The following is a 103156-nucleotide window of genomic DNA, read 5'->3' as shown; positions in this document are numbered from 1 at the left end:
GCGGATCGCCATCAGACCGGGCATCTCGTGCTCGGCCAGCGTGATCTCCTTACGGCCGAACGCCGCAAGCGAGAGGTCGGCGACCTTGAAGTCCTTGCCGTTGATGAGAGTCATGAGTGAGCTGCTCCTCGTGGATGGGTCGAGGGTGGACATGGCTGACCTGCGGCATCGGGCACACGGTGCACCGACGCGCGCAGCGCAGTCCGTCGGAGGCCCTCTCTCCCTCGGACAGTCCGTGCGTGGACCGCCCGACCGCCATCAGCAGCGACGTCTGGCTCGTCCCCAAGCTACACCGATTGGCCCAGCAAGCCCCAGCCCGCCTCCGCGGACATGATGTTCGGCGGATAGGCCGTCAGAGGCGGACGATATGGGACCTTTGCACTTTTGATCCTGCGCTTATGTGTTGCAGGATGCCTTGAGATCGGGAACATGTGCGCGATCTTGTGTGGCAAAGGCGTTAGGAGATCCACGTGACCAGTCCGGCCGAACCCCCCATAGGCGGGGACACCAGCGGGCAGCGGAGGCTGAAGCTGCTCGCCGTGACCGCCTGTCCGACCGGTATCGCCCACACGTACATGGCGGCCGAGAAGCTTTCGCAGGCGGCGGAGAGCCTCGGCATCGACATGAAGGTGGAGACACAGGGTTCCATCGGGGCCGAGAACGTCCTCTCTGACAACGATGTCAGAGACGCCGACGGCATCATCATCGCAGCCGACAAGGACGTGGACCGCAGCCGGTTCGCCGGTAAGCGCGTGCTGTCCGTCGGGGTGTCCGAGGGCATCAGCCACCCCGAGCAGCTGATCGAGCGGGTGCGGAGCGCTCCCGTGCACGGTGAGGGCGGTGCCGACGGCGCCGCGCGGGGCCCCGCAGGGGGCGCCGGGGGCGGTCGGGAGCGGAGCGTCGCGTACAAGGCGCTGATGAACGGCGTCTCGTACATGATTCCGTTCGTCGTGGTCGGCGGTCTGCTGATCGCGATCTCGCTGGCGCTGGGCGGCGATGCGACGTCCAAGGGCTATGTGATTCCGGAAGGCACCTTCTGGGCGCACGTGAACGCCATCGGGGTCATCGGCTTCACGCTGATGGTGCCGATCCTGTCGGGGTACATCGCGTACGCGATCGGGGACCGGCCCGCGCTGGTGCCGGGCATGATCGGCGGGTGGATCGCCAATACCGGGGAGCTGTACGACTCCAAGGCGGGCGCGGGCTTCATCGGGGCCATCGTCACCGGGTTCCTGGCCGGCTATCTGGTGCAGTGGATCAAGATGGTCAAGGTCCCGAAGTTCGTGCAGCCGATCATGCCGATCATCGTGATCCCGATCGTCGCGACCACCGCTCTCGGGCTGTTCTTCATCTACGTCATCGGCAAGCCGATCTCCTGGGTGTTCGAGCATCTGACGAGCTGGCTCAGCGGGATGACGGGCACCAGCGCGATCCTGCTCGGGGCGATCCTCGGCCTCATGATCGCGTTCGACATGGGTGGCCCCGTCAACAAGACCGCGTTCCTCTTCGGTACGGGGCTCATCGCGACCGGCAACCAGACCGTGATGGGCATGTGCGCCGCGGCCATCCCCGTGATGCCGCTCGGTCAGGGCCTCGCCACGCTGCTCCGCCGCAAGCTGTATTCGGAGCAGGAGCGCGAGACCGGGATGGCGTCGCTCTTCATGGGCTTCTTCGGGATTTCCGAGGGCGCGATTCCGTTCGCCGCCGCGCGGCCCGCGCAGGTCATTCCCGCCAACATGCTGGGCGGCGCCGTCGCCGGTGCCATCGCCGGCATGGCGAGCGTGAAGGACGCGGTGCCGCACGGCGGGCCGATCGTGGCGATCCTTGGCGCGGTGGGCGGCGTACCCATGTTCTTCGTGGCCATCGCCGTCGGTGCGGTCGTCACGGCGCTCACGACCGTGACGCTGGTCGACCTCAGTGAGCGCAAGCGGCGCGGGGCTCCCCCGGTCGACGCGCCGGGTGTGCCCGAGGCGGCGCTCGCCGAGCCCGACGAAAAGGACGACGAAGAGGAGAAGGACGAGGTCCTCTCCGGATATCTCAACCGACAGACCGTGAAGGTCCGGCTCAACGCGGGCGACAAGGAGGCCGCCATCCGCGAGATGGCCGCGCTGCTCGCCACCACCGGCAAGGTCAACGACGTGGAGGAGCTGGTGCGGACCGCGCTGCGGCGTGAGGCGCAGGGCACCACCGGGCTCGGCGAGGAGATCGCCATCCCGCATGCCAAGACCGATGCCGTGGACGCCCCGGTTGTCGGGTTCGCGCGGTCGCCGGAAGGCATCGAGTGGGGCTCGCTCGACGGTACGAAGGCCAAGCTGATCTTCATGATCTCCGTGCCGGAGGCGGCCGCCGGGGACGAGCACCTGCGGATTCTCGCCCTGTTGTCGCGGAAGCTGATGGACACGGGCTTCCGGGAGCGGCTGGAGGCCGCGCCCGACGACGCGGCGGTCCTCGACGTGCTGCGCGAGGTCCGGTAGCGGCCGGGGTGCGTCCGGATACGGGGATGGGGCCCCGCACCACACCGGTGCGGGGCCCCATCGCGTACGGACGAGGAGGCTCAGTGGCCGCCGGGCGCCTTCGCCGGGTTCTGGCCGGCGGCGGCCGCCGACTCGTTGTAGATGTCCGGCTCCAGGTAGATCACTCGGGCGATCGGGACCGCGGCGCGGATGCGCTCCTCCGCGGCGTTGATCGCGGTGGCGACCTCGGCGGCCGTGTTGTCGTGCTGGACGGCGACCTTGGCGGCGACGAGGAGCTCCTCGGGGCCGAGGTGGAGCGTGCGCATGTGGATGACCTTGGTGACCGTGTCGCCGTCGACCAGGGCCTTCTCGATCTTGCCGACCTCTTCGAGGCCCGCGGCCTCACCGAGCAGCAGGGACTTGGTCTCCGCCGCGAGGATGATCGCGATCGCGATGAGGAGGACGCCGATGCAGAGCGTGCCGATGCCGTCCCAGACGCCGTCGCCGGTGGCCAGCGCGAGGCCGACGCCGCCGAGGGCGAGGATCAGGCCGACGAGGGCGCCGAGGTCCTCCAGGAGGACGACGGGCAGCTCCGGCGCCTTGGCGCGGCGGACGAACTGCGTCCAGGTGAGCTTGCCGCGCGTCGCGTTGGACTCCTTGATGGCGGTCCGGAAGGAGAAGCTCTCCGCGATGATCGCGAACACCAGGACCCCGACGGGCCAGTACCAGTGCTCGATCTCGTGCGGGCTCTTGATCTTCTCGTAGCCCTCGTAGATCGCGAACATGCCGCCGACCGAGAAGAGGACGATGGAGACGAGGAAGGCGTAGATGTAGCGCTCGCGGCCGTAGCCGAACGGGTGCTGCGGGGTCGCCTCGCGCTGCGCCTTCTTGCCGCCGACGAGCAGCAGTCCCTGGTTGCCGGAGTCGGCGAGGGAGTGGACGCTCTCGGCGAGCATCGAGGACGAGCCACTGAAGATGAACGCGACGAACTTCGCCACCGCGATCGCGAGGTTCGCGGCCAGTGCCGCGACAATCGCCTTTGTTCCGCCTGACGCGCTCATGAGTGCGGGGTTCCCCTTCGCCTTCGTACGTATCGACCACGCTGTCGGCGGTGCTTTGCCCGCCCTTTGCGGTGGGTCATTGTTGCAGCACGGGAGGGCCTTGGTGCGTCAGGCCACCACGGTGGCTCGGAAAACCGTGCCGGGGCCGGACACTTCGGCCTTTTCACCCGCGGGGACGAATGCGGACTGGCCGGGCGTCAGGGACAGTTCGCCGGCGCGGACCGAGCCCGCCGTGCAGAGCAGGATCTGCGGGGTGGGGGCGGTGAGGTCGTGCGGGGCGGCGCCCTCGGGCAGGACGAGGCGGGAGAGGCGGAACTCGTCGATCGGGGTTTCGTAGACCTCTTCGCCGGTCTCGGAGGCCTCGGGGCGCAGGACGCCTGGGTCGGTGGCGTCGAAGCGGACGACGCGCAGCAGTTCGGGTACGTCGACGTGCTTGGGGGTCAGGCCGCAGCGCAGGACGTTGTCGCTGTTGGCCATGATCTCCACGCCGAGGCCGTTGAGATAGGCGTGTGGAATGCCGGCGCCGAGGAACAGGGCCTCTCCGGGCTGCAGTTGGACGTGGTTGAGGAGCATGGCGGCGATGACGCCGGGGTCGCCGGGGTAGTGGTGGGCGATGCCCGCGTAGGGCGCGTAGATCCCGCCGAGGCGCCGGGCGGCGGCCGTGACCTCGGTGACCGTCTCGGCCATCTCCTCGGGGTCGGCGGTCAGCACGGCCGTCAGGACCTCGCGCAGGGCGGCCTCTTCGGGCTGGGCGCGCAGCAGGTCGACGTACGGCTTGAGGCTGTCGACCTCCAGGGCTTCCAGGAGGGCCGCGGTCTCGGCGGGGGCGCGGAAGCCGCACAGGCCGTCGAAGGGCGTGAGGGCGCAGATCAGTTCGGGCTTGTGGTTGGCGTCCTTGTAGTTGCGGTGCGGGGCGTCGACCGGGACGCCGCGGCGCTCCTCGTCGGCGTAACCCTCCTTCGCCTGCGCGAGGTCGGGGTGGACCTGGAGGGAGAGCGGGGCACCCGCGGCGAGGATCTTGAGGAGGAAGGGCAGGCGCGGGCCGAACTTGGCGGCGGCCGCCTTGCCGAGCTCGCGCTCCGGGGCCGCGTCGATGACCTCGTTCAGTGCGCCGCGCTCAGTGCGCGAGGGCGCGCCCGGGTGGGCGCCCATCCACATCTCGGCCTGCGGTTCGCCGCTCGGCTCGGCGCCGGTGAGCTCCGCGATGGCGGTGGTGGAACCCCAGGCGTAGGGGCGGATGGTGTTGGTGAGGCGGTCCACGGAGGGGCTCTCCCTTACTGGGTACTACTGCACTGGGTACTGCTGCGTGTGCGCGTGCCGGGCCTTCGAGGTGACCGGTGCAGTGGTCATGATCCGGCCCCCGAGGCGAGCGCCAGGTAAACGGCGGCGAAATCCGTGACGGCGATCAGCTCGGCGAGCGCTTCCAGTTCGTCGCCGTCCTCCGGTTCGAGTTCGCTGAGCGCGATGTCGTGGCCGTGTGCCAGTTCGCGGGCGGCGGGGGCCGCGGTGAGGCCTCCGGCGTCCACTGGACGGTCGCGGAGCAGCACCACGCGCGCGCGGAGGGCGGCCGGGTCGTCGACGCGGTCGCGGAAGAAGTCGTCGGTGTCGTCGCCGCCGGTGGGGCTGCCGGCGAGGACGGCGCCGTGCGCGGGCAGCGCCTCGGGCAGTTCGGCGGCGAGCGCGGCGTGCCCGGCCTGCTCGGCGAGGGTGGCGGCGAAGCGGCGTCCCGCGGCTCCCGCGGACTGGCCCTCGGTCCAGATCAGCGGGAGGGAGTCGGCCAGCTCGGCGGCGAGCGTCTTGGCGGGGTTGCTGTACGTGGAGACGGCGGGGCCGCAGCGCTCGGCGACGCGGTCGAGGCGGTCGGCGACCTTCTGCAGGGTGTCGGCGGGGGCGGCGACCAGTCCGGTGCGGTCGAGGAGCACGAGGAGCGGGACGAGGAGGGCCCACAGGGTGCAGGGGGCGCCGGGCGCGGCCTCGTCCTCGACGCGGCGTGCCTCGTACGAGGCGGAGCCGCGGGTAGCGTCGTCGTGCGGGCCTTCGTACGCCCCGTAGGGGGAGGTCGCCATGGGGACGGTGAGGCCGTGGCTGCCCTCCACGCTCTCGGCGAGCGGGGTGCGCGCGGGGGCGACGGCGACGACCGTGCAGCCGCGGCGGTACGCCTGGTCGGCGAGGAGGGAGAGGCCGGGTTCGGTGCCGTCGGGGGTGGCGATGAGGAGCAGGTCCACCGGGCCGACCCAGCCGGGCAGGGTCCAGCGCAGGGCGCCCGCGGCGGGGGCGACACCGCTCGGGGCGAGGCGGATGACGGGGCAGCCGGTGCCGATGAGGCCGTCGAGAATGTCGGCGACGCAGGCGGCGGCGGTGCCGGGCCCCGCGATGAGGACGGCGCGGGGACGGCCGTCGGGCTTGAGCTCCGTCAGACCCGCCTCCGTGGCGTGCCGGGCCGCGGTGCGGACGCGGGCGCCCGCTTCCGCGGCGCCGCGCAGCAGTCCTCGGCGGTCGGCGCGGGCGAGCGCCTCTGGGTCGTCGAGCAGCGACTCGTCGAGCATGGGGTGAGGTCTCCGATCGCCGTGCGCGGCTTCCTGCAGGGTGGCCCGGGGGTGCCGGGCGGGTGCCGCTATGCGGGGCGGCGTGCCTCGTCGACCAGGAGTACGGGGATGCCGTCGCGGAGCGGGTAGGCGAGGCCGCATTCCTTGGCGTCCGCCGTGCAGATCAGCTCGGTGTCCGTCTCCTTGAGGGGGGCGTGACAGGCCGGGCAGGCGAGGATCTCCAGGAGGCCGGCTTCGAGCGGCATGGGGTGGGTCCCTTCGAGCGGATGCGGTGGGGTGCGCCGCGGTGGCGCACGGGATGCGGCCTGGTCAGCCTACCTCCGTGCGGGACGGTGCGTGGGGGTGCGGGAAGGTCGCGGCCGGGCTGCCGCGACCTTCCCGCGGCGGCCGGTTGTCCGCGGGTGCGGAGGTCAGCCGCGGATGATGGCGAGGGCCTCGTCGCGCGCCTTGGCCATGGTCGTCTCGTCGCGTGCCTCGACGTTCAACCGCAGGAGGGGTTCCGTGTTCGACGCGCGTACGTTGAACCACCAGTCGGCGGCGGTGACGGTGAGGCCGTCCAGCTCGTCGAGGGTGATGCCGTCCTTGCCTTCGTACGCCGTCTTGATCGCGGCGAGGCGGGCGGTCTGGTCGTCGACCGTGGAGTTGATCTCTCCGGAGCCCGCGTACCGGTCGTACTGGGCGACGAGGGCGGAGAGCGGGCCGTCCTGGCCGCCGAGGGCCGCGAGGACGTGGAGGGCGGCGAGCATGCCCGTGTCCGCGTTCCAGAAGTCCTTGAAGTAGTAGTGCGCGGAGTGCTCGCCGCCGAAGATCGCGCCGGTCCGCGCCATCTCGGCCTTGATGAAGGAGTGGCCCACGCGTGTGCGCACGGGCGTGCCGCCGTTCTCCTTCACGACCTCCGGGACCGACCAGGAGGTGATGAGGTTGTGGATGACGGTGCCCTTGCCGCCGTGCTTGGCCAGCTCGCGGGAGGCGACCAGGGCGGTGATGGCCGACGGGGAGACCGGGGCGCCGTTCTCGTCGACGACGAAGCAGCGGTCGGCGTCGCCGTCGAAGGCGATGCCGAGGTCGGCTCCCTCTTCGCGCACCCGCTTCTGCAGGTCCACGATGTTGGCCGGGTCCAGGGGGTTGGCCTCGTGGTTGGGGAAGGTGCCGTCGAGCTCGAAGTACATCGGCACCAGCTCCAGGGGCAGGCCCTCGAAGACGGTGGGGACCGTGTGCCCGCCCATGCCGTTGCCCGCGTCGACGACGACCTTGAGGGGGCGGATGGCGGTGAGGTCGACGAGGCCGCGGAGGTGGGCGGCGTAGTCGGTGAGGGTGTCGCGCTCGGTGAGGGTGCCGGGGGTCGCGGCGCTCTCAGGGGCGCCGGACTCGCTCCAGCGCTCCACGAGGGCGCGGATGTCGGCGAGGCCGGTGTCCTGGCCGACGGGGGCGGCGCCGGCGCGGCACATCTTGATGCCGTTGTACTGGGCGGGGTTGTGCGACGCGGTGAACATCGCGCCCGGCAGGTCGAGGGCGCCCGACGCGTAGTACAGCTGGTCCGTCGAGCACAGGCCGATCTGTGTCACGTCCACGCCGAGGGCGGCGGCGCCCCGCGCGAAGGCGCGCGAGAGGCCGGGCGACGAGGGGCGCATGTCGTGTCCGACCACGATCGCGTCCGCCTCCGTGACCTTGGCGAAAGCCGCCCCGAACAGCTCGGCGAGCGACTCGTCCCACTGGTCCGGGACCACCCCGCGGACGTCGTACGCCTTCACGATCTGGGACAGATCAGCAGTCACGGCCAACCCTCTCTGCAGGTTCTGCGAGTTCAGCGAGGACGGAGAGCCCTCCGCGCACCACAAAACTACCCGCTGGGACCGACAGCAGGCCGGGCCTCGGCCACAGCCGCACCGCGGTGGCGTCCGAGCGGGCTCACGGCAGCATCCAGCCGAGTACCGCGGTGCTCTGTCCGACGACGATCAGGCACATGACGAGGAGCAGGCCGAGGCTCCAGGGCAGCACCTTGCGCAGCAGGTCGCCCTCCTTGCCCGCGAGTCCGACGGCGGCGCACGCGATCGTCAGGTTCTGCGGGGAGATCATCTTGCCGAGGACGCCTCCGGAGCTGTTGGCGGCCGCGAGGAGTTCCGGCGACAGGCCCGACTGCTGGGCGGCCGTCACCTGGAGGGCGCCGAAGAGGGCGTTGGCCGAGGTGTCGGAGCCGGTCACCGCGACGCCGAACCAGCCGAGCACCGGTGACAGGAAGGCGAGTCCCGCGCCGGCGGCGGCTACGTAGTGCCCGATCGTGGCGGCCTGGCCGGAGAGGTTCATGACGTAGGCGAGCGCGAGGACGGCGGTCACGGTGAGGATCGCGAAGCGCAGTTCGTGGACGGTGGCGGCCCATTCGCGCACCGCCACGCGCGCGTGCACCCCGATGACCGCCGCGGTGCCCACGCCGGCGAGCAGCACGAGCGTGCCGCCGGTCGCCACGAGCGGCAGCGAGAAGACGTTGCCGCCGACCGGGTCTCCGGAGGGGTCGCCGACGTTCAGGAAGGGCCAGTCGAAGGTGCGGGTCGCCTTCGCGAGGAGGTCCTTGACGGCCGGGATCTGGGCGACGGAGAAGATGGCGACGATGAGGGCGTACGGGGCGTAGGCGCGCAGCACTTCGGGGCGCGGGTCGTCGTGGTCGAGGTCTTCGCTGCGCGCGCCGGTGAGGACCGCGGCGCGGACGGGTTCGGGGGCGGGCCTGCGCGCGTGCGGGACGGCCATGAGCGCGCCCGCGCCCGCCAGTGCCGCTCCGATGTCGGCGAGTTGCGCGGAGACGTAGTTGGACGCGGCGAACTGCGCGACGGCGAAGGCGAGTCCGCAGGCGAGGGCGGGCACCCAGGTCTCGCGCAGCCCGCGGCGCCCGTCCACGAGCGCCACGAGGAGCAGCGGCACGACGAGGGCGAGCAGGGGTGTCTGGCGGCCGACGACCGTGGCGACGGTGTCCAGCGGCAGGCCCGTCACCTGGGCCAGTGTCAGGACGGGGGTGCCCATGGCGCCGAAGGCGACGGGTGCGGTGTTGGCGACGAGGGCGACGACCGCGGCGCGCACCGGGTCGAAGCCGAGGGCGACGAGCATGACCGCGCTGATCGCGACCGGCGCCCCGAAGCCGGCTAGTGCCTCCAGGAGCGCCCCGAAGCAGAAGGCGACGACGAGGGCCTGGATGCGGGGGTCGTCGGAGAGCCTGCCGAAGGAGCGGCGCAGGATGTCGAAGTGCCGGGTGCGGACCGTCATGCGGTACACCCACAGGGCGTTGACGACGATCCACAGGATGGGGAAGAGCCCGAAGAGTGCCCCTTGCGCGGCGCTGGAGGCGGTCTGGCCGAGCGGCATGCCGTACGCGAGCCAGGCGACCAGGACGGCGACGGCGAGGCCGATGAGCCCTGCCCGGTGCGCTTTCATGCGGACGGCGCCGAGGAGGACGAGGACGGTCAGGAGGGGCAGGGTCGCGACGAGTGCGGACAGGCCGAGCGAGTCGGCGACGGGCTCCAGTTGCTGCACGAACACAGGACGCCTCCCGGCTGTGGGGTGGCGAAATCGTCAGGGCCTGGGTGAACGTGCGTCAACGTGCCGGACGGCGAAGATCCGGTGAAGGGGGCTTCCGGGGCGACGGGCGTGCCGACGGGCTGTGGCGGGCCGTGAACTCGCGCGGTAGGCGGTTCAGGAGTCCGGTGAGCGCAGCACCCTGAGGTGGCCGCGGCGTGCGACCTCCATGGGGTCCCGGCGGGCGCCGCCGCCGGCCTCGGCCGCGCGCTCCTGCGGGCGGGCCGCCTCGCGCACGGCGTTGGCGAGGGCTTCGAGGTCGTCGCCGGAGGGGCGGGCCGGACCCGAGGCGTCGGCGAGCCGGACGACGTCCCAGCCGCGGGGTGCGGTGAGGCGCTCGGAGTGCTCGGCGCACAGGTCGTAGCAGTGGGGTTCGGCGTAGGTGGCGAGGGGGCCGAGGACCGCGGTCGAGTCGGCGTAGACGTACGTCAGCGTCGCGACGGCGGAACGGCCGCAAGCGGTGCGCGAACAGCGACGTACAGGGCTCACGATGTTGGACGGTACCGCACTCTTGAGCGGGCCGCGACGACTCTCCATGAGGTCACTCCACCGTGTCGTGTCCGGGGCGATGCGTCGGCGCCCCGGACGCGCACGTCGTTGACCTGCGTGGACGCCAGTGGCCACAGGGGCGCGTGGTGCTGGATCCGGTCATCACATGGCGCGGATCACGTCATTTGGCGCGAGTTCGACGGTCCAGGAGAGATACGGAATTGAGTCCAACCGTGCCCGGAACGGTCAGGAAGCGACATGTCGTGCCCCACATGGAACATGTCGTGCCCCCCATGGAAAGGGCGATCTCGGGGACTACTCTTCGTCAGTGATGGACGACCCCGTAGAGCCCCGCTCCGCAGACCCGAGGCCGCGCCGCCGCGACCGCCACGGCCGAGGCATGCGCGGCCCCGTGGCGCCGCCTCAGGTGCCGCTGTCCGCCAGCCGCGGCGAGGCCTTCACCGATCTCGTGCAGGACTCCGTGGAGCGTCTTGAGCGGCGCTGGCCGCAGCTCACGGAGATCGAGTTCATGGTGCTTGAGGTGCCGCCCCTGGGCCGGGCGGGCGTCGAGTGGCAGGACGAGGTGGTTCCCTTGGGCGGCACGATCACGGCGTCCGAGGGGCGGCCCGCCCGCGTCGTCATCTACCGCCGTCCCGTGGAGATCCGCACCAAGGGACGCGACGAACGCGCGCACCTCGTGCACGAGGTGGTCGTCGAGCAGGTCGCGGAGCTGCTCGGCATGTCCCCGGAGTCGGTGGACCCGCGCTACGGGGACGAGGACTGACCCCTCACTTCTGAAGCACCGCCAGGTCCCGCTCTGCCCTCGGCACCGCCACCGTCCCCCGGTCGTCCGGCAGCGTCTGGACGGTGAACATGGGGAGGCCGCCCTCCGGCTGTGACAGCGTCCGCGCCGCGTGGACCGGGCCGCCGGACACCGGCTCCACCGTGAGCGCGTAGGCACCCTTGAGCCCGTCGGGCCTCGGCGGGTCCGCGATCTCCAGGGTCGTGCCGCCCTTGACCGTGTACGTCTTCGTCACCGGGGAGCCGCCCTCGGTGCCTGCCGACGCCGTGACCTTCACCTTCGCCGACTTCTCCGGCGCGACCAGCGAGAGCGTGGCGTCCTTGGCGCCGTTGCCTGCGACCGTCGCGCGCGTGCCCACCTCGCCCGTCGCAGGGATGAACGCCGTCTCCTGCTTGCTGCCCTTGCCGCGGGTCACCCGCAGCGCCGCCACCACGGGGACCGGTGTGTCGGTCGGCGACAGGAGCAGCGAGCCGGCCTCGCCCTTGGTGACGTCGCCGAGGTCGACGGCGGCCGTCATGCCGGACTTGACGTGCAGGTTCTCGTTCCCGGCCGGGGTGAGTGTGCCGTTCGGGGAGGCCAGCTGGACCTTCAGGTCCGCGTCCCGCGCGCCGGGTGCGTAGGCGACCAGGCGCACCGAGGTGGCGTCCTTCGGGATGCCCGGCAGGACGAGGCTGTCCGCCGGGTCGGTGGACGCGGCCAGCCAGTCGCCGCCCAGCTTCTCGTCGGAGGACTGCACGGCGGCCGCGACCCGGCCGCTGCGCGCGATCACGTGCATGGTGAGGTTCGGATACGCCTTGTCGGCGAGCGTGGAGAGCAGCACCGGGACGCTGGAGTGCGGCTGGACCTGGATCGAGTCGCCGACCGCGGACGTGACCTCGCCGTCCGGGCCGAACAGCTCGACGTCGATGACGGCGGCGGAGTCGTCCGGGTTCGTCAGGTGGATGTAGTCGCTGCGGTCCTTGGCGGTGCTCGCGCCGGGGAACCAGAAGTCGGTGTCGGGCGCGGTGCAGTGGGTGCCGTGCATGCCGCGGCCGCTGCCCGCCGCGTACGTCGTGGTCTGCTGCACGGTCCAGCCGGGGGCGAGCCCGCCGTCGGCCGTGCCGATGAGGGCGGGCGCCTCGGCGCCCGACGCCTCGCCCGCGACCGGCTCGCCCGGCGTCTTCTGGGTGAGGAAGGGCTTGGCCTTCTTGTCGTTCTCCTTGGCCGCGTCGGTCAACGCCTTGCTCACGGGCAGCAGTTCCGCCTTGCCCGTGGCCGCGGCGCCGCTCGCCTTCGGTGTGAAGGCGGTGTACGAGGTCTCGGCGAGGTCGGAGGAGCTGGGCACCGGGCAGAGCAGGCTGGTGCGCTCGACGGGGAGCCGTGCGGCGGCCTTCGCCCCGGCGTCGTCCGTGCCGTCCGTCCCGCCGAACGCGGCGAACCCGGTGACGGCACCCAGGGCGACGACCACGGCGATGAGGGACTGGGTGGTGCGGTTCACTGCTGGCTCCCGTCGGGGCGCTCACTGTCGGTGCCGTGGCCGTGGCCGTGGGGCGGGCGCGGGGGCGGCGGCGGCATGGGGGGCTGCTGCTGGTCGTACGAGGCGTCGTGCGGCGTGCCGTACGAGGTGTCGTACGACTGTCCGTACTGCTGGTCGCCTCCATAGACACCGCCGGAGACACCGCCCGCGCCTCCGTAGGACGCGTACGGGTCGTACTGGCCGCCCTGATAGGCGTCCGCCTGGTACGCCGGCTGCTCGTACGGCGCGCCGGCCGGGTACTGCCCGCCCGGGTACTGCTCGCCCTGGTACTGCCCGCTGCCGTACTCCTCGTAGGGCTGCGACTGCTGGTGCGGGACCGCGGCGTAGGCCTCCTCCGAAGGAGGAGGCGGTACGTCCTGGCCGGCCTCTTGTGCGGCCTGTTCGCTCTGGGCCCGCAGCCTGCGCGCCCTGCGGCCCTCGCCCTCGACGGCCTGGGCCGGGACGACGGGCTCCTCGGGGAGGTCGTCGTCGACGTCGCGGCGGCGGCCGGGCAGGGCGAGCACCACGAGGACGACGGCGAGCGCGCCCTGCGCCCACCGCCAGGCCGTGTGGCTCAGCGGGGCGTCGAAGGTGACGTCCAGGTGGCCGCCCGCGGTGGGCAGTTCGAAGCCCTGGGCCCAGCCGTCGACGGTGGTGCGGGGCAGCGGGTGGCCGTCGAGGGTCGCCGTCCAGCCCGGGTCGGCGGAGTCGGCGAGGCGCAGGACGCGGCCCGCGTCCCCGGACTCGATCTTCGTGTGGAGCTCGACGGGTCCTGCCGCGACGGGCTCGGGGTCGCCGGTCTTGTGGATGACGGCGGCGCGTGCCACCTGCCGGTCCACGCGCCACAGGGCGCTGCCGTCCTCCTGGCTGAGCCGGGTCAGGCCAGGGGTGGCGTCCAGGGTGCGGCTCATCTGGCGGGGCGCTCCGTCGCGTACGAGGACGTACCGGACGGCGAAGCCGCCGAGCTGGTCGGCCTGGTCGGCGCCGGAGCCCGCGATCAGCCGGGCGACGATCTTGTCGAGCCGCTCGTCGTCGGGGGCCGCCGCGGCGAGTTCCGCGTCGCCGAGCCGGGCGCCCGATCCCCGTACGAGCGTGTAGGAGACATGGGCGGCGGAGTCGCTGCCGAGGACGAGGGTGCGGGCCTGGTCCTCGGTGCCGCTCTCCTCCGCGACGAACGCGGGCACCTGCACCGGATCGCGCCGCTCCAGCGGGCCGTCGGCGCCGCCGATCATCCATCCCGCGGCGACGAGCAGCGGCCCGGCGGCCGCGGCGAACGCGATGAGCGCGGCGACCGGCTGGCGCCAGCCGAAGCTCTGTTCGGCGACACGCGCGCGTGCCCCGTCGGCGCCGAGCGCGGCGGCGGCCAGGAGCGCGATGCCGTAGCCGAGGGTGGCCGGTCCTGCCCACGCCGAGCCGTTCGACAGGACGGCGAAGACCAGGGAGACCAGGGCGACGGCCCAGGCGGTGCGGACCGCGAGCTGCCGCTCGCCGCGCAGCAGGGCGCCGAGCGCGGCGAGGACGATGCCGATGAGCAGCAGGCCGTGCACGGTGCCGGGGCCGCCGGGGCTGGCGCCGAGCAGGTCGAGGGCGGTGGCGGAGCCGGTGCCGAACTCCAGGCCCGCTTCCTGGAAGAAGCCGAAGGGCAGCAGCGAGAGGGACCAGGGCGCGAGGACGAGCAGCGGGGTGCCGAGTGCGGCGAGGAAGCGCGGTCCGTACGCCGCGATGTCGCCGCGGCGCACCGCGAGCAGGGCGAGGCCGAGCACCAGGGCGATCGGCCAGACGATCGGCGTGAAGGCCGTGGCGAGGGTCAGGAGCAGGGTGTACGCCCAGGTGGCGCGCCAGGTGCCGCGGGCGCCCCGCGGGTTGGCGAGGCCGCTCGCCGCGATGCCCGCGCGCGCGATGAGCGGCAGCAGGACGGCGAGGACGGCGGTGCCCACGCGGCCGCCTGCGAGGGCGCCGGTGGTGGCGGGCAGGAAGGCGTACGCGATCGACGCCCACGCGCGGAGCAGCCGCGAGGTGACGAGCGGGCGCGAGGCGAAGTACGCGGCGAAGCCGGCCAGGGGGACGGAGCCGACGAGCAGCACGGTGACCGCGAGCCCGGTGGAGCCGAAGAAGAGGGTGGACAGGCTCGCGACGAGCGCCACATAGGGCGGGGCGCCCTGGGTGCCGCCGGTGCCGACAGGGTGCCAGGCGTCCGTGTAACGCGCCCACAGGTCCGAGGAGTCGGAGGGTGCGGGCAGCAGCGCGCCGCCCGCGAGCGCACCGGTGCCGAGCAGGGCGCGGCAGGCGATGAGCGACGCGAAGAGGAGTACTACGAAGAGGATCGGTCCCGGTTTGCGGGCGATGCGCTTGAGGCGGGCGAACTGCTCGACCTCCAGGAAGTCGGCGTCGTCGCCGCCGGGTCCGGACTCGACGGCTCCGTGCCGTCCGGCGCCGGCCGGGGCGTCGGCTTCGGTGCGGCCGACGAGACTGCCCGCGGCCTGTTCGAAGGTGGCCCGCACGGTGGCGCCCGGCGGTGGGAAGAGGGGCCGCATCTCGCCGGCGTCGGGCAGCGGCTTGCCGCGCTGCTTGCGGGCGCCGAGGATCCGGCCGGGCCGCAGCAGCGTGGCGAGGAGGCCCGCGACCTCGTCGATGGCCTGTCCCGGGGCCTTGCCGACGAGGTACGCGAAGGTGCGCACGAGCGTGCCGACGACGATGCGGAAGAGCACCCAGGGCAGCACGGCCGAGCGGGCGTTGACGAGCAGGGTGTAGGTGGCGCCGGCCTTGTCCACGCGGTGCGGCGAGGTCGCCGTGCGGCCGACGCAGTCGACGGTGCGGCGCTCGCGGGAGGAGGCCTCGGCGTGCCGGACGACGGCGTCGGGGGCGACGAGGACGCGGTGGCCCGCGGCGTGCGCGCGCCAGCACAGGTCGACGTCGTCGCGCATGAGGGGCAGCCGGCGGTCGAAGCCGCCGAGCTGTTCGTAGACGTCGCGGCGGATCAGCATGCCCGCGGTGGACACGGAGAGGACGGGCCGCACGTGGTCGTGCTGGCCCTGGTCCTGCTCGCGCCGGTCGAGGCCGGTCCAGCGGCGGCCGCTGTTGGCGATGGAGACGCCGACTTCGAGGAGCTGCCTGCGGTCGTACCAGCCGCGGAGCTTGGGGCCGACGACGGCGACGTCCTTGCCGAGCTCTCTTTCGTTCTCCACGACGCGGAGCAGTTCGGCGAGGGCGTCGGGCTCGGGCGCGCAGTCGTCGTGCAGCAGCCAGAGCCACTGCACGGGCTCGCCGTGCGGCAGGTCGGGCAGGTCGTACGCGTCGTCGCGCCAGCTCCGGCTCACCGGGTCCCAGCCGCTGGGGCGCTTCAGATAGGGCAGCTCTTCGGGGGTGAGGACCGCGGCGGTGCGGACGGCCTCGTCGACGGCGGTGCCGAAGCCGGAGCGGCGGGCGAGGTGCAGCACGCGGTCGGCGCCGAGGGCCTCGGTGACCAGTTGGGCGGAGTCGTCCGCGCTGCCGGTGTCGGCGGCGACGGCGCTCTGCACGGGCCGCTCCTGGCCGAGCAGCCCCGCCAGGGCGTCGGGCAGCCAGCGGGCGCCGTCGTGGGAGACGAGGACGGCGGTCACGACATGCCGCGGGAACTCGGGCGGGCGGGTCGGGTCGAACCCGGTGGCAGCGTCGTGGGCTGCCGAATGGCTGTGCACGGACATCGAGGTACGGGCCCCGGTTCGCTGGACTGCGGTGGACGCCCGCGCCCCGCTGGGGCGCCGGGTCGTCTCGGACGGGGCCCCACACTAACGGCTGGCACCGGAACGGCCCGCCGCCTGTGGATAACCCACGGGTGACGGGCCGTTCGTCGCGCTTTGTTCGAGGGAGATGTGTGGCGAATCGGTCGTCGGCACGCGGGGTGAGCGTGGCGCTCAGACCGCGGCCTTCTTCAGTCTGCGGCGTTCTCGCTCGGACAAGCCGCCCCAGATGCCGAAACGTTCGTCGTTCGCAAGTGCGTACTCAAGGCATTCCGAGCGGACTTCACAGGCGAGGCAGACCTTCTTGGCCTCGCGCGTGGAGCCGCCCTTCTCGGGGAAGAAGGACTCGGGGTCGGTCTGGGCGCACAGTGCGCGCTCCTGCCAGCCGAGTTCTTCGTCCGCGTCCTCGACCAGCAGTTCCTGAACCAGCTCGGTCATGTGCGCCCCTCGTCTGTCTGTGCGTCCCCGTGGTGCGGCCGTCACCGGTTTCGGATGAACGACACGAGTGAAATTACAAGTGCGCCGATCCGGGCCAGTCAAGCCGAGATCTGCTATTGGGCCCCTTATTCACTCTGCGGAACCAAGGGTATGCGGAAAGTGTTCAAATCGGCATAAACCATGACACCCTCGATGACCCGTCCGGCGCCCCGCCAACGAGTTCCCCCGAAACGCGATCTCAGTCAGGTCTCGCTCGGGTCACATCAGGGAGGACGTCGATGTTTGAGTGCCGGTTGCTGCGCCATGTGTCCGGAGGGTCGGCTGCACAAACCTTTCGCCTGACAGAACAACCGGATGAGGTGAAACATAGCCCACATACTGGACATCGAGTTGACAGCTATAGGTGTGAGCCGCTCTTCTGGTGGGCATGCTCGCGAACCTGGCTCTTTCGATGACCCGCACCTGCGGTTCCATCGGTGCTGCCCACGCGCGCTGTCGCTGTTCCTGCTCCAGCTGTTGAGCCCATCCAGCTGTTGAGCCGCACGTCTCTTTGCCTGCCGCACCTCGTTTGCATGCCGTGCCTCGCTCGTACGCAGAGGCGCACCCTCCTTCGCGACACCCCAGCACTCTTACGTTGAGGAACCACCGCACCATGAACAGCGACAGCGACCTCCAGATCGCCGGCGACATCCTCGAAGTCCCGCACCTCCTGCAGCCCGCCCGCGAGCACCCCGCCACCGTGGCCGAGTTCGTCGGCCTCGCCCGCACCATCGCCGCCGACCGCTCCCAGTGGGCCCACCTCGTCCAGTACGACGCCACCAGCCGCTGGTACCACCGCCTGCGCACCGGGCCCGGCTACGAGGTGTGGCTGCTCTCCTGGGTGCCCGGACAGGGCAGCGGCCTGCACGACCACGGGCGTTCCTCCGGTGTGCTCACCCTCCTTGAGGGTGAGCTGACCGAGCGCACGGAGCGGGGCACCAGGGCGCTCGGCGCTGGCGCCCAGCGCGTCTTCGCCCCGGGGTACGTCCACGAGGTCGTCAACGACTCCCTGGAACCGGCCGTCAGCCTGCACATCTACTACCCCGGCCTCACCGAGATGCCGATGCACGCCGCCCGGTGCGCCGCCTCCGTCGCCCCGGACGCCGCGGAGGATGTCGTAACCGCCTGACGCGGTGTCGTACCCGCCTGACATGCTGGGGGCCATGCGCATTGTGGTTCTGGCCGGCGGCATCGGCGGCGCCCGATTCCTCCGCGGGCTCAAGAAGGCCGCGCCCGACGCGGACATCACGGTCATCGGCAACACCGGTGACGACATTCACCTGTTCGGACTGAAGGTCTGCCCCGACCTCGACACCGTGATGTACACCCTCGGCGGCGGCATCAACGAAGAACAGGGCTGGGGGCGTACGGACGAGACGTTCAAGGTCAAGGAAGAACTCGCGGCGTACGGGGTCGGACCCGAGTGGTTCGGCCTCGGCGACCGGGACTTCGCCACACACATCGTGCGGACGCAGATGCTCGGCGCCGGATATCCGCTCAGCGCCGTCACCGAGGCGCTGTGCGAGCGGTGGCAGCCCGGAGTGCGGCTCATCCCCATGTCCGACGACCGCATCGAGACGCACGTCGCCGTCACGATCGACGGCGAGCAGAAGGCCGTGCACTTCCAGGAGTACTGGGTCCGGCTGCGCGCCTCCGTGGACGCGCACGCCGTGGTGCCCGTCGGCGCCGAGCAGGCCAAGCCCGCGCCCGGCGTCCTGGCGGCCATCGCCGAGGCCGACGTCGTGCTCTTCCCGCCGTCCAACCCCGTCGTGAGCGTCGGGACCATCCTCGCCGTGCCGGGCATCCGCGAGGCCATCGCCGACGCGGGCGTGCCGGTCGTCGGCCTCTCCCCCATCGTCGGCGACTCCCCCGTGCGGGGCATGGCCGACAAGGTGCTCGCCGCCGTCGGCGTGGAGACCAGCGCCGCCGCCGTCGCCGAGCACTACGGCAGCGGACTGCTCGACGGCTGGCTCGTCGACACCGTCGACGCGGGAGCGGTGGACCGGGTGGAGAGCGCCGGCATCCGGTGCCGCGCCGTTCCGCTGATGATGAGCGACATCGACGCCGCCGCGCAGATGGCCCGCGAGGCCCTCGCCCTGGCTTCGGAGGTACGCGCGTGACGGCACCGTCCTACCGGGTGTGGGCCGTCCCCGGACTGCCCGAGGTGCGCGAGGGCGACGACCTCGCCAAGCTCATCGCGGCCGCCGAGCCGACGCTCGCCGACGGGGACGTCGTCCTGGTCACCTCCAAGATCGTCAGCAAGGCGGAGGGGCGGATCGTCGAGGCGGCCGACCGTGAGGCGGCCATCGACGAGGAGACCGTGCGGGTCGTGGCGCGGCGCGGGCCCCTGCGCATCGTCGAGAACCGGCAGGGGCTCGTGATGGCCGCAGCCGGTGTCGACGCGTCCAACACCCCGGCCGGGACCGTGCTGCTGCTGCCGACCGACCCCGACGCCTCGGCCCGTGCCGTACGGGAAGGGCTGCGGGGCGCGCTGGGAGTGGACGTCGGCGTCATCGTCACCGACACCTTCGGGCGGCCCTGGCGGGCCGGGCTCACCGACGTCGCCATCGGGGCCGCCGGAGTGCGGGTCCTCGACGACCTGCGGGGCGGTGAGGACGCGTACGGCAATCCGCTGAGCGCGACCGTCGTCGCCACGGCGGACGAGCTCGCCGCGGCGGGAGACCTCGTCAAGGGCAAGGCGGCCGGGCTGCCCGTCGCCGTGGTGCGGGGGCTGCCGCATGTGGTGGGCGGCGGTGTGGAGCCCTCCGCGGAGGGCTCCGTGGACGAAGGGGCCCGGGCCTTGGTGCGGGCCGCGCGGGACGACATGTTCCGGCTCGGGACGTCCGAGGCGGTGCGGGAAGCGGTGACGCAGCGGCGGACCGTGCGGGAGTTCACGGACGACGAGGTCGACCCCGGTGCCGTGCGGCGGGCCGTCGCCGCGGCGGTCACCGCGCCGGCGCCGCACCACACGACGCCCTGGCGGTTCGTCCTCCTGGAGTCCGCCGCGTCGCGGATCGAGCTGCTCGACGCGATGCGGGACGCGTGGATCGCGGATCTGCGGCGGGACGGCAAGTCGGAGGAGTCCATCGCGAAGCGGGTGCGGCGCGGGGACGTCCTGCGCCGGGCGCCCTATCTGGTGGTGCCCTGCCTGGTGATGGACGGCTCCCATACGTACGGGGACGCGCGGCGGGATGCCGCCGAGCGCGAGATGTTCGTGGTCGCGGCGGGGGCCGGAGTGCAGAACTTCCTGGTCGCACTGGCCGGGGAGCGGCTGGGGTCGGCGTGGGTTTCGTCGACCATGTTCTGCCGGGACGTCGTGCGGGAGGTGCTTGGGCTGCCGGGGTCTTGGGACCCGATGGGGGCGGTTGCTGTGGGGCATCCTGTGGGGGCGCCGGGGGCGCGGGGGGAGCGGGTCGTGGAGGACTTTGTTGTTGTTCGGTAGGGGACGTGCGGGGGTGGGGGCGGGTGTTTTGCGCAGTTCCCCGCGCCCCTGAGGGTGGGTCCTCCCGGGGCGCTTTCGGGTGCGGGTCGTGGGTTTTTTTGCGCAGTTCCCCGCGCCCCTGAAGGTGGCCCCCCCGGAGCGTTGTCGGGTGCCGGTCGTCGGGTTTTTTGCGCAGTTCCCCGCGCCCCTGAAGGCAGTTTCTCGTGCCTCTGAGGGGGCGCTAAGGGGTGGTTACCAGGCTGCGATGTTTGTTTTGCGCATGCGGGGGGCCCTGCGGGGTGGGGTGTGGCCGGTGAGGTAGATGAGGCGGGTGGCTCGGTGGCGTTGGCCCTCGTAAGGGGTGAGGAGCGCGAGCATCTCGGGGTCGGTGGCGTCGCGGTTGTCGGCCAGGGCGTAGCCGACGATGCCCGGGAGGTGGACGTCGCCGACCGTGACCGCGTCGGGGGCGCCGTTGCTGCGCTGGACGGTTTCCGCCGAGGTCCAGGGGCCGATGCCCGGGATCAGTTCCAGGCGGGCCTGGGCCTGTGGCGGGTCCATGGCTGACGCCTCTTCCAGGCGGGCCGCGCAGGACACCGCACGCAGGATCGTGGAGGCCCGCTTGTTGTCCACGCCCGCCTTGTGCCACTCCCAGGAGGGGATCAGGGCCCAGGTGCGCGGCTCCGGCATCACGTGCATGCGGGCCTGCGCGGGGGTGGGGCCGGGCGCGGGCTCGCCGTACTTGCGGACCAGGAGGCGCCAGGCGCGGTAGGCCTCGTCCGTCGTGATCTTCTGTTCCAGGATCGACGGGATCAGGGATTCCATGACCAGTCCCGTACGGGTCAGCCGCAGGCCGGGCCGCCGGTGGACCGCCGCGGCGATCAGGCGGTGGCGCGGGACGAACGCGCCGGGGTCGTCCGACGCGCCCAGCATCGCGGGCAGCCGGTCGAGGAGCCAGGTCGCGCCCGGCCCCCAGGCCTCCGCCTCCACGGAGCCGGAGCGCAGGGCGACCCTGAGGGTGCCGGCGCCCTGCGGCGTGCGGCTGGCGCGCCAGACCGAGCCGTCGGGGGTCGTACGGAAGGTGGGGTCCGCCGGGCCGCGGCGCAGCGGGCCGAGGGTGAGGCCCAGGTCCAGGGGGTACGGCGGCCGCCAGGTGCGGGTGTGCGAGGGCACCGCAGGGCTCGGGACACCGCCGGGTGTCGGCGTTTCGCCGCCGCGCACGGTGGTGCGGGTGGGGCGCGGGGCGAAACGGGACGACATCTGTATGAGGGTAGGGGACGGCGGGCCGGATTCGGCCCGGTAGCGCTCTACTGGTCCGAGGAGAAGCGGACCGCGCCCGCCGGGAGCGTGGCCCCGCACCAGACGCGGACGCCTTCGCGCAGTTCGTTGTCGGCGCCGACGGTCGCTCCGTCGCCGATCACCGTTCCCGAGAGCACCGAGCGGGCGCCGATCCGCGCGCCCGCGCCGATCAGGGAGTCCGTGACGACCGCGCCGGGTTCGACGACCGCGCCGGCGAGGATCGTGCTGCCGGAGATCCGGGCGCCCTCGCCGACGCTCGCGTTCTCGCCGACCACTGTGCCGCCGGTGAGCTTCGCGTCGGGGGCGACGGTGGCGGTGGGCAGGACCAGGCGGTCGCCGCAGCGGCCGGGGACCGCCGGGGAGGGGGCGCGGCCGAGGACCAGGTCGGCCGAGCCGCGTACGAACGCCTGGGGTGTGCCGAGGTCCAGCCAGTACGTCGAGTCGACCATGCCCTGGAGGTGGGCGCCGGAGGCGAGGAGGCCGGGGAAGGTCTCACGTTCGACGGAGACGGGGCGCCCGGCGGGGATCGTGTCGATGACCGAGCGGCGGAACACGTACGCGCCCGCGTTGATCTGGTCGGTGACGATCTCCTCGGGGGTCTGCGGCTTCTCCAGGAAGGCGGTGACCCTGCCCGACGGGTCGGTCGGGACCAGGCCGTAGGCGCGCGGGTCGTCGACCTTCGTGAGGTGCAGGGAGACGTCGGCGCCGGACTCCTCGTGGGTGGCGACGAGGGCGCGGATGTCGAGGCCGGTGAGGATGTCGCCGTTGAAGATGAGGACCGGTTCTTCGGGGTCCGAGTGCAGGCGTGAGGCGACGTTGCGGATGGCGCCGCCGGTGCCGAGGGGTTCGGTCTCCGTGACGTACTCGATGTGGAGGCCGAGCGCCGAGCCGTCCCCGAAGTACGGCTCGAAGACCTCGGCGAGGTAGGAGGTGGCGAGGACGATGTGGTCCACGCCCGCCGCGCGGGCCCGCGCCAGCTGGTGGGTGAGGAACGGGACGCCTGCTGCCGGGACCATCGGCTTGGGGGTGTGCACCGTGAGGGGCCGCAGCCGGGTTCCCTTGCCGCCGACCAGGAGGATCGCTTCTGTCACCTGTCGTCTCTGCTTCCTGCTGGGGCCGGCCGAACTTGGGTTTCGGCCGGCCAGTGTATGCAGACGGATGTGCAGATCGTGCAGTTCGTGCAGTTCGCGGGGTGCGTCGGAGCTCAGCGGCCCTGGAGCCGGGCCGAGGTGGAGCGGGCCGTGCCGAGCTTCTGGTACAGGCGTCTACCGGGGCACTCGGTGCGGAACCCGTCCCGATGTCCGGAGATCACCCGGAGCCGGACTTTCCTGCCTTTCTTGTGCAGATTGCCCCCACCCGACTTCAGGTATGTGGTGCCGCGCGGATTGCCGCCGTACAGGCCGAGCTTCCACGCGGTCAGCCGGGCGATGGCTTTCACGGCCGCCTTCGGCGGGTTGACGGTGCTGTACGAGCCGATGACGGCGATGCCCGTGCTGTTGCTGTTGAATCCGAGAGTGTGGGCCCCGAGGACCGGCTTGGCCACACCTCCGGCACGTCCTTCGTAGATGTTTCCGCACTTGTCGACCGCGAAGTTGTAGCCGAGGTCACGCCAGCCGCCGCTCTTGACGTGGTAGCGGTAGATGGAGCGCAGCACGGAGCCGGCCTGGGAGCAGCGGTAGTGGTTGCCGGACGCGCTGTGGTGCACGAAGGCGACCTTCACGGTCTTCGTGTACGCGAAGTTCTTCTCGCGGAGTTTCTCGTTGGCGCCCCAGCCCTTGCGCGTGATGATGCGCGGGCGCGGGCCGACGTACGGGCGCGCCTTGCCGACGGCCTCGGGGCCGCCGCGGGCGGCGATCAGGTCGTCCTCCGTCTGCCGCTTCGTCAGTTCGGGGATGGCCGCGGCGTCGAGGGGTGCGAGGTCGGCGTTCACGGCGGAGGCCGCGGCGCTCTCGGCGGACACGACGCTGGTCCGCGGCGCGTCGAGGACCTGGGTGGCGCCCTGGGGCGGGGGCTCGTCGCCGGGGTCGACGAGTTCCAGGCGCAGCCCTTCGGGGAGCAGGCCGGTCGGGGAGGGTGCGGTGGCGGTGTCCGCATGGGGCAGTGCGGTGCCGGTGCCGGTATCCGGGAGGGCGGTGTCGGTATCGGGGCGTGCGGTGTCGGTATCGGGGCGTGCTGGGTCGGTATCGGGGCGTGCTGGGTCGGTGCGGTTCGTGGGAGCGGGCCGTTCCGCTCGTACGCGGATCTCGACGCCGTCCGAGGCGCCGACCCACAGGGGTGCGGTCGAGCCGCGGACCGCGCCGGAGCCGCGTTCGGGGGTGCCGGGGTCGGCGGCGTGTTCGTGGTTGTGTGTCTCGACGCTCTGCCAGCCGGACCAGGTGGTGGTGCCGACCGCGCGGGTACGGACCTGGACGGTGCCGTGCAGGTCCACGTCAGGGTCGTTCCAGACGACGCCCACCAGGGAGAAGGGGCGGACGTCGCGCCGGGCCAGGCCCTGCTCCTGGGCCCCGGTCGGGCCGAGGGAACGGTCGGAGCCGAGCGGGGCGAGGGGGAGGGACTGGGTGGTGCCGGGGATCGCCTCCGCGGCGGGACCGGCCGGCCCGGCGGCCGACGGTACGCCGGAGGTCGCGGCTCTGGCGCCGGACGCCGGCAGGGTGAGGGGCAGGGCAAGGGCGGCCGCGCACGTGACGCCGATCGAGGAAGCTAGAAGTCCACGCATACAGCTGATCGTTGACATAACGGCACATATCTGTCCATTGGGAAACTGACGGGCCGTCGGCCCGGAGCGGGTGATCCGGCGGTCCCGCTCCCCCGCCACGCCGGGGGGCGCGCGGGCGCCCGCGTACGCTTGCGCCCGTGAACGCCAACGACCGCACCCCTGCCGACCTGCTGCGATCCGCGCTCGCCTCGGACCCGGGCCGCCCCCTAGTCACCTTCTACGACGACGCCACCGGTGAACGCGTGGAATTGTCCGTGGCCACCTTCGCCAATTGGGTGGCCAAGACCGCCAATCTGCTCCAGGGCGATCTCGCCGCCGAGCCCGGCGACCGGGCCGTCCTGCTGCTGCCCGCGCACTGGCAGACGGCCGTGTGGCTGCTCGCCTGTTCGTCGGTGGGCGTGGTCGCGGACGTGGGCGGCGACCCGGCGTCGGCCGACCTCGTCGTCAGCGGACCCGACTCGCTCGACGCCGCGCGCGCCTGCTCCGGGGAGCGGGTGGCGCTCGCGCTGCGGCCGCTCGGCGGGCGCTTTCCGCAGCCACCGGATGGCTTCGCCGATTACGCGGTCGAGGTGCCGGGGCAGGGGGACCGGTTCGCGCCGTACGCGCCGGTGGATCCGGACGAGGTCGCGCTCGCCGTCGGCGGGACGGAGCTGACGGGGGCGGAGGTCGTGGCGCGGGCCCGCGTGGACGCGGAGGGGTTCGGGCTGGGGCCCGGGGAGCGGATTCTTTCCGGGTTGCCGTACGACTCGTGGGAGGGGCTGAGTGCGGGGTTGTACGGGGCGTTGGCGGTGGGGGGGTCTGTGGTGTTGTGCCGGCGTCTGGACGTTTCTGAGGAGGGGTTGCGGAAGCGGGTGGCGGATGAGCGGGTGACGGTCACCGTGCGGTGACTGGCCGGGGGCCTTGGGCGGTTCTTTTCGGGTGCGGGTGCGCTGTGGCTGGTCGCGCAGTTCCCCGCGCCCCTGAAATGCCCCCCGGCTCGTCGCACGCCGCAGGCCGGTTCGCCTGCCGGTCGTGCCCACGCGGCGCCGCCCCGCGCCCCCGGGACCGGCCCCCCGGCTCGCCAGCTGCCGCAGGGCCCTCTTTTCGGGTGCGGGTTCGTTGTGGCTGGTCGCGCAGTTCCCCGCGCCCCTGAAATGCCCCCCGGCTCGTCGCACGCTGCGGGCCGGTTCGCCTGCCGGTCGTGCCTACGCGGCGCCGCCCCGCGCCCCGGGACCGGCCCCTCCGCTCGCCAGCTGCCGTAGGGACCTCTTTTCCGGTGCGGGTGCGTCGTGGCTGGTCGCGCAGTTCCCCGCGCCCCTGAACTACCCCCCCCCGGCGCAGCCGTACGCGGCACAGGCCCGCCCCCCTGAGCTCCCCCCACCCCACCCCTCCCGTCCCCCATTCAGCGCACGCCTGGTGCGGGTCCGGAGGCCGGTCGGGGGTTGGGGGGTCATGGTCGTAGTGCGGGCCATGCATCTACGCAGTCATGAGGGGTGGACGTTCACGTGACCGAGAGCGGTGGGACGCCGGCTGGAGGGGGCGGGGAGGCGGGGGCGTCGGAGGGCACGTACGGGCCGGGGGTGGGGGCCAGTCCCAGTGGGGTGGGGGTCGTCCGGCGCCGGCACCGGTGGCTGCGTTGGACCGCGCTCGGCGTGGCGGTCCTGGTGCTCGGTGCGGGCGGCGTGGGCTGGGTGGCGTACGAGAAGCTCAACGGCAACATCACCAAGGACACGGACGCGGCCGCCGAGCTGGCGCGCTTCGAGAAGGAGCGTCCGACCGCGCTGGTGCGGGGCGCCCAGAACATCCTGCTCCTCGGCTCCGACACCCGGGCGGGGCCGGTCAACAGCAAGTACGGCAGGGACCCCGGCACCCAGCGCTCGGACACCACGATCCTGCTGCACCTGGCCGCCGACCGGCGGAGCGCGACCGCCGTGTCGATCCCGCGCGATCTGATGGTGGAGATCCCTGGTTGTCGCGGCGCGGACGGCTCCCGGTCGCAGCCCCGGTTCGCCCAGTTCAACTTGGCGTTCGCCGTCGGCGGGACGGCCTGCGCCATCCGTACCGTCGAGAAGCTCACCACGATCCGCGTCGACCACCACATGGTCGTCGACTTCGCCGGGTTCAAGGACATGGTGGACGCGGTCGACGGTGTACAGGTCTGCCTCAGAGCGCCTATCGACGACAGCGACGCGCACGTGAAGCTCGCGCCGGGGCTGCGGACGCTCGACGGCGAACAGGCGCTGGGTTACGTACGCGCCCGAAAGAGCCTCGGCAATGGCAGCGACACCGAGCGGATGGACCGCCAGCAGGAGTTCCTCGCCGCGCTCGTCAACAAGGTGCAGAGCAATGACGTCCTGCTGAATCCGACGAAGCTCTATCCGGTTCTCGACGCGGCGACTTCTTCGCTGACGACCGACCCCGCACTCGCGAGTCTGCGGGGTTTGTACGAACTGGTGCGCGGGATGCGCAATATCCCCACAGAACGGGTGCAGTTCCTCACCGTCCCCCGGCAGTCGTACGCCTACGACGCCAACCGCGACGAACTCGTCGAGCCCGCCGCCGAACAGCTCTTCACGCGGCTGCGCAACGACACCCCGGTCGAGGTCGCCCCGCACCGGCCCGCCGATCCCGGCACGGGCGAAAGGCCGGAGCAGCAGGAGCAGCGGGAGCCGCAGGAAGGGCAGGCACAAGAGGATTCCTCCGGAGAAGAGGCTTACGAGGAGGAGTACGGGGAGGAGTACGGGGGCTCCGGTGAGGACTGGAGCGATCAGAAGCCGGACGACCCGTCGCATACGCCGTCCCCCGCGCCGACATTCCGGGGCAACACGGCCGCGCGCTCCACCTGTGAGTAAAACGATCCCCAAGGGAAGGCCGCGCGCCACAAAGAAATAGGGCGGATTGCCCAGTTGTAGGGGAGTGGAATTTGTCACCGGCGTCGCTCGGCGCTGAACTGGGCGGATAGTGTGAGCGATCCGGTGCGCCGGGCCTCTCGGCCACGCACCGCTGGAACGACTGACCGAGCGCCTTCTTGAGGGGGGAAAGGCGCCGCGTGGCCCCGACGGAGGACGCAGAAAACCGTGGACGCGCAAGGCCGTGGGCGGGCAGAGAACATCGACCCCGCAGACCAGTGGGTGCTCAACCCGGACACCGGCGATTACGAACTGCGACTGAGCCCTTCCGCAGGGCAGTCGGCGGTCCCGAAACCCCGTGCTTCGTCAACCCGCCAGGGCGGCCGCGGCCGCTCGGCGCCGGGGCGTGAGCGCCCCCGTCAGGGAGAGCGCGACGAGCGCCGGGAAGTGCCGGGGCAGCGCAGACGGCGCGTCAAGGAGCCGGAGCCGGGGGGCGGTGGCCGGCGCAAGCAGAATCCGCGCAAGTCCAAGGGCAGGAACCAGTCCAAGGGCAAGAAGGTGCTGGTCTGGACGGGCGGCACGCTGGCCTTCCTGCTCGTCGCGGGCTGCACCGGCGGCTACCTCTACTACCAGCACCTGAACGACAACATCACGTCGATAGACGATGACGGCGCGGGCACCGGCGGCTTCAGCAAGGACCGGCCCATCAACGTCCTGGTGATGGGCACCGACAAGCGCAGCGGCAGCGGCAACAAGGGGTACGGCGACGAGGGCAGTGCCGGGCACGCCGACACGACGATCCTGCTGCACGTCTCCAAGGACCGGACGAACGCGACCGCCTTGAGCATCCCGCGCGACATGCTCGTCGACATCCCGGACTGCCCGACGAAGCAGGAAGACGGCAGCGAGAAGGTCATCCCGGGCAGCCAGAACGCCCGCTTCAACGAGAGCCTCGGCCAGAACGACCGCACGCCCAGCTGCACCATGCGCACGGTCACCAAGATCACCGGGATCAAGGTGGACCACTTCATGGTGGCCGACTTCAACGCGGTGAAGACCCTCTCCAGCGCCGTCGGCGGCGTGGAGGTCTGTCTCGCCAAGGACATCGACGACCCCAAGTCGCACCTGAAGCTGCCCAAGGGCAAGCACACGATCGAGGGCGAGGAAGCGCTCGCGTACGTCCGCACGCGCCACTCCGTGGGCAACGGCGGCGACTTGAGCCGGATCGAGCTGCAGCAGCAGTTCCTCAGCTCGCTGATGCGCAAGCTCAAGTCGAGCGACACCCTCTCCAACCCGAAGAAGATGTTCAGCCTCGCGGAGGCGGGCACCGAGGCCCTCACCGTCGACTCCAAGATCGCCGACATCATGAAGCTCAAGAACCTCGGCATGGAGCTCGGCAAGCTCGACATGAAGAACCTGAGCTTCACCACCGTGCCGGTCATCGACACCCCCGGCGAGAAGGTCCACGCCACGGTCGTGCCCGCCCCGGGCAAGGCCGAGCAGCTCTTCGCGATGATGCGCGCCGACGAGTCGCTGACCGCGGTGAAGAAGAAGCAGAAGAAGGAGAAGGCCGCGGTGGCCGCCCGCCTCAAGGGCCCCAAGGCCGACGCCGCCGACGTGCGGGTCGACATCTACAACGGCAGCGGCAAGACGGGCGCCGCTCAGACAACTCTCACGTGGCTGCAGAACACTGAGGGCGTGCTCAAGTCCAGCCAACTGGGGAACGCGCCTTCGGTCATCAAGAAGACGACGCTCGAATACGCGCCGGACCAGGCCGACCAGGCCCGCCGGCTCGCCGACATCATGGGTCTGTCGGGCGGCGCCCTGAAGCCGGGCAAGAGCGTGAAGAACGCGCAGGGTCTCCCGACCATGAAGCTGACACTCGGTGGCGACTTCAAGGGCGCGGGGGTGCCCATTGACGTACCGACGAAGGCGCCGAAGGACCTGAAGAAGGTCGAAGCGGACAAGACTGTGTGTGCCGAGTGACCTGAAGCTGTCGTTCTGCGTCTAACAATGCGCCAAGGCGCCATGGAGCGACCGCAGTTCAGGAACGGGGCGGGGAGGGGCTGGGGATGAGGCAGAACAGCGTGCGTAAGGAGGGGGCGCGACGGCGTGCCCCGCACGCGAGTGATCGCGGCCGGAGCGGCGGTGCGCGCGACGGCGCGGCGCGCTCCGGGAGGACTCCGGAGAACGGCGGCGAGCCGCCGGAGGGCAACGGCAGGCACCGGCGCGGCGCGAGCGGCGGCGAGCGTCCGCCGCGCCGCAAGCGCGGCGTCCTGCGCTGGTCGGCGACGGTCCTTTCCGTACTGATACTCGGCACGGCCGGCGCCGGATTCCTCTACTACCAGTACCTCAACGGCAACATAGAGACGGACGACCTGAACCTCGGCGAGCACCGGGCCCCCGAGCCCACGCCCAACGCCGCCGGTCAGACGCCGCTGAACATCCTGCTCATCGGGTCGGACGCGCGGGACTCCAAGGCGAACCAGAAGCTCGGCGGCGCCAAGGACACCTTCGGCTCGCCGCCGCTCGCGGACGTGCAGATGCTGCTGCACCTCTCGGCCGACCGCAGCAACATGTCCGTGGTCAGCATGCCGCGCGACACCCTGCTCCAGATCCCCAAGTGCACGGACCCCGACGACGGCAAGGTCTATCCGGAGACCGGGCCGCGGTACATGACGAACGAGTCCCTGGGCCGCGGCGGCCCCGGCTGCACGGTCGCCACCTGGGAGAAGCTCACCAACATCCACATCAACCACTTCATGATGGTCGACTTCTCGGGTGTGGTCTCCATGGCGGACGCCATCGGAGGCGTGCCGGTCTGCGTGGACAAGAACATCCACTCGCGCACCAGCGGCGGCAAGGGCTCGGGCCTGAAGCTGAAGAAGGGCACCACGGAGATCAAGGGCGAGCAGGCCCTGCAGTGGCTGCGCACCCGCTACGGCTTCGAGGGCGGCACCGACATCAGCCGGGCCAAGGCCCAGCACATGTACATGAACGCGCTGGTCCGCAAGCTCCGTGAGAACACCGGTCTGACCAGCCCGAACAAGCTCCGCAGGCTCGCCGACAAGGCGACGAGGGCACTCAAGGTCGACGACGGCCTGGGCGACATCAAGGAGCTGTACGACCTCGGCAACGAGCTCAAGAAGGTCTCGCCGAGCCGTACGACGATGACCACCATGCCGTTCGAGTACGTCGGCGCGCGCGTCATCCCCAAGCCCGGCGACGCCGAGCAGCTGTTCCGCCTCGTACGCGACGACATCCCGCTGGACGGCAAGGGCACGAAGAAGCCGGCCAAGGAGAAGGCGTCGGACGACCCGGCGGCCGCGGACGACAAGATCGCGGTGCAGGTCCAGAACGGCACCCGCAGCGACGTGGAGCCGCCGGTCAGCGGCCGGGCGAGCACGGTGGCGCAGCTCCTCGTCGGCAAGGGCTTCGCGAAGGCGACACCGGACTCCGCGACGGCGCTCGCCGAGGAGAAGACGGTCGTCCGCTACCCCAGCAAGGAGCTGGAGGGCGATGCCCAGCGGGTCGCCAAGTCGCTCGGGCTGCCGCTGAGCGCGGCGAAGAAGTCGACGGACGTCTCCGGGGTGACGCTGGTCGTCGGCGCCGACTGGCGCGAGGGCGACGCCCCGCCCAAGGCGAAGAAGAAGGACGACACGACGCCGGACTCGGCGGACGCCCTCAGCGGGTCCGACAAGAAGGCGTGCATGAAGGTGGACCCGGCCTTCACCTGGTAGCCCCTGGACGGACAGACGTGGGGGCCCCGGCGCACTGCCGGGGCCCCCACGCGGTGTCTCAGGCCTCCTGGGCCGCCTGGGTTCCTCCGAGTACGGCGGGGCGGCGTGAGGCGATGACCTTCTTGGCGAGTGAGCGCGGGCTGGTGAGGAAGCCCCAGCCCCACGACATGTGCATGGTCGCGAGCGCCACCGGGATCCGCAGGCGCGCCTTCAGCGGCAGGCCCTTGCCTGCGGGGACGGAGCCGGCGACTATCGCCGCGAGGTAGCCGCCGGGGACGACGAAGCCCCACGGGGTGAGGGCCGCGCCCACGACGACGCCCGCGGCGATCGCGCAGACCGCGGTCGGCGGCGCGAGGTAGCGGAGGTTGATGGAGCCCTCGTGGTAGCGGGCGACGACGTGGCGCCAGCGGCCGTAGTCCTTGTACTGCTTGGCGAGGGCCTTGACGCTCGGGCGTGGGCGGTACGAGACCTTCAGCTCGGGCGAGAACCAGATCAGGCCGCCGGCCTCGCGGATGCGGAAGTTCAGCTCCCAGTCCTGGGCGCGGATGAACTCCTCGTTGTACCCGCCCTGCTGCTCCAGGGCCTCGCGCCGGAAGACGCCCAGATAGACGGTCTCGGCCTGCTGGGCCTCGCCGCCGGTGTGGAAGGCGGCGTTGCCCACGCCGATCTTCGAGGTCATGGCGGCGGCGACCGCGTGCTCCCAGTCGTTCTGGCCCTCGGCGTGCATGATGCCGCCGACGTTCATCGCGCCGGTCTCCGCCAGGAGGCGGACGGCCGTCGTGATGTAGCCCGGGGAGAGCGCGGCGTGGCCGTCGACGCGTACCACGATCGGGTGGCGTGAGGCCTTGATCGCGGCGTTGAGCGCCGCGGGCGTGCGCCCCGTCGGGTTGGGGACCGTGTGCACCCGGGGATCCTCCGCGACGAGCTCCGCGGCGATCTCGTCCGTGCGGTCGGTGGAGGGGCCGAGCGCGACGACGACCTCCATCTCGCCCGCGTACTCCTGCTGCAGGATCGCGTGCACGGCCTCGCGCAGGTGCCTCTCCTCGTTGAGGACCGGCATGATCACGGATACGGCTGGAGGCTGCGCCTCGGACTTCGCGTTCATCACGCGTCACGTTACCGCGAATGGGGGACACGGGTGCGCGCCGTCCGGGTCGCTACCCCGGGCCGCATTTCGTATGGGCTTACGTTTCTCGGGTCACCGGCTCGTCCACGCCCGCGCCACGGCCCGTCACGCGGAGGTGCTCCCCAACGTGCCCACACCGCCCCGCTCCCCCACGCCACGACCGCGCCGCCCCGGCCCACCGGACAGAAGGCCCGTCCGGAAGCGCGCGGGGCGGGGGAAGCGGCCGCGCTGGGTGATGCGGGCGGTGACCGGTCTTTCGGTGGCGGTGCTCGTCGCGGCCGGTATCGGGCACTCCGTGGTCACCAGCCTCGACACGGGCATCAGGCGGGTGGACGCCTTCCGGGACATGAAGAACAGGCCCGCGCAGGGCAACGGCATGAACGTCCTGCTCGTCGGCACCGACGGCCGCGACAAGATCACGCCCGAGGAGAAGGCGAAGTACCGCCTCGGCGGCGCCCCCTGCCACTGCACGGACACGATCATGATCGTGCACATCTCGGAGGACCGGAACCGCGCCAGCGTCGTGAGCCTGCCCCGGGACAGCTACGCCGACCTGCCCGCGCACACCGACCTGACCACCCGCAAGAACCACCGCGCGCACCCCAACAAGCTCAACGCGGCCTACGCGGAGGGCGGCCCGAACCTCACGGTGCGCACCGTCGAGCACATGACGAAGGTCAAGATCGACCACTATCTGGAGGTCGACTTCCTCAGCTTCATGAAGACCGTGGACGTGCTCGGCGGCGTGGAGATCTGCACGGCGCGGCCGCTGAAGGACTCGCACACCGGGCTCAGCCTGGGCGAGGGCACCCACCTCATGAACGGTGGCGAGGCGCTCCAGTACGTCCGTTCCCGGTACGTCGACGGGGCGTCCGACCTGGGCCGCATGCAGCGCCAGCAGCGTTTCCTCGCGGCGCTGATCGCAAAGGCGACGAGCGGCGGGGTGCTGCTGAACCCGGTCAAGTTCCGCGACGTGACGCGGACGCTGCTCGGCTCGGTGCGGGCGGACGGCGGCTTCGGCACGGACGAGATGCTGGAGCTCGGGCGGGCGATGCGGGGCTTCTCGCCATCGTCGTCGGAGTTCACGACCGTGCCGCTGAGCCCCACGGGACAGGTCGTGCCGGGCATCGGCTCGACCCTGAAGTGGCACCCGGAGAAGTCCGCGAGGCTGTTCCAGGCGCTGCGCGAGGACCGGCCGCTCGCGCCCCACCGTGTCCGGGCCAAGGGCACGCTGGTCGATGTCGCACCGCAGCAGATCCGGGTCCAGGTGGACAACGGCACCGGGGCGCCGGGGCTCGGGCAGCAGGTCGACGCGGGGCTGCGGGCGACCGGCTTCCGGACCACGGGGGTGCCGGGGAACGTGCCGGGCGCCCCTGCGAGGCCCGTCGAGCGGACCGTCGTCGCGTTCGACCCGCGGTGGGACCGGTCGGCGAAGACACTGGCCACGGCGCTGCCGGGGTGCGAGATGCGGCAGGTGCCCGGGCAGGGCGCCACGCTGAAGGTGATCGCGGGCAAGGACTTCAGGGCGGTACGGCCGGTGCGGGCCGAGGACGTCCACGAGGGCGAGTTCGGGGTGGTCACCGGGGATCAGGTGGTCTGCCCCTGACATCCCTGACCGGCACACCCCTAAGTGGCGCCGATCGCTTCTGTCGCCTCAGTCGTCGAAGCCCTCGGCGGCCCGTGCCTCCCGCAGCTCCTTGATCGCCCGGCGGCGGGCCAGGCGGTGGGTGCGGCGGATCTGGGCCTCCTGGTAGCGGCGGCGGTCGCGGTCCGTCTCGGGGACGACCGGCGGGACCGTGCGGGGCTTGCCGTCCGCGTCGACCGCCGCGAAGACGAGGTAGGCCGAGCCGACCTGCTGGGCGGGCGTCGACTCGTTCCACCGCTCGGCGAGGACCCGGACACCGACCTCCATGGAGCTGCGTCCGGTCCAGTTGACCTGGGCTTTCACATGAACGAGGTCGCCCACGCGGACCGGCTCAAGAAAGACCATCTCGTCCATCGACGCGGTGACAGCGGGCCCGCCCGAGTGGCGTCCGGCGACGGCTCCCGCCGCGTCGTCCACCAGTTTCATGATCACGCCACCGTGCACCGTGCCGAGGAGGTTGGTGTCGTTGTGGGTCATGATGTGGCTGAGCGTGGTGCGGGAGGCCGAGGTCGGCTTGCCCGGAATCGCCCCGGGGGTCCGGTCGTTTTCCCCCGGAATGGACGCTGCCCAACGGGGAGCCTGGTCTGTCATGCCCTCCACCCTATGTCGGACGTATGTCCGACTCCTCGTCGGCCGCTTTGCATCAGCTCTGCAACAGCCCTGAACCGAATTCCCGACCGCCCTGTAAGGCGCGGCCCCCGAAGCGGCACACTGGGCCACATGAGCGATTGGCCTGACGATCAGGGTGGCGGCCGGGGATACGGCCGCGGCAGCGGGAACTCCCAGCCCGAGGGGGCCCGCGCGATGCGGCACGTCCAGCGCGGCCGGCCCTCACGTCCGGCCGGTCCGCCGCCCGGCGGGGTCCCGCAGCAGCCCGCGTACGACGACGGGTACGACGACCGGCAGTACGGCGACGGACAGCCGTACGGCGACGCCCGCGACGAGGTCTTCGAGCCGCGCACCCCGCGCCAGGACCCGTACGGCCAGGGTCCGGCCAACGCGTACGACAGCGGCTACAACACCGGCCAGGTCTACGGCCAGCCCGCCGGCGGCCAGGGCGGCACCGGACAGCCGCCGCGCGCCGCGCGCCCCGCGCCGAACTGGCGCAAGCGCGTCAAGTGGGGCTCGATCACGCTCGTGAGCGTGCTGGTCGTGACCTCCGTCGCCACGTACTTCTGGGCCGACTCCAAGCTCAAGCGCGAGGTCGACCTCTCCAAGGTCATCGAGCGGCCCGAGGGCGGCGCGGGCACGAACTACCTGATCGTGGGCTCCGACAGCCGCGAGGGCATGTCCGACGAGGAGAAGAAGGAGCTCCACACGGGCTCCGCCGAGGGCAAGCGCACCGACTCGATGATGATCCTGCACGTCGCGGACGACGGCGGGAACACCATGATCTCGCTGCCCCGCGACTCGAACGTCACGATCCCCTCCTTCAAGGGCGCCGAGTCCGGCAAGCTCTACCCGAACCAGGGCCGCCAGACGAAGCTCAACGCCGCGTACGCGGAGGACGGCCCCGAGCTCCTCGTACGGACCGTGGAGTACAACACCGGCCTGCGGATCGACCACTACGCCGAGATCGGCTTCGGCGGCTTCGCCAAGATCGTGGACGCGGTCGGCGGCGTCGAGATGGACATCCCCAAGGCATTCAAGGACAAGTACTCGGGCGCCGACTTCGAGGCCGGCAAGCAGACGCTCAACGGGCAGGAGGCCCTGGCCTTCGTCCGCACCCGGCACGCGTTCAGCAGCGACCTGGACCGCACGAAGAACCAGCAGAAGTTCCTCGCGTCCCTCGCCAACCAGGCCGCGACCCCCGGCACGGTCATGAACCCGTTCAAGCTCTACCCGACGATGGGCGCGGGCCTGGACACCCTGGTCGTCGACAAGGACATGGGCCTGTTCGACGTGGCTTCCATGTTCTGGGCGATGAAGGGCGTCACCGGCGGCGAAGGCAAGTCGATGAACATCCCGGTCGCCGGCATGGCGGGCGGCAACGTCCTCTGGGACAAGGCCAAGGTCAAGCAGCTCGTCGAGCAGCTGAACAACGACGAGAAGGTCACGGTCTCCGGGTAGCCGGGACCGGCGGGTACTCCGAACGCTCCGTCCGCCGCGAAGCCGTGGCCGCTCCGTGCCACGGTTTATTCGAACTGCCACCCGCCGACGTCCGGAGCACCCGCCATGGCAGACCTGCAGGAGGAACTGAACACCACCGCCGAGGCGGGGGCGCTCGACCCGCCCCTCGCCCCGCCCGACCCCGAGCCCGGCCCCGAACCGCAGCCGGACCCCGAGCCGATCCGGTGCGCCGACCCCGCCGAGCGGGCCCGCGCCCTGCTCGCCGCCCATCCGGTCGCCGACGGATACAGCGGCCTGCCCTGGGCGCTGCGCCAACTCGCCTGGCACGACTTCGACACGGGCGACAGCGTCCTGGAGAGCGACGTCCCGCGGCTGCGCGGGGGCCGGGTCGGCGCGCAGTTCTGGTCCGTGCACGTGCCCGAGGGGCACGCCGCCGACGGCGCGGACCGCACCATCGGCGCCACACTCGACCAGATCGACCTCGTGAAGCAGGTCGTCGCCGCCCACCCCGAGGCCCTGCGGATGGCCCACAACGCCTCGGAGGCCGCCGACGCGCGCAACTGCGGCCGCATCGCCACCCTCATCGGCCCGGCCCGCGGCACCGCGCTCGGCGACTCCCTGGGCACCCTGCGCATGCTGCACAGCCTCGGCCTGAGCGTGGTGACCCTCTCCGGCACGTCATGGGCGGGCACGGCCGGGCTCACCCCGTTCGGCGAGGAGGTCGTCCGGGAGATGAACCGGCTCGGGGTCCTCGCCGACCTGTCCGGCGCGGCCGAGGTGACGGCGCGGCGGGTGCTCGCCGTCTCCAAGGCCCCGGTGGTCTTCATGCGCTCGGGGGCCCGCGCCCTGAACGGCCATCCGGCGAACCTCACGGACGAGATGCTGGCCGCGGTGGGCGACGCCAAGGGCCTGTGCCTCGTGCCGCTGACCGCCGAGCGCACCGGCCCCTCGGTGCGGGACGTGGCGGACCACCTCGATCATGTACGCCGGGTCGCGGGGCCGGAGTGCGTCGGCATCTCCGGTACGTACGACACCTACGAGGCGCACCCGCACGGTCTCCCCGACCCGTCGAGCTATCCGCGGCTGATCGCCGAGCTCATCGAACGCGACTGGCCCGAGGCCGAGTTGGCGCTGCTCACCTGGGGCAACGTGCAACGCGCGCTGCGCGGCGCGGACTTCACGGCGCGGGCCGCCAGGCAGCGGCGGCCCGCGTCGACGGCGACGAGGGACCGTCTGGACGGCTGAGAGCCCGTCCCGCTCGCCGGGAGCGGGTCAGGGGATCTTGCAGAGGCAGAACGGGTGGCCGACCGGGTCGGCGTAGACGCGGAAGTCGCGCTTGCCGCCGTCGTCGTCCAGGTCGAGGGGGCGCGCGCCGAGCGCGAGCACCTTCTCCTCGGCGGCGTCGATCTCCTCGACGGTGCGGCCCGCGTCCAGGTCCAGGTGGACCTGCTGCGCGTTCACGTCGGCGCGCGGCCACTCCGGCGGGTGCAGGTCAGGCACCCTCTGGAACGACACCTTGACGCGGCCGGGCGTCACGAGGTCGACCCAGTCGCCGTCGTCCTCGATGGTGCCGCCGATGATCGCGGCGTAGAACTCGGCGAGGGCTCGTGGGTCGGGGCAGTCGAAGACGACGTTGCGCAGTTCGGCGATGGGTCGCGTGGTGTCCATCTCGTCTCCTCGCGTCTCGGGGCTCGTGTCTCTCGCGTCCCCGGCGCCACGGCGGGCGCCGGGACGGACGAGTTCCCACTCACCCCATATTCACCCCTATGCGGCCGGACGTCCCATCGCGCGGTACGTCCAGCCGGCGGCCCGCCACGCCACGGGGTCCAGCGCGTTCCGGCCGTCGAGGACGATGGGGGCCGCCGCCACCGAGGCGAGCTCCGCCGGGTCCAGCTCGCGGAACTCGCGCCACTCCGTGAGGTGCAGGACGACGTCGGCGCCCCGGACGGCGTCCAGCGCCGTGTCCGCGTAGCCGAGGGTGGGGAAGAGCCTGCGGGCGTTCACCATGCCCTTGGGGTCGTACACGGTGACCTGGCCGCCCTGGAGGTGGATCTGTCCTGCCACGTTCAGGGCCGGGGAGTCCCGCACGTCGTCCGAGTCCGGCTTGAAGGTGGCGCCGAGGACCGCGACCCGCTTGCCGAGGAAGGAGCCGCCGCCCAGCGCCTCGCGCGCCATCTCGACCATCTGGCCGCGCCGCCGCATGTTGATGGAGTCGATCTCGCGCAGGAAGGTCAGGGCCTGGTCGGCGCCGAGCTCGCCCGCGCGCGCCATGAAGGCCCGGATGTCCTTCGGCAGGCAGCCGCCGCCGAAGCCGATCCCGGCCCGCAGGAACTTCTTGCCGATCCGGTCGTCGTGGCCGAGGGCCTCCGCCAGCTTCACGACGTCGCCGCCCGCCGCCTCGCACACCTCGGCCATGGCGTTGATGAAGGAGATCTTCGTGGCGAGGAAGGAGTTGGCGGAGGTCTTCACGAGTTCGGCGGTCGGGAAGTCCGTGACGACGAAGGGCGAGCCCTCCGCGATCGGTGTCGCGTACACCTCGCGAAGGAGCTTCTCCGCGCGCTCGCTGCGCACGCCGACCACGATCCGGTCGGGGTGCAGCGTGTCCTGCACGGCGAAGCCCTCCCGCAGGAACTCCGGGTTCCAGGCCAGCTCGACCTCGTCGCCCGCCGGGGCGAGCTCGGCGAGGCGCGCCGCGAGCCGGTCCGCGCTGCCGACCGGGACGGTGGACTTGCCGACGACGAGCGCAGCCCTGGTGAGGTGCTTGGCGAGCGACTCGAAGGCGGTGTCGACGTACGACATGTCGCAGGCGTACTCACCGTGCTTCTGCGGGGTGTTCACGCAGATGAAGTGGACGTCGCCGAAGTCGGCGGCCTCCGCCGGGTCCATCGTGAAGCGCAGCCGGCCGCTGGACCCCTCGATGCCCGCGACGTGCTTGCGGAGGAGCTCTTCGAGGCCGGGCTCGTACATGGGGACCTCGCCCCGCTGGAGCAGCTCGACCTTCTCGGGCACGACGTCGAGACCCAGCACCTCGTAGCCCAGTTCGGCCATGGCCGCGGCGTGCGTGGCGCCGAGATAGCCGGTGCCGATCACGGTGATCTTGAGGGCCATGCGGTGCTCCAGGGGTCTGAGGCTTCAGTGCGCTGACCGAGCATAGTTCGCGCGTGTCCAAGCCTCTCACCGGGCACGATTCCCGCTGTGTCCCCGTTGTCGCCAAGCTCACGTATCCCTCGCACCGGAGGCGCCACTAAAATTTGGGTTACTTAACGGTAATTAGCATCCTTGGAGCGTGAGAGACCTTGGCCGGATCGGCTGATTTCGACCTGTACCGCCCGTCCGAGGAGCACGGCATGCTCCGGGACGCGATCCGCTCGCTGGCCGAGGCGAAGATCGCCCCGTTCGCCGCCGCGGTGGACGAGGAGGCCCGCTTCCCGCAGGAGGCCCACGACGCGCTCGTCGCCAACGACCTGCACGCCGTGCACGTCCCGGAGAGCTACGGCGGCGCGGGCGCCGACGCGCTTGCGACCGTCATCGTGATCGAGGAAGTGGCGCGCGTCTGCGCCAGCTCGTCGCTGATCCCCGCGGTCAACAAGCTCGGCTCGCTGCCCGTCATCCTCTCCGGCTCCGAGGAGCTGAAGAAGAAGTACATGTCGCCGCTGGCGAACGGCGAGGGCATGTTCTCGTACTGCCTCTCCGAGCCGGACGCCGGTTCGGACGCGGCGGGTATGAAGACCAAGGCCGTGCGCGACGGCGACTACTGGGTGCTCAACGGCGTCAAGCGCTGGATCACCAACGCGGGCGTTTCCGAGTACTACACGGTGATGGCCGTGACCGACCCGGAGAAGCGCTCCAAGGGCATCAGCGCCTTCGTGGTCGAGAAGAGCGACGAGGGCGTCTCCTTCGGCGCGCCGGAGAAGAAGCTCGGCATCAAGGGCTCCCCCACCCGCGAGGTCTACCTCGACAACGTCCGCATCCCCGCCGACCGCATGATCGGCGAGGAGGGCACGGGCTTCGCGACCGCCATGAAGACCCTGGACCACACCCGCATCACCATCGCGGCACAGGCCCTCGGCATCGCGCAGGGCGCCCTCGACTACGCCAAGGGTTACGTCAAGGAGCGCAAGCAGTTCGGCAAGCCGATCGGCGACTTCCAGGGCGTCCAGTTCATGCTCGCCGACATGGCGATGAAGGTGGAGGCCGCGCGCCAGCTGACGTACGCCGCCGCCGCCAAGTCGGAGCGCGGCGACAGCGACCTCACGTTCCAGGGCGCGGCCGCGAAGTGCTTCGCGTCGGACGTGGCGATGGAGGTCACGACGGACGCGGTGCAGCTTCTCGGCGGGTACGGGTACACGCGGGACTACCCGGTCGAGCGCATGATGCGTGATGCGAAGATCACGCAGATCTACGAGGGCACGAATCAGGTGCAGCGCATTGTGATGGCGCGGAACCTGCCGTAACCGCGGACGAGTTGATACGTCGATGGGGTGCCGCCCGGCCGGGTGGCACCCCATCGGCGTACAGCAGTACTCAGCCGTCCAACTGCTCAAGTGTGGCGATGGACGGGCCCCCGCGGGACTGCAGATCCCGCGCCACGTCCTCCGCCGCGCCCAGCACTCGTACCGTGTTCCGCCACGTGAGCTTCGCCAGGTCGGGCTTCGACCAGCCGCGGGTCAGGAGTTCCGCGAGCAGGTTCGGGTAGCCCGCGACGTCGTCCAGGCCGGACGGGGTGAACGCCGTGCCGTCGTAGTCGCCGCCGATGCCGATGTGGTCGATGCCCGCCACCTCGCGCATGTGGTCGAGGTGGTCGGCGACCGTCGCGGCGGTGGCGACGGGGCGGGGGTTGCGCTCCTCGAAGGCCGCGTGGACCTTCATGGCCTCCGGTGTCGTGTCCAGGTGGTGGAAGCCGTGGGCCCGCATGTTCTCGTCGGCCGCCGTCGTCCAGTCGACCGCCGCCTGGAGGACGAACTTCGGGACGAAGGTCGCCATCGCCACGCCGCCGTTGCCGGGCAGCCGCTCCAGGACGTCGTCCGGGATGTTGCGCGGGTGGTCGCACACCGCCCGCGCGGACGAGTGGGAGAAGATCACCGGCGCCACGGAGGTGTCCAGGGCCGCCCGCATCGTCGTCGCCGCCACGTGGGAGAGGTCCACGAGCATGCCCATGCGGTTCATCTCGCGCACGACCTCGTGGCCGAAGGGCGAGAGGCCGCCGACGCCAGGATCGTCCGTCGCCGAGTCCGCCCACGCGATGTTGTCGTTGTGCGTGAGCGTCATGTAGCGGACACCGAGGGTGTGCAACGCCCGCAGTGTGGCCAGGGAGTTGTTGATGGAGTGGCCGCCCTCGGCGCCCATCAGGGAGGCGATGCGGCCCTCGCCGCGGGCCCGCTCCATGTCCGCGGCCGTCAGGGCACGGGCCAGGTCCGCGGGGTAGCGCGTCAGCAACTGGTCGACGCAGTCGACCTGTTCGAACGTGGCGCTGACCGCGGCGTCGCCGGCCAGGTCCGTACGGACGTAGACCGACCAGAACTGCGCGCCGACGCCGCCCGCGCGCAGCCGGGCGATGTCCGTGTGGAGCCTGCCCGTCTGGTCGGCGGCGATGTCGAGCCGGCCCATGTCGTAACCGGCCTTCTCGCGCAGCGCCCACGGCAGGTCGTTGTGGCCGTCGGCGACGGGGAACTCGGCGAGCAGGGCCCGTGCTTCTTCCAGCTTCTCCGGATGCGTCATACCCGTCACTGTGCCGGTCACTTCCCCGAGCCGAAGCCGAATCCGGAACCCGCTCCCTCGACCTTGGCGCGCAGCCGCTTGCCCTTCTCCGTGGCCTGGTCGTTCAGCTCCTGCTGGAACTCCCGCATGCGGGCGAGGAGTTCGGGGTCGTGCGCGGCGAGGATGCGGGCCGCGAGCAGCCCTGCGTTGCGCGCGCCGCCGACGGAGACCGTCGCCACCGGGACGCCCGCGGGCATCTGCACGATGGACAGGAGGCTGTCCATGCCGTCCAGGTACTTCAGGGGGACGGGGACGCCGATGACCGGCAGCGGCGTCACCGAGGCGAGCATGCCGGGCAGGTGGGCGGCGCCGCCCGCGCCCGCGATGATCGCCTTGAGGCCGCGGTCCGCGGCCTGCTCGCCGTACGCGATCATCTCGTGCGGCATGCGGTGCGCGGAGACGACGTCGACCTCGAAGGGGATCTCGAACTCGTCGAGGGCCTTGGCGGCGGCCTCCATCACCGGCCAGTCGGAGTCCGAGCCCATGACGATGCCAACAACGGGGGAGGTCATTCGGTGATCGTTCCTCTGAGGTAGCCGGCTGCGTGGCGGGCGCGGTCGAGGACCTCGTCCAGATCGTCGCCGTAGGTGTTCACGTGGCCGACCTTGCGGCCGGGCTTCACGTCCTTGCCGTACATGTGGATCTTGAGCTGCGGGTCGCGGGCCATGCAGTGCAGGTACGCGGCATACATGTCGGGGTAGTCCCCGCCGAGGACGTTGGCCATCACGGTCCACTTGGCGCGCGGGCGCGGGTCGCCGAGCGGCAGGTCGAGGACGGCGCGGACGTGGTTGGCGAACTGCGAGGTGATCGCGCCGTCCTGCGTCCAGTGGCCGGAGTTGTGCGGGCGCATCGCCAGTTCGTTGACGAGGATGCGGCCGTCGGGCGTCTCGAAGAGCTCGACCGCGAGGTGGCCGACCACGCCGAGCTCCTGGGCGATGCGCAGCGCCAGCTCCTGGGCCTCGCCGGCCAGCGCCTCGCTCAGGCCGGGGGCCGGGGCGATGACCGTGTCGCAGACGCCGTCGACCTGCTGGGACTCGACGACGGGGTAGGCGACGGCCTGGCCGTGCGGCGAGCGGACGACGTTCGCCGCCAGTTCGCGCACGAAGTCGACCTTCTCCTCGGCGAGCACCGGGACACCGGCCCGGAAGGGGTCTTCGGCGTCCTCGACGGAACGTACGAACCACACCCCCTTTCCGTCATAGCCACCACGCACCGTCTTCAGGATGACCGGGAACCCGTCACCGCCGTCACCCGCCCCCTCGGCCGCGAAGGCGGCCACGTCGGCCGGGTCCCTCACGATCCGGTGGCGCGGGCACGGCACGCCGATCTCCGTGAGCTTCTCGCGCATCACGCCCTTGTCCTGGGCGTGCACCAGCGCGTCGGGCCCCGGGCGCACGGGGATGCCGTCCGCCTCCAGGGCCCGTAGATGCTCGGTGGGTACGTGTTCGTGATCGAAGGTGATCACGTCGCAGCCCCGCGCGAAGTCACGCAGCGTGTCGAGGTCGCGATAGTCGCCGATGACGACTTCGCCGACGACCTGCGCCGCGGAATCCTGCGGGGTGTCACTGAGGAGCTTGAATTTCAGGCCGAGGGGGATGCCCGCCTCGTGGGTCATGCGGGCGAGCTGACCGCCGCCGACCATGCCGACTACCGGGAACGTCACGCCCCCAGGGTATCGGCCGGTATCGGCCACCCGGCAACGGCCGGATCCAGCACCTCCTGGCGCCTGTCGTCACAGCGCGGGCACAGTGTCCGGGCGCCCGCGCGCGCCGGGGAGGCCCGCTGGTTAGCATGGCTGGGTCGACACGACCGAATCACCAATCCGTCGGCACGTACACGACCGGTACGAACGACCGGTACGGAATCGACGGGGGCTGGGGCGACACCATGACGGAACGGGGCGCACTGCGCGTGCGGCTGGACCAGGTCTGGCGTGAGGTCGCCAAATTCGGGGCCGTGGGGGCGGTCGGGACGCTGGTGAACTTCGGTGTCTTCAACCTCGTGCGGCACGTCACCGACCTCCATGTGGTGCGCGCGAGCGTCGTCGCCACGGTGGTCGCCATCGCCTTCAACTACGTGGGGTTCCGCTACTTCACGTACAGGGACCGTGACAAGACCGGGCGCACCAAGGAACTCACGCTCTTCCTGCTGTTCAGCGCGGTCGGCCTGGTGATCGAGAACGGTGTGCTCTACGCCGCGACGTACTGGTTCGGCTGGGACGGCCGGCTCCAGGCCAACTTCTTCAAGTTCCTGGGCATGGGCATCGCGACGCTCTTCCGCTTCTGGTCGTACCGCACCTGGGTGTTCAAGGCGCTGCCCGTGAGCGAGACCGTCACCGCCCATGCCGAATCGTTCCTGGAGACGGCGGACGGCGAGAAGACGGACGAGAAGCCCGTGGTCCGCTAGCGAACCGTCTCCGTCCGCTAGCGAACCGTCTCCATCCGCTAGCGGACCGGCTTGTCCTTGTCCTCCGCTTCGCCGTCCGTGCCCTTCGACGGCGGCGTACGCGACAGGAAGAGCCCGAAGACCGGCGGCTGCGTCTGCAGCATTTCGAGGCGGCCACCGTCCGCCTCGGCCAGATCCCGCGCCACCGCGAGGCCGATTCCCGTCGAGTTCCGGCCGCTGATGGTCCGCTCGAAGATGCGGGCGCCGAGGTCGGCGGGGACGCCGGGACCCTCGTCCGTGACCTCGATGACCGCCTGGTTGCCGGTGACGCGGGTCCGCAGTGCGACCGTGCCGCCGCCGTGCATCAGCGAGTTCTCGATCAGCGCGGCGAGCACCTGGGCGACCGCGCCCGGCGTGCCCACCGCCTCCAGGTGCCGCTTGCCGGAGCTGACGATGGCGCGGCCCGCGCTGCGGTAGGCGGGGCGCCACTCCTCCAACTGCTGCTTGACGACCTCGTCCAGGTCGAAGGCGACGGCCGAACCGGTGCGCGGGTCACGGGAGTTGGTGAGCAGCCGCTCCACGACGTCGGTCAGCCGCTCGACCTGGGCCAGCGCGATCGTCGCCTCCTCCTTCACCGTGTCCAGCTCGTCGGTGACGGTGATCTCCTCCAGGCGCATGGAGAGCGCGGTCAGCGGGGTGCGCAGCTGGTGCGAGGCGTCGGCGGCGAGGCGCCGTTCGGCGGTCAGCATGCGGCCGATGCGCTCGGCCGAGGAGTCCAGGACGTCGGCGACGCGGTCCAGCTCCGGTACGCCGTACCGCTTGTGGCGGGGACGGGGGTCGCCCGAGCCGAGGCGCTCCGCGGTCTCGGCGAGGTCGGTGAGCGGGGAGGCGAGGCGGTTGGCCTGGCGTACGGCGAGCAGTACCGCCGCGACGATGGCGAGCAGCGCCACGGCGGCGATGATCAGCAGGGTGCGGCCGACCTCGCGGGTGACCGCCGCCCGCGGCTCTTGGACGGTGACCTTCTCGCGCTGCTCGCCGGGGCGGGTGGCGCTGATGACGTCGCCGGTGGGGCGGGTGCCGATCTCGATGGGCTTGCGGCCCGGGATCTCGATGCGCGCGTACCGGTCGGTGGCGACCTGGTCCCGGAGGATGGCGCCGGTGATCTTCTCCTCGCTGATCAGCCGGCTGTCGACGATGCTGGCGAGGCGCAGCGCCTCGGAGTCGACGCGTTCCTGGGCGCTGCTGCTGATGGTCCTCGTCTCTACGATGACGAGGCTCACCCCGAAGACCGCGATCACTACGAGGACGACGGCGAGGGTGCTGTTGATCAGGCGACGGCGCATCTGCACAGTCTCTCGGATCCGGGCCCCGTCAGGGGCGCGGGCAACCTGCGCGCACCGCCCCCGCAGGGGTGAGGTCAGCTCTTCTCGAAGCGGAAACCTACGCCTCGTACCGTCGCGATGTAGCGAGGATTCGCCGCGTCGTCGCCCAGCTTCTTGCGGAGCCAGGAGATGTGCATGTCGAGGGTCTTCGTGGAGGACCACCACGTCGTGTCCCAGACCTCGCGCATCAGCTGGTCGCGGGTGACGACGCGGCCCGCGTCGCGCACCAGGACCCGGAGGAGATCGAACTCCTTGGCGGTGAGCTGGAGCTCCTCCTCGCCCATCCACGCGCGGTGCGACTCCACGTCGATGCGCACGCCGTGCGTGGCGGGCGCCTCCTTGTGCTCCGTGGCGCCGCGCCGCAGCAGGGCCCGGACCCGGGCGAGCAGCTCGGCGAGGCGGAAGGGCTTGGTCACGTAGTCGTCGGCGCCGGCGTCGAGCCCGACGACGGTGTCCACCTCGTCGGCGCGCGCGGTCAGGATGAGGATCGGCACCGTGAGCCCGTCGGCCCGCAGCCGGCGGGCGACCTCAAGGCCGTCCATCCCGGGCAGCCCCAGATCTAGTACGACAAGATCCACACCGCCCTGCAGGCCTGCGTCGAGAGCGGTCGGGCCGTCCTCGCGGACTTCGACCTCGTAACCCTCCCTGCGCAGGGCACGGGCCAGCGGCTCCGAGATGGACGCGTCGTCCTCGGCGAGCAGTACACGGGTCATGGGGTGATGGTAGTCCGCTGTGGACAACGCCCGGGAGGTGATCGCACAGTGGAGGGCCGAGCCTGCGGCTCTGGGAAGTGATCTTAGGAAACACCTTTGATTGTGCGCTGTTGGTTGCAGCGAAACCTGTGATCCATCTCTCAAGTCCTTCCATATGCATCCCTGACGTGTCGTATGGTGACCCAACGCCTCATGCACTACTCAAGGACCTTTGGCCCACTGTGCGGCCTTAGGTCTCTTTTATGTGCGGGCCGGTTCTGCTGGCCTTGAAAGGAATGACCTGTGGTCGGGCCCTGCGCGCGAGGATGCGCCCAGGGTGTGGATCCCGGAGTCACCGCTCCTCACCTCCTCACGCGGAGGCGAGAACCTCCCCCGGGCGTGGGGTCGGGCGGTACGACGACGGTGCCGACCGCCCCCCACCGGGCGCGCTCACGCTCCTGCCGCGCGCGTCCCGAACCCACGAGGATCGACCCATGGCGTCCAGCCTGACGAAGGACTCCGCCAGCACCCCTGGCACCGAGAAGACCTTCTTCGGCCACCCCCGCGGCCTGGCCACTCTGTTCATGACCGAAATGTGGGAGCGGTTCTCCTACTACGGCATGCGCGCCCTGCTCGTGCTCTACCTGGTTTCCGGCGGCGCCGACGCGGCGACCGGCAGCCAGGGCGGCGGCCTTGCGTACACCGCGGCGGCCGCCACGGCCATCTACTCCGTCTACGTGGCCATGGTCTATCTCATGGCCATGCCCGGCGGCTGGATCGGAGACCGCGTCTGGGGCGCCCGGAAGACCGTCGCCATCGCGAGCTGCGTGATCGTCGCCGGTCACGTGTGCCTCGCGCTGCCGAGCTCGGCGATGTTCTTCGTCGGCCTGGCCCTGGTCGCGGTCGGCTCGGGTCTGCTGAAGGCCAACATCTCGACGATGGTCGGCCAGCTCTACAGCGACCCGAAGGACCTCCGCCGCGACGGTGGCTTCACCATCTTCTACATGGGCATCAACCTCGGTGCCTTCGCCGCGCCCTTCGCCATCGGCATTCTCGGCGAGAAGGTCAACTGGCACCTGGGCTTCGGCCTGGCCGCGATCGGCATGGCGCTCGGCGCGATCCAGTTCATGGTCGGTTCCCGCCACCTGTCCGCGGAGAGCAGCAAGGTCCCGAACCCGCTGTCCGCCGAGGAAAAGCGCGGCGTCATCGTCAAGACGCTGGGTGCCGTCGCCGTCATCGCGGCGTTCTACCTCGTCGTGGCCTTCACCGACGTCTACCGCCTGACCCTGAACTGGGCGCTGCTCCCGATCACCGTCGCCGGTCTGCTGATCCCCGTCGCGGTCCTCGTCAAGATCAAGCGGGACAAGGAGCTCAACACCGAAGAGCAGACCAAGATGACGGCGTTCATCTGGTTCTTCGTGGCCGCCGCGATCTTCTGGATGATCTTCGACCAGGGCGCGTCGACGCTGTCTCTCTTCGGTGACTCCCACACCTCCCGGGACATCTTCGGCTGGGAGATGCCGAACACGCTGTTCCAGTCGCTGAACCCGGGCTTCATCATGCTGCTCGCCCCGGTCTTCGCGGCCCTGTGGATCAAGATGGCCCGCAGCGACCGCGAGCCCAGCACGATCGTGAAGTTCTCCTTCGCCCTGGCGATGGCCGGCGCCTCGTTCTTCGTGTTCCTCGTCCCGATGGGCATGGCCACCGGCGACACGAAGGTCACCATGTGGTGGCTGGTGCTGATCTTCCTGATGCACACGGTCGCCGAGCTGTGCCTCTCCCCCGTGGGCCTCTCCCTGACCACGAAGATGGCGCCCGCGAAGTACGCCTCCCAGATGATGGGTGTCTTCTTCCTCGCCGTCACCGCGGGTGACAGCGTGACCGGCATGCTCGCCATCGCCGGCGTCGACCTCAACGGCCGGGGCATGGTCGCCCTGGAGGCCACGGCCGCGGTGCTCGCGGGCATCTCGGTCTACATGGCGCGCAAGAAGGTCAGCGGGCTCATGGGCGACGTGCGCTGACCCGCACACCGTCACGCTCGATTCGGTCGGCTTGATCGACTCGCTCGCTTCGCTCGAACTGAGGGCCGCCGCACCACCCGGTGCGGCGGCCCTTGGCGTTTCTCCGGATGCTGGGGCGCGGGGCGGTGCAGCATCTGGGGCATGGCCATGCGTCGTACGTTGCTGACCCTCGCCGTGTGCGGGGCGTTGCTCTCCTCCAGTGCCGCCGCTCAGGCTGCCCCCGAGCCACCGCCGGGGCGGCTCTTCCACTACGGCAGCCATGCCCGCCAGAACGTCACCGTGTACGGCGATGAGGGCCCCGCCCTGATGATCGTGCACGGCGGCTACTGGGCGAAGGACACCGACTGGAGCGGCCGGGCGCGGTGGTTCGCGGCGCGCGGGTTCACCGTGTACGACACGGACTACCGCCTCACGTCCGATGCCGTCTGGCCCGCGCAGCGCGACGACGTGCACGCGGCGCTGCGCTGGGTGCAGGGCTTCCACGGCGGCGCCCTGCCTCTCGTCCTCGGCTCGTCCGCGGGCGGGCACCTGGCCCTTCAGGCCGGGGCGTACGGGGCGGGGCGTGCGCGGGTGCGGGGTGTCGTCGCGCTGTCCCCCGTGGCGTCGCCGTACCGCGCGTGGCTCGACGGCGCGAAGCGGGGGGCGTCCGCTGAGCGGCGGGCGCTGCGGCGGGCCGCGGAGCGGCTTGCGGGGTGCGTGCCGACGTGGGCGGCGGGGCGGGGCTGTTCGGCGCGGTGGGCCGACCTGACCGTCGCCTCCCACGCCTCCGGCGCGGATGACGCTCCGCTGCTGCTCGTCCACTCGGCGGGGGATTTTGTGCCGTCGGTGCACTCCGCGGAGCTTGCGAGGGCGCAGCGGGGGGCGGGGCTTTCGGATGTGACGGTCCGTACGGTGGATGGCCCCGCGCACGGGGGCCCGCTCCTCCGGGACCCGGCCACGTCCCGCTCGGTCCTCCGCTGGCTCCGCTCCCACGCGTGACCCTGGCGGCCGGGTCGCCCCCGCGTCCGCCCACGACGGCCCGCAGCCACCTGCGAACCATCTGCACCCACTCGCGCAGTTCCCCGCGCCCCTGAAAACCCGCCCTCGCATCTGCCAACGCCGGCTCACGGGCGCCTGCGGCCCGCCGTGGGCCGCTCGCGCAGTTCCCCGCGCCCCTAAAAGCCCGCCTCCGCATCTGCCCGCGACGGTTTTCAGGCGCCTGCGGACCACCCCGAGTTGCTCGCGCAGTTCCCCGCGCCCCTAAAAGCTCGCCCCCGCACCTGCCAACGCCAGCTCACGGGCGCCTGCGGACCGCCGTGGGCCGGTCGCGCAGTTCCCCGCGCCCCTAAAGACCCGCCCGCGCGGCGGAGCCTCAGATGTCAGAGCCCCGCGCCCCTTGCGGGGCGCTGCCGCAGGGTCCCCAGGGGCGCGGGGAACTGCGCGACCAGCCGGCCACGGGCCCGCGGCCGGATCACGGGCCCAAGCCACGCAGACGCGTCTGCCTGCGCCGGTTCGCGTGCGGCTGCGGGGGCGCTGCCGCAGGGTCCCCAGGGGCGCGGGGAACTGCGCGACCAGCCAGCCACGGCCCGCAGCAGCTCACCGGCCCAAGCCCCCCCGCCCGGAGGGCTAGCGCAGGCCGCCCCGGCGCCTGGGGAGGAAGGTGAAGACTGCTCCGCCAAGGAGGATCACCGTGCCGGCCACCAAGCCGAGCGCCCGCAACGCTCCGTTGTCGCCCGCACCCGTCTCCGCGAGGCCGCCGCCCGAGGACGAGGCGCCCCCGGTGGCCGGGGAGCCGCCCGCCGAGCCGCCGCCGGAACCGGACGCTCCGCCCGGCTGGGCCGACGTGTCCAGTTCCAAGGAGACCTCGCTCTTGACCGGCGTGCAGGTCGTCGTCGTGCCGAGGGCCTTGACCGTCAGGACGCCCGGCGACAACGTCGACTTGCCGTCCGCGCCCGGCTTGTACGTGCCGGTGAGGTCGGAGATGGTCATCGGGTCGCCGGACTTGATGGGCTCCTTGTTCGTGGGGCCCTCCACATGCACCGTGCCCTTGTCCGCGCCGCCCAGCTCGACCTCCATCGACGGCTTCACGGAGTTCGCGGGGATGTCGGCCGGGCTGTCCATCACGGCCTTCTTGAACTGCACGGTCAAGCCGTAACTGCCGCCGTCCTTCTTGGCGTTGATCTGGACCGGCGAGGTCGCTTCCTTGTCGCCGATCGGCGTCTTGCACTTGTAGGGCGTCTGGACCTCCTTGCCGGGGAAGTCGGTCTGGCCGTCACCGCCACCGGAGGTGCTCCCGCCGGCGGTACTCCCGCCAGAGGAGGTGCTCCCCCCAGAGGAGGTGCTTCCGCCAGAGGAAGTGCTTCCGCCGGACGCGCCGCTCGACGTACCGCCCGGACTGCCCCCCGCCCCCGTCACCTTGATCGTCGCGCCCGCCTTCACCTGCTCCTTCGGCGTGCACTTCGTGTCGGTCGAGATCGGCTTGCTGACGTTGATGTTGTACGCGTCCGGGGTGAGCGTCACCTCCCCCGCCGCGGTCAGCTTCAGTCTGCCCTTCATGTCGGACAGGATCATGGGGCTGTTCTTCTTGATGGGCGGGTTCTTGCGCTCACCCGTCATCTTCAGGTCCCCGGTCTGGCCGCCGGAGAGTTTGACCGTGCCGGTGGGCTGCACCGTGTTCTCGGCCAGGTCGAGGACGTCCGGGTTCTTCGACGCGGCCTGCGTCGTCTTCCACACCACCTCGACCTCGTCACCGACCTTCGCCGTGGCCGGTGCGGTGATCTCCACCTGGGTCGTGCCCTGCACGGGCGGCAGGTTGGAGATCGGCGGCGGGACGCACTCCGTCCGGTAGGCGACTTCGGCGGCCTGCGCCGGGCCCGCGGTGAGCAGGATGCCCGCTCCGCCCAGCAGGAGCGCGACCGAGGCCGCGCCCGCTCTCCGTCGTTGCGTGATCACGTGGTTCCCTTCGTCGGACTGTCGTCGGACGGTGCGGAGAGCCGGCCTGCGGGTGCGCCGGGGTCTGTGTCGGGGGTGAACCAGGGCAGGGCGCCGGTCGTGCCGGAGCCGCCCGTGCCGGGTCCCCCCGTCGGTTTCGTGGGCGGCGCCGACGTCGGCGTCGGCGCCGTGCGGGACGACGTACGCGAGCCGCCCGGCTTCCGGTGGTCCCTGCGGTCCGCGTCGACCGCGCCCTGCACCAGCCTCAACTGCGGCCATCGCGCGGCTAGTTCGGTGAGGCGCCGGCCGGTACGGTGGCGGCCGCCGTGCGAGGTGCGGCGCCGGTTCGGGCGGAGCCGGTCGACGACCGCCATGCCGATGCGGAAGACGGCCGCGGGCACCACGACGCCGAGCAGGATCCAGAAGAGGGTCACGCCCCAGGGGCGGCCCACGCCCCACGGCTGCTCGGCCAGGACCTTCCCGCCGAACTTCAGCGAGACCAGGTAGTCGCCGTGCGCGCCCGCCGACAGCTCCACCGGCAGTTTGATCTGCGCCTTCTTGCCGGGCGCGATGGTGCCGCGCCACTGATGTTCGTCCCACTCCGGGGCGAACACGCCGTGGGAGGTGCCGACTTGGAAGACCGGGTCCTTGACGGGCGCGGAGCCGACGTTGCCGACGGTGAATTGGAGCGTCCGCTGCGGCGGGGCGCCGAACCAGGTCAGCACCCCGCTGGAACCCTCCAGACGGGTGTCGGTCAGGACAGAGAGCCTGCCGCCATCCGCTTGCCGCGGCAGCGGCTTCACGGGGTGGCCCGCGACCTTCAGTACCGCGTCGACCTGCTGGTTCTCGCCGGTCACCGTGGAGACGTGGACGACGCAGGGGCAGGGCTCGGGCGGCTCGGCCACGGGAAGCTTCTTGTCGAAGGTGCCGTCCTTGTCGGTGGTGACGGCCCGGCCCTCGGAGTTGGCACAGGAGTTGGTGCCGCCGATGACGCCCTTGCCGGGGGCGGCCCGGCCGCAGACGAGCATCATCAGCAGGGCGTCGGGCCGCCAGCCCTCTCCCTCGACGGTGACCGAGCCGCCTTTGCCCGCCTGGGACGTGGAGAGCTTCACGGTGGGTTTGTCGGCGGCGGTCGGGGTGGCTGTGGCGGTTGGGGCGGCTGTGGCAGGCGTGGCGGATGCGCCGATCTGCGGCAGCAGGAAGAGGCTCAGAGTGAGGCTGAGGAGCGTCAGTACGGCGAGTGTGGCGAATACGGCCCCGGCGGCCGGGCCGGGCCTCTTCTTCCCGCTCACAGTCCGTCTCCCGTCCGCGTCCCCATCCCCGTCCCCGCGCCCGTGCCCGTGCCCGTCCGCGCCAACTCCCGCTCCCCCTGCGCCTGTTCGGCCACCGCCTCGGGCGGCTTCGGTTCCTCCTGACGCCGTCCCCGTCTGCGTACGAGATACGTCGTCCCGCCCGCGACGGCGAGCAGCAGGGCGCCGCCGCCCGCCACCGCGCCCCACGGCACGAAGCGGGCCGAGGCCGAGGCCGTGTCGCGGGCGCCGCCCGCCGCCGTGGCCGTGAGCTCGACGTCGACCGCGTCGAGGGCCGGCGGGTCCGGCCACGGTTCGGTCAGGGAGATCCGGCGGCCGGGCAGGAGCTCGACCGGCAGCGTGCGCGCGGGGCGGTCGACGAGCGTGCCGCGTACGCCCTCCGCGTGCACCGCGAGCTTCGGGGTCAGCACGGTGTTGCCGCGGTTGACCAGGTCGTACGTGATGCGCTCGGCGTCGGCGTCGACCTTGACGCGTTCGACGGTGAGCGCCGAGAGGGTGGGCCCGCCGACGCGCAGGTGCACGCGCACGCCCACCGTGCGGCCGCCGCCGCTCGCGACGATCACCCCCGGATGGTCGCCGGGCACCGCGCTCGCGGGCACCGTCAGCGTGAACGGCACCTCGGCGCGGGTGCGCGGCGGGACCTTCACCTGCCGTTGCGCGAAGGTGATCCACGCGCCGGTCTTCTTCGGCCTCTCCTTGGCCGGGGTGACGGAGAACGCGCCGGAGCCGGTGTTGCGGGCGTCCGCGCCCCGCAGGGAGATCGTGCGGGGCTTCGGGCCGGGGTTGGTGACGGACAGGGTGTCCTGGAGCACCGTTCCGGGGGCGCCCTCCGCGTAGAAGGAGGGCCGCCCGTCCTTCGCCGGACGCGTACCGGCGCCCGCGGAGGGTGCGACGGACCAGTCCGCGGCGCCGCCGCCGTCCGCGTGCGCGGGGGCCGCGGCCGCCAGCACGAGGGCGACCACGCACAGCGCGGCCCGTGCGGAGGACGTCACCAGCGGCTTCGGCGGCGTCGGCGGCGTCGGCACCATGGGCGGCTCAAGCGGCTTCGGCAGCCTCGGCGACTCAGGCGGCATCGGCGGCGTCGGCGGCTTAGGCGGCATCGGCGGCTCCTGATCCTCTGGCCTGATCCACTTGCACGTAGCGCGTACGCGGTGTCGGTCCGTCCCGTGTCCCGCGCGCTACCGCGAGCGCGCCGCCTGGTTCCTGCGGGTCAGCCAGAGCGCGCCCGCCGCGCCCGCGAGCAGGACGGTGCCGCCGAGGGTGCCGAGGGCGACGGCGGAGTCGGCCGGTCCTGTCTGCGGGAGTTCCGCGCCGCCGGACGCGGCACTGTCGGAGCCGCCGGTCGCGTCGGACCCACCCGTGGTGCTGCCGGTGTCGGCCTCGTTGCCGGAGCCGCTGTCGGACCCGCTGTCGGAGCCGCCGCCCGCTCCCTTGACGTCCAGTTCCAGGGAGGGCTTGGGGTTGTTGGACGGCGTGCACGTCGTGGTCGTACCGAGCGCCTTGATCGTGAGGACGCCCGCCGTGAAGGTGACCTTGCCGCTCTTCTTGGGCGTGTACGTGCCCGACAGGTCGCTGATCTTGATGGGGGTGTTGGCGGGGATCGCCTCGGAGTTCGGGGCGCCGGAGACGGCGACGGTGCCGCTGTCGGCGCCGCCCACCTTGATCACGGCGCTCGGCTTCATCGCGCCCTTGCCGAGCTCGACGGGGCTGGAGGAGACGCCCTTCTGGAAGGACATGGTGAGCTTGTAGCCGCTGCCGCTCTTGACGCTCTTGATGTCGATCGGCGAGACGGCGCCCTTGTTCCCGATGGGCGTCTTGCACTGGTAGTTGACGTCCTGGACGGTGGCCTGCGCGGCGGGGGCGGCGAGCAGCACCGCTGAGCCGCCGGCCAGGACGGTGGCGAGCGCGAGCGCGGCCGGTTTCTTCGTGTGCGACACCTCGTTTGTCCCCTCATGCCGGTCGTGGCGTGCCGCGGTGCGGAGTTGCTCGTGTTACTGACGGCACATCAGATTGGGCGCTCAAGGTACGCCCGGGACCTTGTCGAGGGAAGACAAAGGACGCGCCGGATCCATGGCGATCCGACGCGTGTACTAACCGTGGGTAACACCCGTGGCCCAGGCCCGGCCCGCGGGTGGGCGCCCCCAGCCGGGCGGACAATCCAGGCGGCCCTGAGGCGGACGTCGGCGCCGGGCAACCGCCGGGCGCAAGAAACCAGGCGGACGCCAGACAGGCGGCACGCCACGCGGGTACCGGACAGGCCACGCGCGCCAGGCGGGCGCCGAACAAGCGGCGCGCCACGCGGGCGCCAGACCGGCCGCACCCCACACGGGCGCGCCAGACAGGCGGCACCGCACCCTACGCGGGCGCGCCCAGCTCCGCCCAGACCGTTTTGCCCGTGCCTCCGGGGCTCCGCACGACGCCCCAGTCCAGGCAGAGCCGCTGGACGATGAACATTCCGTGCCCGCCGGGCCGCCCCGCGCGGTGCGGGGTGCGCGGCGCGGGCTGCCCCGTGCCGCGGTCGGAGACCTCGATGCGCAGCACCTTGCCGTCGCTGGAGAGCCAGAGCTCGTCGGGGCCCTCGGCGTGCAGGCAGGCGTTGGTGACGAGCTCGGAGACGACGAGGAGCACGTCCTCGGCGGCGGCGCGCCGGTCGGCGCCCTCCGCGGGCAGCCACCCCCACGCGTGGAGCGCCTCGCGCGTGTAGTCGCGCGCGAGGGGGACGATGCCGCTCGCCCCGTTCAGGCTCAGTCTGCGGACCTGCCGGGAGGGCGTCCCGGAGATCCGGTCCGCGGGAGCGTCCGCGACTGCGGCCTCGGAATCCGGGCCGCGGTCGCCCGGCGAGTAAGGCCGGGTGGTGCTCATCAGCGCTTCACCTCACCGACAAGAGGACTGAGGGCTCTGAACTCTGGACAAGTTGAGAACTCTGGGCGAGTAGGGGACATCGGCTGCTTGCCGTTCTGACTGTTTGATGGTGCGGACCGCCGTCGACGGATCCAGGTCTCTCCTGCCCGGACGAACCGTGAGAACACCCACTTCTTCGGCGCGGTCCGTGTGACGCTGGTAACGCCATGATCACGCAGAGGCAACTGAAACGTAACTGTCGCGTGTGACCAGCGCCGATTCATGCGGACTCATTCGTCCAGAGCCGCTTCGAGCGTCTCGTGGAGCGTGAAGACCGCCTCGGCCCCAGTGATCTCGAAGACCCTGGCGACCACCGGCAGCATCCCCGCCAGATGTACGCCGCCGCCCGCCGCCTCGGCCTTCAGCCGAGCACCGAGCAGCACGTTGAGCCCGGTGGAATCACAGAACTCAAGGCGTGAGCAGTCGACGACCAGTCGTGAATAGCCGTCCGTAAGGCAGTTCTCAAGCGGCTCGCGCAACACGTCGGCGGTGTGGTGATCCAACTCACCCGCCGGGGTCACGACGGCACTCGTGCCCACCTTCCGGACTTCGACCAGAAGCCGGCCCCTGTGTGCGCTGCCGACCGTCCCGCGGTCCATCGTCACTCTCTTCCGACCGTCGTGGCTGTTGATGACGCCCCTGAACATTACGCCCTCCTGGCGGTCCGGGGTACCCGAACATCCCCCCGAATTCGGACATTTAGCCACAGAACGCACTTGCGACCGGCACGCGGAAGCGGGTAGGGGTAGAAGAGACATCAATCGACACGGACGGCTTTGGAGGCGCCGCACACCGCAGTGCACGTATTGGCATCGGCAGCCATATGCCGAGAACGATGGAGGACACCATGTCACCCCGGCTCGACGAATCGCATACTGACCAGGCGACGTCGACACTCCCGCCGCACCACTCCGCCACCGAGATCCCGGGCCCCGCTCCCGAGTGCGTACCCGCTCAGCGCGGGTCCATACCCGCTCAGGACGGACTCGAAGGCCTCGACGACCTGCCCGAGATCCCGCCGTTCGACGAGGTGGGGCCGCTGGACGCGAGGGCCCTGTCCAAGACTCTCTTCGAGCGCCTCGAATCGCTTGAGGAAGGGACGCACGAATACGCGTACGTCCGTAACACCCTGGTCGAACTGAACCTCGCCCTGGTGAAGTTCGCCGCCTCCCGGTTCCGCTCCCGCAGCGAGCCCATGGAGGACATCATCCAGGTCGGCACGATCGGCCTCATCAAGGCCATCGACCGCTTCGAACTCAGTCGCGGCGTCGAGTTCCCCACCTTCGCCATGCCGACGATCGTCGGCGAGATCAAGCGCTTCTTCCGCGACACCAGCTGGTCGGTGCGGGTCCCGCGCCGCCTGCAGGAGCTCCGACTGGACCTCGCCAAGGCGGGCGACGAGCTCGCCCAGCAGTTTGATCGCGCGCCCACGGTGGGCGAGCTCGCCGAGCGCCTGGGCATCTCCAACGACGAGGTCGTCGAAGGAATGGCCGCCTCCAACGCCTACACCGCGAGCTCCCTGGACGCGCAGCCCGAGGAGGACGACTCCGAGGGTGCCCTCGCGGACCGCATCGGCTACGAGGACCACGGCCTCGAAGGCATCGAGTACGTCGAGTCGCTGAAGCCGCTGATCGCCGAGCTGCCGCCGCGCGACCGCAAGATCCTCTCCCTCCGCTTCGTCGCCAACATGACGCAGTCGGAGATCGGCGAGGAGCTCGGCATCTCGCAGATGCACGTGTCGCGCCTGTTGTCGCGAACTCTCGTCAAGCTTCGCAAGGGGCTGACGGTCGAGGAGTGACCGCCGCCGCGGTGTTCTTGAACGGCCCTGTGGGGCCCGTCCCTTGAAGGGGGGCGGGCCCCACTGCTGTGTTCCCTTCAGCGCGGGGTCAGCGCGGGGGCGAGCGCCGGCCGCCGTTCCGCTTGCCCGGCGCACACCCGCCCCGGGCAGCAGCCGGCCCAAGAGCCGGTGCGCGAGCCGCTTCGGCACCTACGCCTCCCCCAGCTCGCACCAGACCGTCTTGCTGTCGGGCCCCTGCTCCACGCCCCACCGCAGCGAGACGGCGTCCAGCAGGGCGAGGCCGCGCCCCGTCTCGTCGTCCCGGCCCGCCCGGCGCAGCACCGGCCAGGCGCGCGGATCGGGATCGGTGACCGCCACGCGGATCCGTCCGGCGCCGCCGGTGACTCTCACCTTCACGGGGGTTCCCTCGCCGAGGTGCGTGATCACGTTGCTGAGCAACTCGCTGGCGCAGAGCTGCAGGTCGGGGTGCGGGCCGTAGCGGGACTCCCCCAGGGTGCGGCGGAGTTCGGGCACCGCTTTGGGAACGGCGAGCAGGGAGAGTTCGAAGTCCGGGGCCGGGTCCAGGTCCAGGTCTTGCATGGGTACGCCTTCCGTGCGCTCTGTGACGACTTGGTCACACAGTGACGTGGGGCGGCGTAGCGTGACAGGGGTTTGGATTCCACAGTGCGAAGTGTGGAGGCGGTCAACTGTGGCAGCGCGCAAGGACATCGACGGCTCGGCGAGCGTCCCCGCCTTCTACGGCAAGGAGCTGCGCTGGAAACGGGAGGCGGCGGGCCGCACGCTCCAGGAGACGGTGGCGGGCAGCTACTTCGGGGCGTCGTATCTGAGCGAAATCGAGCGGGGCGAGCGCCGAATGCCGCTCGAACTGGCTCGTCACGTCGACCAGTTTCTGGAGACTGACGGATTCTTCGAGCGTCGCTGTGAGGACGTGCGCAAGGCCCGGTCCGGTGTGCACGCCGCGTACTTCGTGCAGGTCCTGGAGGCGGAGCCCCGGGCGCGGATCATTGAGGAGTGGAGCACCACCCTCATCCCCGGGCTCCTGCAGACCAGGGTGTACGCGGAGGCGGTCATCCACTGCACGCACCCACTGGACCTACCGGAGGAGGTCGACGCGAAGATTGACGCCCGGCTGCAGCGGGCCAAGCTCTTCGACAATCCCAAGCAGCCCGAGTACTGGACGATTCTGCACGAGTCCCTGCTGCGGGAACCGATCCTCCCGCCAGCGGCGATGGCCGCACAACTGGAACACATCGCCATGTTGGCGAAGCGCCGCCGGATCGTTCCACAGATCCTCCTGTGGAACGCTCCGACCCGCCCCTTCATGGGGCTAACGCTCAAGTTCATGGAGTTCGACGACGCGCCGCCGCTCATGTACACGGAGGGTCCGTACCACGGCGATTGCATCGACGATCCGACCCTCGTGAAGCCGTACCGCAAGGCATACGATCGGCTCAGGGCCGCCGCACTGCCGCCGGAGGCGTCCCTCGCCATGATCGAGGATGCGGCTGAGGATTACCGAAATGGCAAGCCACAACATTGACTTGAGCACCGCCGTGTGGCGCAAAAGCAGCCACAGCAACGGCGACGGAGGCGACTGTATCGAGATAGCCGAACACTTCCCCGGCGCCGCCCGCTGGCGTAAGAGCAGCAACGGCACCGGCGGCGACTGCGTCGAGGTCGCCGACGGGCTCCCCGGCGTCGTGCCCGTCCGGGACTCCAAGGTCACGGACGGCCCCGTCCTCGTCGTCCCGGCGACCGCGTGGGCACCCTTCGTCGGCGCCGTGGTCAACGGGGAGCTGTTCGCCTGACAGGGAGGCCACCCGGCCCCGCTGTTGCCCCGCACCCCCCGAAGGAGACGTTGATGGTCGCCGGGGCCGCCCGGTTTTTTGCGGAGTGTGGCGCCTCCGGGCCGGCAGTAAAGGGCGCTCCTGCGTCGCGTCGGCTGCGCCGATTCCGCTGCGCTCCACCCTTGACTCCCGCCCCTCCACCGCACGCAGACTGTGACCCGGACGGCCAGGGGTGGGGCCGACGGGATCCCTGGGATGGGTCATCGGCTCTCGCTGCCGGGTGCGGACCGGTCCAACGTGGGCGCGTGCCACGGTGAGGGCTTGGCCAGCCGCCTCGGCTTCGCCGCTCGGCGGCACCTACTTTGGGAAAGTTGCGAATGAGTGTGCCGCGCGCCCCCCGTCACGGCCAATACGCCCCCGACACCCAGGCCTGCTGTGCGCGATTTCCGGGACGGATGAGCATGCGCAACGGGCGCGTGGGGCGTGACAGGGGGGCGCGCGCCGACCGGATTCACAACTTTCTCAAAGTAGGTCCCCGACCGGGGTGGCAATGGGGGAGACCGAACGCGGACCGTAACGGGCACTCACGTTGGACCGGTCCGCACCCGGCAGCGAGAGCCGATGACCCGAGCAGCGAAGCCGGCCCAGCCCCCACCGTGGCGTCGACTCACGATGGACCGGCCCGCAGTCGGCGATGAAAGGGGTTGAACCAACCCCGCGATCCCGAAGCCCCCACCCCTGGCCGTCCGGGTCACAGTCAACGTGCGGTGGAGGGACGGCAGTCAAGGGTGGAGCGGAGCGGAATCGGCGCAGCCGACGCGACGCAGGAGCGCCCTTTACTGGCGGCCCGGAGGCGCCACACTCCGCAAAAAACCGGGCGGCCCCGGTAACCGTCGAAGGCACAGGCCCACTGAAGGGGAGCCGACCCTCGTTCACCCCTTTGGTCGAGTTGATCCGGATTTCGAACACGCCCTACGCTTTTCGGTGAGACGACGGCTGTCGCCGGATGGGGACGTTGCGAGGGCTGGGGCGGGGGCGGTCGTGGGCGTGGGGCCGGGGGAGGGTGGTGGCGGGCAGGGGCTGTTGGGGCGGGATGATGTTCTGCGGGCCGTGCGGGGGCAGTTGGAGCGGGCCCGTGGGGGGCAGGGTGGGCTGCTGTTGGTCGCCGGTGAGGCCGGGATCGGCAAGACGGCTCTCACCGGGTGCGCGGTGCATGAGGCGAGGCGTGCGGGCCTGGCCGTGTTGCGCGGGTCGTGCTGGGGCGCCGACGGCACTCCGGGGTACTGGCCCTGGACGCAGGTCATACGCGGTCTGCGCAGGACCTTGCGGGCGGAGGCGTGGGAGGCCGCGTCGGAGGCTGCCGGCGTGGTGTGGCAGGTGCTGCTTGACGGTGGGGGCCGGGCCGAGGAGTCCGGGCGGTTCGAGTTGTTCGACGCCGTCACGACCATGCTGGTCACCGCATCGCAGCACCACCCGGTGCTGGTGGTGCTGGAAGACGTGCACTGGGCCGACACGGCGTCGCTCGACCTCTTGGAGTTCGCGGCCCAGCACCTCTCCCTGGAGCGCGTGTTGATCGTCGCGACCTGCCGGCTCGTCGAGGTCGAGCGGCCGGACCACTCCCTCCGCGACCGACTGCAGTCGTTGGCGGGCCGGGCGACGACCCTCACGCTGAGCGGGCTCGGCGCCGACGACGTCGCCGAACTGATGCACCGCACGGCGGGACGCGCACCGGACGGCAAGCTCGTCGCCGACGTGCTGCACCGCACGGGCGGCAACCCCTTCTTCGTACAGGAGACGGCGCGCCTGTGGGCCGGGGGCCACGACGTCAGCGGGATGTCACCGGGGCTGCACGCCTCGCTCCGGCAGCGGTTTGACCTGCTGGACGGTGCCGTCGCCGACTGTCTGGGCGCCGCGTCCGTGCTCGGGCGGCGGTTCCGCACCGACACCCTGGCGGGCGTCATGGGTGCCTCGCCCGAGGATGTACGCCGATGGTTGGGGCAGGCTGCGGACGCGCGGCTCGTGGCGTACGAGCCCTCCGGGGAAGTACTTCCCCGGGACGTGGTCTTCGAGCATGATCTCGTGCGCGAGACCCTGTACGGCGGGCTGGACACCCGGCTCGTACGCCGACTGCACGCGGCCGCCGTACGCGCGCTGCGGAGCACAGCGGACGCGCAGGACGTGACCCTTCCGGTGGAACTGGCCCGCCACGCCCATCTCGCCTTCGAGGAGCTGGACCGCGACGAGGCCGTGGAGCTGCTGCTGTCCGCCGCGCGGCACGCGGAGAACCGCATGGCCCACGAGGAAGCTGCCGGGCACTACGAGCGCGCCCTCGACCGCCTCTGGGACGCGGCCCCCGCGCGGCGGGTGCTGCTCGGCCTCCACCTCGGGACGGCGCTCCAGATGCTCGGGGAGCATGAGCGTTCCTGGCGTGTGTACGCCGAGGCGGCCTCTCTGGCGCGGGATGTGGGTGACCCGCTGCTGACGGGACGGACCGCGCTGACCCTGTACGGATCCGACGGGCGCGGCGACACAGCGCTGCTGAAGCCGCGCGCCCTGCGGTGGGCCTACGAACAGCAGCGCGCCGCTTCCGGTGATCCGGCAGCGGGGGACGACGGCGAACCGACCCTGTCCCAGTCCTCCCTGGCCCGGCACGTCGCGGCCGGCGTGATCGCCGGGGCCCGCGCGGCAGGCGATGACGACACGTTGCACATCGGGCTCTGGGCACGACTGCAGTCCGAGTGGGGGCCACGGACGGCGGGCGACCGGCGGGCCCTCGCGGAAGAACTCGTCGCCGTGTCGCGGCGCCGTGGCGACCGGTGGACGGAGCACGTGGCGATGTCCATGCGCTGGGTCGCCGCGCTGGAGTCGGGCGACCCCCGGTTCATGGCGGACTTCCACGCCATGGTGGCCCTGGGCGCCGCCGACGGCTCGGCCCGCCTGCGGCTGCACTCCGTCATCGACCACAGCATCGTCCACGCCCTGACCGGCAGGTTCACCGAGGCGACCGAGCTCCTCGAAGCCTCGGAGTCGATGAGCACCCCGGGCGCCAACTACTACCACTACTTCGTCTCCCACCACCGCTGGAGCCTCCTCGTCCTGCGCGGCAGGTTCACCGAGGCGCGGCAGCTGCTGGACACGCTGCGGGCCCAGCAGCATCCGTACGTCGACCTCGTCGAGGCCCTCGCCGACCTGGAAGCCGGCGAGTGCCGGGGCGTGCCCGTCCCCCGCCCCGGCGCGGGCGCCGGCGGCGACACGGTCCTCCACCGCAGCGTCACCCCGCTGTGGCTGCGCTACCAGGCGCAGGCGGCCGCCGCGTCGGGCGACCCGGCGTGGTGCGACAACGTCCACGCCGCGCTCGTCCCGTACACCGGCCAGTGGCTGGTCTCGCTCTTCGGGTGGGACATCAGCGGCCCGGCCGCGCTCTGGCTGGGCATCCTCGACGCCGCGCGGCAGCGCTGGGACTCGGCCGTACGCCATTTCACCGAGGCATGCCGGTCGGCCGACCGCCTGCACGCCCTGCCCTGGTCGCTGCGGTCCCGCCTCGAACTGGCGGCCGCGATCGCGGCACAGGACGCCCACGATGAGCGGTACGTGGCCACGCTGCTCGGCGAGGCCGCGGCACAGGCACACGAGCTCGGCATGACGCATCTGCTCACCCGAGTCGAGCACGTGAGCGGCGGTCACGCGGACGCCGGCCACCCCGATCCGGACGGCACATCCGCCGCGTACGAGTTCCGCCGCAACGGCGAGGTGTGGCGGCTGACGTACGAGGGCCGCACCGTCCACATGCCCGACGCGAAGGGCCTGCGCGACCTGCACTGTCTGCTGAGCCGGCCCGGCCAGGACATCGCGGCCGTACGGCTGCTGAACCCGGACGACGACACCGTCGCCACCGTGCACGGCATGGGGGCCGACGAGGTCCTGGACGACGAGGCCCGTACCCGCTACCGACGTCATCTGGAGCGCTTGGATGAGGAGATCGACCGGGCCGTCGAGCAGGGGGACGAGCAACGCGCGGCCGCCTACGACCAGGAGCGCGCCGACCTCCTTGAGGAGCTCCGCCGCTACGCGGGGCTCGGAGGCCGCCCGCGCCGCCTGGGCGACTCGCGCGAGCGCGCCCGCAAGAACGTGACCGCCCGCATCCGGGACACCTTGCGCAAGCTGGACCAGCACCACCCCGAGCTGGCGGCCCACCTGCGCGGCACGCTCTCCACCGGGACGATGTGCCGCTACACCCCCGACCGGGACCTCCGCTGGAAGCTGTGACGGGCACCATGCAACCGTCGCGGACACCACTCATGTGTGGTGTCCGCGACGGCAGGATCACAGCTGTTGCCAGTCGAGCCAGGTGCTGCCGGGCTGGTGCTGCCAGCGGTGATGTACGCCGCCGGGGTTGTTGGCGAAGATCTCCAGCCGCCCGTCCCGATTGCGCAGGGCCCGGATGAAGTAGCCCCCGCCGCCGAAGTCCTGCCAGGTCCGCCACGCCCCCGACGCGTCCACCTGATAGTTGTGCTGCACCAGGTCGTCGTTCATGGCGAACGCCTCGATCCGCTCGTCGTGCGACTCCACCACCGCGAGGCGCGCACTCACCGGCCCGCCCAAGGGCTGCCACTCGTGCCAGTCACCGGCCGGCACGTTCTGCCAACGGTGGTGTACCCCCGACGAGTTGGTCGCGAAGACCTCCAACCGGCCGTCACGGTTCTTCGCCACCGCCAGATGCTCACCCCCGAGGCCGAAGTCGACCCACTCCCGCCAGGTACCGGACAAGTCCGTCTGGCACGTGTGACGGAAGATGTCGTCGCTCATGGCGAACACCTCGATCCGCCCGTCCGACGCCGGAGCCGCCGCCAGACGCGCACCCGCCGGACCACCCAACGGCCGCCAGTCATGCCACGTACCACCCGGCGCGTTGTGCCAACGGTGATGCACACCGTCACCGTTGGAGGCGAAGACTTCCAAGCGGCCGTCATGATTGCGCCCGACCGCCAGGTGGTCGCCGCCACCGCCGAACGCGTACCAGTCCGCCCACTCCCCCGACACCTTCGCCTGATAGCGGTGCATGAACGTGTCACCGTTCATGGCGAACAGCTCCAGGCGACCGTCCGGCGACGCCGTCAGCGCGAGGGCCGCCGACGCGGGCCCGCCGAACGCCCGCCAGCCCGACCACGCACCACCCGGCTCATGCTGATACGTGTGGTAGATCTGGTCGACCGCCGCATGGAACACCTCCACACGGCCGTCCGCCGACATCCCCACCGCCAGCCGCTGCCGCCGGTCCGGTTTCCCCGGGCCGACCGCCTCCTTCGCTTCGTCGAGCAGCGCGCGGGCCTTGCTCTCGGCCTGGTCGTACCGGTCGGGGAACGCGGAACGCTGCACCCTCTGGGCCGTCTGCCCGGCCGTCAGGTTCGGGTGCTGCTCCTCGACGCGGATCGCCCGCGTGAAGAACTGCTCGGCGGCGTACGGCACGTGCCTGATCTGTTGCGGTGTGCCCCAGCCCTGACTCGGGCGCTGCTGGAAGACGCCCAGGGAGTCGCGGTCGCCGCAGTCGAGGTTGTTCATGTGGGACTCGACCCAGCCGGCTTCGAAGCCGGCCAGCATCACTTTGTCGGACACGCCCAGATCGCGGCCGACGGTGTACACCGTCTTGGTGACGTCCAGGTCCCGGTCCGGGGGTACGCGGCAAGGTGCCATGGGAGTGCTCCTGTCTGTGTGAGGGGTTGCCGATGAGGGTGAGGCCGGGGCGTCACAGCTGTTGCCAGTCGAGCCAGGTGCTGCCGGGCTGGTGCTGCCAGCGGTGGTGCACGCCGCCGGGGTTGTTGGCGAAGATCTCCAGCCGGCCGTCCCGATTGCGCAGGGCCCGGATGAAGTAGCCCCCGCCGCCGAAGTCCTGCCAGGTCCGCCACGCCCCCGACGCGTCCACCTGATAGTTGTGCTGCACCAGGTCGTCGTTCATGGCGAACGCCTCGATCCGCTCGTCGTGGGACTCCACCACCGCGAGGCGTGCGTTCACCGGCCCGCCCAAGGGCTGCCACTCGTGCCAGTCACCGGCCGGCACGTTCTGCCAACGGTGGTGTACCCCCGACGAGTTGGTCGCGAAGACCTCCAACCGGCCGTCGCGGTTCTTCGCCACCGCCAGATGCTCACCCCCGAGGCCGAAGTCGACCCACTCCCGCCACGTCCCGGACAGATCCGTCTGGCACGTGTGACGGAAGATGTCGTCGCTCATGGCGAACACCTCGATGCGTCCGTCCGACGCCGGAGCCGCCGCCAGACGCGCACCCGCCGGACCACCCAACGGGCGCCAGTCATGCCACGTACCGCCCGGCGTGTTGTGCCAACGGTGATGCACACCGTCACCGTTGGAGGCGAAGACTTCCAAGCGGCCGTCGTGGTTCTGGGACACGGCCAGGTGGTCGCCGCCACCGCCGAACGCGTACCAGTCCGCCCACTCCCCCGACACCTTCGCCTGATAGCGGTGCATGAACGTGTCACCGTTCATGGCGAACAGCTCCAGGCGCCCGTCCGGTGACGCCGTCAGTGCGAGGGCCGCCGACGCGGGCCCGCCGAACGCCCGCCAGCCCGACCACGCACCACCCGGCTCATGCTGATACGTGTGGTAGATCTGGTCGACCGCCGCATGAAAGACCTCCACACGGCCGTCCGCCGACATCCCCACCGCCAGCCGCTGCCGCCGGTCCGGTGCCACGGGGCCCTTCCACCAGCTCGTCTCCTTGCGGGCGCCGGCCCACGAGAAGCTGAAGTGGATGTGGTTGGTGTGCGGGTTGGCGCCCCGGTACGGCTGCCAGCCCGCGTCGGGGCGGTTGGCCATCCAGATGCGCCGGTTCCAGATCATGTACATGATCCCGAAGCGGCGGGCGAGGGCGTGCGGGTTGCCGTGCCGGTCCGTGGCGTGCAGCCAGGTGATGAGGTCGTCGGCCAGATGTTCCTGGCCCTGCACGTTCACGCCCCAGTCCCAGGCCCGGCCCTCCTTGTGCTCGCTCTGGCCTCCGCTGCCGCAGGCCCTGCTGATCCCCATGTTGGTCGTGCCGGGGTAGGCGGCGAGCACCAGGTCGCGGAAGCCGACCAGGCCGGGTTTGGCCTCGGGGTCGCAGTCGCGCTGCGGTTCGTAGGGTGCGTACGGGTCGATCTCGGGACCGAATTCGGGTGCGGTGGGTGCCATGTCCGGCTCCTCGGGTCTCGGCCCCTCGCCCGGTGCGAGGAGCGTCGTACCCGTAGGGCGCGTGATGGGAACGCGCGGTCGCCAGACGCGATCACGCGCCTGCCCCGTGGCAGGGCGCGGGCCCGTCCGACCGGACCCGCGCCTCGTTCAGGTCGTCTTCGGTGCGTCCGCGCGCCGGGACAGGCACCCACGAGGAAGGCTTCCGTCGTGATCCATCGCAGAGCCCCCCACCCACCCCACCCTCCGCACGCACCTCACATTCCCCACGCTCCCCGCCGGGCGGCCTTCGCGCTGACGGCCACCGTCCTGACGTTCACCGCGCTGCTGTCCGCCCCACTCGCCTCCGTGGCACAACCCGGCCCCGGCTCCGAGGCGCCGCGCACCGGCGAGATCGTGCGTACCGACGCCGGTCTCGTCCGCGGCGCCCGGTCGGGCCCGCACCGCGTCTTCCGGGGCATCCCCTACGCGGGCGCCCCCAAGGGACGCCACCGCTGGGCGCCGCCCCGCCCCGTACAGCCGTGGAAGGGGGTCAGGGACGCCACGAAGCCCGGGCCGCTGTGCCCGCAGGTGCCCTCCGCGTACGCGCAGATCTCCAGCACCGAGGAGGACTGCCTGGCCCTGAACGTCACGACGCCACCGGCCGCGGACCGGCACCCGCGGCGGGCCGCGCCCGTCCTCGTGTGGATCCACGGGGACGGCACCGTGGGCGGGGGCGGCTTCTTCGACGGGCGCCGGCTGGCCGGGCGCGGCCTGGTGGTCGTCACCGTCAACTACCGGCTCGGCGTCTTCGGCGGTCTCGCCCTGCCGGGTCTGAAGGGGGCGGGCACCTTCGGACTCCAGGACCAGCGTGCCGCCCTCACCTGGGTACGGAACAACGCGCGGGCCTTCGGCGGCGACCCCGGCAACGTCACCGTGGCCGGTGTGTCGTTCGGTGCGTCCGCCGTGGCCGGACACCTGACGTCACCCGCGTCCAAGGGCCTGTTCCACCGTGCCGTCATGGCGAGCGGCGAGGCCGTGATGGACATGCCGGCCGGTGCGATGGGCCCCGGCGTGCCGGGATATCCGTGGTACGTGTGGCGGACGGGACGGGAGATGGAGGACATCACCACCGAGATGACCTCGGCCCTCGGCTGCCGGGACCGTGGCCGCCCGCAGCGCACGCTCGCCTGCCTGCGCGCCCTGCCCGTGAAGACGATCCTCAAGGTGCCGCACATCATGAACGCCTTTCAGGCCTTCGGATACGGCAACCCCACCCTGCCCGAGCTGCCCCCGAAGGCCCTGCGCGCCGGACGCTTCCACCGCGTGCCCGTCCTGTCGGGCGCGACGCTCGACGAACACCGGACGTTCGTCGGGATGATGTACGACGCGGTGGGCAGGAAGTTCACCGAGGCCGACTACGGGCGGGCGCTGCGCACCGCGTTCGGCAAGGCGGCGGCGAAGCGGGTGCGGGCCGAGTACCCCACGGCCGCGTTCCCCTCCCCCGCGCTCGCGTGGGCCACCGTCGTCACCGACCGCATGTGGGCTCGCGGCACGCACGCCCAGCATGACGCGCTGGCCCGGCATGTCCCGGTGTACGCCTACGAGTTCGCGGACCGCGACGCGCCCATGTTCCTGCCGCTGCCCGGCGACTTCGACTTCGGTGCCTTCCACGCGGGCGACATCCCGTACCTGTTCGAGGACGAGACGGCCGAGCCGCAGTTCACCCCGGGGCAGCGGCGCCTTACGGCGGCGATGAGCGGTTACTGGGCCGCGTTCGCCCGTACCGGCGCGCCGGGGGCCGCCGGTCTGCCCGCCTGGCCGTCCTACCGGCCGGACCACCATGTCAACCGGCCCCACACACAGTCACTGGCGCCGCACCGGATCGGGCCCGTCGACTACTACCGGGAGCACAACCTCGCCTTCTGGAGTACACAGGCCGGGGGGCCACCCGCGAAAGGTGGCCCCCCGAAAGCCGTTAGCCGATAGCCGTTGGCCGTCAGCGGGTCGGCGGCTTGACCCAGCCCTTGCGGACCAGCTGGTCACAGTGCCACTTGCCCTGCGCCGGGCTCTCCCCCTTGTCGGCGGTCGCCTTGAGGCAGGCCGCGTAGGGCCAGGGGGGTCCCTGGTGGGGGGCGGCGGGGGCGGCCTGGGCGGTCGCCGCCGACATGCCGATTCCGCCGGCAGCCACCGCGAGGGCCAGGGCCATACTCATTCGACGCACGGAGTTCTCCTCTTCTCGCGCCGGAGCGGAACACTCCGGCGATCGCTCGACGGATCGCTCAACGAGAGAGGCCCTCGGCGGGAAATCACCCATCCGCTGTAACTCGACGACGACTGCCCCGCTGCCACACCTCGGCGACCAGCGGCACCCCCGGCCGGTACGCCAGGTGGACGTGGCTCGGGGCGTCGAGGAGGGCCAGGTCCGCGCGGGCGCCCTCGCGGACGACGCCGATGTCCGTGCGGCGCAGGGCCGCCGCGCCGCCCGCCGTGGCCGACCAGATCGCCTCGTCCGGGGTCATGCCCATGTCCCGTACGGCGAGGGCGATGCAGAACGGCACCGAGGACGTGAAGGACGAGCCCGGGTTGCAGTCCGTGGAGAGGGCGACCGTCGCGCCCGCGTCCAGGAGGCGGCGGGCGTCGGGCCACTCGGCGCGGGTGGAGAACTCCGCGCCGGGGAGCAACGTGGCGACCGTGTTGCCCTGAGCGAGGGCGTCCACGTCCGCGTCCGTGAGGTGCGTGCAGTGGTCGGCGCTCGCCGCGTCCAGCTCGACGGCCAGTTGCACGCCGGGGCCGTACGAGAGCTGGTTCGCGTGGATGCGGGGGTGCAGGCCCTTCGCCCTGCCCGCCGTCAGGATCGCGCGGGCCTGGTCGCCGTCGAACGCGCCCTTCTCGCAGAACACGTCGATCCAGCGGGCGTGGGGCGCGCACGCGTCCAGCATCTCGCCCGTGACCAGGTCCACGTAGGCCGCCGGGTCCTCCGCGTAGTCCGGGGAGACGATGTGCGCGCCGAGGAACGTGACCTCCTCGGTGTGGCGCGCCGCGATGCGCAGGGCGCGGGCCTCGTCCTCCGTGTTCAGGCCGTAGCCCGACTTCGTCTCGAAGGTGGTCGTGCCCTGGCGCAGGGCCTCGTGGAGGTAGTGGGTGAGGTTCGCTTCGAGTTCGGCGTCCGTCGCGGCCCGGGTCGCCGCGACCGTCGTACGGATGCCTCCTGCCTCGTACGCGCGGCCCGACATGCGGGCGTTGAACTCCTGGGTGCGGTCGCCCGCGAAGACGAGGTGGGAGTGGGAGTCGACGAAGCCGGGGATCACTGCGCGGTTCTCGGCGTCGTACGTGTCGTCCGCCACCGGGGCCTTGGCTGCCGGGCCCACCCAGGCGATGGTCTCGCCGTCGAGGACGACGGCCGCGTCCGTGAGGAGGCCGAGGGGGGTTCCGTCGCCCTGCGCCGGGTCGTTCGTGACGAGGCTGGCGATGTTGGTGATGAGGGTGGTGGGCATCAGGGTCTCCGGGGTGGGAGGGGGGCTGGGGAGCCCGGAATTGGCCGGACCAGGGCCACGTGTCAGTCTCTGAGTGTCAGTCTCTGAGCGCCGCGATGGCCTCCGTCAGCGCCGACGGGACATCGGGCACCGACACATGGACACCGTCCCGCACCACATCACGGCCCCCCATCACCGTGTGGCGGACGTCCGCCGCCGTCGCCGCGAAGACCGCCGTCTCGGCGGCCAGACGCGGGACCGGGCCCGCCGTGCGGACCGAGTCGAGGGCGATCGTCGTGAGGTCGGCGAGCGCTCCCGGCTCGATGGTGCCCGCGTCCGGCCAGCCGAGCGCCGCGTGCCCGTCGGCCGTCGCCGCGCGCAGCAGGGCCGCCGCCGTCCAGTGGCCGCGCGTATGCGAGCGGAGGCGTTCGTTCAGCTCCATGGCGCGGGCTTCTTCGAGGATGTCGACGACGGCGTGGCTGTCGCTGCCCAGGGAGAGCGGGCTGCCCGCCCGCTGGAGGTGGAGGGCGGGGCCGATGCCGTCCGCCAGGTCGCGTTCCGTCGTCGGGCACATGCACGTGCCCGTCGTCGTGCCACCGAGCAGACCGATGTCCTCCTCCGTCAGGTGCGTGTTGTGGACGCCCGTGGTGCGGGGGCCGAGGACGCCGTGGTCCGCGAGGAGGCGTGTCGGAGTACAGCCGTGCACCTCCTGGCACGCGTCGTTCTCCGCCGTCTGCTCGGAGAGGTGGACGTGGAGCGGCGCCTGTCGGGCCGACGCCCACTCCGCCACCGTGCCCAACTGCCGTGCGGGTACGGCCCGTACGGAGTGGATGGCCGCGCCGATCCGGGCGTGCGCGCGGTCCTTGAGGGCGGAGACGCGCTCCGCCCACGCCTCCGTCGTACCGTCGGAGAAGCGGAGCTGGTGGCGGTTGGGCGGCTTGCCCCGCCGCTCGTCGAGGAGGCCCGACGCCACGTACGCCGTGTCGAGGAGCGTGATGCGGACGCCCGCGTCGGCGGCGGCCTGGATCAGCGCCTCGCCCATCGCGTTGGGGTCCGCGTAGGGGATGCCGCCGGGGGCGTGGTGGAGGTAGTGGAACTCGCCCACCGTCGTGATGCCCGCGAGCGCCATCTCCGCGTATACCGCCCGCGCCAGTGCGTGGTACGTCTCCGGTGTCAGCCGGTCCGCCACCGAGTACATGACCTCCCGCCACGTCCAGAACGTGCCGGAGCCGACCTGTACCGTGCCGCGCAGCGCCCGGTGGAAGGCGTGGGAGTGGGCGTTGGCGAGGCCGGGGAGCGTCAGGCCGCGCAGCACCGTCGCGCCGGGCGGGGGCGCCGCGACGTCCTTGCGGACGGCCGTGATCCGGTCGCCCGTCACCTCCACCGCCACGCCCGGCTCCACATGGGTGCCGAGCCAGGCGTGCTCCAGCCAGTACGTCGTCACTTGCAGGCCAGCCCTTCCAGTACGTCGGCCAGTGCGGTCACCCCGGCCAGGCAGTCGTCCTCCGCGGCGTGCTCGGCCGGGGAGTGCGAGACGCCCGTGGGGTTCCGTACGAACAGCATGGCGGTGGGGATCGAGCCGGACAAAATACCCGCGTCGTGTCCCGCGCCCGTGCCGAGGACCGGGAGCGGGCGCTCGGCGCGGGCGCCGAGGATCGCGCCCAGCTCGTCGCGGAGCGCGTCCTCGAACTCGACGACCGGTGTGAAGGACTCACGGACGACGTCGAGGTCGATGCCGTGCCGGTCCGCGTACGCGCGGGCCGCCTTCTCGATGCCCGTGACGACCGTGTCGAGGGTCGCCTGGTCGGCGGCGCGGGAGTCGAGCCAGCCGCGGACGAGGGACGGGATGGCGTTGACGCCGTTCGGCTCGACGGAGATCTTGCCGAAGGTGGCGACCGCGCCCGCGAGTTCGGCCTCTCGGCGGGCGGCCAGGACCGTCTCCGCGTAGGACAGCATCGGGTCGCGGCGGTCGACGAGGCGGGTGGTGCCCGCGTGGTTGGCCTCGCCGCGGAAGTCGAAGCGCCAGCGGCCGTGCGGCCAGATGGCGGACGCGATGCCGACCGGGTCGCCGGACAGGTCCAGGGCTCGGCCCTGCTCGACGTGCAGCTCCACGAACGCGCCGATGCGGGCGAGGCGTTCGGGGTCGGGGCCGATGGTGTACGGGTCGTAGCCCGCCGCCTCCATCGCCTGCGGCAGCGATACGCCGTCGCCGTCCCGGAGCCTGTGCGCCGCCTCGACGGTGAGCTGTCCCGCGGCGAGCCTCGACCCCACGCAGGCCAGGCCGAAGCGGGCGCCCTCCTCGTCGCCGAAGTTGACGATGGCGACGGGCTTGGTGAACTCGACGCCTCGGTCGCGCAGTTCGTCCAGTGCCGCGAACGAGGACACGACGCCCAACGGGCCGTCGAAGGCGCCGCCGTCCGGCACCGAGTCCAGGTGGGAGCCGGTGACGACGGCGTCGCCGGCCGCCGGGTCGCCGAGCCAGGCCCACTGGTTGCCGTTGCGGTCCAGTTCGTAGGTCAGGCCGCGGGTATCCGTCTGCGCCTTGAACCAGGCGCGGCAGTCGGAGTCCGCGCCGGTCCAGGCGTAGCGGCGGTATCCGCGCGTACCGGCGTCCCTGCCGATCGGCTTCAGGTCCCGCCACATTTCGAGAAACCCGGGGGCTCGCGCCCCTTCAGCTGCGCGGGGCCGTGACATTGGCGGCTCCGCCGCGTGCGCGCGACCAGCCCCCACGGTCCGAGAGCCGGTCACGCGCCGTCACCCTCCCGCATGGGAACCCGCACGCCCCGCTCGTCCGCCACGCGCTCGGCGATGTCGTACCCGGCGTCCACATGCCGGATGACGCCCATGCCGGGGTCGTTGGTGAGGACGCGGCGGATCTTCTCGCCCGCGAGCTTCGTGCCGTCGGCGACCGAGACCTGGCCCGCGTGGATGGAGCGGCCCATGCCGACGCCGCCGCCGTGATGGAGGGAGACCCAGGAGGCGCCTGAGGCGACGTTCACCATGGCGTTCAGGAGGGGCCAGTCGGCGATCGCGTCGGAGCCGTCGAGCATGGCCTCCGTCTCGCGGTACGGCGATGCGACGGAACCGCAGTCGAGGTGGTCGCGGCCGATCGCGAGGGGCGCGGCGAGGGTGCCGTTGCCGACCATGTCGTTGAACATGTCGCCCGCCTTGTCGCGCTCGCCCTGCCCGAGCCAGCAGATGCGGGCGGGGAGGCCCTGGAAGTGGACGCGCTCGCCCGCCATCCTGATCCAGCGGTGCAGCGATTCGTTCTCGGGGAAGAGGTCGAGGATCGCCTTGTCCGTCTTGTGGATGTCGGAGGCCTCGCCGGAGAGCGCCGCCCAGCGGAACGGGCCCTTGCCCTCGCAGAAGAGGGGGCGGATGTAGGCGGGGACGAAGCCGGGGAAGGCGAACGCACGGTCGTAGCCCGCGAGTTGGGCCTCGCCACGGATCGAGTTGCCGTAGTCGAAGACCTCGGCCCCCGCGTCCATGAAGCCGACCATCGCCTCGACGTGCTGGGCCATGGACTCACGGGCGCGGGTGGTGAAGCCCGCGGGGTCCTTCGTGGCGTACGCCTGCATCTCGTCGAAGGCGACGCCGCTCGGCAGGTACGAGAGCGGGTCGTGGGCGGAGGTCTGGTCCGTGACGATGTCGATGGGCGCGCCCTCGGCGAGCATGCGCGGGAGCAGGTCGGCGGCGTTGCCGAGGAGGCCGATGGAGAGCGGCTTGCGCTGGTCGCGGGCCTCGACGGCCAGCTGGAGCGCGTGCTTCAGGGAGTCCGCCTTCACGTCCAGGTACTTGTGCTCGATGCGGCGCTCGATGGCGCGCGGGTCGACGTCGATGCAGATCGCGACGCCGTCGTTCATGGTGACGGCGAGCGGCTGGGCGCCGCCCATGCCGCCGAGGCCGGCGGTGAGGGTGATGGTCCCGGCTAGGGTGCCGTTGAACTTCTTCGCGGCGACGGCGGCGAACGTCTCGTACGTGCCCTGGAGGATGCCCTGCGTGCCGATGTAGATCCACGAACCCGCGGTCATCTGGCCGTACATGGTGAGGCCGAGCTGCTCCAGGCGGCGGAACTCCTCCCAGTTCGCCCAGTCGCCCACCAGGTTGGAGTTGGCGATGAGGACGCGCGGCGCCCACTCGTGGGTCTGCATGACGCCGACGGGGCGGCCGGACTGGACGAGCATCGTCTCGTCCTGCTTGAGGGTCTTCAGCGTGCGCACCATCGCGTCGAAGGAGCGCCAGTCGCGGGCCGCCTTGCCGGTGCCGCCGTAGACGACGAGCTTGTCGGGGTGCTCGGCGACCTCGGGGTCGAGGTTGTTCTGCAGCATGCGGAGGGCGGCTTCCTGCTGCCATCCCAGGGCGCTCAGTTCCGTACCGCGCGGTGCCCGTACGGGGCGGGGTCCTGACATGGCGATGCCTCCTCGAAGCGTGATCCTGCTGGTGTGGACTTGCCGCTGTGAACTTGTTATTCACATCCTGGGCCGCTGAATAGGGCTAGTCAATAGCGAACGAATGCGCGAGTACGCCAGCGGGGGCCCGGCCCGGATGATTGGCTGGATCACATGGATCACATGGCTCACGACGAGGACGACGCGCAGCAGACACAGACACCGGACGACGCGCAGCCCACCCAGGTCCTCCCCACCGGCACCGGCACCGGTACCGGCGCCGAGGCCGCCACCCGCCGTGACCAGGCCGTCCGCGCCGCCGTCGAGCAGGGCGTCGTCGGACCCGCCGCACCCGTCGTGGGCCTGCTCGACGTCGCCGGCATCCGGGCGAGCGCCGCCGCCCTGCGCGCCGCCTTCGACGCCGTCACCCCGCCCGGCACGCCCGTCCTGCACGCCTTCGCGGTGAAGGCGACCCCGCTCGTGCCGGTGCTGCGGCTGCTGCGCTCGGCGGGGATCGGCGCCGAGGTGGCGTCCCCCGGCGAGCTGGCCCTCGCGCGCGCCGCCGGGATACCGCCCGCCGACACCGTCCTGGACTCGCCCGCCAAGACCCCGGCCGAACTGCGCGAGGCGCTGGCGCTCGGCATCGCCGTGAACGCGGACAACCCGCAGGAGCTGGCCCGCATCGACGCGCTGACCCGGTCGGCGCCGACCGGCTCGCCCGTCGGCATCCGTGTGAACCCGCAGATCGGGGGCGGCGCGATCGGCGCCCTCTCGACGGCGACGGCCACCTCCAAGTTCGGTGTGCCGCTGCTCGACGACGGCGCCAGGGACTGGGTGATCCGGGCCTGCCTCGACCGGCCGTGGGTGACCCGCCTGCACGCGCACTCCGGGTCGCAGGGCATGCCCCTGGAGATGATGGTGCGGGGCGTCGCGGCGGCGTACGAACTGGCCGAGGAGATCAACGAACGCGCCGGGCGGCGGCAGATCGACACGATCGACATCGGCGGCGGACTGCCCGTCAACTTCGGCTCGGATGACGAAACCCCGACGCACGCGCAGTACGCACGCCGCCTCAAGGCACGGGTGCCGGGGCTGCTCGACGGGCGGTACGGCATCGTCACCGAGTTCGGCCGCTCGCTGCTCGCCAAGCACGGCACGGTGCTCGCCCGCGTCGAGTACGCGAAGCGGGCGGGGGGCCGGCCCATCGCCGTGACGCACGCGGGCGTGCAGGTGGCGACCCGGACCGTGTACGCGCCCGCGTCCTGGCCGCTGCGGATCGCCGCGTACGACGCGAAGGGGCGGCCCAAGAGCGGGCCCGCCGTCGGGCAGGACGTCGCGGGTCCCGCCTGCTTCGCGGGCGACCTGCTCGCGGAGAACCGCCCGCTGCCGCTGCTCGAAGCGGGGGACCATGTGGCGGCGCTGGACACCGGCGCGTACTACTTCGCGCAGCACTACTCGTACAACAGCCTCGCCCGGCCCGGCGTCCACGGCTTCTCCGCCCACGCGGACGAGATCCGCTTCGCGGTCGCACGGGAGCCGCAGACGCTGGACGAGATCGTGGCGGAGGCGGGGGGCGGCGCGGAACGCGACGCACTGCGCCACCTCTGACCCGCCCGTCGCGGGGCGCTCCGTCAGGGGCGCGGGGAACGGCGCGAGCGCCCCGCGACGGCCCGCACCCGCCCGGCAGCCCCCGCAGGCAGACGCGTCTGCGAAGCCCGGACCGCCCGCCACCGCGGGCCCGCTGGGGCTGGTCGCGCAGTTCCCCGCGCCCCTGAAAGACAGCCCCGCCGGGGCCGACGGCCCCGTCAGGGGCGCGGGGAACTGCGCGCTCAGCCCAAAAAGGCCCGCACCCGCCAAGAAGCCGCCGCAGGCAGACGCGTCTGGGGGGCCCGGACCGTTCGCCACCGCAGGCCGTCGGTGGCTGGTCGCGCAGTTCCCCGCGCCCCTGAGGGGGCGGCGCCCCCCGCACAGGGGCCGTAGAACCGTCGAGGCCCACACGCATAGTGATCTGGATCACGGGCAAGTCCTCTTCAGTCCTGAACCCCGGGGGAGGCTCCTGTGACGACATCGGATACGTCCGCCACCGCACCACCACCGGCCGAAGAGCCGGCGCTGCACCGTGCCATCGGCCCCAAGCTGCTGATCCTCTTCGTGATCGGCGACATCCTCGGCACCGGCATCTACGCCACCACAGGCAAGGTCGCGGGGAAGGTCGGCGGCGCGCTGTGGCTGCCGTTCGCGATCGGGTTCGTCGTGGCGATCCTGACGGCCGCCTCGTACGTCGAACTGGTCGGCAAGTACCCGAAGGCGGCCGGTGCCGCGCTCTACACCCAGAAGGCGTTCAAGACGCCGTTCCTCACCTTCATCATCGCCTTCATGGTGATGTGCTCGGGGCTCTCGTCCGCGAGCGCGGCGGCCCGCGCCTTCAGCGGGGACTATCTCGGTGAGCTGACGGGCGACGCGCTGCCGCCCACCCTCATCGCCATCACCTTCATCGTGCTGCTCGCCGCGCTGAACCTGCGGGGCGTCTCGGAGTCGGTCAAGACGAACGTGGTCCTCACCCTCGTCGAGCTGACCGGCCTCGCGATCATCCTCGCCATCGGTGCGTACGCCGTGCTGTCCGGGGACGGCGAGCCCTCGCGCCTCACCGAGTTCGAGGCGGGGGGCGGCACCGCGTACGCCCTGATGACCGGCGTGCTGGGAGCGACCGCGCTCGGCTTCTTCGCCTTCGTCGGCTTCGAGGACTCGGTGAACATGGCCGAGGAGACGAAGGACCCCGTCCGCACCTTCCCGCGCGCGATCTTCATCGGCGTCGCGGTGACCGGCACGATCTACGTCCTGGTGGCGCTCGTGTCGTCCCTCCTCGTCGACTCCAAGACCCTCGAAGGGTCGAGCGGCCCGCTGCTGGAAGTCGTGAAGGCCGGCGGCGTCGACTTCCCGCACAAACTCTTCGCCCTCATCGCCCTCTTCGCGGTCACCAACTCGGCGCTCATCAACATCATGATGGCCTCGCGGCTCTGCTACGGCATGGCCAACGAACGCATCCTGCCGCGCGCCATGGGCCGCGTCCTCGCCAAGCGCCGTACGCCCGTCGTCGGCATCGTCTTCGTCTCGCTGCTCGCCATCGGTCTGGTGTCGACCGGTGAGATCGAGGGGCTCGGCGACACGACGGCGTTCCTGCTGCTGTGCGTCTTCGCGGTGGTCAATGTGGCGGTGCTCGTCCTGCGCCGCGACCCCGTCGGGCACGAGCACTTCCGTACGCCTACCGTCCTGCCGGTCCTCGGCGCCGTCACGGCCCTGATCCTCGCGAGCCCCCTCGCGGACCGGCCCGCCGAGGTCTACATCCGGGCCGGCGTCCTGATCGCCATCGGCATCGCACTGTGGGGGGTCAACAAGGCGGTCCTGAAGGCGCGGGGCGAGGACTGACCCGGCGGGCGTACTGATCCGGCGGGCGTACCGGCACCCGGTCGGGGGACGGCGCGGTCATGCGGGTGACGCACTCGGTCAGGCGTGGTCGTGACGTCGAACAGTCCTGGCACCGGTCCCGTCGGCCTCGGGCATGTTCCACCGGAAGGTGCCAGTACCCCCGGAAACTCCACCCTTCCTGCGTACCTTCCTCACACCGGACGGCGCTGCCGTCCGGTACCGCCCTGGGGGAAGGGGAACCGCGTGCCCGGAATCGACGAGTGTCTGCTCACCGCGATGACACTGCCCGGCGCGCGCGGCGCGGCGATCGTCGACTGGACCAGTGGGCTCTCCCTCGGTTCGGTCGGCGACTCGCCCAACGGAGACCACGAGGCCACCGCCGCGGAGACCGCGGAGGTGGCGCGGGCGGCGGCCGAGTACCAGGCGTTCGCCCCGCTCTCCGACCGCGTAGCCCCTGAAGGCCGTGAAGGGCTGCCCGTCGAGGACCTCATGCTCACCACCCGGACCGGCTTCCATCTGATCCGGTTCGTCGAGACGACCTTCGACAGCAGCGTCTTCCTCTACCTCTGGCTCGACCGGCACACGGGCAACCTCGCGCTCGCCCGCATGCGGCTGCGTGACCTCTCCGTACGCCTGGTGCTGGTGTGACGGCCATGCGGATCACCGGGCCCGCCACCTCCCCGATGCTGATGCGCCTGGCCGGGGAGCGGGCCACCGGCGCCCTGCTGCGCGACCACGGTGTCCTCTACCTCGTCGAGGGGCGCGTGGCGCACGCGGAGAGCCCGCTGGCCCCCGGCATCGACGTGCTGCTCACGGCCGGCGGGGTGCTTCCCCCGGACGGCTGGCAGGAGGCCCTGTCCCAGGCGGGGACCCGGCACGAGGTGGGGCGCCATCTGGTCGACAGCGGGCAGGTGACCGCGGGGGAGCTGGAGCTGTGCCACCTCGGCGCGCTGTTCGACGCCGCGTTCTTCGTCCTCGGCCCGGCGAGCGGCCCCACCCGGTTCCGCTACGGCGTCGCGCACTGGCTGGGCCGGCTGCGCCCCGTGTCGGCCGAGGCCGTGGAGCGGGAGACCCGGCGCCGCCGGGCCCTCCTGGACAGCGTCTGGTCCTGCCGGGACGACGCCGTCGACGTCGATGCCGCTCCGGTCGTGCCGCGCCCTCCGGCGCCCGGCCAGACCGTCACCGGACGCCAGCGCGCCCTGCTGCGCCTTGCCGACGGCGTCCGCACACCCGCGGCGATCGCACGCACCCTGGGCCGTCCGTCCTTCCACACCCTGATCGAGGTGGGGCGGCTGGCCGCCGCCGGACTCGTGGAGCCGCCGCGGGCGCGGGACTCCCCCTCGGTGGCCCTTCCCGTCCCGGCCCTCGCGGACTCCGAACCGGACATCGCCCTGCTGCGCAAGGTCCGTGACGGTCTTGAGGCAAGCCTGTGAAGAGCCGTTCCGCTCACCCGGCACGGCTCCGGTCGTCGTGAAGGTCTTCGCGCTGTGGAAGCGCCCCGGGAGGAGACACCTGATGGTTGCCGAAGCCGACGTACTCAGTGAGCTGAAACGGTTGCGGACCAGAATCCCGCAGCTCAGGGGCGCCCTGACGGCCAGCGTCGACGGGCTTCTGCTCGCGCAGGACGCCGCGGACGTGGAGGCGGAGGGCGTCTGCGCGCTCACCGCGGCGGCACTCGGGGTGGCCCTGCGGCTGTCCGACGCCACCCACCAGGGGGGCTTCCGCGAACTGCTCATCCGCGGCGAGGACGGCTACGTGGCCACCTACACGGCCGGCTCCTCGGCCGTCCTGACCCTGCTCGCCGAGCCCCGCGTCAACGTGGGCCGGCTGCATCTGGAGGCCCGCCGTTCCAGCGTCCTCATCGGAGAACTGGTCGACGCCGCCGTCGCACGAGCGGAGAACACCTGACCCATGTCCCCTACATCCGCCTCATCACCTTCGTCATCAAGGACACCCGGCAGCCGGAAAGGAAGCGCACGCACCATGACCAACGCGGAAACAGCACTGAAGGAAGCGACCACCTCGATCGAGGGAGTCATCGGAGCGGCCCTGGTCGACTACACGAGCGGCATGGCCCTGGGCACCATCGGCGGCGGCAAGGACCTGGACCTGTCCGTGGCGGCGGCCGGCAACACCGACGTGGTGCGCGCCAAGCTCCGCACCATGGAACTCCTGGGCCTGAAGGACGAGATCGAGGACATCCTCATCTCGCTCGGCTCGCAGTACCACCTCATCCGTCTGATCAAGGGGCGCAACAACAACGGCCTGTTCCTGTACCTGGCCCTCGACAAGGGCCGGTCCAATCTGGCCATGGCCCGGCACCAGCTCATGCGCATCGAGGCGGAACTCGACGTCTGACCGGCTGCCGGGCGCCGCCCGGGGCCGCGTCGCCGGCCGCGATGCCGGTGCTGCGGTAGCCCTTGACGGGCTTGCCCGCGGGGGCGCCCGCGCGCCGCCCCAGCCAGTCGACGCGTACCCACAGGAGTACGTCGTCGTCCTGTTCGCGGCGGCCGAGGCGCGCCGTCTTCAGCCACAGGCCCGCTCCCGCGCCCGCGAGGGCCGCGCCGCCAGTTGCGCACGGTCACGGACCGGCTCTGCAGCACGTCGTACTTCCCGGCGCGGGTCGCCTCACGGGCGAGGGCGTCGTACCGCTTCCCGCGGGAGTACGCGACGACGACGGCCACGACGATGAAGAGGGCCGCGCCGGTGAGCACGCCGATGCGGCGGCCGGTGAGCCCGGCGGGCAGTACGCCGATGCCCGCGCCCAGCACCCCGAGCCACCACAGGGGCGCCGCCCCGGCCCGTACGACCACCGGCACCCTCAGAGCCTGTGTCATAACCCCGCCCGGGTCAGGCCTCCAGGGAGCGGGCCGCCCGGAGCTGTTCCTCAGCCTCGGCCGGGTGGCCCGCCGCCGCGTAGGTGTGTGCGAGCCTGCGGCGGACCTGCGTCTCCAGGGGTCTGCTGGTGTGCTCGGTGAGCGTGGCCAGGGCCTCCCGCTGGAGCGTGATGGCCAGGGGCAGGTTCCCGCGGCCGTGTTCCGCGGCACCGAGCAGGGACAGGCTCGTCGCGCGCAGTTGCAGGTCGCCGACCTCCTGGGCCAGCTCCGCCGCGCGCCGCGCGAGGTCCTTGACCTCGGTGTGCCGGCCGAGTGACAGATGGGCCTCCGCGGTGAAGCACAGGGTCTTGCTGATCATCCGGGGGCGGCCGATCTTCTCGGCGAAGGTGAGGGACGTGGCGTAGTACGTGAGTGCTTCCTCGTGTCGACCCTGCTGGTCGTGGAGGGCGCCGAGGTTGCAGCTCGACATCCCGGCCAGCCAGTCGTCGTCGAGCCGGGCCGCCATCTCCATGGCCTCGCCCAGGTGGGCGGCCGCCTCAGGGAAGCGGCCGAGCGCACGCTCCGCCCCACCCATCCCGGCGGTCGCGCGGGCCTGTTCGCGCAGGTCGCCCTGGTGGCGGGCGAGGCGGAGCGCGTCGGTGCACCAGGCGTGGGCCTGGTGGAAGCGTCCCTGGTAGATGTCCGCGATGGCGAGGCAGTTGCGCAGGGAGGACGGCATCCGCCGGTCGTCGGCCAGGTCGGCGCCGGACAGCGCGAGCTCCAGGGCGGAGCGGCACTCGTGGTAGCGGCCCTGGCGGACCAGCGGGTCGACCAGGGACTCGGCGATCCAGCAGGCGTGGTCGCGCTGCCCGGTGGCCGCCGCGAAAGCGACCACGTCGAGGAGCTGGCCGCCCGCGGCCTCCAGCCACGCGTCGGCTGCCCGCCAGTCCGGGAAGGGGGAGCCGGAGACGTCGGGGCCGGTCGGGAAGCCCTCGGGGCCCCAGTCGCTGGCGATGCGCCCGGCGGCCGTGTAGAGGTGCAGGACGGCGGCGCGGTCCGCGGCGGCCTCCGCCGGTTCGGCGGCGGCGAGGCGGCGCGTGTGGTCGCGTACGAGATCGTGCAGCCGGTAGCGGCCGGGCCGTGGCTGCTGCAACAGGCTGGCGTCGACCAGGCGCTCCAGAAGGTCCTCGGTGTCCTGGAGCGGGCGGCTCAGCATGACGGCGGGGGTGAGGCCGTCGAACTCGGCGGTCGGTGACTGCCCCAACGCCCGGAAGCCGCGGCGCAGTTCGGGGGCGAGGAGGTCGTACGACATCCGGAAGGCCGCTTCCACACTGCGGTCCTCCGCCCGGAGCTCGCCCAGGCGGCGCTCGTCGTCCGACATCCGGCCGACCAGGTGGGCCAGCGTCCAGGACGGGCGGTTCTGCAGCCGGGCCCCGGCGATCCGCAGCGCCAGCGGGAGGCCGCCGCAGCGGCGGGCGAGCTCCTGCGCCGCCTCGGGTTCCTGTTCGGCGCGCGTCTCGCCGAGGAGGCGTGTGAGCAGGGTGACCGCCTCGCCCGTGTCCAGCGGCTCCACGGTGAGCCGCCGGTCGGCGTCGAGGCCGGGCAGGCGCTGGCGGCCGGCCACGAGGACCCGGCTGCCCGGGCCTGCGGGCAGCAGGGGGCGCACCTGTTCCGCGCTGCGGGCGTCGTCCACGACAAGGAGCAGCCGCAGGGAGCTGGTGGCCGCGCGCCAGGCGGCCACCAACTCGTGCAGCTCGTCGGGCAGTTCGTCGTCGCCGGCGTTGACGGCACGGAGCAGCCGGTGCAGGGCGCGTTCCGGGCGCAGACTCTCGTGCGGGGCGCCGTGCGTGTGCAGGTCCACGAACAGGCAGCCGTCCGGGTACTGGTCGTGCAGCGTCCAGGCGGCGCGGACCAGCAACGCGGTCTTGCCGACGCCCGCCGTGCCGTCCACGGCGACGACGGAGACCGAGCCGGGCGCCACCGGCTCGGTGAGCAGGGCGAGTTCCGGCTCCCGCCCGACGAGCCAGGTGGTGTCGCCGGGGAGTTCGTTGTGGCGCCCGGGGCCGGGCGGGGGCACGGGCCCCGGTGCCGGAGCGGCCCCGGACCGGGGTGCCGGAGGTCGCCCCAGCAGCAGGCCGTCGTCTCGGCGGAGTACGGCCTGGTGTGTCCGGCGGAGTTCGTCGCCGGGCTCCACGCCGAGCTCGGCGCGGAGCCGGTCCCGGGTCTCCCGGTAGGCGGCGAGCGCTTCGGCCTGCCGGCCGCTGCCGTAGAGCGCGCGCATGCGCAGGGCGGCGAGGGGCTCGTCGTGCGGCCGTGCCGTCGGCGCCGCCAGCAGTTCGTCCAGGGCGTCCGCGTACCGGCCGAGGAGCACCAGGCACTCCGCCCGCTCCTGGTGGAGGGTGCGCCGCAGCCGGACGAGGCGCTGCCGCTCGGCGTCCGCGAGCGGTCCGGGCAGGCCGGCCAACGGCTCCCCGCGGAACAGGGCCAGCGCGCGCGTGCAGCTGTCGAGGGCGGCGGCGAGGTCACCCGCCGCCTTCGCGCCGCGCGCCGCGCCCGTCTCCGCCGCCAACTCCGCTATGTCCGTGCGGGCTTGGCCGGGTACGAAGCGGTAGCCGCCGCGCTCGCCGCGGATCACGGACGCGGTGGGTCCTGCGCCGGGCACGTCCAGCGTCTTGCGCAGGGGGTAGACGTAGCTGGGCAGGACCCGGTGGCCCGTGCCCGGGGGCTCCAGTCCCCATACGTCGTCGAGCAGTTGCTGCCGGGTGACGAGTTTGCCCGCGCGCAGGACCAGTGCGGCAAGCACCGCCTGCCGCCGCACGGGCCCGAGGTCGAGCGGCACCTCGCCGCGGTGGGCGCCGACCGGGCCGAGCAGGGCGAGGTGCAACCGGTCCCCGGCGCCCTCCGTCCCTGTCGTACTCGCCTCGCCCGTTGCGCCTGTTGTGTTCGCTGTGCCCGCCGTGTGCGTGCCCACCCCGAACTCCCCCCGTGGTCCCTGTGGTTCCCAGCCGAATCCTCTGCTTCAGCAGGATTTCATCGGCATTGCAGTGTCTCGCGAGAAGGTGCGGCGGGTCATGTCCGGTCCCGGTCGAGGAAGCGAGCTGTTCCGTGAGTGAGAACCCTCAGGTGGATCCCCGCCAGGGCTTCGGCCAGGCACCGCCCCCGATGCCGGGGCAGGCGCCGCCCCCCATGCCCGGCCAGGCGCCGCCGCCCGTGCCGCCGCAGGCGCCGGGCGCGCCCTCGGCCTGGTCGCAGCCGGTTCCGCCCGGCGGTCCCGGCGGCCCGGGCCCGCGCGGCGGCCGTTCGCGCGGCTGGCTGATCGGCGGCGCCACGGCGCTCGTCGCCGCCTTGGTCGTCGGCGTGGTGGTCGTGGCCACGTCGGGGGACGACGACAAGGGCAGCGAGTCGGCCAAGCCGGGAGCTCCCGGAGGTGCGCCCGGAAGCGGGCCTGGAGGCGCCGCCGAGCCGAAGGAACCGTCGGCGGACAAGGCGTTCACCAAGGTGCCCAAGGGCTGCGACCTGATCAAGGCGGCCACCATCGAGAGGATCGCGCCCGGCGGCACGTGCACGCCCGGTCTGATGGACGAGAAGGACCTGCCCACGATGATGAGCAGGATGCCGAGGTGGGCGCCCGCCGAGTACAACCGCTATCAGAGCCTGGACGTGCACCTCACGGTCGGCCCGAGCGTCAAGGGCCAGTACGACCTCAAGAAGCGGGGCGTTCTCAGGGCGGTCGCTGGGAAGGTGGAGGACCCCCACTCCGTCAGCGGGCTCGGCGATGAGGCCTTCGCCGCCCACCACGTCGACACCTTGGGCGGGTCCCTGACCTACGCCAAGGTGGTCGTCCGCGAGGGCAACGCCTCGCTCAGTGTGGACCTCGTCTACAGCCAGGACACCTCCGACCTCACCCGGAAGCAGGCGGAGGACGTCGTCGTCACCGCCGCCCGTGACGTGCTCGGCTCGCTGAGCTGACCGCCCCGGCGACGACGTGCACACACATCCCTACGTGAGCGGCGACCCCACAGCCGGGAGCCCCGCCGGGAGCCCCGCCCGGATCGGCCCCTACGAGGTCTTCCAGCTCCTCGGCGAGGGCGGCATGGGCAGGGTCTTCCTGGCCAGGTCGCCGGGGTCGCGGCTGGTCGCCCTGAAGGTCATCCGGCCCGAGTACGCCGAGGCACCCGACTTCCGCGGCCGTTTCCGGCGCGAGGCCGCATCGGCCCGGCGCGTGAGCGGCTTCTTCACCCCGCCGGTGCTCGACGTGGACGCGGACGCCCCACAGCCCTGGCTGGCCACCGCCTACGTCCCCGCTCCGTCGCTGCACGACGTCGTACGCGGTTTCGGAGTGCTGTCCGAGGCGGGCCTGCGGGCCCTGGGCACCGGACTCGCGGAGGCGCTGCTCGCCATCCACGACGCCGGCATCGTCCACCGCGACCTCAAGCCCGGCAACGTACTGATCGCCGAGGACGGGCCCCGCGTCATCGACTTCGGCATCAGCAGCGCGGTGGACGCCACGCAGGTGACGCGGACGGGCGCCGTGGTGGGGACGCCCGGGTTCATGGCGCCCGAGCAGATCGTGTCGAGCCGCGAGGCCGACCCCGCGGCGGACGTCTTCTCGCTGGGCTGCGTCCTGGTCTTCGCGGCGACCGGGCACGGCCCCTTCGGTTCCGGCGGGACGGCCGAGATCCTCTACCGGGCGGTCCACCACCCGCCCCGGCTCGACGGCGTACCGGCGGCGTTGGTGCCGCTGGTCAGCGGCTGCCTGGGCAAGGATCCGGCCCTGAGGCCGTCCGCCGCGTCGGTGCTGGCCGCGCTGGGGCCCGCCGACCCAGCCGCGCTGCTCACTGAGGGGCTGCGGGAGGACCTGGCGCGGCGGGGGGCCCACGCCGCCGTCCTGGTCTCCGCGCCGCCCGTGCCGATCGCGTCCCTCGCGCCGCCCGTCGACCCGTTCGCCACCGCCCACAAGGGGCCGAGTCGCCGCAGGTTCCTGTGGATCGCCGCGGCCGGCACCACCGTCGCTGCGGGCGGCGGGGCCGCGGCGCTGGCCGGGTGGCGTTCGCACGACGGCAAGGACCCGGCCCGGAGCAGTGGCAGTGCGGGCAGCACGGGACGGCCCGAGCCCAAGGTCCCGGCCGGCCCGAAGCCCCGGTGGTCGGTCCCGCTGAAGAAGCTTCAGAGCGCCCGACTGCAGTTGCTGGGCGACACGTTGGTGCACTGGGACCAGCAGCACGCGACCGCCTATGACACCGCGACGGGGAAGAAGCGCTGGACGGGTTCGCTGCGCATGCCCTCCGACGTCTCGACCGACCCGAAGTGGCTGGGTGTGCGCGGACCGCTGCTGTTCGCCGCCGCCTGGAGCGGCGAGCGCGGCTATCTGTTCGGCGTCGACGCCGCGGGCAGGCAGAAGTTCAGCCACACGATCACCGAGCAGGGCGCCGACGCCCAGTCCGCCGACTTCGTCGACGACGTCCTGTCCGTCGCCGGTTCGGTCGCGGTCCTCGGCATCAGCGGCCACAAGGGTTATGGGGCCCTCGCGGTCGATCTCGGATCGGGTGAGGTGCTGTGGTCGCGCAGGATCAAGGGCAGCGACTTCCAGGCGTACGCCCACGGGAGCCGCTGCTTCCTCCAGGACAACGGCACACTCCGCGGCCTCGACCTGCGCACGGGTGCCGAACGGTGGAAGGTCCCGGACGTCGTCAAGCCCGGCGCCTACCCCCACCTGTCCACCGACGGCAGGACCCTGCTCGTCACCAGCACGAAGGCGCAGGCCTTCCGCGTCACCGACGGCAAGAAGCTGTGGACCGCCGTCAACGAGACGACCACCATCAGCGCGGCCAGCGTCCGCGGTGAGCGGGCCTATCTCTACGACGGTCCCGGCACCGCGTTCGCCCTGGACACGCGGAGCGGTGAGCAGGTGTGGCACACCGCGAGCCCGGTGCGCCTGACGACCCCGGGCGGCGCGAAGTCCGAGGGGCCCACCGTCTCGTCGTCCGTGGTGGCCATCGCCACGTGGGCCACCGGTGACGTGCCGGGCTTCGTCGTCCTGCGCGCCTCCGACGGCAAGCCCCTCTGGGCGCACCAGCCGTCCGGCACCAAAGAGGCGGGCAAGGCCGACTGGCTGCTGCAGATCTCCGGCGGCACCCTCTTCGCCGCGTCCGCGACCACCCTCCACGCCTTCCGGAGCGACACCTCGTGACCATCCCGCCGACACCGCCCATGCCGCCGTCCTCGCCGGCGCCCGCAGGACCGACGCCGTCCGCGCCGCCCCCACCGCCCCCGCAGGCAGCCGCCGCCCCCGCCTCGTACATCGGCCCCTACCGGGTGATCAGGGAGCTCGGCGCGGGCGGCATGGGCCGGGTGCACCTCGCCGCGTCGCGCAGCGGCCGTGCGGTGGCCGTGAAGGTCGTCCGCCCCGAACTGGCCGCCGACCCCGACTTCCGCCGCCGCTTCAAGGCCGAGGTCGACGCCGCCCGCGCGGTCTCCGGCGCCTTCACCGCGCCGGTCGTCGACGCCGACCCCGAGGGGCCGCAGCCGTGGCTGGCCACCGCGTACATCCCGGGACCCTCCCTCACCGACGCCCTGGACGCCCACGGGCCCATGCCCGAGCCGACCCTGCGCGTGCTCGGCGGCGGCCTGGCCGAGGCGCTGGCCGCGATCCACCGGGCCGGGCTCATCCACCGCGACCTCAAGCCGTCCAACATCCTGCTCACCCTCGACGGCCCGCGGGTCATCGACTTCGGCATCAGCAGGGCCGTCGACGGGACGGTGCTCACCGCCGAGGGCCAGGTCGCGGGCTCCCCCGGCTTCATGTCGCCCGAGCAGTCGCGGGGCCTCGAACTCACGCCCGCGTCCGACGTGTTCGCCTTCGGTGCCGTGCTCGCCTTCGCCGCCACCGGCACTCCGCCCTTCGGCACCGGCGCGGTCCACGCCCTGCTCTACCGGGCCGCCTACGAAGAGCCGCAGCTGACCGGCGTACCGCCCCACCTGCTCGGCATCGTCGCCGCCTGTCTCGACAAGGATCCCGCCCGCCGCCCGACCGTCGGGCAGCTCCAGGCGTGGCTGCGTCCGGAGACGACCGCAGGCTGGCTCGGCGCGGTCGAGCTCCAGGTGACCGAGGACCAGCGCACGCTGCAGGGCGCGCTGCGCGGCCCGCTGCTCAGTCGCCGGCGGCTGCTGGCCGGCGGCGGCGCGCTCGCCGTGACCGCGGCGGCCGGGGGCACCTTCTGGTTCCTGCGCTCACGCGGCGGGGACGGCGGGGACACGGCCGCCGCGCCCGAGCTCGACTGGACCAAGGAGCTTCCGCGGCCCGCGATGTTCCTGCGCGCGGTGACCCGGTCCACGCTGCTGTGCACCGAGAAGGCCTCCGGCGCCTGCTTCGACCGGACCACCGGCAAGCTCCTGTGGAAGGACCTCGGCGGCCAGAACACCGACGCCCTCGCCGACGACAAGCGCGTCTACACGGTCCGTACCGACGGCAAGGTGCACGCGTTCGACGGCCGGTCGGGAAAGAAGCTGTGGGACGCGCCGCCGACGGGCGGGAACGCGCCACAACTGTGGCAGTCCGACGGCGAGTTGGTCATGACCACGAGCGGCGGACGCTTCCGGGCCCTGGAGGCGTCGAGCGGGGAGGAGCGGTGGACCGCACGCGACGAGGAAGACGTGAGCATGGCGCTCGGCACGACTCCGGCGGGCGCGCCGCTCGTCTGGGGCGGCGCGTCGAAGACGACACCGGGCGCGCTGCTCAAGGGCTACTCCGTCCTCGACAGGGACACGGGTGAACGCGTCTGGGCGAAGGACCTCGTCGCCCTCCACCCGCCGGAGAAGGGCAAGGTCCTCTACGGCATCGACGCCGGGATGAAGCTGCTGGCCCTCGACCCCGAGGACGGCCGGACACGCTGGAGCGAACCCACCGAACTCCCGCCGACGAACGCCGAGATCCTCGGCTGGGACAGCTCCCTGAGGCTGCTCGAAGGCACCCTCTTCTGCTATCCGAGCACGGGCTTCAGCGGCTCGACCCGCGGCCTGCTCGCCGCCTTCGACCCGGCGTCGGGCAGGACCCTGTGGTCGGTGCGGACCGCCGCCCGCGGCAACCGCGGCTACGCCCGCGCCGGTGCGACCGTCTGCCACCTGGACGACAAGGTCCTGCACGGGCTCGACGCACGGACCGGTGCGGAGCGCTGGACGGCGGGGGCCGGCCTGGCCGGCCTCGACTTCCTGGGCACGCTGCACGGACTCTTCCTCGCCGCGGGCACGAAGGGCCTGTACGCCTTCCACGCCGACACCGGCGAGCGGGTCTGGCACCACCGGGCCACCGGCGGCTCCGGAACCTGGACGGCGCATGTGGTCGGCGACCACCTGTACGCCACCTGGTCCGGCAAGCTCTTCCGCTTCTCGGTGCCCAAGGCGTAGCCCGTGCCCGTCGCAGGCACACGGCCTACTCCACGAACAGCCCCCGCGCCGCCGCCCGTACGTCGAACTCCTCCAGGCGGGCCTGCGCGTCGGGGAGGCCGTCGCACATCGCCTCCAGGAGGACCCGGCCGAGGAGCATCGGTGCGCAGGCCGTGTCGAAGGCGAGGCCCGTGCCGACCGCGGCCGGCAGGAGGAGGTCGGAGTGGGCGGCCACGGGGGCGAACGCGGAGTCGGCGACGGTGACGACCGTCAGGCCCGCCGACCGGGCGTAGGCGAGCGCGTCGACGACCTCGCGGGGGTGGCGGGGCAGCGCGAAGCAGAGGAGGGCGGTGGCGCCCGCGCGGACCGCCGCGTCGACGCGGTCGGCCAGCATCGTGCCGCCCTCGTCGAGGAGCCGCACGTCGGGGTGGACCTTGGCGGCGAAGTACGAGAAGCCGTACGCCTGCGAGGCGGCGGCCCGCAGTCCGAGGACGGGCAGGGGCCGGGATGCGGCGAGGAGCCGTCCGGCCCGCTCCACGGGTGCCGGGTCGGCGAGGACCTCGGCGAGGTGCCGGAGGTTCTCGATCTCCGCCTCGACGGCCTGCTGGTACTCGTTCGCCAGGGTCTTGGCCGACGTCTCGGGGGGTGCCACGTCCCGCAGGTGCCTGCGCAGGGCCGGGTAGCCGTCGAAGCCGAGGGCGACGGCGAAGCGGGTGACCGAGGGCTGGCTCACCCCGGCGAGCTCGGCCAGCTCCACGCTGGACAGGAAGGGCGCGTCGGCGGCCCTGCGCACCATGCAGTGCGCGATGCGCCGCTGGGTGGGTGTGAGCCGGTGGCCCTCGAAGAGCACTTGCAGTCGCGCGGCAGGGCTGTCAGTCATGCCGTCCCCCTCAGGATGTCCGTACCCGCAGTCGTCCCGGCGCCGAGTTCCGACCAGAGCCGGGTGAACCGGTCGAGGAGTCCCGCCGCCGCCGTCACATCATCCGTCAGCGGCCGGTCCGCGATCTCCGCTTCGAGCACGGAGTCGGCGAGTGCGAAGGCGCGGGCGAGCGGCGTCGCCGGGTCGAGGCGCAGCTCGCGCTGTCTCAAGGCCCTTACGGCCGCGACCAGTTCGCAGCCCACCACCATGCGGTACGCCGCGCAGGCGCGCAGGGTCTGGCGGGCGGCGAGCGAGGCGAAGCTGGCCTGCTCCTCGACGCCGCGGGAGAGCACCGCGTGGCCGAGGGAGGCGGGCGCGGAGAAGGCCCGCAGGTCGCCGAGGGCGGCCCCGGCCGCGTATTCGAGGATCATGACGCCCGACGAGGCGGGTTCCCCGTCGGCGAGGAAGGGCCGCAGGCGGGTGAAGGCCGGTTCGTTGAGCGTGGAGAGCCGCGAGGTGGACAGGCGGGCCGCCTGGGTCACCGCGAGCCTGAAGTGGTCGAGGGCCAGGGCGAGTTGGGCGAGGTAGAAGCCGCCGTGGTGGTAGGCCGCCAGATCGTCCGGTGAGATCAGGGGGTTCTCGGCGGCGGCGTTGATCTCGACGGCGAGGACCTCCTCCAGGGCGTCCGCCGCGTCGTGCGCGGGCCCGTGGATCTGCGGCACGCAGCGGAAGCCGTAGGGGTCCTGGATGCGGCCGAGGGGCGGCGTGGGCCGGTCGGGGGCGCCGAGGAGGCGCCGCATGCGCTCGGCGACCGCGTAGGAGCCGGGGTGGCGGCGCGCCTCGTGGACGGGCAGCGCGTACGCCTCGTACGACCCGTCGACCGCCATCAGGGACAGCGCGGCGACCACCTGGGTGGCGCCGATCAGGCCGCGCAGTTCGTGCAGGGCGAGCGCGGACTGGCCGAGGGTGAGGGCGTTGCTGCTGATCAGGGCGAGGGCGTCGTTGTTGTCGAGGGGCTGGGGTGCCGGGGGCGCCCCGCTCCCCCGCCAGGGGTGTTCGCCCGCGAGCGCGAGGCCCAGCTGGGCGAGGGCGGCGATGTCGCCGGTGCCGACCGAGCCGAATTCGTTGACCGTGGGGTACGCGCCGGTCTCCAGGGCTTCGCAGAGCGCCGTGACGACGCTCGGGCGCAGGCCGGCGCCGCCGGCGAGGAGCTGGTTGGCGCGGACGGCGAGCATGGCGCGGACCTGCCGGGCCGGGAGTTCGGCGCCGATGGCTCCGGCGTGCGAGCGGAGCAGTCGCAGGCCGTGATCGGCGGCCGCCTCGGTGGGCACGTCCTCATTCCGGTTGGCGCCGACTCCGGTGGAGCGGCCGTAGACGCGGCCCCAGGCGGCGATCTCCCGCGCGGCGTTCCAGGAGTTCTCGGCGCGCTTCATGCCGTCGGTGGCGGGCACCGGCCGGGCGCCCGATTCGGCCAGGCGTACGACGTCTGCGACCATCATTCCCCGGCCGTCGAGGACGACGACCGCTTCCCTGCCGTCGGTCGCCGTGTCCACGATACGAGACGACTTCACGCGCATTCCCTCCTCAACCGGACGTCCTGTCTTGCCCTGCGGCCACTTGTTACCGGCGATTTACGCGGGGCGCGCCGAAACCTATTGACAACTTATTCAGACAGCGAGAACTCTGCATGACGATATACAGCCGGGCAAGGGACTCCACATGATCCAATTCGATACGGTCCACAAGCGCTTCCCGAACGGCACCACAGCGGTCCACGACCTCACCCTGGACATGCCCGAAGGCGGCGTGACCGTCCTCGTCGGATCTTCCGGTTGCGGCAAGACGACGACCCTCCGCATGATCAACCGCATGATCGACCCGACCTCCGGGACGATCCGGGTCGGCGGCCGCGACGTCCTCGAACAGGACGCGGCCGCACTGCGCCGCTCCATCGGCTACGTCATCCAGCAGTCCGGCCTCTTCCCGCACCGCACCGTCCTCGACAACGTCGCCACGGTGCCGCTGCTGCTCGGCTGGGGCCGCAGGAAGGCGCGGGCGCGGGCGGCGGAGCTCCTGGAGACGGTCGGCCTCGCCCCCGACGCCGGGAAGCGCTACCCGCACCAGCTCTCCGGCGGCCAGCAGCAGCGCGTCGGCGTGGCCCGCGCACTCGCCGCCGACCCGCCGGTCCTCCTCATGGACGAACCGTTCGGCGCGGTCGACCCGGTGGTCCGCACCCAGCTCCAGGACGAACTGCTCCGCCTCCAGCGGGAGTTGTCCAAGACCATCGTCTTCGTCACGCACGACATCGACGAGGCGGTGCGGCTCGGCGACCGCATAGCCGTCTTCCGCACCGGCGGGCACCTCGTGCAGTGCGCCGAGCCCGCCGAGCTGCTCGCCCGCCCCGCGGACGACTTCGTCGCGGACTTCCTGGGCGCGGAGCGCGGCCTGAAGCTCCTCTCCCTGTCCACGCTGTCGGGCGTCCCGCAGGGCCCCGCGCCGGACGGCGGCGCGTGGACGCTCCGCCTGGACGCGGCGGGGGCCCCGCTGGCCTGGCGGCACAAGGACGGTGACGCGGCGGACGTTCCCGTACGCCCGCTGCGCGACACGGACTCGCTCCTCGCCGCGCTCGACGAGTCCCTGTCCGCTCCGACCGGCCTCGTCGCCCGCGTCGACGCGGAGGGCCGCCTGACGGGGGTGACGTCGCGGGACGCCATCCACGACGGCGCGGGCGCGGCCCACGAGCGGGGTCGTTCCGTCCGCGGGCCGGTGGGGGCCGGCCGCGCACTTCCCCGCGCCCCTGAGTCGTCCACCTCGTCCGGCGCCGCTGAGGCGCCCCTGGAAGGGGCGCGGGGAACTGCGCGAGCAACCACGAGCGACCCGCACCCGCCAAAAGCCCCCTCAGCGGCGCCGGGCGAGGCGGCCCAGTCAGGGGCGCGGGGAACTGCGCGACAAGCCCAGAACGACCCGCACCCGCCAGGGGACCGCCCGGGGCAGACGGGGCCGCGCACCACGGACGACCCCGGCCGCACGGACGACGAGGCCGCAGCCCCCCGCACCACAGCGGAGCGCACCCCATGACCGTCGACTGGTCGTGGATCGCCGACCACACCGACGACCTCACCGCCCTCACCCTCTCCCACCTCCAGGCCGCCCTCTCCGCCGTCGGCCTCGGGCTGCTGATCTCGCTCCCCCTCGCCGTCCTCGCGCACCGCGTCCGCCCCCTCCGAGGACTCCTCCTCGGGCTCTCGAACGTCCTGTTCACGATCCCGTCCATCGCGGTCTTCGTGCTGCTCCTGCCGGTCAGCGGACTCACCCGCACCACCACCGTCATCGGCCTGACGGTCTACACGCTCGTCGTGCTGCTGCGGAACACCGTCGAGGGCCTGGACTCCGTCCCGGCCAAGACGAAGGAAGCCGCGAAGGCCATGGGCACCCGGCCCCTGCGCACCCTCCTCACCGTGGAGCTGCCCCTCGCCCTCCCCGTGATCATGGCGGGCGTACGGATCGCGACGGTCATGTCGATCTCCCTCGTCTCCGTGGCGACGTACATCGGCGACGGCGGTCTCGGGCAGCTCTTCACGGACGGCTTCCAGCGCGACTTCCCCACCCCGGTCATCGCCGGCGTGGTCCTCACGCTGCTCCTCGCGCTCGTCGCGGACGCGCTGCTCGTCACCCTCCAGTACGTCCTGACGCCCTGGACCCGCCGCCGGAGGAGTGCCTGACCATGTACGAACTCTTCAAGGACCTCGGCGCCTGGCTGGTCAGCGGCGAGCAGTGGACCGGGCCCGACGGCATCGGGCACCGCCTCGCCGAGCACCTCCAGTACTCGCTGCTCGCGACGCTCGTCGCGGCCGCCATCGCGCTGCCGCTCGGCCTGCTCATCGGGCACACCGGGCGCGGCGCCTTCGTCGCCATCAACCTGGCCTCCTTCGGCCGGGCGCTGCCCACCGTCGGACTCGTCGTCCTCGTCTTCCTCGCCAGCGGGCTGTCGATGTGGCCCGTCTACATCGCGCTCGTCGCGCTCGCGGTCCCGTCCATCGTCACCAACACGTACGCGGGCATGACCGCCGTCGACCCCGACGTGAAGGACGCGGCGCGCGGCCAGGGCATGCGCGCCCACCAGGTGCTGTGCCAGGTCGAACTGCCGCTCGCGCTGCCGCTGATCATGACGGGGCTTCGGCTCGCGCTGATCCAGGTCGTCGCGACCGCCACGATCGCCGCGTACGTCTCCTTCGGCGGCCTCGGCCGGTACGTGTTCGACGGCCTCGCCCAGCGCGACCTGGTCCAGGTGCTCGGCGGCGCCGTGCTCGTGGCCCTCGTCGCCGTCGTACTCGATCTCGCCCTCTCGGCCCTCCAGCGCGCCCTCTTCCGCCACCGTCCCGCCAAGCAGGCCTAGGAGTTCCCACCATGAACCGCAGAACCCTCCTCGGCGGGCTCCTCGCCACCGCCTCCGTCCCCGCGCTCGCCGCGTGCAGCGGCGGCATCACCTCCCTCGACGGGGGAGGTTCCGGCGGCGGTGGCGGCGGCTCCAGCAAGGGCGGCGTCACCATAGGCACCGCCAACTTCACGGAGAACCAGGTCCTCGGGTACCTCTACGCGGCCGCGCTGGAGGCGGCGGGTGTGAAGACCAGCGTCCGGCCAAACCTCGGCACCCGCGAGATCCTCATCCCCGCCCTCAAGGGCGGCGACATCGACCTGCTGCCCGAGTACCAGGGCGCCCTCCTGCACTATCTGGACCCCCGGGCGAAGGCCACGGAGGAGGGCGAGATGCAGAACGCCCTCGCCATGCGCCTCCCGCGCGGCCTGCAGATCCTCCCGTACGGGCGCGCGGAGGACTCCGACGCGTTCGTCGTCACGCGCGAGACGGCGAAGGAGTACGGCCTCAAGTCCCTCGCCGACCTCGCGAAGCACAACGGCAAGCTGGTCATCGGCGCCGCACCCGAGGTGAAGAAGCGCACCGTGGGCGCGGTCGGCCTCAAGGACGTGTACGGCGTGGAATTCGAGGAGTTCAAGTCCCTGGACTCGTCGGGGCCGCTGGTCAAGGGCGCCCTGCGCAAGGGCGACGTCGACGTCGCGAACCTCTTCACCACCGACACCGACATCGCCGCCGAGAAGTGGGTCGTCCTCACCGACCCCAAGAACCTCATCCCCGGCCAGCACATCGTCCCGCTCATCGCCGACCGCAAGGCCGACTCGACGGTCCGCAAGGCGCTCGCCCGCCTCGGCGCCCTCCTGACGACCGAGCAGCTCACCGAGCTCAACCGCCTGGTGGACAAGGACAAGAAGGACCCGGAGGACGTCGCGGGCGACTGGGCCGCCCGCCACGGAATAGCCAAGAAGCAGGCCGCGCAGCAAAGGAGTTGACGGGCATGGCAGCTGAAGACCTGGTGGAGCGGCGCTCCATCGACGTCGTCCCCGACGATGAACGGCACGGCACCGCGTTCAGCCAGTTCACGCTCTGGCTCGGCGCCAATCTGCAGATCACCGCGGTCGTCACGGGCGCCCTCGCCGTCGTCTTCGGCGGCGACGTGGTGTGGTCGCTCGCCGGCCTCGTCCTCGGCAATCTGCTGGGCGGCGCGGTGATGGCCCTGCACTCGGCGCAGGGCCCGAAGCTCGGCCTGCCGCAGATGATCCAGTCGCGGGCCCAGTTCGGCGTGAAGGGCGCGGTCGTCCCGCTGCTCCTCGTCATCCTCATGTACGTCGGGTTCTTCGCGAGCGGCAGCGTCCTCGCCGGACAGGCGACGGCCGAGCTGACGCACACGAACGACACCACGGGCATCGTCCTGTTCGCCGCCGTCACGGCGGTCATGGCGGCGGTCGGCTACCGCGTCATCCACGCGCTCGGCCGGGTGGCGAGCGTGATCTGCGCGCTCGCGTTCGTCTACCTCGGCATCCGGCTCGCCGCCCGCGTCGACGTCGGGGCGCTGCTCGGCGACGCCCGCTTCGACCTGCCGATGTTCCTGCTCGCCGTCTCCCTGTCGGCGTCCTGGCAGCTCGCGTTCGGTCCGTACGTCGCGGACTACTCGCGCTATCTGCCGCGTACGACATCGGCGAAGGCCACGTTCTGGTGGACGCTGTCCGGGTCGGCGATCGGCTCGCAGTGGTCCATGACGTTCGGGGTGCTGGTGGCGGCCAGCGCGGGGGACGCCTTCCTCGCCCACCAGGTCGGCTACGTCGTCGGCCTCGGCGGCACCGGCCTGATCGCCTCCTTCCTGTACTTCGTGATCGCGCTCGGCAAGCTGACCATCAACGTGCTCAACACCTACGGCGGCTTCATGTCCATGGTCACCAGCATCAGCGGCTTCCGGGAGCAGCGGGTCCTCGGGGCGCGCGGGCGGGCCGCGTACATCGCCGTGATCATGGTGGCGGGCACGGCGGTCGCACTGCTCGGCAAGGACAGCTTCCTGGCGTCCTTCAAGGACTTCCTGCTGTTCCTGCTGACCTTCTTCACGCCCTGGTCGGCGATCAACCTGGTCGACTACTACCTGATCTCCCGCGAGCGGTACGACATCCCCGCCCTCTTCGACCCGCACGGCCGCTACGGCGCCTGGCGCTGGGACGCCCTGACCGTCTACGGCGTGGGCCTCCTCGCCCAGCTCCCCTTCCTCGTCACGCACTTCTACACGGGCCCGCTCGTCGATCCGCTGGGCGGCGCCGACATCTCGTGGATCGTGGGGCTCGTGGTGCCCGCAGTCCTTTACTGGTCCCTGGCCAGGCGCAACCCGCCCGCCCCTGGGGCTGGGGCCCGGGCGGAAAGGGGGGCTAGCCCCAGCGCGAGGGCGACCCCGGCGCCGTAACGTAAGCGGCTATGGAAGCCCGTGACGCGGAACTCAAGAAGGAACTCGACGCCACCCTGCACGCCCGCAGGGAGCTCGGCGAAGAGTACGACTCCGCCTTGGTCGACTCGTTCCTCGGGAAGGTCGAGCAGCGCCTGGACGGCACGATCGACCGCCGCCTGCGCCGCCACCTGGCCGAGCAGCAGATGGTCGTCGCCCGGGGCGCCCGCTCCCCCGGCAGCCCCGTGGACTCCTGGAGCGAGCGCTTCGGCTTCGGCGTCATCTCGCTGGTCCTCGCGATCCCGCTCTCCGCGATCGCCGCCGCCAGCGCCGGTCTGACCGGCCTCTTCATCTCCTGGGCCGGCATCCTCGGCGTGAACGCGGTGCACGGACTGCGCGGCACGTCCTTCGTGCGCCGCCGCGACGAGCGCCCCTCGGAGTGGGACGCCTGAACCCTTCATGTGCGGGCCGGTGGCGGTTCGGGCTTGGGGAACATCGGTACAGCGGCGGTCCCCGTGCTCGGCGAGTGCCCGCAGACGCCGGCGACGCCGGGGGCCAGGCCCTTGCGCTTGCAGGTGGAATGACGCACCGACGTCACCCCACGTGAGACATCCTCTTAGCCGAACTTCACCGAACCGGCGCTGAACCAGCTTCTCTCGTACCCCCACATCGGGGTGATGTGGGCACCGGGGGGCAGCGTGTTGGACGCACCGTTGCAGTGGGGCCCGGTGTATTCCGTTGCTGTGGTGTCGGTGCGATTGGCCCTCCAAGCGGCACCCTCATAGCCGGTATCGGGTCCCACGAGCGTGTAGCACTGTCCGTCGACCGGATCGGTGAGGGTGATGTCCATGCCCTTCGCGTTGCTGAAGCTTGCTGTGCCCGTAGCTGCTTGGGCGGGCGCGGCCGTGAGGGTCAGGGCAACGAGGGGCGTGAGAGCCAGGGCGCCGAGGGTGGTGAGTGAGCGTCGCAAGGAACTCTCCATATGCGTTTGCGTGATTACATACTGTGACCGACGCCTCAATCTACCAATGCCGGCCGAGGCGTTCCTGGACCTCGCACGCGCGCCGTTCCGCGCCGACGCACTCCTGACACATGCCTTGACACACGCCTACGGGCGGGCGAGCCGGCCGGGGTGGAGGCGCGGAAGCTGCAGCGGCCGAGGAGGTTCGGGTCGGGTCGTGTGCTTTTAGGGGGCGCGGGGAACTGCGCGATCAGCCACAGCGCGCCTGCAGCTGAGCAGGCTAGTGGGGGAGCGGTGACGGCTCCGGGGCGTGGATGCGGCGGCGGCGACGGCGTTTGAGGAGGGCCCATGGGCCCCGCGGGCCCGTGGGCATGGCGGCGGTGACCTCCGTACCGCCCTCCGAAGCCGCCTGCGCCGCCGCCCGCGCCACCGGCAGGAACCCCTCGCGGCGCGAGACGTCCGGGCGCTCCTCCTCCGGCCACAGGCCCAGCGCCGCGCACAGCGTGGGAAGGACCGCCATCGCCGCCGTCGCGTACCCCTCCGCGGAGGGGTGGTAGCGGTCGGGGCCGAACAGCTCCCGCGGGTGCGCCGCGAACTCGGGACCGAGCAGGTCGCCCAACGACACCGTCCGCCCGCCCTGCTCCACGACACCGATCGTCTGCGCCGCGGCCAGCTGCCGCGAGACGTGCCGGGCCAGCCACCGCAGGGGCTGGTAGACGTTCTCGACCGTGCCCAGGTCGGGGCAGGTGCCGACGACGACCTCCGCACCCGCCGTACGGAGCCTGCGCACCGCGGCGGAGAGATGGCGCACCGACCGCGTCGGCGGCATCCGGTGCGTCACGTCGTTCGCGCCGATCATGATCACGCAGACGTCCGGCACCCACGTCGGGTCCGACAGGATCAGCGTCACCTGCCGGTCCAGGTCGTCCGACTGGGCGCCGGGCAGCGCCACGTTCCGCAGATCGACGGGCCGCTCCGCGACCGCGGCGAGCCCGGAGGCGAGCAGCGCCGCCGGGGTCTGCCTGGCCCGGTGCACGCCCTGCCCCGCCGCCGTGGAGTCCCCGAGCATGGCGAACCGCACCGGTTCGGGGGAGTCGGCGCGGGCAGGACGGGCGAACGCCCCGCCGTACCGGCCGTCCGCCCGCGGTGGATCCACGTGCCCGCCATTGCCCACGTTCCGCTTCGCCAGCTGTACCTCGGCCAGCACGACGCCCACCGTGGCGGCGCCGAGCAGCCCGATGCCTCCGCCGCCGTACGCCGCGCCCGCGGCGATCCGCCGCGCCACCCTCGCCCTCGACATGCCCTGCAGCCACCTCCTCGTGCCGTACCGGTTCGTACGGCCGTACATCCACTCATTGCCCCGTAAGCACGGTCGGCCAATCGTGAGGGGAGGTGAACGGATGAGGCGGCCCCTTAGGCTGACCGCACCAATTCGTCGCACTACATCGCAGCCCGGAGACAACGGTGCAATTCCACGACTCGATGATCAGCCTCGTCGGCAACACCCCGCTCGTGAGGCTCAACAACGTGACCGCGGGCATCCAGGCGACCGTCCTGGCCAAGGTCGAGTACTTCAATCCCGGCGGTTCCGTGAAGGACCGCATCGCGCTGCGCATGATCGAGGCGGCCGAGCAGAGCGGGGAGCTGAAGCCCGGCGGCACCATCGTCGAGCCCACCTCGGGCAACACCGGGGTCGGCCTCGCCATCGTGGCCCAGCAGAAGGGCTACAAGTGCATCTTCGTCTGCCCCGACAAGGTGTCCCTCGACAAGATCAACGTGCTGCGCGCGTACGGCGCCGACGTGGTGGTCTGCCCCACCGCCGTCGACCCCGAGCACCCGGATTCGTACTACAACGTCTCCGACCGGCTCGTACGCGAGACGCCCGGCGCCTGGAAGCCCGACCAGTACAGCAACCCGAACAACCCGCTCTCCCACTACCACTCCACGGGCCCCGAGCTGTGGGAGCAGACGGAGGGGAAGATCACCCACTTCGTGACGGGCATCGGGACCGGCGGCACCATCTCCGGCACGGGCAACTATCTGAAGGAGATCTCCGGCGGCAAGGTCACCGTCGTCGGTGCCGACCCCGAGGGGTCCGTGTACTCGGGCGGCTCCGGGCGGCCCTACCTCGTCGAGGGCGTCGGTGAGGACTTCTGGCCGACGGCGTACGACCGCAACGTCACCGACGAGATCATCGCCGTGTCCGACAAGGACTCCTTCCAGATGACCCGGCGGCTCGCCAAGGAGGAGGGGCTGCTCGTCGGCGGGTCCTGCGGCATGGCCGTCGTGGCGGCGCTGCGGGTCGCGGAGCGGCTCGGCCCGGACGATGTCGTGGTCGTCCTCCTGCCGGACTCCGGCCGCGGCTACATGAGCAAGATCTTCAGCGACGAGTGGATGAACGACTACGGCTTCCTGGAGGAGGCCGGCGACCAGCCGCGCGTCGGCGACGTGCTGGGCCGCAAGGAGGGCGGCGAGCTGCCCTCGCTGGTCCACATGCACCCCGAGGAGACGGTCGGGGAGGCGATCGAGGTGCTTCGCGAGTACGGCGTCTCGCAGATGCCGATCGTCAAGCCGGGCGCCGGCCACCCCGACGTGATGGCCGCCGAGGTCATCGGCTCGGTCGTGGAGCGGGAGCTGCTCGACGCGCTCTTCACGCAGCGCGCCTCGCTCTCCGACCCGCTGGAGAAGCACATGTCGGACCCGCTGCCGCAGGTCGGCTCCGGTGAGCCGGTGGCGGACCTGATGTCGGTGCTCGGCCGCGCCGACGCGGCGATCGTCCTGGTCGAGGGCAAGCCGACCGGTGTCGTGAGCCGGCAGGACCTCCTCGCGTTCCTCGCGGGGCAGCAGTCCCAGTGAGGCAGTGAGGAACTTCTCCGAAGCGGTACGAGGGTGTCATGTGCGCGCAGCACCCGCTTAACACGGCTGCGGCACATTGGTCGTTGTCGGCGTCAGGAACTCCGGAGCGGCTCCCGGATCCGCGGACGCCCGGACGTGGCCCGGCTCTGACCCGGCCCACGTCCCTCGCGGGGACCGCCGTCGTCCCGCCCCCTGGGCAGCGCCCGGGGGTGCGGCGGTCCCCGCGCTGACATCCCGCTGCGCGGGGCGATTGCACTCCACCTCAGCCCGCCCCGCTCTGGGCGGGCCGCCCGAGTCTGGGTGGCACACCTCGCCAAGCCCCGAGGGGGGACGCTTGCAGGGGCGCGGGGAACTGCGCGACCAGCCCCCACCGACCCGCAGAAGAGAAACACACCCCTCCCGCCCCGGACCCCGCGGCCTGAGCGCCCGCTTAGAAATGCGTCCCGCGTCACACCCCCCACCCGATGACCGATAGCGATACGTGCAGGTAACTTCCCAGAGAGCCCTGCCCAACCCTTCGCCTCGTCACTGGAGCGTCCTGATGCCCGAAGCCGTGATCGTCTCTGCCGCCCGCACCCCGATCGGCCGCGCCTTCAAGGGCTCGCTGAAGGATCTGCGTCCGGACGACCTGACCGCCACCATCATCGAGGCCGCCCTCGCCAAGGTCCCGGAGCTGGACCCCAGGGACATCGACGACCTGATGCTCGGCTGCGGCCTGCCCGGCGGCGAGCAGGGGCACAACCTCGGCCGCATCGTGGCCGTACAGCTGGGCATGGACCACCTCCCGGGCTGCACGATCACCCGGTACTGCTCCTCCTCCCTCCAGACCTCCCGCATGGCGCTGCACGCCATCAAGGCCGGAGAGGGCGACGTCTTCATCTCCGCCGGCGTCGAAATGGTGTCGCGGAGCGTGAAGGGCACCAGCGACGGGCTGCCCGACACCCACAACCCCCTCTTCGCCGACGCCGAGGCCCGCACCGCGGCCGTCGCCGGGACCGAGGGGTCGACCTGGCACGACCCGCGTGAGGACGGCCTGCTCCCGGACGCGTACATCGCGATGGGCCAGACCGCCGAGAACCTGGCCCGCGCCAAGGGCGTCACCCGCCAGGACATGGACGAGTTCGGCGTCCGCTCGCAGAACCTCGCCGAGGAAGCCATCAAGAACGGCTTCTGGGAGCGCGAGATCACCCCGGTCACCACCCCCGACGGCACCGTGGTCAGCAAGGACGACGGGCCGCGCGCGGGCGTCACCATGGAGGGCGTGCAGGGCCTCAAGCCCGTCTTCCGCCCCGACGGCATGGTCACGGCGGGCAACTGCTGCCCGCTCAACGACGGCGCCGCCGCCCTCGTCATCATGAGCGACACCAAGGCCCGCGAGCTGGGCCTGACCCCGCTCGCCCGCATCGTCTCCACCGGCGTCACCGGCCTCTCCCCCGAGATCATGGGCCTCGGCCCGGTCGAGGCGTCCAAGCAGGCTCTCCGCCGCGCCGGGCTCACCATCGACGACATCGACCTCGTCGAGATCAACGAGGCCTTCGCCGCGCAGGTGATCCCCAGCTACCGCGACCTGGGCATCGACATCGACAAGCTCAACGTCAACGGCGGCGCCATCGCCGTCGGCCACCCCTTCGGCATGACGGGCGCCCGCATCACCGGCACGCTCATCAATTCCCTCCAGTTCCATGACAAGCAGTTCGGCCTGGAGACGATGTGCGTCGGCGGCGGCCAGGGCATGGCGATGGTCATCGAGCGCCTCAGCTAGGGCCCGTCCCAGGCCCCTGGATCACTTCGTGACCCAATCTCCCCCAGGATGTGACCTATCTCCTGGGGGAGATATATCTGCCCAGCTCAGGGGGGTTCCGTGGCGGCACACCGGGCCGAAAGACCTGTCCAGTTCGTGACGTAATGCACTGACAGGTGGATCGTGCAGGCTTCAAGCTGATGTAGGAAGTCGGGGGTCGACTTGAAACCGGGAGTACGTCAGTGAGCGCCTTGCCTCTTGCCCTGCTGCTCTCCACGGCCGCTGCCACGGCCGTGGGCGTCGCCGCCCTGCACGCGGTGCACGGCCTGCGCAAGCAGATCGCCGAGATCACAGCCCTGCACGCCGAGCAGGCCGAGCAGCGTGCCACCAGCGGCCCGCACCCGACGGTGCCTGCCGCCCGCACCACGGTGGACACCGACGAGATACGCGCGGCCGTGACCGAGGCGCTCGCCGAGGAGCGGGAGCGGGAGCTCGCCGAGGCCCGCGCCTTCTGGGCCGCCCAGGAGGCCCGTGAGGGCTCCGAGGGGCCCTCGCTGCTCAGCGGCCTTCCCGGCATCCCCGACAGCATCGCCGACGAGCTGTTCCTGCCGCGCCAGGCCGACTTCGCGGGCCTGGAGTCCGACAGCCTGGAGCCGGTGATCGAGCCCTTCGCCGATCCCGCGGGCACCGACGAGTTCGCCGGCGGCACCTCCCTGGACGGGGTCCACGGCGGAGACTCCCCTGAGCTGGCCGCCGCCCGCCGCCGCCACCCCTCGCACCCGGACTTCGTGCCGGTGCAGACCCCGGCCCCCGACGGCAACAGCGACCACGAGCGCACGGTGGAGTGCCTCGAAGAGCTCGCCGCAGCCCGCACCGCCCTCGCCGACGTCCGGCCGGGCCCGCTGGGCACCCTGGACGTGTACGTCTTCGCGGACGGTACGACGCTGTGCATGACGCCCGGCCACCGCGAGACGGCGGAACTCCTCGCCACCGCGCTGCGCGAGGGCAGGACCCCGTTCCTGCTGGGCGGCTCCGGCATCTCCGGCGCGTACGCCCTGACCTTCGAGTGCGGCACCGACAACATCTACATCCTGGCCGACCGCGTCATCGCGTCCGTCTGAGGCCGCGGGAGCACCGCGCGGGCCCCACGGGACCGTGTCCTAGACCCCGGCCCGCTTCTGCGCCTCCTCCACGAGGCGCAGCACCCGCTCCAGCTCCTCGGCGTCCGTCAGGACGAGGGCCAGGTCCCGGCCGGCGACGGTGATCTGGTCGGCGGCGGCGAACATCCCGGCGTCCGGCATCTCCCGCGGTGGGGTCCCCGGCTCCTCGATGTGCTGCGCGAGCACCGCCAACTCCCTGGCCAGAGCGAGCGCTTCGGTCGCCGCTCCGCGCTGCAGCCGGCTCTGTGGCGCGGCCCGCAGGCGGTCGGCGAAATGGTCCACTGCGGCTGTCAAAGGCGTCGTATCGAGCACCCCGCGACCCTATGTGCCTTTACGGGACTGTTGCCAACGCTCCGGCGCTCAGGCACGGTGTCGTGAAGGACGGAACACATCGCGACGCGTCCGGAGGCGCCGATGTCACAAGTCTTCTCCGAGGAGACCCACCGCAACCTGCTCGCCCGAATCCCCCATTGCACCGGTCGTGAAGTCTCCGACTGGCTCCGCGCCGTGGACGAAGGACCCTCTCTCTTCCGCTTCGAGGAGAAGGTCAGCTGGCTCCGCGCCGAACACAACCTCGCGTACGGCCACGCGAAGGCGATCATCCACGAGTACGACCTCAGGCGGGCCGCCCGAAAATTCCTCTGACCCCCCACCCACACGGCAGAGGGCCCGCGGACCGTCTCCGGTCCGCGGGCCCCCACATGCCTACTGCTGCCTGCGTCAGTCGTTGCCCGAGAAGATGGCGATCAGGCGCAGGAACACATAGGAAGA

At 71.9% G+C, this 103156-nt stretch carries 82 protein-coding genes and 2 pseudogenes; 40 read left to right on the top strand and 44 right to left on the bottom strand.

Annotated elements, in window-relative coordinates:
• Positions 1-114, bottom strand: a 114-nt coding sequence (locus AB0H82_RS28005; protein WP_362639756.1) for an adenosylhomocysteinase, incomplete at its 3' end; no start/stop codon positions are given.
• 356 nt (positions 115-470) lie between these two features.
• Here AB0H82_RS28005 and AB0H82_RS28000 point away from each other — a divergent pair.
• Positions 471-2474, top strand: coding sequence for a fructose-specific PTS transporter subunit EIIC (locus tag AB0H82_RS28000; protein WP_362997450.1), 2004 nt, complete (start codon positions 471-473; stop codon positions 2472-2474).
• An 80-nt stretch (positions 2475-2554) separates the two neighbouring features.
• On the opposite strand, the gene AB0H82_RS27995 is transcribed toward AB0H82_RS28000, so the two are convergent.
• From AB0H82_RS27995 to AB0H82_RS27965, 7 genes are all read right to left on the bottom strand, one after another.
• On the bottom strand, positions 2555-3514 hold the full coding sequence (locus AB0H82_RS27995; protein WP_362997448.1) for a cation diffusion facilitator family transporter: 960 nt from the start codon (positions 3512-3514) through the stop codon (positions 2555-2557).
• Positions 3515-3622: 108 nt separating this feature from the next.
• Complete coding sequence (manA, locus tag AB0H82_RS27990; protein ID WP_362997447.1) at positions 3623-4774, bottom strand: mannose-6-phosphate isomerase, class I; 1152 nt, start codon at positions 4772-4774, stop codon at positions 3623-3625.
• A gap of 86 nt (positions 4775-4860) precedes the next feature.
• A complete protein-coding gene (locus AB0H82_RS27985) occupies positions 4861-6060 on the bottom strand; it encodes an SIS domain-containing protein (RefSeq protein WP_362997445.1) in 1200 nt (399 codons plus the stop codon).
• A 68-nt stretch (positions 6061-6128) separates the two neighbouring features.
• Entirely contained in the window at positions 6129-6305 is a 177-nt protein-coding gene (locus AB0H82_RS27980; protein WP_362997443.1) for a Trm112 family protein, read from the bottom strand.
• A gap of 165 nt (positions 6306-6470) precedes the next feature.
• The gene (locus tag AB0H82_RS27975) at positions 6471-7835 is read right to left on the bottom strand and encodes a phosphomannomutase/phosphoglucomutase (protein ID WP_362997441.1); all 1365 of its coding nucleotides are present in this window, start codon (positions 7833-7835) and stop codon (positions 6471-6473) included.
• A 133-nt stretch (positions 7836-7968) separates the two neighbouring features.
• On the bottom strand, positions 7969-9585 hold the full coding sequence (locus AB0H82_RS27970) for an L-lactate permease (protein ID WP_362997439.1): 1617 nt from the start codon (positions 9583-9585) through the stop codon (positions 7969-7971).
• Between the two features lie 153 nt (positions 9586-9738).
• Entirely contained in the window at positions 9739-10158 is a 420-nt protein-coding gene (locus tag AB0H82_RS27965; protein ID WP_362997437.1) for a DUF3499 domain-containing protein, read from the bottom strand.
• Between the two features lie 283 nt (positions 10159-10441).
• On the opposite strand from AB0H82_RS27965, the gene AB0H82_RS27960 reads away from it, so the two are divergent.
• Positions 10442-10894: a metallopeptidase family protein gene (locus AB0H82_RS27960; RefSeq protein WP_362997435.1), complete on the top strand. Its 453-nt coding sequence runs from the start codon at positions 10442-10444 to the stop codon at positions 10892-10894.
• 4 nt (positions 10895-10898) lie between these two features.
• Here AB0H82_RS27960 and AB0H82_RS27955 read toward each other — a convergent pair whose 3' ends face one another.
• The 3 genes from AB0H82_RS27955 to AB0H82_RS27945 form a co-directional block, all read right to left on the bottom strand.
• Positions 10899-12389, bottom strand: a complete 1491-nt coding sequence (locus AB0H82_RS27955; protein WP_362997433.1) for a DUF5719 family protein — start codon at positions 12387-12389, stop codon at positions 10899-10901.
• On the bottom strand, positions 12386-16090 hold the full coding sequence (locus tag AB0H82_RS27950; RefSeq protein WP_362997431.1) for a glycosyltransferase: 3705 nt from the start codon (positions 16088-16090) through the stop codon (positions 12386-12388). Before AB0H82_RS27950 ends, AB0H82_RS27955 begins: the two co-directional genes overlap by 4 nt.
• A 210-nt stretch (positions 16091-16300) precedes the next feature.
• Positions 16301-16564 carry a WhiB family transcriptional regulator gene (locus tag AB0H82_RS27945; protein ID WP_016642094.1) on the bottom strand — a complete coding sequence of 88 codons (264 nt, stop codon included), beginning with the start codon at positions 16562-16564 and terminating at the stop codon, positions 16301-16303.
• Between the two features lie 652 nt (positions 16565-17216).
• On the opposite strand from AB0H82_RS27945, the gene AB0H82_RS27940 reads away from it, so the two are divergent.
• Genes AB0H82_RS27940 through AB0H82_RS27930 form a run of 3 tightly spaced genes read left to right on the top strand, consistent with a single transcriptional unit; the run spans position 17217 to position 20045 of the window.
• On the top strand, positions 17217-17732 hold the full coding sequence (locus AB0H82_RS27940) for a cysteine dioxygenase family protein (protein ID WP_362997428.1): 516 nt from the start codon (positions 17217-17219) through the stop codon (positions 17730-17732).
• A gap of 34 nt (positions 17733-17766) precedes the next feature.
• Positions 17767-18723 carry a 2-phospho-L-lactate transferase gene (cofD, locus tag AB0H82_RS27935; protein WP_362997426.1) on the top strand — a complete coding sequence of 319 codons (957 nt, stop codon included), beginning with the start codon at positions 17767-17769 and terminating at the stop codon, positions 18721-18723.
• Positions 18720-20045 (top strand): coenzyme F420-0:L-glutamate ligase, encoded by a 1326-nt coding sequence (locus AB0H82_RS27930; RefSeq protein WP_362997424.1) that lies wholly within the window; start codon positions 18720-18722, stop codon positions 20043-20045. The genes cofD and AB0H82_RS27930 overlap by 4 nt, the downstream gene beginning before the upstream one ends.
• 231 nt (positions 20046-20276) lie before the next feature.
• On the opposite strand, the gene AB0H82_RS27925 is transcribed toward AB0H82_RS27930, so the two are convergent.
• The 3 genes from AB0H82_RS27925 to AB0H82_RS27915 form a co-directional block, all read right to left on the bottom strand.
• Complete coding sequence (locus AB0H82_RS27925) at positions 20277-21281, bottom strand: DNA-3-methyladenine glycosylase 2 family protein (protein ID WP_362997422.1); 1005 nt, start codon at positions 21279-21281, stop codon at positions 20277-20279.
• Positions 21282-21328: 47 nt separating this feature from the next.
• Positions 21329-22411, bottom strand: coding sequence for an NDP-sugar synthase (locus AB0H82_RS27920; RefSeq protein ID WP_362997420.1), 1083 nt, complete (start codon positions 22409-22411; stop codon positions 21329-21331).
• A 113-nt stretch (positions 22412-22524) separates the two neighbouring features.
• Positions 22525-24036: a peptidoglycan recognition protein gene (locus AB0H82_RS27915; protein ID WP_362997418.1), complete on the bottom strand. Its 1512-nt coding sequence runs from the start codon at positions 24034-24036 to the stop codon at positions 22525-22527.
• 137 nt (positions 24037-24173) lie between these two features.
• On the opposite strand from AB0H82_RS27915, the gene AB0H82_RS27910 reads away from it, so the two are divergent.
• The 4 genes from AB0H82_RS27910 to AB0H82_RS27895 all read left to right on the top strand — a co-directional run bounded on the left by AB0H82_RS27910 (position 24174) and on the right by AB0H82_RS27895 (position 30604).
• The gene (locus AB0H82_RS27910; RefSeq protein ID WP_362997416.1) at positions 24174-24923 is read left to right on the top strand and encodes a TIGR03089 family protein; all 750 of its coding nucleotides are present in this window, start codon (positions 24174-24176) and stop codon (positions 24921-24923) included.
• Between the two features lie 672 nt (positions 24924-25595).
• Positions 25596-26867, top strand: a complete 1272-nt coding sequence (locus tag AB0H82_RS27905) for an LCP family protein (protein WP_362997414.1) — start codon at positions 25596-25598, stop codon at positions 26865-26867.
• Between the two features lie 225 nt (positions 26868-27092).
• Entirely contained in the window at positions 27093-28850 is a 1758-nt protein-coding gene (locus AB0H82_RS27900; RefSeq protein WP_362997412.1) for an LCP family protein, read from the top strand.
• Positions 28851-28936: 86 nt separating this feature from the next.
• Entirely contained in the window at positions 28937-30604 is a 1668-nt protein-coding gene (locus AB0H82_RS27895) for an LCP family protein (protein WP_362997410.1), read from the top strand.
• Positions 30605-30662: 58 nt separating this feature from the next.
• Here the strand turns inward: AB0H82_RS27895 and AB0H82_RS27890 are convergent, their stop codons facing one another.
• Positions 30663-31709, bottom strand: a complete 1047-nt coding sequence (locus tag AB0H82_RS27890) for a glycosyltransferase family 2 protein (protein WP_362997408.1) — start codon at positions 31707-31709, stop codon at positions 30663-30665.
• Positions 31710-31965: 256 nt separating this feature from the next.
• Between AB0H82_RS27890 and AB0H82_RS27885 the strand changes: the two genes are divergently transcribed.
• Positions 31966-33336, top strand: coding sequence for an LCP family protein (locus tag AB0H82_RS27885; protein ID WP_362997406.1), 1371 nt, complete (start codon positions 31966-31968; stop codon positions 33334-33336).
• A gap of 48 nt (positions 33337-33384) precedes the next feature.
• Here the strand turns inward: AB0H82_RS27885 and AB0H82_RS27880 are convergent, their stop codons facing one another.
• Positions 33385-33966 carry an acyl-CoA thioesterase gene (locus AB0H82_RS27880; RefSeq protein ID WP_362997404.1) on the bottom strand — a complete coding sequence of 194 codons (582 nt, stop codon included), beginning with the start codon at positions 33964-33966 and terminating at the stop codon, positions 33385-33387.
• 129 nt (positions 33967-34095) lie between these two features.
• Here AB0H82_RS27880 and AB0H82_RS27875 point away from each other — a divergent pair, with 129 nt between their 5' ends.
• Positions 34096-35445: an LCP family protein gene (locus AB0H82_RS27875; protein ID WP_362997402.1), complete on the top strand. Its 1350-nt coding sequence runs from the start codon at positions 34096-34098 to the stop codon at positions 35443-35445.
• A 105-nt stretch (positions 35446-35550) separates the two neighbouring features.
• Positions 35551-36690, top strand: a complete 1140-nt coding sequence (locus tag AB0H82_RS27870; RefSeq protein WP_362997400.1) for a dipeptidase — start codon at positions 35551-35553, stop codon at positions 36688-36690.
• A 27-nt stretch (positions 36691-36717) separates the two neighbouring features.
• On the opposite strand, the gene AB0H82_RS27865 is transcribed toward AB0H82_RS27870, so the two are convergent.
• Entirely contained in the window at positions 36718-37113 is a 396-nt protein-coding gene (locus tag AB0H82_RS27865; RefSeq protein ID WP_362997398.1) for a VOC family protein, read from the bottom strand.
• 96 nt (positions 37114-37209) lie between these two features.
• A complete protein-coding gene (locus AB0H82_RS27860; protein WP_362997396.1) occupies positions 37210-38553 on the bottom strand; it encodes a UDP-glucose/GDP-mannose dehydrogenase family protein in 1344 nt (447 codons plus the stop codon).
• Positions 38554-38741: 188 nt separating this feature from the next.
• On the opposite strand from AB0H82_RS27860, the gene AB0H82_RS27855 reads away from it, so the two are divergent.
• The gene (locus AB0H82_RS27855; protein WP_362997394.1) at positions 38742-39899 is read left to right on the top strand and encodes an acyl-CoA dehydrogenase family protein; all 1158 of its coding nucleotides are present in this window, start codon (positions 38742-38744) and stop codon (positions 39897-39899) included.
• 70 nt (positions 39900-39969) lie between these two features.
• Here the strand turns inward: AB0H82_RS27855 and AB0H82_RS27850 are convergent, their stop codons facing one another.
• Genes AB0H82_RS27850 through AB0H82_RS27840 form a run of 3 tightly spaced genes read right to left on the bottom strand, consistent with a single transcriptional unit; the run spans position 39970 to position 42895 of the window.
• Positions 39970-41163 (bottom strand): dipeptidase, encoded by a 1194-nt coding sequence (locus AB0H82_RS27850; RefSeq protein ID WP_362997392.1) that lies wholly within the window; start codon positions 41161-41163, stop codon positions 39970-39972.
• 17 nt (positions 41164-41180) lie between these two features.
• Positions 41181-41714 carry a 5-(carboxyamino)imidazole ribonucleotide mutase gene (gene purE, locus AB0H82_RS27845; RefSeq protein ID WP_362997390.1) on the bottom strand — a complete coding sequence of 178 codons (534 nt, stop codon included), beginning with the start codon at positions 41712-41714 and terminating at the stop codon, positions 41181-41183.
• Positions 41711-42895, bottom strand: a complete 1185-nt coding sequence (locus AB0H82_RS27840; RefSeq protein ID WP_362997388.1) for a 5-(carboxyamino)imidazole ribonucleotide synthase — start codon at positions 42893-42895, stop codon at positions 41711-41713. Before AB0H82_RS27840 ends, purE begins: the two co-directional genes overlap by 4 nt.
• Before the next feature lie 194 nt (positions 42896-43089).
• Here AB0H82_RS27840 and AB0H82_RS27835 point away from each other — a divergent pair, with 194 nt between their 5' ends.
• Positions 43090-43608 (top strand): GtrA family protein, encoded by a 519-nt coding sequence (locus tag AB0H82_RS27835; protein ID WP_362997460.1) that lies wholly within the window; start codon positions 43090-43092, stop codon positions 43606-43608.
• A gap of 38 nt (positions 43609-43646) precedes the next feature.
• Here AB0H82_RS27835 and AB0H82_RS27830 read toward each other — a convergent pair whose 3' ends face one another.
• Both AB0H82_RS27830 and AB0H82_RS27825 read right to left on the bottom strand, forming a co-directional pair.
• Complete coding sequence (locus AB0H82_RS27830) at positions 43647-44930, bottom strand: ATP-binding protein (RefSeq protein ID WP_362997386.1); 1284 nt, start codon at positions 44928-44930, stop codon at positions 43647-43649.
• A gap of 74 nt (positions 44931-45004) precedes the next feature.
• A complete protein-coding gene (locus AB0H82_RS27825) occupies positions 45005-45682 on the bottom strand; it encodes a response regulator transcription factor (protein WP_362997384.1) in 678 nt (225 codons plus the stop codon).
• A 473-nt stretch (positions 45683-46155) separates the two neighbouring features.
• Here AB0H82_RS27825 and AB0H82_RS27820 point away from each other — a divergent pair, with 473 nt between their 5' ends.
• Positions 46156-47682 (top strand): oligopeptide:H+ symporter, encoded by a 1527-nt coding sequence (locus AB0H82_RS27820; RefSeq protein ID WP_362997382.1) that lies wholly within the window; start codon positions 46156-46158, stop codon positions 47680-47682.
• Positions 47683-47823: 141 nt separating this feature from the next.
• Entirely contained in the window at positions 47824-48660 is an 837-nt protein-coding gene (locus AB0H82_RS27815; RefSeq protein ID WP_362997380.1) for an alpha/beta hydrolase, read from the top strand.
• Between the two features lie 627 nt (positions 48661-49287).
• Here the strand turns inward: AB0H82_RS27815 and AB0H82_RS27810 are convergent.
• The 6 genes from AB0H82_RS27810 to AB0H82_RS27785 form a co-directional block, all read right to left on the bottom strand.
• Complete coding sequence (locus AB0H82_RS27810; RefSeq protein ID WP_362997458.1) at positions 49288-50610, bottom strand: hypothetical protein; 1323 nt, start codon at positions 50608-50610, stop codon at positions 49288-49290.
• Entirely contained in the window at positions 50610-51779 is a 1170-nt protein-coding gene (locus tag AB0H82_RS27805) for a hypothetical protein (protein ID WP_362997456.1), read from the bottom strand. The genes AB0H82_RS27810 and AB0H82_RS27805 overlap by 1 nt, the downstream gene beginning before the upstream one ends.
• 101 nt (positions 51780-51880) lie before the next feature.
• Complete coding sequence (locus AB0H82_RS27800; protein WP_362997378.1) at positions 51881-53002, bottom strand: hypothetical protein; 1122 nt, start codon at positions 53000-53002, stop codon at positions 51881-51883.
• A 78-nt stretch (positions 53003-53080) separates the two neighbouring features.
• A complete protein-coding gene (locus AB0H82_RS27795; protein ID WP_362997376.1) occupies positions 53081-53839 on the bottom strand; it encodes an LPXTG cell wall anchor domain-containing protein in 759 nt (252 codons plus the stop codon).
• 418 nt (positions 53840-54257) lie between these two features.
• Entirely contained in the window at positions 54258-54764 is a 507-nt protein-coding gene (locus AB0H82_RS27790; protein WP_362997374.1) for an ATP-binding protein, read from the bottom strand.
• A gap of 269 nt (positions 54765-55033) precedes the next feature.
• Positions 55034-55402 carry an STAS domain-containing protein gene (locus AB0H82_RS27785; RefSeq protein ID WP_362997454.1) on the bottom strand — a complete coding sequence of 123 codons (369 nt, stop codon included), beginning with the start codon at positions 55400-55402 and terminating at the stop codon, positions 55034-55036.
• Between the two features lie 236 nt (positions 55403-55638).
• On the opposite strand from AB0H82_RS27785, the gene AB0H82_RS27780 reads away from it, so the two are divergent.
• A complete protein-coding gene (locus tag AB0H82_RS27780) occupies positions 55639-56601 on the top strand; it encodes an RNA polymerase sigma factor SigF (RefSeq protein WP_362997372.1) in 963 nt (320 codons plus the stop codon).
• Between the two features lie 189 nt (positions 56602-56790).
• On the opposite strand, the gene AB0H82_RS27775 is transcribed toward AB0H82_RS27780, so the two are convergent.
• Positions 56791-57180, bottom strand: coding sequence for an ATP-binding protein (locus AB0H82_RS27775; protein ID WP_362997370.1), 390 nt, complete (start codon positions 57178-57180; stop codon positions 56791-56793).
• A gap of 109 nt (positions 57181-57289) precedes the next feature.
• Between AB0H82_RS27775 and AB0H82_RS27770 the strand changes: the two genes are divergently transcribed.
• From AB0H82_RS27770 to AB0H82_RS27760, 3 genes are all read left to right on the top strand, one after another.
• Positions 57290-58141, top strand: coding sequence for a helix-turn-helix transcriptional regulator (locus AB0H82_RS27770; protein ID WP_362997368.1), 852 nt, complete (start codon positions 57290-57292; stop codon positions 58139-58141).
• The gene (locus AB0H82_RS27765; protein WP_362997366.1) at positions 58122-58409 is read left to right on the top strand and encodes a DUF397 domain-containing protein; all 288 of its coding nucleotides are present in this window, start codon (positions 58122-58124) and stop codon (positions 58407-58409) included. The genes AB0H82_RS27770 and AB0H82_RS27765 overlap by 20 nt, the downstream gene beginning before the upstream one ends.
• Positions 58410-59429: 1020 nt before the next feature.
• Positions 59430-62654 carry an AAA family ATPase gene (locus tag AB0H82_RS27760; RefSeq protein WP_362997364.1) on the top strand — a complete coding sequence of 1075 codons (3225 nt, stop codon included), beginning with the start codon at positions 59430-59432 and terminating at the stop codon, positions 62652-62654.
• 57 nt (positions 62655-62711) lie between these two features.
• On the opposite strand, the gene AB0H82_RS27755 is transcribed toward AB0H82_RS27760, so the two are convergent.
• Positions 62712-64079, bottom strand: a complete 1368-nt coding sequence (locus AB0H82_RS27755) for a peptidase M23 (RefSeq protein WP_362997362.1) — start codon at positions 64077-64079, stop codon at positions 62712-62714.
• A gap of 52 nt (positions 64080-64131) precedes the next feature.
• Positions 64132-65568, bottom strand: coding sequence for a hypothetical protein (locus AB0H82_RS27750; protein WP_362997360.1), 1437 nt, complete (start codon positions 65566-65568; stop codon positions 64132-64134).
• Positions 65569-65775: 207 nt separating this feature from the next.
• Here AB0H82_RS27750 and AB0H82_RS27745 point away from each other — a divergent pair, with 207 nt between their 5' ends.
• A complete protein-coding gene (locus AB0H82_RS27745; protein WP_362997358.1) occupies positions 65776-67533 on the top strand; it encodes a carboxylesterase family protein in 1758 nt (585 codons plus the stop codon).
• A 10-nt stretch (positions 67534-67543) separates the two neighbouring features.
• Here the strand turns inward: AB0H82_RS27745 and AB0H82_RS27740 are convergent, their stop codons facing one another.
• The 5 genes from AB0H82_RS27740 to hutU form a co-directional block, all read right to left on the bottom strand.
• Positions 67544-67768 carry a hypothetical protein gene (locus AB0H82_RS27740; RefSeq protein WP_362997356.1) on the bottom strand — a complete coding sequence of 75 codons (225 nt, stop codon included), beginning with the start codon at positions 67766-67768 and terminating at the stop codon, positions 67544-67546.
• Positions 67769-67853: 85 nt separating this feature from the next.
• Positions 67854-69041: an imidazolonepropionase gene (hutI, locus tag AB0H82_RS27735; protein WP_362997354.1), complete on the bottom strand. Its 1188-nt coding sequence runs from the start codon at positions 69039-69041 to the stop codon at positions 67854-67856.
• 76 nt (positions 69042-69117) lie between these two features.
• Positions 69118-70470, bottom strand: a complete 1353-nt coding sequence (locus AB0H82_RS27730) for a formimidoylglutamate deiminase (RefSeq protein ID WP_362997452.1) — start codon at positions 70468-70470, stop codon at positions 69118-69120.
• Entirely contained in the window at positions 70461-71714 is a 1254-nt protein-coding gene (locus tag AB0H82_RS27725; protein ID WP_362997352.1) for an allantoate amidohydrolase, read from the bottom strand. The genes AB0H82_RS27730 and AB0H82_RS27725 overlap by 10 nt, the downstream gene beginning before the upstream one ends.
• Positions 71715-71764: 50 nt before the next feature.
• A complete protein-coding gene (hutU, locus tag AB0H82_RS27720) occupies positions 71765-73429 on the bottom strand; it encodes a urocanate hydratase (protein ID WP_362997350.1) in 1665 nt (554 codons plus the stop codon).
• 153 nt (positions 73430-73582) lie between these two features.
• Here hutU and AB0H82_RS27715 point away from each other — a divergent pair, with 153 nt between their 5' ends.
• From AB0H82_RS27715 to AB0H82_RS27690, 6 genes are all read left to right on the top strand, one after another.
• Positions 73583-75016, top strand: coding sequence for a diaminopimelate decarboxylase (locus AB0H82_RS27715; protein ID WP_362997348.1), 1434 nt, complete (start codon positions 73583-73585; stop codon positions 75014-75016).
• Positions 75017-75466: 450 nt separating this feature from the next.
• A complete protein-coding gene (locus tag AB0H82_RS27710) occupies positions 75467-76834 on the top strand; it encodes an APC family permease (RefSeq protein ID WP_362997346.1) in 1368 nt (455 codons plus the stop codon).
• 243 nt (positions 76835-77077) lie between these two features.
• A complete protein-coding gene (locus AB0H82_RS27705; RefSeq protein ID WP_362997344.1) occupies positions 77078-77482 on the top strand; it encodes a hypothetical protein in 405 nt (134 codons plus the stop codon).
• 5 nt (positions 77483-77487) lie between these two features.
• Complete coding sequence (locus AB0H82_RS27700) at positions 77488-78267, top strand: transcriptional regulator (protein WP_362997342.1); 780 nt, start codon at positions 77488-77490, stop codon at positions 78265-78267.
• An 82-nt stretch (positions 78268-78349) separates the two neighbouring features.
• Positions 78350-78742, top strand: a complete 393-nt coding sequence (locus AB0H82_RS27695; protein WP_362997340.1) for a roadblock/LC7 domain-containing protein — start codon at positions 78350-78352, stop codon at positions 78740-78742.
• Between the two features lie 75 nt (positions 78743-78817).
• On the top strand, positions 78818-79192 hold the full coding sequence (locus AB0H82_RS27690; protein WP_362997338.1) for a hypothetical protein: 375 nt from the start codon (positions 78818-78820) through the stop codon (positions 79190-79192).
• Here the strand turns inward: AB0H82_RS27690 and AB0H82_RS27685 are convergent.
• Both AB0H82_RS27685 and AB0H82_RS27680 read right to left on the bottom strand, forming a co-directional pair.
• A pseudogene (locus AB0H82_RS27685) lies at positions 79161-79671 on the bottom strand (hypothetical protein). The gene AB0H82_RS27690 and the pseudogene AB0H82_RS27685 sit on opposite strands and share 32 nt — an antisense overlap.
• A 13-nt stretch (positions 79672-79684) precedes the next feature.
• Positions 79685-82621: a BTAD domain-containing putative transcriptional regulator gene (locus tag AB0H82_RS27680; RefSeq protein ID WP_362997335.1), complete on the bottom strand. Its 2937-nt coding sequence runs from the start codon at positions 82619-82621 to the stop codon at positions 79685-79687.
• Positions 82622-82755: 134 nt separating this feature from the next.
• Here AB0H82_RS27680 and AB0H82_RS27675 point away from each other — a divergent pair, with 134 nt between their 5' ends.
• From AB0H82_RS27675 to AB0H82_RS27665, 3 genes are read left to right on the top strand one after another with little or no spacing between them, the layout of a single operon-like run.
• Complete coding sequence (locus tag AB0H82_RS27675; RefSeq protein ID WP_362997333.1) at positions 82756-83619, top strand: hypothetical protein; 864 nt, start codon at positions 82756-82758, stop codon at positions 83617-83619.
• Between the two features lie 34 nt (positions 83620-83653).
• Positions 83654-85840: a PQQ-binding-like beta-propeller repeat protein gene (locus tag AB0H82_RS27670; protein WP_362997331.1), complete on the top strand. Its 2187-nt coding sequence runs from the start codon at positions 83654-83656 to the stop codon at positions 85838-85840.
• The gene (locus tag AB0H82_RS27665; protein WP_362997329.1) at positions 85837-88053 is read left to right on the top strand and encodes a PQQ-binding-like beta-propeller repeat protein; all 2217 of its coding nucleotides are present in this window, start codon (positions 85837-85839) and stop codon (positions 88051-88053) included. The genes AB0H82_RS27670 and AB0H82_RS27665 overlap by 4 nt, the downstream gene beginning before the upstream one ends.
• Before the next feature lie 25 nt (positions 88054-88078).
• Here the strand turns inward: AB0H82_RS27665 and AB0H82_RS27660 are convergent, their stop codons facing one another.
• Both AB0H82_RS27660 and AB0H82_RS27655 read right to left on the bottom strand, forming a co-directional pair.
• Entirely contained in the window at positions 88079-88912 is an 834-nt protein-coding gene (locus AB0H82_RS27660) for a MurR/RpiR family transcriptional regulator (protein WP_362997327.1), read from the bottom strand.
• Positions 88909-90468, bottom strand: a complete 1560-nt coding sequence (locus AB0H82_RS27655; protein WP_362997325.1) for an aromatic amino acid ammonia-lyase — start codon at positions 90466-90468, stop codon at positions 88909-88911. Before AB0H82_RS27655 ends, AB0H82_RS27660 begins: the two co-directional genes overlap by 4 nt.
• Positions 90469-90610: 142 nt before the next feature.
• Between AB0H82_RS27655 and AB0H82_RS27650 the strand changes: the two are divergent.
• The 6 genes and pseudogenes from AB0H82_RS27650 to AB0H82_RS27625 form a co-directional block, all read left to right on the top strand.
• A pseudogene (locus AB0H82_RS27650) lies at positions 90611-91621 on the top strand (ATP-binding cassette domain-containing protein); the annotation flags it as partial.
• Between the two features lie 344 nt (positions 91622-91965).
• A complete protein-coding gene (locus AB0H82_RS27645) occupies positions 91966-92613 on the top strand; it encodes an ABC transporter permease (RefSeq protein ID WP_362997323.1) in 648 nt (215 codons plus the stop codon).
• 2 nt (positions 92614-92615) lie between these two features.
• On the top strand, positions 92616-93287 hold the full coding sequence (locus AB0H82_RS27640; RefSeq protein ID WP_362997321.1) for an ABC transporter permease: 672 nt from the start codon (positions 92616-92618) through the stop codon (positions 93285-93287).
• An 11-nt stretch (positions 93288-93298) separates the two neighbouring features.
• Positions 93299-94255: an ABC transporter substrate-binding protein gene (locus AB0H82_RS27635; RefSeq protein WP_362997319.1), complete on the top strand. Its 957-nt coding sequence runs from the start codon at positions 93299-93301 to the stop codon at positions 94253-94255.
• A gap of 5 nt (positions 94256-94260) precedes the next feature.
• Positions 94261-95688: a cytosine permease gene (locus AB0H82_RS27630; protein WP_362997317.1), complete on the top strand. Its 1428-nt coding sequence runs from the start codon at positions 94261-94263 to the stop codon at positions 95686-95688.
• An 11-nt stretch (positions 95689-95699) separates the two neighbouring features.
• Positions 95700-96119 (top strand): hypothetical protein, encoded by a 420-nt coding sequence (locus AB0H82_RS27625; protein WP_362997315.1) that lies wholly within the window; start codon positions 95700-95702, stop codon positions 96117-96119.
• A gap of 164 nt (positions 96120-96283) precedes the next feature.
• Here the strand turns inward: AB0H82_RS27625 and AB0H82_RS27620 are convergent, their stop codons facing one another.
• Both AB0H82_RS27620 and AB0H82_RS27615 read right to left on the bottom strand, forming a co-directional pair.
• Positions 96284-96637: a hypothetical protein gene (locus AB0H82_RS27620; protein ID WP_362997313.1), complete on the bottom strand. Its 354-nt coding sequence runs from the start codon at positions 96635-96637 to the stop codon at positions 96284-96286.
• Between the two features lie 271 nt (positions 96638-96908).
• Positions 96909-97928: an SGNH/GDSL hydrolase family protein gene (locus AB0H82_RS27615; RefSeq protein ID WP_362997311.1), complete on the bottom strand. Its 1020-nt coding sequence runs from the start codon at positions 97926-97928 to the stop codon at positions 96909-96911.
• Positions 97929-98092: 164 nt separating this feature from the next.
• On the opposite strand from AB0H82_RS27615, the gene AB0H82_RS27610 reads away from it, so the two are divergent.
• The 3 genes from AB0H82_RS27610 (at position 98093) to AB0H82_RS27600 (ending at position 102346) form a co-directional block, all read left to right on the top strand.
• Complete coding sequence (locus tag AB0H82_RS27610) at positions 98093-99484, top strand: cystathionine beta-synthase (RefSeq protein WP_362997309.1); 1392 nt, start codon at positions 98093-98095, stop codon at positions 99482-99484.
• A 541-nt stretch (positions 99485-100025) separates the two neighbouring features.
• A complete protein-coding gene (locus AB0H82_RS27605) occupies positions 100026-101246 on the top strand; it encodes an acetyl-CoA C-acetyltransferase (RefSeq protein ID WP_362997307.1) in 1221 nt (406 codons plus the stop codon).
• Positions 101247-101467: 221 nt separating this feature from the next.
• Complete coding sequence (locus tag AB0H82_RS27600; protein ID WP_362997305.1) at positions 101468-102346, top strand: hypothetical protein; 879 nt, start codon at positions 101468-101470, stop codon at positions 102344-102346.
• Between the two features lie 39 nt (positions 102347-102385).
• Here the strand turns inward: AB0H82_RS27600 and AB0H82_RS27595 are convergent, their stop codons facing one another.
• Positions 102386-102667 (bottom strand): hypothetical protein, encoded by a 282-nt coding sequence (locus AB0H82_RS27595; protein ID WP_362997303.1) that lies wholly within the window; start codon positions 102665-102667, stop codon positions 102386-102388.
• Between the two features lie 132 nt (positions 102668-102799).
• On the opposite strand from AB0H82_RS27595, the gene AB0H82_RS27590 reads away from it, so the two are divergent.
• Positions 102800-103030 carry a DUF4287 domain-containing protein gene (locus AB0H82_RS27590; protein WP_055545457.1) on the top strand — a complete coding sequence of 77 codons (231 nt, stop codon included), beginning with the start codon at positions 102800-102802 and terminating at the stop codon, positions 103028-103030.
• Positions 103031-103156: the final 126 nt, after the last annotated feature.

Origin of the sequence: Streptomyces sp. NPDC050732, assembly GCF_040654255.1 — a bacterium.
Taxonomy (GTDB): domain Bacteria; phylum Actinomycetota; class Actinomycetes; order Streptomycetales; family Streptomycetaceae; genus Streptomyces.
The sequence above is the reverse complement of the archived record's forward strand: the minus strand, read 5'-3'. Positions and strand labels throughout refer to the sequence as shown.

Bases quoted from the DNA above. Each gene is read 5' to 3' on its own strand.
- AB0H82_RS27995 (WP_362997448.1), bottom strand. From the start codon at position 3,514: ATGAGCGCGTCAGGCGGAACAAAGGCGATTGTCGCGGCACTGGCCGCG.
- AB0H82_RS27985 (WP_362997445.1), bottom strand. From the start codon at position 6,060: ATGCTCGACGAGTCGCTGCTCGACGACCCAGAGGCGCTCGCCCGCGCC.
- AB0H82_RS27980 (WP_362997443.1), bottom strand. From the start codon at position 6,305: ATGCCGCTCGAAGCCGGCCTCCTGGAGATCCTCGCCTGCCCGGCCTGT.
- AB0H82_RS27965 (WP_362997437.1), bottom strand. From the start codon at position 10,158: ATGGAGAGTCGTCGCGGCCCGCTCAAGAGTGCGGTACCGTCCAACATC.
- AB0H82_RS27960 (WP_362997435.1), top strand. From the start codon at position 10,442: ATGGACGACCCCGTAGAGCCCCGCTCCGCAGACCCGAGGCCGCGCCGC.
- AB0H82_RS27950 (WP_362997431.1), bottom strand. From the start codon at position 16,090: ATGTCCGTGCACAGCCATTCGGCAGCCCACGACGCTGCCACCGGGTTC.
- AB0H82_RS27945 (WP_016642094.1), bottom strand. From the start codon at position 16,564: ATGACCGAGCTGGTTCAGGAACTGCTGGTCGAGGACGCGGACGAAGAA.
- AB0H82_RS27940 (WP_362997428.1), top strand. From the start codon at position 17,217: ATGAACAGCGACAGCGACCTCCAGATCGCCGGCGACATCCTCGAAGTC.
- cofD (WP_362997426.1), top strand. From the start codon at position 17,767: ATGCGCATTGTGGTTCTGGCCGGCGGCATCGGCGGCGCCCGATTCCTC.
- AB0H82_RS27925 (WP_362997422.1), bottom strand. From the start codon at position 21,281: ATGTCGTCCCGTTTCGCCCCGCGCCCCACCCGCACCACCGTGCGCGGC.
- AB0H82_RS27915 (WP_362997418.1), bottom strand. From the start codon at position 24,036: ATGCGTGGACTTCTAGCTTCCTCGATCGGCGTCACGTGCGCGGCCGCC.
- AB0H82_RS27895 (WP_362997410.1), top strand. From the start codon at position 28,937: ATGAGGCAGAACAGCGTGCGTAAGGAGGGGGCGCGACGGCGTGCCCCG.
- AB0H82_RS27890 (WP_362997408.1), bottom strand. From the start codon at position 31,709: ATGAACGCGAAGTCCGAGGCGCAGCCTCCAGCCGTATCCGTGATCATG.
- AB0H82_RS27885 (WP_362997406.1), top strand. From the start codon at position 31,966: ATGCGGGCGGTGACCGGTCTTTCGGTGGCGGTGCTCGTCGCGGCCGGT.
- AB0H82_RS27880 (WP_362997404.1), bottom strand. From the start codon at position 33,966: ATGACAGACCAGGCTCCCCGTTGGGCAGCGTCCATTCCGGGGGAAAAC.
- AB0H82_RS27875 (WP_362997402.1), top strand. From the start codon at position 34,096: ATGAGCGATTGGCCTGACGATCAGGGTGGCGGCCGGGGATACGGCCGC.
- AB0H82_RS27870 (WP_362997400.1), top strand. From the start codon at position 35,551: ATGGCAGACCTGCAGGAGGAACTGAACACCACCGCCGAGGCGGGGGCG.
- AB0H82_RS27865 (WP_362997398.1), bottom strand. From the start codon at position 37,113: ATGGACACCACGCGACCCATCGCCGAACTGCGCAACGTCGTCTTCGAC.
- AB0H82_RS27860 (WP_362997396.1), bottom strand. From the start codon at position 38,553: ATGGCCCTCAAGATCACCGTGATCGGCACCGGCTATCTCGGCGCCACG.
- AB0H82_RS27850 (WP_362997392.1), bottom strand. From the start codon at position 41,163: ATGACGCATCCGGAGAAGCTGGAAGAAGCACGGGCCCTGCTCGCCGAG.
- purE (WP_362997390.1), bottom strand. From the start codon at position 41,714: ATGACCTCCCCCGTTGTTGGCATCGTCATGGGCTCGGACTCCGACTGG.
- AB0H82_RS27835 (WP_362997460.1), top strand. From the start codon at position 43,090: ATGACGGAACGGGGCGCACTGCGCGTGCGGCTGGACCAGGTCTGGCGT.
- AB0H82_RS27830 (WP_362997386.1), bottom strand. From the start codon at position 44,930: ATGCGCCGTCGCCTGATCAACAGCACCCTCGCCGTCGTCCTCGTAGTG.
- AB0H82_RS27825 (WP_362997384.1), bottom strand. From the start codon at position 45,682: ATGACCCGTGTACTGCTCGCCGAGGACGACGCGTCCATCTCGGAGCCG.
- AB0H82_RS27820 (WP_362997382.1), top strand. From the start codon at position 46,156: ATGGCGTCCAGCCTGACGAAGGACTCCGCCAGCACCCCTGGCACCGAG.
- AB0H82_RS27815 (WP_362997380.1), top strand. From the start codon at position 47,824: ATGGCCATGCGTCGTACGTTGCTGACCCTCGCCGTGTGCGGGGCGTTG.
- AB0H82_RS27800 (WP_362997378.1), bottom strand. From the start codon at position 53,002: ATGCCGCCTAAGCCGCCGACGCCGCCGATGCCGCCTGAGTCGCCGAGG.
- AB0H82_RS27790 (WP_362997374.1), bottom strand. From the start codon at position 54,764: ATGAGCACCACCCGGCCTTACTCGCCGGGCGACCGCGGCCCGGATTCC.
- AB0H82_RS27785 (WP_362997454.1), bottom strand. From the start codon at position 55,402: ATGGACCGCGGGACGGTCGGCAGCGCACACAGGGGCCGGCTTCTGGTC.
- AB0H82_RS27780 (WP_362997372.1), top strand. From the start codon at position 55,639: ATGGAGGACACCATGTCACCCCGGCTCGACGAATCGCATACTGACCAG.
- AB0H82_RS27775 (WP_362997370.1), bottom strand. From the start codon at position 57,180: ATGCAAGACCTGGACCTGGACCCGGCCCCGGACTTCGAACTCTCCCTG.
- AB0H82_RS27765 (WP_362997366.1), top strand. From the start codon at position 58,122: ATGGCAAGCCACAACATTGACTTGAGCACCGCCGTGTGGCGCAAAAGC.
- AB0H82_RS27755 (WP_362997362.1), bottom strand. From the start codon at position 64,079: ATGGCACCTTGCCGCGTACCCCCGGACCGGGACCTGGACGTCACCAAG.
- AB0H82_RS27750 (WP_362997360.1), bottom strand. From the start codon at position 65,568: ATGGCACCCACCGCACCCGAATTCGGTCCCGAGATCGACCCGTACGCA.
- hutI (WP_362997354.1), bottom strand. From the start codon at position 69,041: ATGCCCACCACCCTCATCACCAACATCGCCAGCCTCGTCACGAACGAC.
- AB0H82_RS27725 (WP_362997352.1), bottom strand. From the start codon at position 71,714: ATGTCACGGCCCCGCGCAGCTGAAGGGGCGCGAGCCCCCGGGTTTCTC.
- hutU (WP_362997350.1), bottom strand. From the start codon at position 73,429: ATGTCAGGACCCCGCCCCGTACGGGCACCGCGCGGTACGGAACTGAGC.
- AB0H82_RS27715 (WP_362997348.1), top strand. From the start codon at position 73,583: ATGGATCACATGGCTCACGACGAGGACGACGCGCAGCAGACACAGACA.
- AB0H82_RS27700 (WP_362997342.1), top strand. From the start codon at position 77,488: ATGCGGATCACCGGGCCCGCCACCTCCCCGATGCTGATGCGCCTGGCC.
- AB0H82_RS27695 (WP_362997340.1), top strand. From the start codon at position 78,350: ATGGTTGCCGAAGCCGACGTACTCAGTGAGCTGAAACGGTTGCGGACC.
- AB0H82_RS27690 (WP_362997338.1), top strand. From the start codon at position 78,818: ATGACCAACGCGGAAACAGCACTGAAGGAAGCGACCACCTCGATCGAG.
- AB0H82_RS27660 (WP_362997327.1), bottom strand. From the start codon at position 88,912: ATGACTGACAGCCCTGCCGCGCGACTGCAAGTGCTCTTCGAGGGCCAC.
- AB0H82_RS27655 (WP_362997325.1), bottom strand. From the start codon at position 90,468: ATGCGCGTGAAGTCGTCTCGTATCGTGGACACGGCGACCGACGGCAGG.
- AB0H82_RS27645 (WP_362997323.1), top strand. From the start codon at position 91,966: ATGACCGTCGACTGGTCGTGGATCGCCGACCACACCGACGACCTCACC.
- AB0H82_RS27640 (WP_362997321.1), top strand. From the start codon at position 92,616: ATGTACGAACTCTTCAAGGACCTCGGCGCCTGGCTGGTCAGCGGCGAG.
- AB0H82_RS27635 (WP_362997319.1), top strand. From the start codon at position 93,299: ATGAACCGCAGAACCCTCCTCGGCGGGCTCCTCGCCACCGCCTCCGTC.
- AB0H82_RS27630 (WP_362997317.1), top strand. From the start codon at position 94,261: ATGGCAGCTGAAGACCTGGTGGAGCGGCGCTCCATCGACGTCGTCCCC.
- AB0H82_RS27625 (WP_362997315.1), top strand. From the start codon at position 95,700: ATGGAAGCCCGTGACGCGGAACTCAAGAAGGAACTCGACGCCACCCTG.
- AB0H82_RS27615 (WP_362997311.1), bottom strand. From the start codon at position 97,928: ATGTCGAGGGCGAGGGTGGCGCGGCGGATCGCCGCGGGCGCGGCGTAC.
- AB0H82_RS27605 (WP_362997307.1), top strand. From the start codon at position 100,026: ATGCCCGAAGCCGTGATCGTCTCTGCCGCCCGCACCCCGATCGGCCGC.
- AB0H82_RS27590 (WP_055545457.1), top strand. From the start codon at position 102,800: ATGTCACAAGTCTTCTCCGAGGAGACCCACCGCAACCTGCTCGCCCGA.